Annotated in this window: 74 protein-coding genes, 1 tRNA gene and 1 pseudogene (2 of these 76 running past the window's edge); 42 read left to right on the top strand and 34 right to left on the bottom strand. The window is 42.1% G+C overall.

The annotated features are described in order from the left end of the window. Positions 1 to 2994 carry the 3' portion of a hybrid sensor histidine kinase/response regulator gene (locus FSB76_RS29550; RefSeq protein WP_147059947.1) on the top strand. 1344 nt of this gene lie to the left of the window's left edge, so only the last 2994 of its 4338 coding nucleotides appear in the window; the start codon falls outside the window, past its left edge; it ends in the stop codon at positions 2992 to 2994. Between the two features lie 92 nt (positions 2995 to 3086). Here the strand turns inward: FSB76_RS29550 and FSB76_RS29545 are convergent, their stop codons facing one another. Both FSB76_RS29545 and FSB76_RS29540 read right to left on the bottom strand, forming a co-directional pair. Next, the gene (locus FSB76_RS29545; RefSeq protein ID WP_147059945.1) at positions 3087 to 3509 is read right to left on the bottom strand and encodes a hypothetical protein; all 423 of its coding nucleotides are present in this window, start codon (positions 3507 to 3509) and stop codon (positions 3087 to 3089) included. Then, a complete protein-coding gene (locus FSB76_RS29540) occupies positions 3510 to 4163 on the bottom strand; it encodes a YceH family protein (protein WP_147059943.1) in 654 nt (217 codons plus the stop codon). 160 nt (positions 4164 to 4323) lie between these two features. Here FSB76_RS29540 and FSB76_RS29535 point away from each other — a divergent pair, with 160 nt between their 5' ends. Beyond that, the gene (locus FSB76_RS29535; protein WP_147059941.1) at positions 4324 to 5142 is read left to right on the top strand and encodes an MBL fold metallo-hydrolase; all 819 of its coding nucleotides are present in this window, start codon (positions 4324 to 4326) and stop codon (positions 5140 to 5142) included. Here FSB76_RS29535 and FSB76_RS29530 read toward each other — a convergent pair. Next, the gene (locus FSB76_RS29530) at positions 5139 to 5915 is read right to left on the bottom strand and encodes a M90 family metallopeptidase (RefSeq protein WP_147059939.1); all 777 of its coding nucleotides are present in this window, start codon (positions 5913 to 5915) and stop codon (positions 5139 to 5141) included. The two genes, FSB76_RS29535 and FSB76_RS29530, sit on opposite strands and share 4 nt — an antisense overlap. A gap of 16 nt (positions 5916 to 5931) precedes the next feature. Then, positions 5932 to 6642: a DUF92 domain-containing protein gene (locus FSB76_RS29525; protein ID WP_147059937.1), complete on the bottom strand. Its 711-nt coding sequence runs from the start codon at positions 6640 to 6642 to the stop codon at positions 5932 to 5934. A gap of 116 nt (positions 6643 to 6758) precedes the next feature. Between FSB76_RS29525 and FSB76_RS29520 the strand changes: the two genes are divergently transcribed. The 3 genes from FSB76_RS29520 (at position 6759) to FSB76_RS29510 (ending at position 8876) form a co-directional block, all read left to right on the top strand. Further along, positions 6759 to 7544, top strand: a complete 786-nt coding sequence (locus tag FSB76_RS29520) for a hypothetical protein (protein ID WP_147059935.1) — start codon at positions 6759 to 6761, stop codon at positions 7542 to 7544. Then, entirely contained in the window at positions 7541 to 8110 is a 570-nt protein-coding gene (locus FSB76_RS29515) for a hypothetical protein (RefSeq protein ID WP_147059933.1), read from the top strand. The genes FSB76_RS29520 and FSB76_RS29515 overlap by 4 nt, the downstream gene beginning before the upstream one ends. A gap of 79 nt (positions 8111 to 8189) precedes the next feature. Beyond that, positions 8190 to 8876, top strand: a complete 687-nt coding sequence (locus FSB76_RS29510; protein WP_147059931.1) for a class I SAM-dependent methyltransferase — start codon at positions 8190 to 8192, stop codon at positions 8874 to 8876. 50 nt (positions 8877 to 8926) lie between these two features. Here the strand turns inward: FSB76_RS29510 and FSB76_RS29505 are convergent, their stop codons facing one another. Both FSB76_RS29505 and FSB76_RS29500 read right to left on the bottom strand, forming a co-directional pair. Continuing rightward, positions 8927 to 9808: an AraC family transcriptional regulator gene (locus FSB76_RS29505; RefSeq protein ID WP_147059929.1), complete on the bottom strand. Its 882-nt coding sequence runs from the start codon at positions 9806 to 9808 to the stop codon at positions 8927 to 8929. Positions 9809 to 9955: 147 nt separating this feature from the next. Beyond that, positions 9956 to 12841, bottom strand: a complete 2886-nt coding sequence (locus FSB76_RS29500) for a TonB-dependent receptor (RefSeq protein ID WP_147059928.1) — start codon at positions 12839 to 12841, stop codon at positions 9956 to 9958. 634 nt (positions 12842 to 13475) lie between these two features. Between FSB76_RS29500 and FSB76_RS29495 the strand changes: the two genes are divergently transcribed. From FSB76_RS29495 to FSB76_RS29485, 3 genes are all read left to right on the top strand, one after another. Then, positions 13476 to 17024, top strand: coding sequence for a carboxypeptidase regulatory-like domain-containing protein (locus FSB76_RS29495; protein WP_147059926.1), 3549 nt, complete (start codon positions 13476 to 13478; stop codon positions 17022 to 17024). 313 nt (positions 17025 to 17337) lie between these two features. Continuing rightward, entirely contained in the window at positions 17338 to 18513 is a 1176-nt protein-coding gene (locus FSB76_RS29490; protein ID WP_147059924.1) for a DUF5009 domain-containing protein, read from the top strand. A gap of 39 nt (positions 18514 to 18552) precedes the next feature. Continuing rightward, complete coding sequence (locus tag FSB76_RS29485) at positions 18553 to 19707, top strand: glycoside hydrolase family 18 protein (protein ID WP_147059922.1); 1155 nt, start codon at positions 18553 to 18555, stop codon at positions 19705 to 19707. An 8-nt stretch (positions 19708 to 19715) separates the two neighbouring features. Here FSB76_RS29485 and FSB76_RS29480 read toward each other — a convergent pair whose 3' ends face one another. Both FSB76_RS29480 and FSB76_RS29475 read right to left on the bottom strand, forming a co-directional pair. Beyond that, positions 19716 to 20471, bottom strand: a complete 756-nt coding sequence (locus tag FSB76_RS29480; RefSeq protein ID WP_147059919.1) for a ThuA domain-containing protein — start codon at positions 20469 to 20471, stop codon at positions 19716 to 19718. 48 nt (positions 20472 to 20519) lie between these two features. Continuing rightward, positions 20520 to 22346: a glycoside hydrolase family 9 protein gene (locus FSB76_RS29475; RefSeq protein WP_147059917.1), complete on the bottom strand. Its 1827-nt coding sequence runs from the start codon at positions 22344 to 22346 to the stop codon at positions 20520 to 20522. Between the two features lie 230 nt (positions 22347 to 22576). On the opposite strand from FSB76_RS29475, the gene FSB76_RS29470 reads away from it, so the two are divergent. The 12 genes from FSB76_RS29470 (at position 22577) to FSB76_RS29415 (ending at position 35151) form a co-directional block, all read left to right on the top strand. Then, positions 22577 to 23038, top strand: coding sequence for a nuclear transport factor 2 family protein (locus tag FSB76_RS29470; RefSeq protein ID WP_147059914.1), 462 nt, complete (start codon positions 22577 to 22579; stop codon positions 23036 to 23038). 470 nt (positions 23039 to 23508) lie between these two features. After that, the gene (locus FSB76_RS29465) at positions 23509 to 24687 is read left to right on the top strand and encodes a sensor histidine kinase (protein WP_147059912.1); all 1179 of its coding nucleotides are present in this window, start codon (positions 23509 to 23511) and stop codon (positions 24685 to 24687) included. Between the two features lie 151 nt (positions 24688 to 24838). After that, positions 24839 to 25534: a LytR/AlgR family response regulator transcription factor gene (locus FSB76_RS29460; protein WP_147059910.1), complete on the top strand. Its 696-nt coding sequence runs from the start codon at positions 24839 to 24841 to the stop codon at positions 25532 to 25534. A 111-nt stretch (positions 25535 to 25645) separates the two neighbouring features. Then, positions 25646 to 26023, top strand: coding sequence for a response regulator (locus tag FSB76_RS29455; protein WP_147059908.1), 378 nt, complete (start codon positions 25646 to 25648; stop codon positions 26021 to 26023). Between the two features lie 261 nt (positions 26024 to 26284). Then, positions 26285 to 26533 carry a PqqD family peptide modification chaperone gene (locus FSB76_RS29450; protein WP_147059906.1) on the top strand — a complete coding sequence of 83 codons (249 nt, stop codon included), beginning with the start codon at positions 26285 to 26287 and terminating at the stop codon, positions 26531 to 26533. After that, positions 26533 to 27585 carry an ATP-grasp domain-containing protein gene (locus FSB76_RS29445; protein ID WP_147059904.1) on the top strand — a complete coding sequence of 351 codons (1053 nt, stop codon included), beginning with the start codon at positions 26533 to 26535 and terminating at the stop codon, positions 27583 to 27585. Before FSB76_RS29450 ends, FSB76_RS29445 begins: the two co-directional genes overlap by 1 nt. Positions 27586 to 27595: 10 nt before the next feature. Continuing rightward, the gene (locus FSB76_RS29440) at positions 27596 to 28951 is read left to right on the top strand and encodes a type III PLP-dependent enzyme domain-containing protein (protein WP_147059902.1); all 1356 of its coding nucleotides are present in this window, start codon (positions 27596 to 27598) and stop codon (positions 28949 to 28951) included. Next, a complete protein-coding gene (locus tag FSB76_RS29435; RefSeq protein WP_147059900.1) occupies positions 28948 to 31107 on the top strand; it encodes an urea transporter in 2160 nt (719 codons plus the stop codon). The genes FSB76_RS29440 and FSB76_RS29435 overlap by 4 nt, the downstream gene beginning before the upstream one ends. Further along, positions 31089 to 32273, top strand: a complete 1185-nt coding sequence (locus FSB76_RS29430; protein WP_147059897.1) for a tetratricopeptide repeat protein — start codon at positions 31089 to 31091, stop codon at positions 32271 to 32273. Before FSB76_RS29435 ends, FSB76_RS29430 begins: the two co-directional genes overlap by 19 nt. Then, a complete protein-coding gene (locus FSB76_RS29425; RefSeq protein WP_147059895.1) occupies positions 32261 to 32881 on the top strand; it encodes a tetratricopeptide repeat protein in 621 nt (206 codons plus the stop codon). Before FSB76_RS29430 ends, FSB76_RS29425 begins: the two co-directional genes overlap by 13 nt. 147 nt (positions 32882 to 33028) lie before the next feature. Then, positions 33029 to 34111: a hypothetical protein gene (locus FSB76_RS29420; protein ID WP_147059893.1), complete on the top strand. Its 1083-nt coding sequence runs from the start codon at positions 33029 to 33031 to the stop codon at positions 34109 to 34111. A gap of 134 nt (positions 34112 to 34245) precedes the next feature. Continuing rightward, on the top strand, positions 34246 to 35151 hold the full coding sequence (locus FSB76_RS29415; RefSeq protein WP_147059891.1) for a PepSY-like domain-containing protein: 906 nt from the start codon (positions 34246 to 34248) through the stop codon (positions 35149 to 35151). Between the two features lie 184 nt (positions 35152 to 35335). On the opposite strand, the gene FSB76_RS29410 is transcribed toward FSB76_RS29415, so the two are convergent. Together FSB76_RS29410 and FSB76_RS29405 are read right to left on the bottom strand one after the other, a co-directional pair. Next, positions 35336 to 38014, bottom strand: coding sequence for a glycoside hydrolase family 2 protein (locus FSB76_RS29410; RefSeq protein ID WP_225976346.1), 2679 nt, complete (start codon positions 38012 to 38014; stop codon positions 35336 to 35338). A gap of 32 nt (positions 38015 to 38046) precedes the next feature. Then, complete coding sequence (locus FSB76_RS29405; RefSeq protein WP_147059889.1) at positions 38047 to 39486, bottom strand: alpha-L-fucosidase; 1440 nt, start codon at positions 39484 to 39486, stop codon at positions 38047 to 38049. 462 nt (positions 39487 to 39948) lie between these two features. Between FSB76_RS29405 and FSB76_RS29400 the strand changes: the two genes are divergently transcribed. The 8 genes from FSB76_RS29400 to FSB76_RS29365 all read left to right on the top strand — a co-directional run bounded on the left by FSB76_RS29400 (position 39949) and on the right by FSB76_RS29365 (position 54761). Next, entirely contained in the window at positions 39949 to 40569 is a 621-nt protein-coding gene (locus FSB76_RS29400; protein ID WP_158643012.1) for an RNA polymerase sigma-70 factor, read from the top strand. 92 nt (positions 40570 to 40661) lie between these two features. Further along, positions 40662 to 41756: a FecR family protein gene (locus tag FSB76_RS29395; RefSeq protein ID WP_147059885.1), complete on the top strand. Its 1095-nt coding sequence runs from the start codon at positions 40662 to 40664 to the stop codon at positions 41754 to 41756. A gap of 241 nt (positions 41757 to 41997) precedes the next feature. Beyond that, positions 41998 to 45315, top strand: a complete 3318-nt coding sequence (locus FSB76_RS29390; protein WP_158643011.1) for a SusC/RagA family TonB-linked outer membrane protein — start codon at positions 41998 to 42000, stop codon at positions 45313 to 45315. Between the two features lie 6 nt (positions 45316 to 45321). After that, a complete protein-coding gene (locus tag FSB76_RS29385; RefSeq protein WP_147059880.1) occupies positions 45322 to 46911 on the top strand; it encodes a SusD/RagB family nutrient-binding outer membrane lipoprotein in 1590 nt (529 codons plus the stop codon). Between the two features lie 123 nt (positions 46912 to 47034). Then, positions 47035 to 50346, top strand: coding sequence for a VCBS repeat-containing protein (locus tag FSB76_RS29380; protein ID WP_147059878.1), 3312 nt, complete (start codon positions 47035 to 47037; stop codon positions 50344 to 50346). Further along, the gene (locus FSB76_RS29375; RefSeq protein WP_147059876.1) at positions 50346 to 51692 is read left to right on the top strand and encodes a vanadium-dependent haloperoxidase; all 1347 of its coding nucleotides are present in this window, start codon (positions 50346 to 50348) and stop codon (positions 51690 to 51692) included. The genes FSB76_RS29380 and FSB76_RS29375 overlap by 1 nt, the downstream gene beginning before the upstream one ends. A 57-nt stretch (positions 51693 to 51749) precedes the next feature. Beyond that, a complete protein-coding gene (locus FSB76_RS29370) occupies positions 51750 to 53915 on the top strand; it encodes a glycoside hydrolase family 3 N-terminal domain-containing protein (RefSeq protein WP_147059874.1) in 2166 nt (721 codons plus the stop codon). 60 nt (positions 53916 to 53975) lie between these two features. Next, positions 53976 to 54761, top strand: coding sequence for a mechanosensitive ion channel family protein (locus tag FSB76_RS29365; RefSeq protein WP_147059871.1), 786 nt, complete (start codon positions 53976 to 53978; stop codon positions 54759 to 54761). A gap of 1 nt (position 54762) precedes the next feature. On the opposite strand, the gene FSB76_RS29360 is transcribed toward FSB76_RS29365, so the two are convergent. From FSB76_RS29360 to FSB76_RS29315, 10 genes are all read right to left on the bottom strand, one after another. Continuing rightward, positions 54763 to 55125 carry a hypothetical protein gene (locus FSB76_RS29360; protein WP_147059869.1) on the bottom strand — a complete coding sequence of 121 codons (363 nt, stop codon included), beginning with the start codon at positions 55123 to 55125 and terminating at the stop codon, positions 54763 to 54765. 107 nt (positions 55126 to 55232) lie between these two features. After that, entirely contained in the window at positions 55233 to 58334 is a 3102-nt protein-coding gene (locus FSB76_RS29355) for a DUF5107 domain-containing protein (RefSeq protein WP_147059867.1), read from the bottom strand. Between the two features lie 10 nt (positions 58335 to 58344). Then, on the bottom strand, positions 58345 to 61335 hold the full coding sequence (locus tag FSB76_RS29350; protein WP_147059865.1) for a glycoside hydrolase domain-containing protein: 2991 nt from the start codon (positions 61333 to 61335) through the stop codon (positions 58345 to 58347). Positions 61336 to 61696: 361 nt separating this feature from the next. Beyond that, positions 61697 to 62740 (bottom strand): c-type cytochrome, encoded by a 1044-nt coding sequence (locus FSB76_RS29345; RefSeq protein ID WP_147059863.1) that lies wholly within the window; start codon positions 62738 to 62740, stop codon positions 61697 to 61699. Further along, on the bottom strand, positions 62740 to 64176 hold the full coding sequence (locus FSB76_RS29340; RefSeq protein ID WP_225976345.1) for an aryl-sulfate sulfotransferase: 1437 nt from the start codon (positions 64174 to 64176) through the stop codon (positions 62740 to 62742). Before FSB76_RS29340 ends, FSB76_RS29345 begins: the two co-directional genes overlap by 1 nt. A 70-nt stretch (positions 64177 to 64246) precedes the next feature. Beyond that, the gene (locus tag FSB76_RS29335; RefSeq protein ID WP_147059861.1) at positions 64247 to 65764 is read right to left on the bottom strand and encodes a RagB/SusD family nutrient uptake outer membrane protein; all 1518 of its coding nucleotides are present in this window, start codon (positions 65762 to 65764) and stop codon (positions 64247 to 64249) included. Positions 65765 to 65809: 45 nt separating this feature from the next. Beyond that, positions 65810 to 68875: a SusC/RagA family TonB-linked outer membrane protein gene (locus FSB76_RS29330; RefSeq protein WP_147059859.1), complete on the bottom strand. Its 3066-nt coding sequence runs from the start codon at positions 68873 to 68875 to the stop codon at positions 65810 to 65812. 409 nt (positions 68876 to 69284) lie between these two features. Continuing rightward, positions 69285 to 70637, bottom strand: a complete 1353-nt coding sequence (locus FSB76_RS29325) for a Gfo/Idh/MocA family protein (protein WP_147059857.1) — start codon at positions 70635 to 70637, stop codon at positions 69285 to 69287. A 338-nt stretch (positions 70638 to 70975) separates the two neighbouring features. Next, positions 70976 to 72286 (bottom strand): DUF3472 domain-containing protein, encoded by a 1311-nt coding sequence (locus FSB76_RS29320; protein WP_147059855.1) that lies wholly within the window; start codon positions 72284 to 72286, stop codon positions 70976 to 70978. 123 nt (positions 72287 to 72409) lie between these two features. Continuing rightward, positions 72410 to 73483, bottom strand: a complete 1074-nt coding sequence (locus tag FSB76_RS29315) for an aldose epimerase family protein (RefSeq protein WP_147059853.1) — start codon at positions 73481 to 73483, stop codon at positions 72410 to 72412. Between the two features lie 199 nt (positions 73484 to 73682). Between FSB76_RS29315 and FSB76_RS29310 the strand changes: the two genes are divergently transcribed. Further along, positions 73683 to 74708 carry a LacI family DNA-binding transcriptional regulator gene (locus FSB76_RS29310; protein ID WP_147059851.1) on the top strand — a complete coding sequence of 342 codons (1026 nt, stop codon included), beginning with the start codon at positions 73683 to 73685 and terminating at the stop codon, positions 74706 to 74708. A 76-nt stretch (positions 74709 to 74784) separates the two neighbouring features. Continuing rightward, positions 74785 to 75873, top strand: coding sequence for a phosphotransferase enzyme family protein (locus tag FSB76_RS29305; protein ID WP_147059849.1), 1089 nt, complete (start codon positions 74785 to 74787; stop codon positions 75871 to 75873). 362 nt (positions 75874 to 76235) lie between these two features. On the opposite strand, the gene FSB76_RS29300 is transcribed toward FSB76_RS29305, so the two are convergent. The 7 genes from FSB76_RS29300 to FSB76_RS29270 all read right to left on the bottom strand — a co-directional run bounded on the left by FSB76_RS29300 (position 76236) and on the right by FSB76_RS29270 (position 89341). Continuing rightward, on the bottom strand, positions 76236 to 77774 hold the full coding sequence (locus tag FSB76_RS29300; protein WP_147059847.1) for a beta-N-acetylhexosaminidase: 1539 nt from the start codon (positions 77772 to 77774) through the stop codon (positions 76236 to 76238). A 439-nt stretch (positions 77775 to 78213) separates the two neighbouring features. After that, positions 78214 to 78804: a 6-phosphogluconolactonase gene (locus FSB76_RS29295; RefSeq protein WP_225976344.1), complete on the bottom strand. Its 591-nt coding sequence runs from the start codon at positions 78802 to 78804 to the stop codon at positions 78214 to 78216. Positions 78805 to 79431: 627 nt separating this feature from the next. Beyond that, on the bottom strand, positions 79432 to 81726 hold the full coding sequence (locus FSB76_RS29290) for a GH92 family glycosyl hydrolase (RefSeq protein ID WP_147059845.1): 2295 nt from the start codon (positions 81724 to 81726) through the stop codon (positions 79432 to 79434). Positions 81727 to 82213: 487 nt separating this feature from the next. Continuing rightward, positions 82214 to 83272 (bottom strand): proline iminopeptidase-family hydrolase, encoded by a 1059-nt coding sequence (locus FSB76_RS29285; protein WP_147059843.1) that lies wholly within the window; start codon positions 83270 to 83272, stop codon positions 82214 to 82216. 154 nt (positions 83273 to 83426) lie between these two features. Next, on the bottom strand, positions 83427 to 84245 hold the full coding sequence (locus tag FSB76_RS29280) for a tyrosine-protein phosphatase (protein WP_147059841.1): 819 nt from the start codon (positions 84243 to 84245) through the stop codon (positions 83427 to 83429). Positions 84246 to 84312: 67 nt separating this feature from the next. Next, complete coding sequence (locus FSB76_RS29275) at positions 84313 to 85926, bottom strand: SusD/RagB family nutrient-binding outer membrane lipoprotein (RefSeq protein ID WP_158643010.1); 1614 nt, start codon at positions 85924 to 85926, stop codon at positions 84313 to 84315. Between the two features lie 34 nt (positions 85927 to 85960). Next, a complete protein-coding gene (locus FSB76_RS29270) occupies positions 85961 to 89341 on the bottom strand; it encodes a SusC/RagA family TonB-linked outer membrane protein (protein WP_147059837.1) in 3381 nt (1126 codons plus the stop codon). 303 nt (positions 89342 to 89644) lie between these two features. Between FSB76_RS29270 and FSB76_RS33015 the strand changes: the two are divergent. The 10 genes and pseudogenes from FSB76_RS33015 (at position 89645) to FSB76_RS29220 (ending at position 100197) form a co-directional block, all read left to right on the top strand. Next, positions 89645 to 90126 (top strand): annotated as a pseudogene (locus tag FSB76_RS33015) (VOC family protein). A gap of 145 nt (positions 90127 to 90271) precedes the next feature. Continuing rightward, complete coding sequence (locus FSB76_RS29260) at positions 90272 to 92155, top strand: CocE/NonD family hydrolase (RefSeq protein WP_147059835.1); 1884 nt, start codon at positions 90272 to 90274, stop codon at positions 92153 to 92155. Between the two features lie 268 nt (positions 92156 to 92423). Beyond that, positions 92424 to 93257 (top strand): ABC transporter ATP-binding protein, encoded by an 834-nt coding sequence (locus FSB76_RS29255; protein ID WP_147059833.1) that lies wholly within the window; start codon positions 92424 to 92426, stop codon positions 93255 to 93257. 10 nt (positions 93258 to 93267) lie between these two features. Next, positions 93268 to 94164 (top strand): hypothetical protein, encoded by an 897-nt coding sequence (locus FSB76_RS29250; RefSeq protein WP_147059831.1) that lies wholly within the window; start codon positions 93268 to 93270, stop codon positions 94162 to 94164. 18 nt (positions 94165 to 94182) lie between these two features. Further along, positions 94183 to 94554 carry a GntR family transcriptional regulator gene (locus tag FSB76_RS29245; RefSeq protein ID WP_147059829.1) on the top strand — a complete coding sequence of 124 codons (372 nt, stop codon included), beginning with the start codon at positions 94183 to 94185 and terminating at the stop codon, positions 94552 to 94554. Between the two features lie 16 nt (positions 94555 to 94570). Then, on the top strand, positions 94571 to 95335 hold the full coding sequence (locus FSB76_RS29240; RefSeq protein ID WP_147059827.1) for a GIN domain-containing protein: 765 nt from the start codon (positions 94571 to 94573) through the stop codon (positions 95333 to 95335). A 27-nt stretch (positions 95336 to 95362) separates the two neighbouring features. After that, positions 95363 to 96199, top strand: a complete 837-nt coding sequence (locus FSB76_RS29235; protein ID WP_147059825.1) for a TlpA family protein disulfide reductase — start codon at positions 95363 to 95365, stop codon at positions 96197 to 96199. Between the two features lie 998 nt (positions 96200 to 97197). Beyond that, the gene (locus FSB76_RS29230) at positions 97198 to 97701 is read left to right on the top strand and encodes an RICIN domain-containing protein (protein WP_147059823.1); all 504 of its coding nucleotides are present in this window, start codon (positions 97198 to 97200) and stop codon (positions 97699 to 97701) included. A gap of 23 nt (positions 97702 to 97724) precedes the next feature. Continuing rightward, positions 97725 to 99164, top strand: a complete 1440-nt coding sequence (locus FSB76_RS29225; protein WP_147059821.1) for a PQQ-dependent sugar dehydrogenase — start codon at positions 97725 to 97727, stop codon at positions 99162 to 99164. 55 nt (positions 99165 to 99219) lie between these two features. Continuing rightward, on the top strand, positions 99220 to 100197 hold the full coding sequence (locus tag FSB76_RS29220; protein ID WP_147059819.1) for a GlxA family transcriptional regulator: 978 nt from the start codon (positions 99220 to 99222) through the stop codon (positions 100195 to 100197). Positions 100198 to 100268: 71 nt separating this feature from the next. On the opposite strand, the gene FSB76_RS29215 is transcribed toward FSB76_RS29220, so the two are convergent. After that, positions 100269 to 100898 (bottom strand): HAD family hydrolase, encoded by a 630-nt coding sequence (locus FSB76_RS29215; protein ID WP_147059817.1) that lies wholly within the window; start codon positions 100896 to 100898, stop codon positions 100269 to 100271. A gap of 64 nt (positions 100899 to 100962) precedes the next feature. Between FSB76_RS29215 and FSB76_RS29210 the strand changes: the two genes are divergently transcribed. Further along, positions 100963 to 101036 (top strand) — tRNA-Ile (locus FSB76_RS29210). A 226-nt stretch (positions 101037 to 101262) separates the two neighbouring features. Next, positions 101263 to 102087, top strand: a complete 825-nt coding sequence (locus tag FSB76_RS29205; protein ID WP_147059815.1) for a sugar phosphate isomerase/epimerase family protein — start codon at positions 101263 to 101265, stop codon at positions 102085 to 102087. 179 nt (positions 102088 to 102266) lie between these two features. Here FSB76_RS29205 and FSB76_RS29200 read toward each other — a convergent pair whose 3' ends face one another. The 6 genes from FSB76_RS29200 to FSB76_RS29175 form a co-directional block, all read right to left on the bottom strand. After that, the gene (locus FSB76_RS29200; protein ID WP_147059813.1) at positions 102267 to 103292 is read right to left on the bottom strand and encodes a DUF4097 family beta strand repeat-containing protein; all 1026 of its coding nucleotides are present in this window, start codon (positions 103290 to 103292) and stop codon (positions 102267 to 102269) included. Positions 103293 to 103469: 177 nt separating this feature from the next. Beyond that, positions 103470 to 105866, bottom strand: coding sequence for an ABC transporter permease (locus tag FSB76_RS29195; RefSeq protein WP_147059811.1), 2397 nt, complete (start codon positions 105864 to 105866; stop codon positions 103470 to 103472). 136 nt (positions 105867 to 106002) lie between these two features. Then, positions 106003 to 108381: an ABC transporter permease gene (locus FSB76_RS29190; RefSeq protein ID WP_147059809.1), complete on the bottom strand. Its 2379-nt coding sequence runs from the start codon at positions 108379 to 108381 to the stop codon at positions 106003 to 106005. A 178-nt stretch (positions 108382 to 108559) separates the two neighbouring features. Continuing rightward, a complete protein-coding gene (locus tag FSB76_RS29185; protein ID WP_147059807.1) occupies positions 108560 to 110935 on the bottom strand; it encodes an ABC transporter permease in 2376 nt (791 codons plus the stop codon). Positions 110936 to 111093: 158 nt separating this feature from the next. Further along, the gene (locus FSB76_RS29180; RefSeq protein WP_147059805.1) at positions 111094 to 113520 is read right to left on the bottom strand and encodes an ABC transporter permease; all 2427 of its coding nucleotides are present in this window, start codon (positions 113518 to 113520) and stop codon (positions 111094 to 111096) included. 162 nt (positions 113521 to 113682) lie between these two features. Then, positions 113683 to 115343, bottom strand: the 3' portion of a protein-coding gene (locus FSB76_RS29175; protein ID WP_147059803.1) for an ABC transporter permease. Its footprint extends 745 nt past the window's final position; 1661 of the gene's 2406 nt are visible here — the last part of the coding sequence; its start codon lies beyond the right edge, outside the window — the gene reads right to left on this strand; its stop codon occupies positions 113683 to 113685.

Genomic DNA, 115343 nt, shown 5'->3' with positions numbered 1-115343 from the left:
TGGGGGGATGGCATGAGCGTTATGGATTTACAAACCCACAAATTCAAATCGTATCGCAATAAGCCCAACGACTCTACCAGTTTAAGCGGTAATAATGTTTATGCCGTTGCTGTTACTCCCGATAATAAAATTTGGTGTGGCACACTGGGCCAGGGCCTGGATTTATTTAACCCGAAGACGAATGGTTTTATCCATTACCGGCATGATCCGGCTAACCCGACAAGCATAGGCAGCGATAACATCAACTCTCTTTTAGCCGATTCGAAAGGAAACCTTTGGGTTGGCACGAATGATGGCAGCCTTGATTTGTTTGAGCCCGAGACCAACTCTTTTAAAATATACAAGTACGATGTGTTAAAAAACAGCACGGGTAATAATGCGGCGCTCGATTTATTTGAAGATCACCTGGGTAACATCTGGATTTGTACTTATAATGGATTAACGCACTTTGATACACAAACCAGGCAGTTTAGCAATTATAAAGCAAAAGACGGCCTGCCAAACGATTACACTTATGCCATCAGGGAAGACAGGAACAATAACTTATGGATAAGCACCAATAATGGAATTTCAAGGTTTAATCCCCGTACAAAGCAATTCAGGAATTTCACCGTTGAGGACGGCCTGCAATCCGACGAGTTTAAACCGCATTCGGCAGCAATTAGTAAAGACGGCACCATTTATTTTGGAGGAATTAATGGCTTCAACATGTTTGATCCTGAAAAGATAAGTGAAACTTCATACGATCCGCCACTGATATTAACTGATTTCCAGATTTTCAATAAAACCGTACCGGTAGCTCAAAACGACAACGATCCTTCACCCTTAAAAGAAGATATTTCGGAGGCAAAATCAATTACGTTAACCCATAAGCAATCGGTAATTTCACTTGAATTTGTATCGTTGGATTTTGGGCTGGCCAGCAAAAAACAATATGCCTATCAATTGGTGGGCTTTGATAAAACGTGGAACTACGTAGGTAACAAAAATACGGCAACCTATACCAACCTACCCGCGGGCACTTACACGTTTAAAGTAAAAAGCCGTAACGGCGATGGCAAATGGTCGCGTCATGAACTTACTTTAGAAATCATCGTTTTACCCCCATTTTGGCTAACCTGGTGGTTTTTATCGCTTACTGCCCTGTTTGTTTTTGCCATAATTTATGGTTTGTATAAGGCCAAGGTAAACAATATAGAAAAGCAAAAACGATTGCTTGAAGAGCAGGTATCTGAGCGTACCGCCGAAGTTTTACAGCAATCGCAGGAGTTAAAAAAGCAGTCGGAAGATTTGCAGGTATTAAACGAAGAATTGCAATCCCAATCAGAAGAATTGCATGCCTTGAACGAGGAGTTACTATCCCAATCGGAAGAGCTGGAAATGCATATGGCGCATGAAAAAGAGGCCCGCGAAGAGGCCGACAAGGCCAACCAGGCTAAAAGCATTTTCCTGGCCACCATGAGCCACGAAATTCGCACGCCGATGAATGGGGTTATAGGTATGGCTTCGCTTTTAGGCGAAACCGAGCTGAATACCGAGCAGCGGGAATATACCGATACCATCATTTCGTGCGGTGATAGTTTGGTGAATGTAATTAACGATATTCTTGATTTTTCGAAGATAGAATCGGGCAAAATGAACATGGAACAGGAGGATTTTGACCTTCGCCATTGCATTGAGGAAGTGATGGATATTTTCTCGCCTATAGCTTCGCAACAAGGCCTGGAATTGGTGTACCAGATAGACCCTGCCCTGCCCCAGCAGGTTATTGGCGATAGCTTGCGCCTTAAACAGGTGATTACCAATTTAACAAGCAATGCACTCAAGTTTACGCAAAAAGGCGAGGTATTTATAAAGGTATTTTCATCAAAAACACATCCTGACGGACAAATTGAAATAGGCTTCAGCATCATGGATACCGGAATAGGTATTTCTGAAGAAAAAGTATCCGGCTTGTTTAATGCCTTTTGGCAGGCCGACTCATCAACCACGCGCAAATACGGCGGCACGGGGCTTGGCCTGGTAATTAGCCAGCGCCTGGTTAAACTAATGGGCGGTGATATTTGGGTTGAGAGCGTATATGGCGAGGGCTCGGTATTTGTGTTTACTATAAAAGTTGCGGTAAGCCAAAAACAGTCTAAATATGTTCCCCTGGTATTTGATACTGCCGACCTGGAAGGCAAAAAAGTATTGGTGGTTGACGATAATAAAACAAATCGTTTTATTCTTAAAACCCAACTGGAGCAGTGGGGCCTTATTACACAAACGGCATCATCTGCCACCGAGGGACTTGATTTGCTGGTCAATAACAAAGACTACAACCTGATTATTACCGATATGGAAATGCCTGAGATGGATGGTGTTGGCTTTGCCGAGGCTGCAAAAGCAAAATATCCACAGCTTCCCATCATCATGCTCAGTTCTATCGGCGACAGTTCGAAGGTAAAATACCCCGGCTTGTTTGCCGCTATTTTAACAAAACCGGTTAAACAAAACCAGCTGGGCAAAAGTGTGCAAGCCGAATTGAGGAGCGTTGGGAGTGCGCCTGTAGCAGAGCCGAAAGCGGTAAAGCTGCTTGACAGCAACTTCGCGGCAGAGTTTCCTTTAAATATCCTGGTAGCCGAGGATAACCAGGTTAACCAAAAACTCATCAGCAGGATGTTGAGCAAACTGGGCTATGAATTTACAATGGCCGAAAACGGACTTGAAGTATTAAAGAAACTGGACGAGCAGGAATTTAATGTGATATTGATGGATGTACAAATGCCCGAAATGGACGGCTTTGAGGCCACCCGGTCAATCCGTGAAAGCGACCGTAAGTTACAGCCCTTTATCATCGCCATGACCGCCAACGCCGGCCCCGATGACCGCGACTTGTGCATAGCAGAAGGTATGGATGATTATATTGCCAAGCCCATGAAATCAGAAGGCCTGATTGCAGTTTTGAAAGCGGCGCATAAAATGATGGCCTGGGTGAGTAAAAAAGTTAAGTAGATTTTTTTAGCCCGTAGCTCCCGCGAGCTTCAGCTCGTGGTTGAACTGGTGTAAGCTTATAGCTTACGTAAATTAAGCTGAAATCAAAGTGTTTACCATCGAACATCTTCTGAATTTGGCTGATCGCGCAAATCAAAATCCTTAATCTTTTGCATCTCCATCGTTTGAACGTTCATACGCCATACCACCCCATATTCAGACCATGGATCTACCAAAAATTCAAATTCATAGTTTGATTTTAGCCTCATATCTTCAATCCATGAGATTTCGATTTCAATAAATATTCGAGCGTCCCCGTCTTTTGTCCAAACAACAAGTTCATTGCCGCCAACTGCACACCAATTATTATCTGGCCCTATTAGACCACAGCAGGGATCGCCATAGCCAAACCCGTGATAGAAAACCTCCTTCTTACTTCGTTTATTTATCAGAGCAGCATATTCAAATTCATGCCCAAGTATCAAAGTATCAGTTTCGGCAAGTATTTTGAAATATTTATTGGCTGCAAAATTCATCTACCCCATCAACTCCTTCATCAGCTTATCAAAAGCTTCCTTCATTTCGGCAAGTTCGTGCTCCAGTTTGGCTACACGTGCTTCAAGGCCGCTTGATGAACGGCCGCCTGTTTCTTCTATTTCCTCATCATCACTAATATCAGGGGTACCGGCCAATAAATGTGCGTAACGCTGTTCTTTTTGACCGGGACGTTTAGGCAACTGCACGATGTAGGGCATAGCCGGATCGGCCAGTTTTTCCAGCATTTCCTGTACTTCCTCTATCGATTCAAATTCATACAACCTGCCCGAGTTGGTGTTTAACTCGCCGGGAGTTTGGGGGCCGCGGAGTATCAGCAGGCAAATTAAAGCCACTTCGGCCGGAATTACCGGAAAAACGATAGCAAAATTGTGTTTGTATTTAATATTACGGATAGATCCGCCGGTTGCCGTTGAAATAAGTCCGCGCCTTTTCAGGGTGTTCAGCGCTTCGGTTACCGTGGCTTCGTCGTAATTCACCACCGGCTTTCGGGAGGTTTTCTGGTTACAAGCTGCAGTTAAACCGTTAAGGGTCATGGGATAATAGTCGGGTGTGGTTTTGCTTTTTTCCATCAGCGAGCCAAGCACACGCAGTTCGGCGGCATCAAGTACGGGTAAAGTTTGCGGTGAATCCATGGCTAAATATAAGCAGGTTTTTATAAGTGCAAAAAAACTTCAGTTTATTTAAAAGATTAGGCAGGTCAGAAACAAAAATATTCAGTAAATCCGTTACTTTGTATCAAACTTTTGAAGTGATGGCTTTTAGCTTTCGGCCTTCAGCTTTTGGCTCAAAAACATGTCTTTATTTATTACATCACTAAATTCGGGGAGTAATGGCAATTGCTATTATGTGGGGAACGATCAGGAGGCTATTTTGGTTGATGCAGGTATATCGTGTCGCGAAACCGAAAAACGCATGGCCCGCCTGGGCCTGCCCATGAGCAAAGTAAAAGCCATTTTTGTATCCCATGAACATTCCGACCATATCCGTGGCATTCCGGTACTGGCCAAAAAATTCAACCTCCCGGTTTATATCACGCCAGGCACCCTGCTCCATTTAGGAAACACTGTAGATGCCAAACTAATCCATCACCTGCGCGAGTTTGAAACGGTTACCGTTGGCCAGCTGGAGGTAACATCGTTTCCCAAAGAGCATGATGCCTCAGAACCACATAGTTTTATAGTTAACTGCAATGACATTAAAGTTGGGATATTTACCGACCTGGGCATTGTTTGCGACAGGCTCATCCGTTATTTTAGTCAATGCCACGCCGCCTTTTTAGAAGCTAATTACGATGAGGTTATGCTGGACACCGGTGGCTACCCCTATCATCTTAAAAGGCGTATCCGCGGCGGTAAGGGTCACCTGAGTAACAAGCAGGCCCTGGCTCTTTTTACCACACATCGCTCGGCACATATGACGCATTTGCTGCTGTCGCACCTATCTAAAAACAACAACGATCCAAAACTGGTGGAGGAACTTTTTACCGCCTGCGCCGATGGTGTTCACATTGTTGTAGCCTCCAGGCATGAAGAAACCCCGGTTTATCTTATTGATGGCAACCAGGGCAAAACGCTGGAAGTTTTAGGGCAACTGGATTTGGGTTTTAATTAATCATCGGCCCTATCCTGCATAAATATAGTGCTTAGTATTTCGTAAAGCTCGGGATGTTTGTGTTTAAGCTCAGTTGGCTTTTGAAAAAAATATTCGGCCACTACCGCAAAAAATTCAGCTTCGTTAGTAACGGCGTAGGGATTGATATCCGATTTACCCTCTTCAATTTTATGAATTTCCTGGTGTATCATCTTTAGCCAGGGCAACACATACTCATGTGCCAGCAGGTTTTCGGGCACGCCGTCGGTAGCGCCATCGCTTTTATCCAGCAGGTGCACAAATTCATGAATAGCGGTATTTTCCTTCCCTGCCGATTTGGAAAAACCTTTGATGAGCGCCGCACGTGATAATATCATCTGCCCGTTCATGTAACCGCTGCCTACCATACCTAATATGTTCCGGCTCCCGCCTTCAAACTGAAACTCGCCATCAAAAGTATCCGGGTATAATATTACATTGGTTAAGTTGCGATATTCCCAGTCTTTAAAACCGAATATAGGGATCACGGCGCTTGAAGCTATCATCACCCTGTCGGTATCATCAACCACAGTTCCAACACCCTCTATGGTGATGCCCGCTAAAAAGCTATTTACTTTCTGCTCAAACAACAGTTTGCCCGCATCGTCCAGCTCCCGGTAAAAGGATATATTTTGCAATAAAATGGGTTTGTAATCGGTGTTGGCAACAACGCCGGCCAATTTTGATTTGTTGTTTTTCAAAATAAAATAGCCAACAAGCGCTAAAACGATAAAGCCAATTAGTATAAAAACCATGTGGTAAATATGAGGATTAAATAAAGTAAAATAACAACGCTACCAATGCGGCTATAAAAGTATTTAAGAAGTTAACAGTATTATTACCTATAAGGCTCTTCCGCTCCATCAATGCACCTAATATCGAATCACTTAAATTGCCAGCTGTACCTGCTACAACTATCCAGATCAGGTTGAGATCCCAGCCAAAGCCTATAGCATAAATTAAGGCTATTATACAGCTTCCTGCAATACCAATCAGCGTGCCTTCTATACTTACTACGCCGTCCAATCCCCGCTGATCGGGCTTAAGGGTTATAATATTAAAAAATCTTGTACCATAAACCGTCCCCAGTTCAGACGATAACGTGTCAGCTGTGGCCGAGGCAAAGCTTGCTGCCATCATCAGCTTAAATAAATGACTATACCGGGGATAGAATAACACCAGGATACCAATAACAGCCGGTATGCCTGCATTAGCCAACACCTGGCCGGTTGTTCGGCCACTTTGATGTTCTTCGGCGCTTGCAAAAGCCTGCTTTTTATTTGACTGCCAGGATGTAGCTGCCGATCCTAAAATAAAAAAGCTGGTCATCATAGCTACTCCCGTAAACCCTGCACCGGTAAAAACCAGGTAAGCCACTACCCCACCCGTTAAAGCGGCGGCTACCGTTAGTTTTTTTGCGGTGATACTATAGGTTATGCCTGCAATAATGATGAGGGCCAATAAGGTATTGCCGTTGAACATATGATCAAAGATGTTAAAGAGTAATTTTTCTACAAAAAATATCAATCATATTATTTGTAGAAAAATATGAATTCAAATAAAACAAAAGCATTATATTCACTCAACCAAACCATATTATGAAAAAGTTACTTCTAATTTTTGCTATAGCGTTAAATTATAGTGTTTATGCACAAACACAATCAGTACTTATAACCACTCATGATAAGGCATTGAAAAAATTGCTTGAATCGGAAAAAACCGGGCGCAAAAAAATTGATAAAATATACGCCAATTTAATTTTTGACGATAGCAGTAAGCTGGCACCCTATGAAATAAACGTTACCAATTCTTTAACTGATACCGTAGTAATTTTGCCCGAAATCTATAACAAAGCAGCATTAAAAAAAATACAATTTAAAATTCAATTCGATCAATTCGAAAATGCCCGCACAATTTATCAATTGGATGCGCCTAAGGTAAGATATAATCCGAATGCTTTAAAGAATTACATCGATACGGCTAAAATCAAAAAATTTACAAGACAATATTTTATTAACCACCCGGGAGGAAATAGTGTAGAGGTGTTCGACCAGGATATTCATTATTTAGAAATTGACGACGAGGACGTTATTGTTTGTAATATAACATCAATACCCAAGGGTATAACTGCCGAAGTTTATGAAATCCCTAAAATAGATTGGGAAGACAAGTATCATTTACCCACCCCTCAACAAAATGAATTAACCCTCCCCATAATAAAAGGGTTAATCAGTCATAGAATTGGAAATACTGCTGTTGACATTAATTTCAACGCGTATGACCAACCATATTACTTAATATTTTTTTACATCGGGAAATATTATGTAAAATTTATGGATCCGGCCACGGCAACACCAAAAAAATTCTCATTCCCAATTCCATGAATAACAGCACAAAAAAAAACTGGCTAAAATGGGCAACCAATATAGTCGGATTAGTTCCGGGGCTAACAGTAATAAAAACCAATATTGGCGTACCCCCGTCTTTTACAAAAGAAATTATGGGTGGAATGGTAGAAGCGGTTTGCGCCCTTATTATTTTGCTGATTTGGCTAAATAAGCAAAAATTAAAAACATACACCAATGCTTTTTATACTAAACAATCAATTATTTGCACGTTATTATTTTTATTGGCAACAATTGGGTATTTACAAATTTACAAATCATGTACAATTCCTAAGGGCATTCGTTCAAGGCCCACAGTTCAGCCATTATGGTTAAGCAATGAATTAAAGCAATATCTAATTCAAAAAAACATGTCGTCGTTAACAGAATACCATCATGGTTATGGAGCTCAAAAAACCGATGAGATCATCCAGGAAAAAGCCCCCAACCAGCTTTTACTGACAGTTATTATAATATACACCAATTTTGTCTTTCTTTTCGTGTTTTTGACATGCTCATTTGCGTTCGTATGGATAAAGTTCGAAAAACTATCACCGCCCGATTGAAGTCAATTTTAACTACTGCCACATCTTAATTACAAACAACCGCCTCATCTACCTCATCAATTGCTACTTTTGCTACAGCATGAAAGATATTTTAGGCCAGGCCATCCACAATCATTACCATAAAAAAGCAACCCACAAATTGTGGATTAACAACCAATACGGCCCAAAGGAAGAAATGCCTATTGAAACCTATTTCAGGGATGAGGATGATATGCCTGATATTGAATGGCTTGCTCTAAATGAATGCCGCGGCGAAGTATTAGATATTGGCGCGGGCGCCGGCAGCCATGCCCTTATATTACAGGACCGTGGCTTTGATGTAACCGCGTTGGAAATTTCTGCCTTAGCCGTTGATGTGATGCAGGCACGCGGTGTCAAAAAAGTGGTTACCGCCGACATTTTTGAATACAACGCCCATAAATACGATACTCTGTTACTGCTTATGAACGGCATCGGCCTTACAGGTACGTTATCCAACTTAAAAACTTTTCTGCAGCATACCAAACTGCTGCTCAATAAAGGTGGGCAATTACTTTTTGACTCATCGGATATTGCTTACCTGTACGAAGGAAACCTACCCGATACCGGCAAATACTACGGCGAACTTAGCTATCAGTATCAATACAATCGCCAAACATCCGATTGGTTTCCGTGGCTTTATGTAGACGAAAAAACGTTAACCACCATTGCCAATGAAGCCGGTTATGACATAGAAGTTTTATTGGAGGACGAGTATCAGCAATACCTGGTTAGGCTAACGATATAGCCCCCTCTAAATCTCCCCTTTAAGGGGGAGACTTTTTAAAAAATCGGCAATTAGCCAATTTTACCGCTATAATTATCCATATACTCCCTGGGTGACTTGCCTGTTACCGAACGGAATACCCGGTTAAAGTTGGTGATGCTTTTAAAGCCACATTGGTAGGCAGCCGCCGAAATACTTTCAACTTTATTGGCATTTAATATCTTACAGGCCTCGTTGATACGCACTTCGTTTAAAAAAGTGACAAATGTGTTACCCGTATGCTTTTTAAAATACCTGCAAAACGATTCGGACGTCATAAAGGCGGCTTTAGATACATCCTCCAGGGTAATTGACTCTGTATAGTTTTGCATAATGTAATTGTAGATGTTGCCTATCCTAATCCCTTCATTTTCGGTGATTCCGGGTAAATTACCATAAGACGATAATGGCTGCAGCTGTTCGTTTATCTCGCTTAAGCCTTTTATCAGGTTTATAAACTGGATAAGTTGTTCCGCGCCTGTGGCATCTCTTAATGCAGTCATATTACTTATAGTCTTTTCCGCATCAGGCAAGGGCACCTTAAATCCCTGCTGATGATGTTGTATAAATAGCTTAAAGGCCCTCATTTCCGGCAGCTCAAATAGCGGGGTCAATATTCCTTCGGGGTTAAAAAAAATACTTAGGGCGCTTATCGCATCTTCAGTTTCATTTTCAAAATATTCGGGATTGCTTTTAAACAGGTGCGGCAGGTTAGCCCCTATTAAAAAAACATCGCCGGGTGCAAAATGATGCATGTTATTACCGGCTATAAGCGTACCCTCTCCTTTTTGTATCCAGGTAATTTGTGCCTCTTTGTGCCGGTGCAGGTAAGGGTAAAAATAAGGCAGGCTAAACTGGTCGGCAATTACGCTTTTATCGTGAGGTACAGGAATGGTAAACTGTAAAACTTTCATTTGCCTAAAAATCGCAATTACAGGCAAATATTACCATTAATATTTAATTAATGTTGTTTTAAGCGCTAATATCTGCCCATTATATAAAAAAATCCCCCGGCCCCCACATAGGGTCCGGGGGATAAATACCGTTAGCTTTATTTTCCGCTAAAAATGGAACACCAGTTTTGTAAATATTCTCATGCCATTAAATCCCATTTGCACAGCTTCAAACGGACCGCCCGACTCGCTGTCGCCAAATGAACTGCTGCTATTTGGATTCACGGAGCCTTTGATCACATTGGTGCTTGGGTGTACATTAAACAAGTTATCAACCCCGGCAGTCCATGACACCGTTTTATTGATTTTGTATGAAACGTATATATCTGTGGTCACTTTAGGCTTAAAGTCAAAAATCTCTTTTACTTTCTCGCCTGTAGCATCTAAAGTTACATATGGAAAAAACGGATCGGCAACACCATCCGGTGCACTCGTTTCGCCAAAACCTAATTCTTTAACATCGCCAAAATAGGTAAGGCGGCCACCTACCGAAAACTTACTTACACCATATTCAAGGTTAAGATTGAATTTGGCTGTTGGCGCGCTTGCCTTCAGAAAATATTGCTCCCTATCAGAAAAGAAAGTAGCGCTATCGGCCGCTGAGCCTTTAAATGTAGATGGGATATTGATTTTATTAATTGAAAGGTGTTGGATATTGCCCGCTAACAATGCCGAAAAGTGATTTTTACCCCAGCGTTTTTTGTAATCTAACACGATATCAATACCTGTATTGGTTGTATTAACTGCGTTTGCAAAAAACTGGGCTGCACTGATGCCTTGTTTCAATAGCAAATCATTCAATGGTTGACCTAATGTGGCATCGCCCTGGTTGTACAGGCCCGATATTACGATCCTGTTTTTGATTTTGATGTCGTAACCATCTACCGTAACTGTAAGGTCGCTTGTGGGTTGCCATGCAAAGCCAAGGCTGTAGTTGGTAGATGTTTCTTGCTTTAACTTGGGGATACCCGCAGTTTTGGCTACATCTGAATAATTAGGAACCAACTTGGTATACTCCAGGTTGCCGCCAACCACCGTGGTATTGGTGTTACTAAAATCTATCTGTTGTAAAGTAGGTGCCCTAAAACCGGTACTTGCCGACCCGCGAAGGTTAAAGTTATCGGCCAATTTGTAACGGGTTGCAAATTTAAATGTGCTTACACCACCAAAATCAGAGTAATGCTCAACACGGGCGGCTCCGTCAATCAGCCATTTATCGGTTACATCCAACGCGGCTTCGGCATAGGCAGCCTCATTGGTGCGATGATCTTTCACTTCGTCGCTTGGCTGATAACCAGGATATCCTTCAGATCCCGATGCTTTTGCCACGCCACCCGGCAGTGTGGCACCACCGGCAACATAAGAGTTAAGCTCGCCTGCATAAAGCTGATATTTTTCGTATCTGAATTCTCCACCAAACGATAACTGCAGGCCTTGTAAAACCGAGCCAAAATGCTTGGTTATATCTGCATTTGCTGTATTTTGTAAAAAGTTAAAGCCCCCGTCATCAAACCTGGTTTGAATTGGCTGGCCCGGTACATATGGTAATGATGCGTTGAACGTTTTGTTTCCCCAATAATGAAAATCATTACGGCCTACGTTATTGCTGATATCCCAATCCCAGTTGCTTGCTGTTGTGCCTTTAAGGCCCAGTGCGGCCGAAACATCCTTAATATAAACATCTTCCTGCGGATTGTAATATACGTTATTAGGCCCGATTGAGCCATCGGCGTAACCTTGTACTTTCATTATACCCGGTACAAATATCAGGTTACCGTTGGCATCCGTAGGGAATTTGGTTGGGTTTGCCCGTAAGCCATTATCGTAATTCCAGCTACGCGTGTATGCGTAAACGTTTGAATGTTTGTAATTATAGCCACCGAAAGAGTAAAACACTGTTTTAGTCCCTTTTATTGGCAATTCCATGTTATACATACCACCACCGGATACTACCGAGCCATCGCCAAAAGCACGGCGCTCGCGGGCAACGGGCTGCGCATTGGGGTTTGTTTGCCAGTTGGTATCAGGAATAGCTCTGAAGGTTTTGCCCTGGTTAAAATAGTTAGCGCCAAAGTTTATAAAACCGCCGCTTTTGCCAATATTAAGGCCATAGCTTGCACCCAATGTAAACGCCTGCCCATCAAAATGTTTATCAGTATAGTATGCCGATGGATCGACGTTATTGAGTGTATTATATTTTTGATCGTTGTAACCGCTAAAACCAGCTGTTACATTAAGATGGTTTACATCTCTTCGTAAAACAATATTAATTACGCCGGCTATGGCATCCGAGCCGTACTGTGCCGAAGCGCCATCGCGCAGAATTTCGATATGGTCAATTGCGGCCTCCGGAATAGCATTTAAGTCGGTTCCGCTATTACCCCTGCCACGTGTGCCAACCTCGTTTACAAAGGCCGACAGATGGCGGCGTTTGCCGTTAATCAGCACTAAAGTCTGGTCGAAGCCCAAGCCTCGCAAGCTGGCAAAATCAATAGCGTCAGAACCATCGCCACCACTTTGTTTATTGTAATTAAAAGATGGTACAGATTGATTTAACTGGCTCATCAGGTCTGGTTTTGCGGTCACGGCATCCACCTGGCTCATCCTGATAACATCTACCGGTACTGCCGATTCAATTTTGGTACGCCCTACGCCACGGTTACCTACCACAATAACCTCTTTTAGTCCTTCTGCCGAAGCAGCCAGTTCCATGTTCAATACTTTGGTTTCTCCGGCAGCAAGTATAACACTTACTGTTTTTTTTTCGAGCCCTATTGCCGAGAAGCTGACCTGGTAACTACCGGCTTTTAATGTTAAACTATACTTACCATCTGCATCGGTAATAGTGCCTGTACCTATAGGGACTACTTTAACCGTTCCCGCAGTAACGGGCTGGCCCCCACTTGTAACAGTTCCTGTAAGTTTTTGGGCAAATACCGGCTGGCAGGCCAGTAGCAATGCTCCAAAAATGAAAAAATGTAGTTTTAAATTCATGCTTTGTTTGATTGGGGTTGATTGTTATGTTAATTAATCAACAAAATAGCATTAATTTATCTTTTTTTAAACAAAACACACATTTTAAAGATTAAAAAATAAGTGAATTTTAAAACTTATTAATAAAATAGTAAAATTATAATCAATGTTTATGAATTTTTTGTGAAGAATGTTAGTAATAATCAGTTTTTACTATTCAAAACATATTATTTTAAACAGATTTTATTAAAATGCCGATTTTTAAACACAAAATATTCAGCACTTAGAAAAAATGTCAATAAAAAACTCAATAATTACATATAAAGAAGATGTCTTAAAAATTTATAGTGTTTAAAATACACTACCAATTATCAGCAATTATCCAAACCGGCATTAAAGATTCTTCCGGATTTTCTAATACTACTTGTTTCCACATCAAATACTAATCATATGATTTGTGCATAAGTGCCCAATCGGGGCCACAATCCCACGCTTATTAAAACAATTAATTTTCATAACTTTATCTCAATCCAAATAAACCTAAAAAAGAAGTTCCATAATTGATGTTCAACTCACAACTTGTCGCAGAGTACCTTTGCCGGCTTTTTTAGTTGCCTTAAGCTATGTAAGCCATATATAACCTAAATCGATTGCAATGAAAAAAGGCATTGTTTTTTTACTGATGATATTGCCCTTTATATGCCTGGCGCAGGTAAATATATCGGGCAGGGTTATTAACCAGGCCAATGGCGAACCTGTAAGTAGTGCCAGTATTTTTTTAAGCAATGCCACCATCGGTACAAAAACTTCAAACGACGGGAGTTTCACTTTAAATAAAGTTAAAACCGGCAAGTACAACCTGGTGGTATCCATTATCGGCTTTGAAAGCTACCACCAGGTTATTATAGTTAACAACATTGGGATAACACTGCCAGATATCCACATTATTCCTAAAACCATCAGTTTGATGGAGGTGAAAATAAAGCCGCAAAACAATGCCAGCCGGCAACGCAACATCCAATTATTTATCAATGAGTTTATAGGCACATCTGCATTGGCCAGGGAGTGTAAACTCCTTAATCCCGACATGTTGGATGTTGATTTTGATGAGGCTACCAATACGCTAACTGCATCGTCTGTTGATTTCCTGGTTATTGAAAACCGAGGACTGGGTTATCGCCTAAAATACCTGCTTGCAGATTTTTATAATAACCGCAACTATTACGGTAGTTTTAAAACACACTTTGAGGGCTCCGTTCTTTTCGAGGAAATAAAAGGTATGCCGGCCGAAGAAAAACGATGGAAGAAAAACAGGGAACAGGTTTATGAAAACTCGCCTATGCATTTTTTACGGGCGGTTATAACCAACCAGGTTGAAGAGGAAGGTTTCAGGGTATTTCAATATGCTAATGAACCAAACCCGGAACGTCCTGGTGATGATTTGATAACTGCTAAAATAAATCAGTTTACAAAGCTGAAAGCAACAAATAACAAACGATATACCGACTCGCTCTCCTACTGGCTTAAAAAATCAAAACTTGATAAAACCTATTTAAACCTCAGGAACTTTTTCCTTAATCAATCGGATATTTTAAAGCCAACTGATGTAACCAAAATGTACGCGCTTAACTGCGAAATGGATGGCTTACATGTAACCTATAATAAAGACCATCATTTCAGTAAAAACGGCGCGTTAAATCACCTGAACGAATTTTACAATACCGAAACCTCACTAATTACTTTTAATACGCCTTATGCGTTGGTTGATAATAACGGCGGCCTGGTTGATCCTAACAGTTTATCGTACAGCGGCGCTTGGACTCATTACCGTGTTGCCGAGCTATTGCCTGTTGATTACGAGCCGCTACAACACGCACCAACTGCACCAACATCCGTTTTACCCGAGGAAGCTATGGCCAAATTAAAAAACTACGCCGAAATACGTGTCAACGAAAAAGCATACCTGCATTTTGACAAACCATATTATGCAACCGGCGACACCATTTACTTTAAGGCGTACATAACCCAGGGCGACAATCATGAACCAACCAGGACAAGTGGTATATTACACGTCGACTTTATCAACACAGCCGATAAGATTGACCGATCTGTCAAATTAAAAATTGCCGACGGCGTAGCTTGGGGCGATATCGCGCTTCCAGATTCATTACCAAAAGGAAACTACAGGATAAGGGCTTACACCAACTGGATGCGTAACGATGGTGACGACAATTATTTTGAGCAAACAATACCTATTGCATCAACCAATGAAAACGAGGTATTTGAAAACAGTGTGGTTAAAAAATCAAATAGCATTAATGCGCCAGCCGATATTCAGTTTTTCCCGGAAGGAGGCAGGCTAATTAACGGTGTAAAAAGCAAAATAGCCTTTAAGACGACATTGCCATCTGGCCTTGGTGGCGATATTACCGGCACGGTGCTCGATGATGATGATAAACAGGTGGCCGGGTTTTCATCGGCACATTTAGGGATGGGGTATTTTTACCTGACGCCACAACAAGGCAAAGGTTACAAAGCAAAATTAACTCATGCCAACGGTGCAACAAGTACGGTGAACTTGCCCATTGCCGAAAACAAGGGCCTTGTGTTATCAATAAACAATGATTCGATACCTAAAGCTACCGCCCGGATAGAAGCAAGCAAAGCTTATTTTGAAGAACATAAAAACCAGGATTACACGCTGCTTGTCTGGTCGGGCGGGATAATTACCCCGATAGCCTGCAAATTAGATAAGCCTGTTGTAGAAGTTGATATTTTAAAACGGAAATTATTCACAGGGATAGCTAAGGTTACCTTGTTTTCGCCAGGTAGCGAACCTTTGGCCGAGCGGTTGATTTTTGTGCAAAACTATAACCGGTTAAGCTTAAACGTAAGTACTGATAAACCAGACTATACTAAACGAGGAAAAGTAAACATCAGCCTAAACGTACAAAACAGGGCCGGTGATGCGGCAGAAGGACATTTTTCTGTTGCTGTAACTGATGCAGAAAAGGTAGGCATTGACGAAAATGATCAAAACTCGATATTCGCCAGCCTGCTATTAACCAGCGAACTTAAGGGATACGTAGAAAAGCCTAACTATTATTTCAACAACATTACAGCCGAAACCACAGCCAACCTTGACCTGGTAATGCTAACGCACGGGTATCGCCGGTTTGAATGGAAACCGATATTGACAAATACCTATCCCGAGGTGACTTATCAGCCCGAGACCGGGCTTAATATCAGCGGCGTAGCAAAAAGTATATGGGGAAATCCGCTAAACAAGGGCCTTGTATCGCTTTTACCACGCGGCGGCGGACAAATAATTAACCAGCTTACCGGAACTGATGGCAGTTTTAACTTTAATAATTTGATGTTTAATGATAGTACCCGTTTCATTTTACAGGCAGCAACTTCAAAAAACGGGAACAACACCGTACTCACCCTAAAAAAAGAACAGCCAGGGCCCATTGTAACAACAAATAACACAGGCAACAAAAATGAAGCTGACTGGCTGATGACAGCTTATATTAACAACAGTAAAAAGCAACAGGAAAGTGCTTCGAAATTTAACAGCAAAAAAGTCATCAACCTTAAAGAAGTAAAAATAAAAACAGTAAAAAGATACAATAATTATCGCTCATCGGCTTTAGGCGGGCCAGGCGGCGCAGATATCGTTGTACGTCGCGAAGAATTGGAACGATCAAACCTGGATATCAGGAATGTGATATTACAAAAATTTCATGGACACACAGCAGGGTACGTACTCGTTGATGGTGTACCCGGAATGGACCCAAGTGACCTGAATATACGCGACATTGAAACCATGGAGTTATTTTACGGCCCTTCGGCTGCCATTTACGGAATACAAGGTGGCCATGGTGTTTTAGTAATAACAACCAGGCAAGGTGGGGGATTGCAGGCTAAAGACATTCTATCAAAAGGGATCCTCCCCATCACAGTTGCCGGCTTTTACAAAGCCCGTGAATTTTACAGCCCAAAATATGATGGCCCTGCAACTAATCAACCCGATTTACGCAGTACCATTTATTGGAATCCCGAGGTAATAACCGATAAGGATGGTAAAGCAAACTTTAGCTTTTTTAACGCCGACGGAACCGGCAAATACCGTGTTATTATTGAAGGTATTGATAGCGAAGGCAATATAGGCAGGCAGGTGCATACATATGTAGTAAATTAATAGCCTAACCAAAATACCGCTACAGGACAGCAACCGGCAACTTAACAAGCAAAACTGCTCCCCTCACGGTTTGGCTATTAATTCCAACAACAGAAGCTTTGCCGGCAGCTAATTATATATGTGCACTCATCAAAGCCTGCCATAAACTTTAGATTACGGGTAACAGTTAACCGGAATCATTAATAGGCAGCGTAAAATCCAAAATTCAAAGTTTTACAAAAATTTTAAAAAGAACTAAAATGTTTTTAATATTTTATTATAATTCTATAAAAACAAGTATTTTAATGGCCGGTAAATAAACCGCAAAATCACAATGAACCAGCTCCCTAAACGCCTTTTATCAATTGATGTCCTCCGTGCCATCACTATGTTACTGATGATATTTGTTAATGATGCCAGCGGCGTAAAGCACATTCCCGAATGGATAGACCATGCCAGCGGTAAAGCCGATGCGATGGGTTTTGCTGATACCATATTTCCTGCTTTTTTGTTCATTGTCGGGCTTTCACTTCCCTTCGCCATTAAAAACAGGATGAATAAAGGCGATTCTTTTTCATCAATGCTAACCTATGTACTTACCCGTAGCGCTGCATTAATTATTATGGGCTTTTTCCATGTAAACCTGGAAAATTATGCGTTAACGGCGGGCATCATCCCGCAGGCACTATGGGGTATATTAATAACCATTGGTTTCTTCCTCATTTGGCTGGATTATCCCGAAAATATGGCCAAAGCAAAGCGGTACACCCTTATAGGCGCTGGGATTTTATTACTGATTGTAATGGCTATTATTTATAAGGGAGGCGAAGACGGTGTAATACAGGGCATGCGCCCTTATTGGTGGGGTATTTTGGGTATTATAGGCTGGGCTTACCTGGTATGCGCGTTGGTATATCTTTTGGCCAAAGGGAAAATGAATATCCTTGTAATTGTACTGCTCGCTTTTGTAGCTATAAATATTGCCAGGCATGCCGGTGTTTTCAAATTTAAAATTCCGGTACTGGGCGATGCATCGGCAGTATGCCTGGTAATGGGTGGTGTTATCATCTCCGAGATTTATGCTCTGCTTGTATCAAAAAATAAAACACAATTGTTGTGGGTAATATTTGGAGCAACAGGATTGCTGTTAATTGTATTAGGTTTATTAATCCGCCCGTATGCCGATGGAATTTCAAAAATACGCTCTACCCCCGCTTGGATCTTTATCTGCAGCGGCATTACCCTATTGTTTTTTGAATTGATGATTTTCCTGGTAGATGTTAAGGGTAAAAAGAATTGGTTTAAACTGATATGGCCGGCCGGCACCAGTACACTTACCTGTTACCTAATGCCCTATTTCCAGGTTTATATTTTGAAACTTTTTCACCTAAAGTATCCCGATGTATTTAACAACGGGGCCATTGGGTTGGTACGTTCCATGGCAACCGCTTTTATACTGATTGCCCTGGTTGGTTTAATGGAAAAGAAGCGCTTACGCTTGAAAATATAAAATCATTTAATGCAATATCACAATTCAAATAACCTGACAATGAACTATTTAATTTTAAAAAAGGCTGCCATGCCAAAGGCACTGCTTTGCTTATTAGTTTTTTTAATACCAGCCTTTACCCTTAAAGCCCAGGTTAAAAAGCACAGATATGTAGTTATTGGCTACGTTGGCGGCTACAAAGGCATTACCGATATGAGCATGGTAAACCCGGAAAAACTTACCCATATTAATTATGCATTTGTAAATGTGCGCAACAACCGGGCATGGCTTACGCACGAAAAAACAGATACCGTCAACTTCCGCAACCTTTTGTTGTTAAAAAACAAAAATCCCGACCTTAAGATACTGATATCTGTTGGCGGCTGGACCTGGAGCAAAAACTTTTCAGACGCGGCGCTAACCGATACTTCACGTAAAGCCTTCGCGGCCAGCGCGGTTAATATTATCAGAAAATACAAACTGGACGGCGTTGACATAGACTGGGAATACCCTGGCCTACAGGGCGACAATAACGTGGTGCGCAAAGAAGATGAGCATAACTACACCCTGATGTTTGAGGATTTAAGAAAAGAGCTTGATGTACTTGAAAAAGAAACAGGCGATAAAAAACTGCTAACTGCCGCAACCGGAGGATTTAAGCGCTTTTTACAGCATACCGAAATGGCTAAAGTAGCATCGTACCTGAATTACATTAACCTGATGACCTATGATTATTTGCAGGACAGTTTGGGCATGGCCGTACATCATACCAACCTGTTTGCATCTGATAAGTATAAAACCCTCAACTCGGCAGATATGGCGGTATCTGATTACCTTGCCCAGGGCGTACCCGCAAGCAAGCTGGTAATGGGAATTGCGTTTTACGGCCGATCTGTTATTGTAAACGATTCGGCACACAATGGTATAGGCATGAAAACCAGCGGGCGGGCACCTGCCGGCGGATATACGCGCCTTAAGGATAGCCTGCTTAACCGCAATGGTTTTATTTATTATCGCGATAGCACCGCAGGCGCCCCTTACCTGTTTAAAGCAAGCACCAAACAGTTCATCTCTTTTGATGATGAGTGGTCGGTAAAAAACAAATGCCAGTATATGGTTGATCACCAGATGGCCGGCGTAATGTTTTGGGAATATGCCGATGATAAAAAGGAGTATTTACTGGATGCTATAGATGAAAAGCTGGAGGCTAAATAACAGCATATTTATTGCCCTGCAGCCCACAGAATAGCATTCGTAACCAGCTTTACCCAGGCCGGGTTATCCAGCAAGTTTGGCGAGTGCCCCATAAATATATAAACATTACGGGCCTTAACATGCTCATTAGTCCACACCACAGGGTGATCGCCCATTTTTATATCACCTTGTGGATCGTAGGTCGATTCATCAACACTTGCCAATACATGTACATTTGGGCGGGGACTTTTATCATAGGTGTACCATTCCTCCTGTTCAATCCGGAAGGATGTTGGTATGCCTTTCATAACCGGGTGCTGCTTATCTTCCACATTCACCGTGCCTTTGGCAAATGTGCCTATATAATTTTTCCAGCTGATGCCTCCCATAAAATCCGAAAACCATTGCCATTCGTGAAATCCGTCAAATTCGCCAAGTAAGGTGGCATGGTGAAATCCAACCCATCCTCCCCTGCCTTCGGCAATATATTTTTGAAAAGCGGATACGGCCTTGTCGGGCCAGCCGTAGGGCACATAATCCAATTGCAAAAACAATTGGTAGTGGCTTAACAATTCGTCGTCAATTTTATCCGGCTTTTGGATATAATCAATAGTAAACCCCTTTTCGGCAGCCAGTTTATTCAGCCACACAATCGCCCGGGTTGAAAAGGCGATGTGATGCCCGCCATTTTCGTATAAGGCCAGCACCTTAAAATGCTTAGGCTGGGCTTTCAAACCAATCGTGGCAAAAAGGATCAGTGTAATAAAGAATAGTGTTTTTTTCATGGATACTGTTATCGTTAAAAGCCCAGGCGGCTATATCTCTTTAATTTATTACTCGTGCAGGGCAACGGCAAGCAGGTACCAGGCCGTATGCGGCAGCCATTGCTCGGCCCAGCGCCAGTCATAATCCTTGTGAATCTGGGCATATGACAAATTAAAGTCGATATCATTTTCATCATACAGGCCCGATGTAATACCATTTACAATGCCTCCCGGTGCATTGGTATATTCAAACGTGCCAAAAAAACCGTAAGCGGGGTTATTGTGCCCGGTGCCCTGCAGCATACTGGCATCAAACGGATTGAGGCCTAATACCCAGTTCAATTGATCAATCGCAAAAGTTTCCAATTGATCATGAAATGGCTTATCATCGATAAACAAACCGGCGGCAAGCCTCGCAGCCGTCGCCATTGATGATAAACGGGCATTCTCACCCTGCCACCATGGCGAGGCGTCGCTGCCTTGCGGGAAGAAGAACGAGGTGCGCCTGTTACCCAGGGTATCCTGTACCAGCTGGCGGCTGTAGCCAAATGGATTATTCACTTCGTGTGTCACTTTCAACTCAAACTCAAACGAGCTTTTGATAGCTTTTTTAATGGACGCCTGCATCTCTGCATCGGCATAAGGATAATAATAAACCAGGCTGGTTACAGGCATACCTGCGTCTGATGGATGAAAGAACGGTCTGTCGGTACTATCAGCGCGCCAGTAGTTTTTATAATCCTTCCATGCTGCTAAACGGGCTAATAAGTTAGTGGCCCGTTTGGTAGCAGCAAGCAAATATTCCGGCTTTTTACTGGCTTTATACAATTCTGTGGCTGCGCTTAAGGCGCAATAATCGTCGAGGATATTTTCTTTACCGTCAAAAGTCATGAGTTTATTATTGGCTTCCAGGAATTTAAAAGCGTTTTCGGCGGCCTGCAAATACCGGGCGTTGGTAAAATCACCGCTTGCTTTTGAGGTTGAAGCCATAGCCAGTGCGGCAATAGCAATTCCCCCGCCCGACCGGTAACTGGCCTGGTAGCGGTGCCAATCATTATTTTGCGCATCGTTTTTTAACGTTTGATCTTTGGTTTGCTTGATACGGTAAGATGCATCTTCGGCCCTGATCACCCTATCCTTTGCCAACTTACCGGGGCCCGGAGCGGATACCGACCGGTAAAACGAGCCATTTTTAGTCTGCATACGTACCAGGTAATCGGCACCATAAATGGCCTCATCCAAAACCCGGCGGTTGATCTGCCTAAAATCGGTCACTTTTTTTTCATTGAGCAACTCGTTTGTTTTAAACAGGCTATAAACTACCAATGATATTTGCTGCGGATTAAAATACAATGAAAACGACAGGTGAGATAAGTGTTTTCCATAATCGCCGGTAGCATCATACCAGCCGCCGTGGGCGTCAACCGTATCGGTAGTTTTGCCGGCCAAAAGCAGGTGATGATCAGCCTTATCAATTTCGCCCGCACTGCGCTGCCCTTTAAAATAGTAAACCACATCGCTCAGGGTAGCCTGCTCTAATACATTTTTACCAATTTTGAACGGATAAGAAATGACTTTTTTGCCAGGCAAATCAACCACTATCCTGTAATTACCAGCGGTGCTGAAGCTGCTAAAATCAACTGTGTAAAACTCCCTGCCCTTCCAACCTTTCACCTGGCCATTATATATTGACTTTCCGGCAAAAACGGCTTTATCAGCCTCATCAAGCAACTCAAATGAACTGACAGCGTATTTTTTGTCGGCAACTATAATTGCTTTTTTTGCCTGTGTATCCTCATAGCCTACCTGGTTGATAACTACTTTTATATTTTGAGCAATAGCCAGGCCCGGAAGGGCGATTACGATGAATAGCGATTGTAATTTTTTATTGAACATAACGTAGCAAGTTATGCCGAATATAGGAATTACGCTGGTGATTTCGTTGCAACAATATTGTAAACGATTACATGTTAATTTAAAAAGCATCCTTGCTATGAGGCTACTTAAATACCTATTGGCGCAACTTTACTACCCGAATGATAACCGGATGAGCAAAAAACATGCTTGCTACTTTTTAATGATAAAATATTTTTTTATTAATACATTTAACCATCAATTATAGCATCATGAAAAAAGCAGGCTTATTGTTCGTATTTACACTTTTACTGGCTTTTCATTCATTTGGGCAAGACCAAAAGGCTATGTTATACAGCAAGGACCCTCAACTTGCCAAAAACAAAAAACTGGTTTATGATTTTTGGCGCGAGGTTCTTGAAGGCGGGCATCTTGACCTTGCCGCAAAATACCTGCTGCCAACCTACATTCAGCATAACCCCAATGTGCCCACCGGGCGGCAAGGCTTCATTAATTTCTTTTCCAAATTTGCCAAACCTTTAGCTATACAGGCCACTGTAAAAGCTCCGCTGATTTCGATAGTTGCCGAAGGTAACCTGGTGGTGCTTAGCTTCAAAGATGAACACCCCGATCCTAAAGCGAAAGGCAAAAAATATACCACCACCTGGTTTGATATGCTGCGTATAGAAAATGGCAAAATAGCCGAGCATTGGGATAGCGCGCTAAAAGAGTAGTGTTATGTTAATTGTGTAATGACGGATAGTCTTTAGTCGAAAGTCTTAAGTTCTAAGCCAAGAAAGAATAAATTTTGCTTCTGACTTAAGACTTAGTACTATTAACTTAACAGTAGCATATTTCTTCACTGGCTTCCCTCCCGCTTGTATTTCTATAAGCCTTGTCTATTTCGTCAGCGCCTTTTTAACCATTCATCTATACAAAACCACGGTTCACCGATAAACGGTTGCCCCTTGCCCTGTCATTTATCACCTTTGAACCAGTAACCGGGATATCGGGACATCTCCCGGTTACTGTGTTCTGTTTTTTCATAAGGTTGCAAGCGCCCCGTGGTTAATTCCGGGGCGCTTATTTAAACCCGGCAGAACTACCCAGGCAAAAAACAAATGATCAACTGAGTTTAACTATTTTAACATGATCGGTAATTGGCATTGCAACGGCTGCTATATTTAATAAATTTTTTAACCAGATGATCGTTTCTAAAAAAGCCACTAATATATTCATTCATGCAGCCGGCTGGCTGGTATTCTTTGGCTTCCCGTTGTTATTCATGAACCGTACACAGCAAAGCAGCAGCAGCACATACAACGTTATCCTATCACCCTATTACTGGTTGTTTTGTCTTACCTATATTTTTATGTTTTACTTTAATGCCTGGTACCTGGTACCAAGGTTTGTATTCCATAAAAAATATGTGGTTTACGGGCTTATTGTATTACTACTATCGGGCTGCGTATACTTTTTGCAGCCGTTTGATAACCTGCTTTTACATAACTTACTCAAAGAGAAACAAAGCACAGCGGTCCCGATAGGTCCGCAACTGATGCCCGGGGCCGATAGCGGTAATGCCGACCCAAAAAATCTGCCGTTCGGGCCGCTGCCGCATGAGGATTTAAGAATGCAGGACCCCAGCCTGAAAAAACCGTCCAACCAAATCATTTTTATTCATCAATCGGGTAATATTGATATGGTAGGCTTGTTCATTTTCATTATTGTAATAGGTTTAGGGATAGCGATGAGTACGGTACAAAAGTGGCAGCTTACCGAGCAAATGGTGATCAGGGCCGAAGCAGAGAAAACCCACGCCGAGCTATCCTTCCTCAAAGCACAAATCAATCCTCATTTTTTGTTCAATACGCTCAATAATATTTATGCTTTATCGGTAACGGATAGTGAACATACCTCAGAAAGCATCATGAAACTATCCAATATTATGCGCTACGTAACAGATGAAGTGACAGAGGATTTTGTGTTGCTGCAAAGTGAAATAGATTGCATTAACGATTATATTGATTTACAAAAGCTGCGCCTGGGGAAAAAAACCAAGTTGGATTTTAACTTTTATGGTGATATGGCACAAAAAAAAGTGCCGCCATTAGTACTGATGACCTTTATTGAAAACGTGTTTAAATACGGCGTAAGCAAACACGAGCCTTCGGTAATCAGCATAAACCTAAAAGTAACCGACGACAAAATATTGTTCACCTGCGAGAATACCATATTTGATAACCGACCTGCAAGCAGCCGCAAAGGCATCGGTATTACCAATACAAGGCAAAGGTTACAGCATATTTACCCGGGCAGGCACAGGCTAAACATTAGCCAGGAAGCCGCAATGTTCAGGGTCGAGCTGGAAATTGACGCTTAAGTTGTAAGTACATAGTCGGAAGTCATAAGTCTGAATCTGTCTTTTCACTACTTAGCGCCTAAGACTGAGCACTTAATACTAACACTCATTTTACATTGACAAGACACTAAAAGCTTTATGCATTCAGCTTTTAGCTTAAACAAATATCATTATGCAGTTAAAATGTGTAGCCATTGATGATGAGCCGCTGGCGCTGGAGATCATCAAAAAATATGTATCAGATTATCCATCACTGAAGATGGTAAATACTTTTGAAGACGCCATTTCGGGTGCCGAGTACCTGAAAAGGAACCCGGTAGATGTGCTGTTTGTAGACATAAACATGCCCGACATAACCGGGGTTGACCTGGTGCGCTCATTGGACGAAAAGCCGATGATTATATTTACCACGGCTTATAAAAAATTCGCATTTGAAGGTTTTGAACTGGAGGCGTTGGATTACCTGCTTAAACCCATCAACAGCAACCGCTTTGGCGCGGCCGTGCATAAAGCCATTGATTATTACCAATTTAAACATACCGACCACACTGCCGAGGACGAACACATTTATGTGCATTCGGAATACCGGGTGATAAAAATCGGCGTCAGGGATATCGAGTACATTGAGAGTATGCAGGATTATATTAAAATCCATTTGCTTAGTGCCGAAAAGCCGATTCTTACCTTGATGTCGCTAAAAAGTATGATCGAGAAAATACCGGCCAGCCAGTTCATCCGTATTCACAGAAGTTTTGTGGTAGCAAAGGCTCAAATAAGGTCGATATACAACCGCAAGGTAAAGTTGCGCAATATCGAACTCCCGGTAGGTACCAATTACGCCGATTTCATCAAAGACTGGTCTAAATAATTGCCTTTTTACCGGTTCATCGGCACATTGGGGGTATTAACCGACACATTGTTTTTAAACAGCGGCATTAAAGCGATTTTTATACTATAAACTTAATTAATCCCCTAACAGATGAAAACTACAGGCAGCAAAAAGAAGATCCTGATTTTAGATAAAAACAGCAGAATGTTATCTGTAATTGATGATATTATGTATTATGGCAATTTTGATGTGCACCTTACTTATGATCCTAATGCCATTTATGATAAAGCAAAGGTGATACATCCCGATCTGATCATTTTAGATTATTTACTGCTGGATATGGATTGCGCATTGGTTTGCCAGGATTTTAAGGACGATGAGCAGTTGAGGCAGGTACCCATCATTGTGGTTACCGCTTTCAAGAGCAAAAAAGCCGAGCTGGAATCATATAAATGCGATGCTTTATTTGTAAAACCATTGGATATGGAATTGCTGGCATCGAGGATGGAATATTTGATGGCATCGTAATTGGGTTGGAGTAGGTTGATTGAGTTAGAATAGGTTGATTGGGTTGGAATAAGTTGATTAGGTTGGATTGAGTTGATAAGTTTAGATCAGTTAAAGTATTAAAACCTAATCAACTCAATCCAACCTAATCAACTCAATCAACTTATTCTAACCTAATCAACTCAATCAACCATCAAACCCAATCAACTAAACCACATATTGTAAAACCCGCTTAAACCTGTTAAGTTTAGCCTTTATTATTTACCGTACCTGCAATTATAAATGAAAATTAAAAGTAACATAGCTACCAGCGAAAACGGGTTCATTTTTAACCCGGCAACCGGCGATTCTTTCTCCGGAAATGCCATTGCTGCACTGCTGTTATTGGCTATGAAAAGTGGCAAAACAGAAAGTGAAATAAAGCAAGATATCCTGAACAGGTATAACGTAAGTGAGCGCCAGCTGGATCTTGACTGGGAAGATTGGATGGTACAGCTAAAGGAAGCAAACCTGCTTGAAACTGAAGGATAATGCCAAACAAGTACAGTAACTTATGTATTGCAGTTACCGGCCTTAACGCCAACGACAACCCAGGGCCGGGTATGGCTGTTATCCGTTCATTAAGGGAGGCTTTTGGAGCTGGATTAAGAGTTATCGGCTTATCCTATGAATCATTGGAGCCTGGGATTTATTTGCGGGAACATGTAAACAAAACCTATCAAATACCTTACCCAACAGAAGGTACCGGTGCGTTATTAGAACGATTGGGGTATATCCGTCAACAGGAAAACCTGGATGTAATCATTCCGAATTTTGATTCGGAACTGTTTAATTTTATCAAGGTAGCACCGCAGTTAAAGCAAATGGGTATAGCCACCTTGCTACCATCGCAACAACAACTGGCCCTGCGCGATAAAGTGAATTTGAAAGATTTTGGAACAAAAAACGGGTTTTATGTTCCTGCTGATCATAAAATATATCATGCCGATGACATGAAAAAAGCGGCAGATGAATTCAACTTCCCGATAGTAATAAAAGGGAAATTTTATGATGCCTATGTGGTATATACTATGGACCAGGCCCTTAAAGCCTTTCATCAGCTTAATGCAGCATGGGGAGTACCGGTAATAGCTCAGCAATACATAACCGGTACCGAAATAAATATAGCCGCGCTGGGCGATGGTGACGGCAACAATACGAGTATAGTAGCGATGCGGAAACTATATATTACCGATAAAGGTAAAGCATGGGCGGGGGTTACCATCAAAGAAGATAAGCTGATTGAACTGGCCAACAATTTTGCTAAAACAACCAACTGGAAAGGTGGCTACGAAATGGAGATCATGAGCAATGCCGAGGGGCATTTATATATATTAGAAATTAACCCGCGGTTTCCGGCATGGATTTACTTAACAGCCGCTGCCGGCCAAAACCAGCCCGAAGCTTTGGTAAAGATGGCTTTGGGCGATGATGTTTTACCATATACCGACTACCAGGCAGGTAAGTTGTTTGTGCGGTATTCATGGGACCATATTGCCGATATCAGCGATTTTCAACACATCTCGGTATTTGGCGAATTATAATTTGATTACAATGGAAAAGCTTAAATACGAAAAGCCATATATAAAAAAACTGCACGCCGGCGTAATGAACAAGTTTGGTACACGCACCGGCATACAGCCTGTTAAAAGCATCGAGGGTGTTGCTGTTAAAAGTTTGGTTGAGCAATACGGTTCGCCGGTTTTTGTGTTGTCAGAAAAACAGATCCGTAAAAATTACCGTTCGGCATACCGGGCCTTTAGTACCCGTTACCCCAAGGTACAATTTGCATGGAGCTATAAAACCAATTATTTGAATGCTGTTTGCCAGGTATTTCACCAGGAAGGCAGCTGGGCCGAAGTAGTATCGGGTTTTGAATATCAAAAAGCATTAGGCAACGGCGTGCCGGGCAGTAAAATCATTTTTAACGGGCCAGGCAAATCAAATGACGAACTGCAACTGGCTATTGAAAACGATTCGCTTATCCACATAGATCATTTTGAAGAGCTTAACCAATTGCTTGCATTAAGCAACAACCTGCCCAATAAACCACGCGTTGCCATCCGCGTAAATATGGATACCGGCGTATACCCGCTTTGGGACCGTTTTGGTTTTAATTACGAAAACGGCGAAGCATGGACAGCCTTATCCAAGATCATTGATTCGGGTAAGTTACAATTAGCCGGGTTACATTGCCATATAGGCACCTATATGCTTACAACCGCAGCCTATGGTATTGCGGCAACTAAATTATGTGATTTGGCTATGCGCTGCCAAACGCAATTGGGTCATAAAATAGCATATATTGATATGGGTGGTGGTTTTCCATCAACCAATACTTTAAAAGGCGCCTATTTGCCCGGGAATGATACGGTGCCTTCTGTTGATGATTTTGCCGAGGCTATTACATCGGTAATGCTCAATTTTGGCTTTGCCAATGACGATTTACCTTTACTTATACTGGAAAGCGGCAGGCTATTAATAGACGACGCCGGGTATTTGCTGGGTACCGTAATAGCCAATAAACGCTTAAGTAACAGTAAAAGGGCGGCCATTGTGAATTTTGGTGTAAATATTTTATTTACTTCGTTTTGGTATGAACACCAGATAAGCCCCGCACAGGACTTTGCACCGCATACAGAAAACATGGTGGTTTACGGGCCGCTATGCATGAATATTGATGTAATAAGGGAAAGTATTAACCTGCCCCTGCTTAACCCGGGCGATAACGTGGTAGTACACAAGGTTGGCGCTTACAATATGACGCAGTGGATGCAGTTTATAACACTTAGGCCGGCCGTGGTTTTGGTAGATGAACAGCAGCGTACCCACCTTATCCGCAGCAACGAAACACTTGAATATACAGAAGGGCCCGAGCTTATGCCCGAACATTTAAAAGCCAGCAAGTGAAGCAAACCACAGCATTTATAAAATCGGTAGTTAGTTCCTATTCGGTACTGTTTTTTTCACAGAACCGGATATTAGGGGCCATTTTGCTATTGGTTTCTTTTTTTAATCCAGTATCTGGCTTTGCCGGGTTGGGTTGTGTTGTTTTTTCGTTAATAGTTTGCAGGTTGTTAAAGTTTGATGCCGACAACCAGCAACTGGGTATTTATAGTTTTAACAGCCTGTTGCTGGGCATCGCCTTCGGCGCATTTTATAGTGTAAACGTCATGTTTTTACTGTGGCTTTTTGTTGCATGCTGCGCTGTAATTGTGGCCACAATCATTATCTCAACACGGTTAGGCACACTGGGATTGCCTATGTTATCGCTGCCGTTTGTACTTGTGTTTTGGCTGGTACTACTGGCATCTAATAGTATTTTCGCTATGGGCCTGCAACAAAAAGACAGCTACCTGTTAGAGGAGATTTATGCCGGCCCCGGCAACCACCTGGCAGGCATTGAAGGCTACCTTGCAATGGAATTGCCTCAATTTGTAAGTCTTTTCTTCCGCTCATTAAGTGCGGTATTATTTCAGCATAATATCATTGCGGGGATGCTTATCAGTATAGGGATGCTTATTCATTCGCGCATTGCTTTTAGCTTGCTTATCATCAGCTTTATAAGCGCAATTGGAATTAACGGACTCACGCATATCTACCCGGAAGGTATCAGCTATTATCATTTAGGAGCCAATTTTATGATGGCCGCCGTAGCTATTGGGAGTTTTTTTACAATCCCCTCCTTTCGCTCCTATTTACTGGCAATTTTGAGCATTCCGATGGGTTTTCTTATCATTAATGGCTTAACCGGTTTTATGTCGGTACACGCTTTGCCGGTATTTTCACTTCCATTTTGCATCGTCAACATTAGCCTGTTATATTTTTTAAAACTGCGGCATGCCAAAAGCAAATTGCAGTTGGTTGTTTTTCAGCATTATTCGCCGGAAAGGAATCTCTACCAGTTTTTAAACCAGGAGGACCGGTTAAACGATCTTAAATATTACAAACTAAACCTGCCGTTTATGGGATATTGGACGGTGTCGCAGGGATACGATGGCAACATAACACACAAAGGAGACTGGGGCCAGGCGTTGGATTTTGTGATCAGCGATGATGAACATAACACATTTCAGTATCCGGGTACATTGCCCGAACATTTTTACTGCTTTAACAAACCTGTTTTGGCTTGTGCCGCCGGTGTTGTTGAACAGGTTGTAAACAACATAGAAGATAACGCCATCGGCAAACAAAACCTCAAAGAAAACTGGGGAAACACCGTAGTGATCCGTCACGCGGCAGACTTCTATTCCAAAGTATCGCACCTTAAAAAAAATTCGATAAAAGTGAAGCCGGGTGATGTTGTAAAAAGCGGAGATTTACTGGGTCTGTGCGGTAATTCGGGCCGGTCACCCGAACCACATTTACATTTTCAGTTGCAGGCAACGCCCTACATTGGGTCAAGGACGTTGAGCTATCCCATATCCTACTATATTGGCAGGGTCGAAAATAAAAACTCCTTTATAAGCCATACCATACCTACAGAAGGCAACCTTATAGGCAATCCTGAAATAGACACCCAAATTAAAAAGGCATTCGATTTTCAACCAGGATATATTGCAAGATTGGTATCTGAAAATGGTACAATCGAAGATTGGGAGGTTTTTAAAGATGCGTTAGGCCAATCATACATCTATAGCAAAACAACAGGGGCCGTTGCTTATTTTATCAACAACGGCGTTATGTTTTATTTTACCAGTTTTTACGGCGATAAAAAGTCGATACTGTATAACTTTTACCTGGCGGCATACAAAGTTATTTTTAACAATGCCGAAGCGATGCCAATAACCGACAAATTACCGCTAAACGAAACAGCCAATAAGCTTCTACTTTGGATACAAGACGTTATTGCGCCATTTTATGGGTTTATAAATATCAAGTATAATTCGGATATCCAGGTTAATAAAAATGGAATAAGCATTATATCTAAAATTCACACCGAAATAGCCGGCAAAAAAAACGGGATTATAGAAGGAAGTGTTTATGTAGATTATGGCAACCTGGTGTCTTTCAGCATCAATACAAATGGCAAAAACATTACAGCAAAATGGGGTACAAAAAACTAATACTGCTTTTTACTTTATTTGCTGCGCTGGCCGCTAAAGCGCAGGAAAACAAATTTGCCGTGGCCGATAGCACTGCCGAACAACTTTACAATGCCGGCGACTGGAAACAAATGATCGTATTCGGCAACAAAGCAATTGCCGATAGTGTTGATTTTCCGGGCCTGCGTTTTAAGATTGGCTATGCTTATATGATAACCGGAAATTACAAAGCGGCTATTGAACAATTTGACCAGGTATTAAGTAATAATTCGGCCAATTTTACGGCACGCCTGTATGCTTATTACTGCAACACCTATTTAAATAACGACCTTGGAGCATCATACAACGCCGGAAAGCTGGATACAGCAACCAGGCGTTCGCTCAAACTTTCTCCATTTGGGTTAATAGATGCAGAACTGGAAAGCGGCCTAAAACTGCCTAACAATAGCCAGCGCGATAATGGCTTTTTTGAACGTATTGGGTTAAGTAACCGCCTGTCGTGGCGTTTGCAGTTGGATCAGTCGTTCATGTTTTTCAGTCAAAACATATTTCGGTCGTTATTTTACGACAAGGACGCAGACAAATATCTATCGGGTAAAACAGACAGGCAAACAGAATATTTTGTCAAGGCACAATTTGGTGTCAGCCAGCAATTAAACGTCATTGGGTCGTATCATTACATTTATACTACTTACCGGGGTAGCGTCAACAATAGTAATTTAGGATTATTAGGAATAAAATACAGTGGTCGTTTTGTTGACTTGCAGGCAGATGTTAATTTTGGCAGATTAATAAACAACACTTTAAAACAATATAATACCAGGCTAAATTTTTACCCATTGGGCAATCTTAATTTATACACAACAAGCAGGGCATCGGTATTAAACTTAAGCGGCACAAACAGTTTTATATACAATCAGGCATTGGGATTTAAAGCATTTAATAAAACATGGCTTGAAACGTCGGTAACTTTTGGAAACCAGGACGATTATTTGGATGCTGATGGTCTTTATGTATATAATTCTATCGACCCAACAAAATTTAAATGCGGCGAAACCGTTTTTTACCAGTTAAACGCCCACGCCCTGTTGAATTTGAACTATATTTATGAAAAGAAGGCGGATATTTACCGCTCTGTAAACTACAATCAAAATTCTGTTACGTTAGGTATGATATGGAAATTTTAAAAAAAACGTTTATAGCAGTATTTTTAATATTATTTGCGGTACAGCTACAGGCCCAAACAAATGCTGTGCTGCAAAAAGCATTTCATAATAGCTATGTAAATGAGCAAAATAAAAATTACACAGCTGCTATCAACGATATTTATCCTTACCTGACCGATAACAGCTATGAGATAAATATCCGTTTAGGCTGGCTGCACTACCTAAACAAAAACTATACAGCTTCGCAGGCGTATTATCAAAAAGCCATCAGCATAAAACCTGGTGCTATTGAACCCAAATTTGGTTATGTAAAGCCCCTTTCGTTTTTACAAAGCTGGGATAAAGTACTTGAACAATACCTTGCCATTTTAAAAATAGACCCACAAAATACGCAAGCTAATTACTGGGCCGGCGTAATTTACTATAACCGTAAACAATATGATGCCGCTGTAAGATGTTTCAGGGTAGTGGTAACCCTTTATCCTTTTGATTATGACGGCAACCACATGCTTGGCTGGAGCACATTAATGGCGGGCAAAAAAACAGATGCCAAACCTTTTTTTGAACGTGCGCTGGTTATTAAGCCTGCCGATGCTTCCAGCAGCGATGGATTAAACCGTTGTAACTGATTGATCGGTACAATATGGCCGTTTATCGATTCACTAAATTTTTTGCACGGCCTGCATTATACTTTTGATTGGCTTTAAAGCGTTTGGTAAGATGCTGAGTAAATTATTGCCAACCATTAAGTGGCTGTTACCGTATATACGTTATAAATGAAAATAAAATATTTACTTTTAAAAATGCAGCTTATTGGCTGTCTTTTAATAACTATAACTTTTAGTTCCTGCAAAAAAGATAAAACAACTGCCGTTGTAAACGCAACCCCGGTAACAATTGGTTTATATGAATATGCCAGCGACGTTGATAAAAGATTATTGGTTCCTATTACAAAAATAGGCATGCAAACGGTAAACTACGGAACCATATTTGATACCGGCTCGCCGGGAATGACGATGGACGCTACCGGTATTTTGCCGGCATCAATGATAACATCTGCAGGTATCACAGTAACAGGCGATTCAACAGTTGTAAATGGCATCACGGTAACTTCAAAAACATCTACCATCAGTTTTGGGGATGCAACAGGTACCACAACAGAGTACGGAAATTTAGCTTATGCCAATGTTACCGTTGGTAATTCATTAGGCAGCCTTGAATTAAAACGGGTTCCGTTTTTTTTATATTATAAAATAAAAGACAGCAAGGGTACCACATATCCCGCCCATTCGGCAGACGTTTTTGGGGTGGGTACCGGAACAAGCAGTACAAATACCAATATATCGAGCCCATTAAAATCTTATTCTTACGGTACCGGCCTAACCAGCGGCTTTAAACTGGCAACCTTAAGCAGCACTTCGTTCCTGGGCACGCCTACGTATGTTTCCAACTTGCTTACTGTTGGATTAACCAGTGCCGATTTATCGTCGGCCGGGTTTATTATGCACCCATTATTGCCAAAATACAGTTACAATCCATACATCGAAGGAACGTTAACTTATAACAATAAAACCATCGATGCTGTATTTTTATTTGATACCGGTACGCCGTCGGTGAGCACCATCGAAGACAAGCTTGCGGTCGCCGCTGTCTCTTTGCCCACCAATACAACAGTTACCTTAAAAACAAACCAGGGTTTTACTTATACCTATGTTACATCAAACACAGGTAATCTTACGCAAGTAGCAAACCCTAATACTACACAGGATTACCGCAGCATTTTCAGCCTCGACTTTTTTATAAAAAACGAGTATCTGACAAATTATGCAAGTCGTATTATTGGTTTAAAAAACAATTAACAGCAAAATTCATTCGTCGATAAATAACCGCGTTTTATCGACACATCGTTGCCTGGTAACCCCTATCAAGGGTAATTTTAAATAACAATCCCGGTAATCATACCGGGTACCATTATTAATCAAAATAAATCCAGATGAAAACGAAAATTACTTACTCATGGGTATTGGCACTGGCTGTTATGTTCGGTTTTGCTTCATGCCAAAAAGAAAACGGATCTAAAACAGCTACCACAACCACCACAACCTCGGCCACTATTGCATCAACAGGCGTAATTGCCATCAGCCTGGCATCGGGCACAACCGACTCTGTTTATATGGTTGGCTGCTTTGGCCATCATGACAAAAAAGACTCGGTTGCTTTTAGTGCGCTGCCAACGGCCATCGGCACTTACTTAACTGCAAACTACAGTGGCTATACGTTTAAAAAAGCATATGCTATTACCGATAGCGCCAAAACAGTTATTAACTACATTGTAGTAATTAAATACAATAATGCATTGGTTGGCCTTAAATTTACCGCTGCCGGTGTATTTGTAAGTACCCTTGAACAACGCGACGGCCATGATTTACAGGGCCCGGGATGGCACCATGGCGGCCCGTTTGATAACCGGGATGGTAAACACCGTGATACTATAGCATTAACGGCTTTGCCATCTGCAGTAAGCAGCTATTTTAAAACCACTTACCCAACAGATACTTTGCTTCATGCCTCTATTACACCAGATAGTGCCTATGTATTGGTTAGTAAAAATAATGGTTTATTTATTACAGTTGTTAAAGCAACCGGAACTTTAGTAAAACGCACCCAAATTGACAAACACGTTGGTACCCATGTTGCGGTAACCGCGGCTAACCTGCCAGCTGCCATTACCACTTATTTAACAACAACCTATCCCGGCTACGTTTTTGACAAAGCTTTTTCGCATAGTGTAAGCGGTGTAATTAAAGGGTACGATGTAGAGATAACCTCCAACAGTACCAAGTATGTAGTTGTATTTGATGGTACGGGCACCTTTGTAAAGGCCTTCGCTGTTCATTAAAACATTCCTGATTAATATATATAGTAAAGCCGGCGCTCGTTAAACTGAGGCCGGCTTTTTTATGTTTGATACATGTCTTTTCTCTTTTTTAAAGACAAAAATAATCAACCTTAAATCAGACCGACCACCGGGGTTAGCAGGAAAAGTGCTGTTATGATGGCCGGTCTGATTTTCATATTTGTATCTATTCGTCAATACTTACCGTTCGCGGAACATTGGAAGCATTCCAGCCGTTAATGTTCAGCTCAAGCTTTTTCTTAGATGCGGGTGTATTATAATCAATAATTAACTTTTTTTCCTCGCCGGGCAACACTGTAACATAATTATCACTGTAAAATGCCGGCAATACCCTTGTTTTGCTATCAGCATCTACTAACGATATCCTGTTAAAAAAGGCAAGCACGCTATTTTCTTTGTTAACTAACGTAACTTCTACCCTGCCCGGTTTTATATATTTTGCTTTAACTGACAATTCTTCGGCTTTCATTTTTTGCAGACCCGAAAATCCGCCTTTGCTATCCGGAATCCAGTAAGTATTGTCGGTAATTACTTTTTTGTTTTCATCCAGCAGCTGTAGCGACAGAAAAACACCCTCTTTTGCGGCCAGTTTATCAACTGTGCCTTTTATAGAAAAGTACTTTTTAACCGTTGTTGCGTTTATATCGGCAAAAACCTGGGTAAGCAAATTCTGTTTGCCCTCCATATCATAGGTTTTTACTACCATCATCATGCTGCGGCGTGCTTTAAATGTATTGTTGGCCACCATTACCATTCCGTTAATTGGGTTATACATGATATGGAACGGCGCGCTGCCGTTATGCAAGCCATATAAGCAGGCGTTAGGGTCAAGGTAATAATCATACATCTGGCCACGCATGGCTGTCCATGGGTTTTGGGTTTTCCAGATGATGAAACCAGTATACCAATCCCACATATGTGATGTAAAACCTTCGGCAAGGCCGCGATACTGGTCGTAGTTTACCAATTGGGCTTTCATGGCAAAATCGGCGGCATTTTTGGCTTTACCGTATTTATTGATGGCGGTATCATAGCCAATATATTTATGATAATCCCAAACGCTATCTGTTTTGGTTTTGTGGGTTTCCTCGTCATAAACGGGTGGTACCATATTGGCTGTGGGTATAAAACGTTTCAATGATTCATAATCGCCAACGCCAACCGAGCCAACTTCGGAATTAAAAGGAAATGTTTTAAACTCCCAGAATACCGACAACGGCTGAATACCATACGGCCCATCACCGTTACCCCCCAACACATTGTGCGACATGCTGTCGGAGTTGGAGTAATCAACAAACCAGCGGGTATTATCCAATTTTGGTAAAATAGTATCGCGCAGAGCAGTCAGTATATCTTCGGGCGGTGTTATCTCGTTACCGCCGCACCAAATGGCCAGCGAGGCATAATTACGCACCATTTTTATCTGGTCAATTGCCGAGCGCAGGAACAAACCATGATCATCAGGATATTGGCGGCGTGTCCACTGGTCGTCCAGTTTCTGTGGATCCTGCCAGCGGCCGTTGCAGTCGCCCGATCCCCACAAATCCTGGAAAACCAGGATACCATATTTATCACAGGCTTCAAAAAACTCAGGGCGTTCAATCATCGCACCACCCCATACCCTAATCAGGTTCAGGTTCATATCACGATGATAACGCACTTCGGCATCATAACGCATATCCGAAAGGCGCAGCATGGCATCGGATATTACCCAGTTACCACCTTTGATAAAAATTTTCTGGCCATTAACCATAATCTGTCGGCTGCCGGTATGCTCGTTATATTCACTCGTCAGTTGCCGTACTCCTATATTAAGCTGATGCTGATCTGAAATAGCCTTACCCGCAGCGGTAAACTTCAACTTGAAATTATAAAGATGCTGGTCGCCGTAACCATTAGGCCACCAAAGTTTAGGATTAGGTAGGCTATAATCGGCAAAACTAACATTGGTAGTGGAATTTGGTTTCAGGCTAACTGCTTTTGAGATGGTTTTACCATCCAGTTCAAAACTTAACGAGCCGTTAACCGCTGCCGCAGTTGGGTTGCTTAGTTCGGCCGCTACCTTGATAACCGCAGGCTGTTGCGCGCCTTCGGGAAGCCTTACACCGGGAACCAGTGTAACAATGTGCTCATCCGCTATGCGTACCGCTCCTGTTTTTTGGATGGTTACCTTGTCCCATATACCGGTATTCCGGTCGCGCATGGGTTGTATCCAGTCCCAGCCGGCCGTGTACTGTAAACCAACGTTGCGTGCAATTGTACCATCGCCGCCCTGGCCACCATTTGGGTTACCAACAACATCTGGAGGATGCACCAATACGGCTAACCGATTATCTCCATTTTTTGCGAGATAAGGCGTTATATTATAGTTAAACCGCAAAAACATCCCTTTCTGAATTGTTTTGTTCAGCTTATGCCCGTTCAAATAAATATCGCAGCTATAGTTAATTCCTCTAAAATTAAGATAAACCTGGTTACTGCCCGTTGCCGGCGTTTCTTTAAAATCTTTGGTAAACCAATAGGTATAATAATCGGCACCGGTTTTATAAATATCGGCTATGTGCTCGTTGTTCATGCCCCAAAATGGATCGGGCACTTTTTGGTTATTTAGTAATGTAGTTAATACTGTTCCGGGTACCGTAGCCGGCATCCAGCCGGTAGTGTTAAATGCAGAAGTTGACAGTACTGCTCCGGTCTCTTTTACACTGTTTACAGGGGCGCACTTCCAGCCGGAATTTAGTTCGTAACTACTTTGGGCGTATATATTATTAACGATTGTTAAAACCAGAGCCAGCATAACAAGCAATTTTAGCTTTGCCTGCCTGTAAGTTGAAGTTGAGGGCATTTTTTATAGATTAGTATATGATGTTGTAAATGTTAATATTGAATTTTAAACACCGCTGCTTGTTTTAAACCTGATTGCGTTTGCAAAGACGAAGGTATGGTTATGTTTATCACGCCCTCGCCCAGCGTATATTTAACTTTTGCTTTAATGCCCAGCAAACTTATTTTTTTTACTTTGCTTTTACCAGCCAGGTGCAAAGCAACTTTTTCGGGCAAAACTACATCATCCTGATCTTTAGGGGCCAGCACAAAAGCGTAAACGCTGTTACCTGCTTTGGTATAATAGGTATTTCCCTCAGAGTACGGCGCTATAGCATCCGAACTATAAATACCTTCGCCGTTAATTTTCATCCAGTCGCCAATTTGTTTAAGGCGGCTGTAAGCCACCGGGTCCCAGTCGCCATCGGGTCCGGGGCCAATGTTCATGAGCAGGTTACCGCCGCGCGAAACAATTTTCACCAACAGGGTTACTATTTCGTTAGCTGATTTATAATGATCGCCGGGCACATAACTCCAGGAATTGCCCATGGTGATGCAACTTTCCCAGGGATGATCAAGCGGCGCATCGGGTACCTGTTGCTCGGGCGTTGTATAGTTTTCATATTGGCCGGCTACTGTACGATCAACAACAATAAGGCCCGGTTGTTTAATCCTGGCTGCTTTGGCAATTTTTGCCATGTCGATATCCTGGTCATACGGAATGGTACGTTGCCAATCAACAGCAGGGTCTATAGTGTTTTTTGGCCTTACCCAACCGCCATCCAGCCATAAAATGTCAACTTTACCATAGTCGGTCATCAATTCCTGGATCTGGTTAAAGGTAAAGTCCTTAAACTTTTGCCAGCGCTCGGGATATTTTGCCGGATCGTAGTTTACATTTCTGTCCTTTGGCGGAAAATATGGCCACCAATAATATTCTGTATGCCAGTCGGGCTTTGAAAAATAGGCACCAATCATAAAATTTTCTTTACTAAAGGCGCCGAAAACCTCTTTAGCTACATTGCTGCGCGGATTGGTTGAAAAAGGTGTTTTTGTACTAGTTACTTTATAATCTGTTTGTTTTGTATCAAACATACTAAAGCCATCATGGTGTTTAGTGGTAAATACCACATATTTCATCCCGGCATATTTAGCCGCTGTTACCCATTTTTCGGGGTTGAATTTTGTAGGATTAAAAGTAGTTTGTAAATTTTCATAAGCCTTTTTATATCCGTTATAAGTGGCACCGTAAGGCCCGCGACGTTGGGTCCACCCTTCATCTTCGGGGCAAATACTCCAGCTTTCAACCACGCCCCACTGGCTGTATGTACCCCAATGCATAAAAAGCCCAAACTTAAGACCCTGCCATTTATGAAGATTTTTTTGCACCAGCGAATCATCAGGTACCACATAATCTTTTGACGTATTATGTTGTTGTGACATCGCTTTGCCCGTAGGTAAAAGGAGTGCTATAAAAAAAAGGAGTTTTTTCATTTATATATTTATTTTTTGTTTCTTTATTAAAGCAACCAATTAATACATCTCAAAACCAAATTCTGATAAAATCCAATAAGTACAGGATAAAATTCAGGTATTTTTACCAACTTTTTTTGAGTATTAAATTATAAAAAAGCGCACTTAGTGTAACTAATACATGACCATACAAGAAGCAAAAATGTTAAAAAAGTATCAATACCCTACTATATTTATATACATTTCAATCAAAACAGCAGCATAAAATGTCAATTGAACATTTTAAAACCGCCTAAAATGGCCTTAAAACACACTATTGACAACTTTTATAGCCAATTTACCTACACACTAAGTAAATTTATTTTGAGTTAGATTGGTTTACATTAAAAAAGTTGTTAAAATTAAAATAAATACTTGTTTTTGTTATCAAATTGTTACATTGCATCGTAATATTGTTTTGGTGAACACTAAACTATTAAACTATTGAAAATTTCTAAAACAGATACTTCAGGGTTATGGAAACGGCTTTGTTTTAATGACGATATTAAAGCATTTGAGTTATTGTTTCATAATTTAAATACCCGGCTTATCAAGTTCTGTATTTTTTATATTCGCCAGAAAGAAGCCGCGGAAGACATCGTATCTGATGTATTTATCAAGTGTTGGGAATCGCGTAAGAGCCTTACCGAAGTTACCAACCCCGAAACATATTTGTTTGTAGCCGTTAAAAATCAATCCTTCAACTACCTAAAAAAATTCTCCAATATCCACCTTGTACAGATAGAAGCTTCAGACGAAGTTGAATTTGTAAATACTTTTGATCCTGAAAAAGAATTGGAACGCAAAGAACTCCATTTCTTATTAGATAAAGCTATCGCTTCGCTCCCGCAACAGGCTTGTATCATTTTTAAATTGATTAAGGAAGATGGTATGAAATATAAAGAGGTGGCCGAAATTTTAAACATATCTCCCCGCACAGTACAAACCCAGTTATTTAGAGCAATGAAAAAGCTGAGCATCATTCTTGCTGCACATCAACTTGCATCTAAATCATCAGAGAGGGCATCTTCTGACCATGACATCATGGGGCTTTCGTTGTTATAAGAATTCTTTTTAAATTTTTTTTCAAAGCTTGTAGGCAATTTTAAAAAAACTATTGTCCTATCTAAAAACAAGCCCGTTTCAGGCGAGAAAAGATGGTTAACGAACGATTTATTGAACTGCTCACAAAAAAGCTCTCGGACGAGATGAATGCTGCAGAATTGGAGGAATTCAATTTTCTGGTAGCAAACGATGATGCTTGCAGGCAACAAAGCGCTTTTTTTAAAACCTATTGGGTAAAAAACGAAGAACAGTATTCAAATACCGATTTGATGTTTCAGCATATCTTATCTAAAATAGATGTACCTGCAACTGAAGATCAGCCGGCCAATGAAATTCCTGCTGAAGGCGTTAAAACACGCCGCATGATTATGTTTTTACGCAGCCTGGCAGCACTGTTAATAATCGGGATAGGTTTATCTGTTACTTATTATTTAAAGAGACACGATCAGACAAGCCAGGACCTGGCCAGCCTTCAGCAGAAAAAAACACCGAGCCGTGTAAAATCTAAAATTTATTTAAGCGACGGATCTGTTGTAACCTTAAATTCCGAAACAACTTTAAAATATCCGCCATCATTTAAAGGGCCTACCCGCGAAGTTTACCTCAATGGCGAAGCTTTTTTTGATGTGGCTAAAGATCATCAGCATCCTTTTATAGTACATGCGGGCAAAATGAGCATCAGGGTTGTTGGTACCGCCTTCAATGTAAAATCCTACAAAAACGATATTGCAAGCGAAACAACACTAATCCGGGGATCAATAGAAGTTACCCTGGCCGACAGGCCATCTGACAGGATTATTCTGAAGCCAAACGAAAAGCTTATTTTAAAAAGCACTACTTTTAAAAGGCATACCATCAACCGCAACTTAGTAGCTCAAACTCCTGATACTGCAAAAACAAGTTACGCGCTTACCAATCTTACTTACTTAAAATCAAATGATACTACGGTGGTTGAAACCTCATGGGTAAATAACCGCTTGATTTTTAAGGATGAAGACTTTGCCGAGATTGCCAATAAAATGGAGCGCTGGTATGGCATTAAAATAAATTTTAAAAACACCGATGCAAAAGACTACCATTTCACGGGGGTTTTTGAAAAAGAAAACATTTTGCAGGCATTAAAAGCACTGCAGATGATTGAACCATTTTCATATAAGTACAAAAATGAAACCATATATATTTATTAACCTAATGCAGCCATTAAACAAGCCTATGACATAAAGAAAGCTTTACATACCACAAAAAAAACGGGAATTACCAGAGGTAACTCCCGCGAAGATGAAGATCTGTTAGTTAATCATGCAATGCTCTCTCGAACAGAACATTGCCATTTAATCAAGTCACCTTTAATTAAGTAAAAGTATGAAATATTTTAAACACCCCAAGGGTGTAAGAGATAACTATTGGCTATTCAAGTCCATATTAATAATGAAATTGACACTTATTTTAGTAGTAGCCTTTAGTCTGCAATCCATTGCTAATGTCTACTCGCAACAAAAAGTTACCTTTAATATAAAATCAGCAGATTTTAATAAGGTTATCTCTGCCATTCAAAAGCAGACAAACTACCATTTTGTTTTCAGCGAGCGTAAAATTCCTTCAACCAAAAGGATAACGCTTAATGTACAAAACGAAGAAGTTACGTCGGTTTTGAATAAGCTTTTGGCAAATTCCGATTTTACCTACACCCAACTTGAAAACAACCTGATCGTTATCTCTCAAAAAAATGAGCTTGTAAATGCTGCGGTTGTAAAAGGTAAAGTTGTTGACGAAAACGGTACACCAGCACCAGGAGTTTCCGTAAGGATAAAAGGAACAACCACAGGCACTATAACAGATGCTAATGGTAATTTCTCTATCAATGCGCCTGCTAACGCTGTACTTATCTTCTCGTTTTTAGGTTATGAAAATCAGGAAGTACCTGTTGGCGGCAAAACAGAGCTATCTGTAAAACTTACCGTTTCTGCTAAAAGCCTGAACGAGGTAGTAGTAACAGCTTTGGGTATCAAAAAAGATTCTAAAAAATTAGGTTATGCTGTATCAACGGTTAACGGCGGCGTAATGGACAAAGCAAAAGAATCAAACGTTGCTATGTCATTAGAAGGTCGTGTTGCCGGTTTAAGCATCAGCGGTGCTAATGGTGGTACCGGATCATCTGCACGTATATTATTGCGTGGTGTTACAAGTACCGGATCTACCCAGGGCCCATTATTTGTAATTAACGGCGTACCTATGGATAATACCCAAAGGGGTCAATCAGGCGAATGGGGCGGTGCAGACTATGGTGATGGTATTGCCAACATCAACCCGGATGACATTGAAACTATGACTGTTTTAAAAGGTCAATCTGCTTCTGCTTTGTACGGAACACGTGCTACCGGCGGTGTAATCCTGATTACAACCAAATCTGGCAAGAAAAACTCGGGCTTTGGTGTTGAATACAATACTAACTACCAGATGGATAAGGTATATGACAATACCGATTTTCAGACCCAATACGGACAGGGCGAAAATGGTGTTAAACCAACCACCGTTGCAGGTGCCTTAAGCTCAGGTAACTTAGCGTGGGGTGCAAAACTTGATGGTTCGTCGGTAATTCAATTTGATGGCAAAAGTTATGCTTACTCGAAAACCAGCGACGACTATACCAAGTTTTACAAAACCGGCGGTACCTTTACAAATACTGTATCATTAACAGGTGGCGGTGAGTCAGGTGCGTTCCGTTTATCATTATCAGATTTCAATAACCACGCTATTACTCCTAACAGTGGTTTAAACAGGAAAACTTTCAACTTTAACGGTTCACAAACTGTTATCAAAAACCTTGATATTAACCTGGTTGCAAATTACGTTATTGACGACGCAAAAAACCGCTCTGGTTTGAGTGATGGTCCTGGTAACCCAAATAACGTTCAATTCCTGGCGCCAAATGAGGCTCAAAGTATATTATCTCCAGGCACACTTGCCAATGGTAATGAACAACAGTGGAACAATGATATTTATGTAACCAATCCTTATTTTGCGGCTTATAAATTTGTAAATAACACAAAAAGAGAGCGTTTGATATCTTCTATATCAGCAAGGTATGCTATTACACCATGGGCTTACGCGCAAGGCCGTATTGGTTACGATAAAATCAATGATAACCGGTTAAACATTGAGCCAACCGGCACAGCATATGTTGGCGGCAATGGTAACATGAATACCCAAACTTCGCAAACAACAGAGTTTAATGCTGATGTATTGTTTGGTGCTAAACATGACATTGTAAAAAATTGGGTAAATCTTGATTTATCTGTGGGTGGTAACGTACGTAAAAGTGATTTCAGAGGAACGCAAATTGGCGGTAGCAACTTCATTATTCCTTATTTCTACGATTTATCAAACCTACCAAGCAGGAACAGTGGCAACCTTGACCCTAAAAAACTTGAAGTGCACTCAGCATATTATACCGCCGATTTCGCAATCAAGGATTTCTTAGTGTTAGGTACAACTGGCCGTTATGACTATTATAGCAGTATAGGAAAAGATTTAGGCCCGGGCATCTTTACACCATCTGTATCGGCCAGCTTTATCTTCTCTGATCTTGTACACGTTAATGGGTTAGATTTTGGAAAACTTCGCCTTGCTTATGCAAAAACAAGTGCCGGCGCTGATCCTTATGCCAACCAGATTTACTATAGCGTAAACAACTCCATCAATGGCGTAAACGCGGGTGGTTTCAGCTCTCAATTGGCTAACTTGCTGTTAAAACCTTACACCTTAACAGAGGTTGAAATCGGAACCGAGATGAAATTTTTCAACGATCGTTTTGGATTAGACGTAGCGTATTTCAATCGCAAAACAAAGAATGAAATTGTTAATGGCAGCATTGATTGGTCAACAGGTTACACAAATGCCTACGCCGCTACTGCCTCAGTACAAAATAAAGGTATCGAAGTTGAATTACATGGTACGCCTATAAAAGGGAAAGACTTTACATGGTCACCTTCATTTAATTTTACTTATGTAAAAAACAAAGTGTTGGAAACGGATAAAACCGGCGCAAATATTGGTTTAGGTACTTATCGCCCGTTAAACGCTACCACAGCATTTGTTAAAGGTCTTGCTGGTCCGCAAATATTGGCAAATGATTACGCCCGTGACGCCAACGGCAACATCATTTTTGATACTAACGGTATCCCTACAACTACTGCACGTATCCCAATGGGCAGTGTTATCCCTAAATTTTACGGTGGTTTAAATAACGATTTCAGCTACAAAAATTTCAATTTGGGCTTCCTGATCGATTACCGTTTTGGTAATAAAGTGTTATCTGCAACTAATTATTACAGCATCTTCCGCGGTTTAAACAAAATGACTCTTGTTGGTCGTGAAGGTGGAGTTGTTGGTCAGGGTGTTACAACAACAGGCGCAGCAAACACAGTAAATGTACCGGCCGAAACTTATTACCAGGCTTTGGCACGTGGTGTATCAGCATTGAACGTACTTGATGGCAGCTTTATCAAGCTTCGTCAGGTTACCTTTGGCTATACTTTTGGTAAAAATTACCTGGCAAATACTCCGCTTAGCTCAATTACTTTCTCGTTAGTAGCAAGAAACTTGTGGACTATCATGAAGCATACCGATAATATCGATCCTGAATCAAATTTTGCTCCCGGTATAAACTACGCCGGTATTGAAGGCACAAGCGTTCCTGCTGTTAGGACTTATGGGTTTAACTTAAACTTCAAATTAAAAAAATAACAAAAGATGAAAAAACGATATATATATAGTTGTTTGCTTGCCGGGGCTACGCTTTTTGCAGGCTGTTCAAAAAACTTTGATCAAGTTAACGTTAACCCTACCAAGGTAAGTGCTGACTTGTTTAATCCAAACTTTTTAATGGCACAGGCGCAAATCCAGTTTTCAAATACCGGATATGACCAGTTGTTATTTCAAAGTATGTGGTCTCAGGCTTTGGCCTCAACCTACGACTACTACGGAAACGGTGATAAATATGTAGCATCCGGAAGCTTCCAGGATTACAAAGCCCGTACATGGAATAATGGTTACAGTGCCACTACATTAATTGATGAGATGAAAAATCTTGTTAAAGGTAATGCGGCTTACAGCAACCTCGATAACTGCGGTACTATTTTACGCGTGTTGATGCTTGAACGTGTTACAGATGCCTACGGTGATATTCCTTTTTCACAGGAAGGCCAGGCGAAAACAGGTATTTTCACACCGGTTTTCGATTCGCAAAAAGATATCTACGCTTCTATGCTTGATCAGTTAGATAAAGCATGTGCTGCATTAGATGCATCAAAGGCAGGCCCTACAAGCGATTTGTTCTATAGCGGTAATGTTAGCCAGTGGAAAAAATTAGGCTACTCATTGATGCTACGTGCTGCAATGCGCTTAACCAAAGTTGATGCTGCAACCGCAAAAACATATGCCGAGAAAGCTTATGCGGGTGGTACAATGGCCAGTATTGCAGATAATGCAAAAGTAAAAGCCGATTATACTAATGGCAACGGTAACTCAGATGCAGCAGCATTATTGGTTACAGATGACTTTAGGGAAGTTAGATGGGGCAAAACACTCATAGATTATATGAAAAGCAGTGCAGATCCACGCGTTAGCGCCGTAGCAGAAATCTCTGCAGGAACCGGCAAAACAGCTAACGAAACTAAAGCAGCGGGTGTAAGTACCTATGCCTTACAAACCGGTATGCCAAACGGCTACGACTTAAAAGGCGGTACAACTGATATTTCAAAAGCTCCGGGATATCCTGGTACTTCGCCTGCTGATGCATCTGTTTCGGGCGATGCACCAGCACCAGTTGGCAAATACTCACGTCCTAAATTTGCAGTATACGATGATCGTAACCGCTACAACTTCCTGCTAACCTACGGCGAAACTGAGCTATTATTAGCAGAAGCTTCATTTAGAGGTTGGTCAACCGGAGTTGCAGCAACTCATTATGCAAATGCGCTAAAAGCTGATATGGAAACATTAAGTCAGTTTGGGACTACATCCGTTGATGCGGCTGCTATAACTGCTTATGTTGCAACCCATCCTTTAGTAGCAGGTACCGAGTTACAACAAATCAACATGGAATACTATGTAGAAACTGCGACAGTATTCAACTTTAACGAAAACTGGAATAACTGGAAAAGATCTGGCTTCCCTGTTTTGACCAAAGTATCTTACTCAAATCAGTTTGCTACAGACATACCAAGAAGATGTGATTATCCGGTTACGTTACCTTCAACCAACGGTGCAAATTATGCTGCCGCGGTTGCTAAATTAAGCGGTGGAGATAGCTTCACCTCAAGAATTTATTGGGATAAATAAAATTAAATTTTCTAGCAAACAGGGAGGCAATATTGCCTCCCTGTTTGCTTTTACTACCGCTACATTGTTTAACAATCTTTTTAGAACTGTGTGCCCAAAACATGAGTTTTAATTAAAGTATTTATGTCCCTATTTAATTCATATTTCTTAAAATGCTGTGTAGGTTTACCGGCTTTGGTTACCGTAGCATTTAGTTTTTCAATACTCCCCTCTTACGGCCAGCAGCCGTTATTTAAGCTGTTGACCAGTAAAGAAACCAACGTTAAATTTAGTAACGATATCAACGAGACAGAATCGCTTAACGTGCTGTCATACGAGTATTTTTATAACGGTGGTGGTATAGCTGTTGGCGATATAAACAATGATGGCCTGCCCGATCTGATGTTTACCGGGAATATGAAACCAAATAAACTTTACCTTAACCTGGGACACATGAAGTTTAAGGACATAACCAACGCCAGCCCCGACCTTGCCGGTCGCCCTGACTCATGGAAAACCGGAGTTACCATGGCCGATGTAAATGGCGATGGTTTACTGGATATTTACGTATGCTACTCGGGCAAAACCGATAATGCTACCCGTAGCAACCAGTTGTTCATTAACCAGGGTAACAATAAGTTTAAAGAACAAGCCAAAGAATATGGTTTAGCAGACCCTGGATACAGTACCCAGGCCGTGTTTTTTGATTATGATAATGATGGCGACCTTGACATGTTCCTGCTGAACCATAACATTAAAAAGATTGATAACATGGAACTGGCCCGTTATAAAGATCAAACCGATGAACTGGCCAGCAATAAGCTATTTCGTAACGACAACGGCCATTTTACCGATGTATCAAAAGCGGCCGGGGTAGTACAAAACCCGCTTACCTTTGGGCTGGGTGTGGCCATTGCAGATATTAACAAGGATGGCTGGCCCGATATTTATGTAACCAACGATTACAACGAACCGGATTATATATACATTAATAACCACAACGGTACCTTTGCCGAAAAATCAAAGGAAATGCTAAGGCATATGTCGCACTTTTCGATGGGTGTTGATATTGCCGATTTTAATAATGACGGCCTGCCCGATATTATGACCCTTGATATGTTGCCCGAGGATAACCACAGGCAAAAATCACTTCAACTGGAAGAAAACTACGAGTCCTTTGCGCTGATGCAAAACCAGGGACTTTACAAACAATATATGCGTAATATGCTGCAGCTAAATAACGGCGACGGCACATTTAGCGAAATAGCACAGCTGGCAGGCGTATCAAACACCGACTGGAGTTGGTGCCCCCTGATTGCCGATTTCGACAATGATGGTTACAAAGATATATTTGTAACCAATGGCTACCTGAGGGACTATACCAACAAAGACTTTTTACGTTACTGGGGCGATTACAAGATAAAAAAAGCCATGGCCGGCGAACCATTCCGCCTGATGGACCTGGTAATGGCCATGCCTTCAACAGCAGTGCCCGATTATATTTTCAAAAACAACCATGACCTTACCTTTACCAATAAACAGGTAGAATGGGGTATTAACCAGCAAAATATATCAAGCGGCGCAGTATATGCAGATCTGGATAACGATGGAGATCTCGACCTGGTGGTAAACAATATCAATCAGCCCGCATCTATCTACCAGAACACCAGTCGCGAGGTAAGTAACACCTCCTACGTTGCCGTAAAATTGCAAGGTACGGGCAAAAACACCAATGCCATAGGTGCTAAAGTAAGCGTGTACAACGGCAAAAACATCCAATACCAGGAGGTAAACCCCAACAGGGGATATTTGTCATGTGCATCAACAACACTGAATTTTGGTTTAGGCGAGATAAAGAAAGTTGATTCTATCCGGATTGTCTGGCCGGATAACTCCATCCAGTTATTAAAGGACGTTAATGCCAATCAGTTGCTCACGGTTAAATATGATCCAAGCGGGAAACTTTCGGGGCAAACTGCCGAAGTAAAGAAAACCATATTTAAACGCGCCGACCCCATTATTGAATTCAAACCTGAAGAAATTACACTGAACGATTTTAAACGCCAGTTATTAATGCTGTTCATGTACTCCAAAACCGCGCCGGTTATTGCCAAGGCCGATGTAAATGGTGATGGACTGGAAGATTTATTTGTAAGCGGCGAAAAAGACAGTCCTGGCAAAATATACCTTCAACAGGCCGGCGGAAAGTACCTGCCTAAAGATATAATTAGGGGCGGCACAGATAACATCGGCACAACGGCGGCTGCAGCTTTTTTTGACGCCAATGGCGATGGTAAAGTCGACTTGTATATTGCAAAAGGCGGTTATTCGTTATATGAGCCCAACACTGCCGATTTACAGGACGAACTTTATATAAACGAAGGTAATGGTCGGTTTGTGTTGTCGCCTACTGCCCTGCCGGTAATGAATGCCAACAGCAAATCGGTAGTTAAAGCGTGCGATTTTGATGGTGATGGCGATCTTGATCTGTTTATAGGCGGCCGTATAATACCGGGGCAGTATCCCGTTGCACCTCAGAGCTATCTGTTGGTTAACGATGGCAAAGGTAAGTTTACTACCGCCGTTGCACCATTTAATAAAATTGGCATGGTAACAGATGCCCAATGGATAGACCTGAATAACGATGGCCGCAAAGACCTGGTTTTATGCGGTGAATTTATGCCGGTAACCATTTTTGTCAACACTAAAGAAGGCTTTACCGATAAAACGGCTGATTATTTTAATACCCCGCAAAAAGGATTCTGGAATAAAATTGCTTTTGCCGATGTAAACGGTGACGGCAAACCAGACCTGATTGCAGGTAACCTTGGGCTAAACACCCAAATTAAAGCCACAGATAAAGAACCTGCCGAAATGTATTTTACCGATGTTGACGGAAATGGTTCTATCGATCCGTTTTTTAATTTTTATATCCAGGGTAAAAGCTACCCCTTTGTGAGCCGCGATGAGTTAAATGAGCAGATTTATCCCATGCGCCGCAAATTCAACTCGTACAAAATGTATGCTGATGCTACTATTAATGAGGTTTTTAGTGCCGATAACATGGCCAAAGCCGGCAAATTGAGCATTAATAATATGCAGACAACTTTGTACCTCAATATTAATGGCAAATTCACGGCAGCGCCATTACCAACAGAAGCACAGTTTGCCCCTGCAAGCCAGATCCTGACAGGCGATTTTGACCACGATGGACATACCGATATCCTTTTATTAGGTAACCACTCAGACAATCGCCTTAAGATTGGCAGTATTGATGCAAATTATGGCTGCCTGTTAAAAGGTGATGGCAAAGGCGGCTTTACTTATGTTAATCAGCCAACATCGGGACTTTCGGTCATGGGCGATGTAAAATCGGCAGTGGAGGTTAGTATCAACAATACATTATATTTACTGATAGGCGTAAGCGACGGGCCGCTTCAATTTTATAGAGAATAATGAATTACTTAAAAAAATCGCTCCTGGTATTTTGCGCGTTGATTGCACAGCAATGCTACGCTCAAAAAACCAATAATAATAATTACCCCGACTATTTGCAGCCAGACCATGCGGTAAACGCAGTAACCATGGTAATGGTACATGATGTGGTTGGCCCTCCTGTTGCCGCGCGTTACTACGCTTACGCGATGCTGGGCGCCTATAATATTGTAGCCGCCAACAATAAAAATATTCCCGCACTGCAAAAATTCATCAAGGATTACAAGGCCAACAGTACCCTGGATACTATCCGCTTAAAATACGACTATAAAATTGCTGCTTTTTACAGCATCATGGAAACTGCCAAACTACTGCTGCCATCCGGGTTTATGATGACTGATGACCAGGACGCCTTTGTGCAGTTGCTAAAAAAAACAAATATTGACTCCACCATCATTCAAAACTCCATCAAAGTAGCAAAGTTAGCTTCCGCGGCCGCTGTCGCGTTTTCAAAAACCGACCACTACAGCCAGTTGAGTGCGTTGAAAAGATATACCCCTATAAAAGACGAAAGTAAATGGTACCCTACCCCGCCGGGATATTTTGAAGCCCTGGAACCCAACTGGAAAACCATCCGCACAATGGTAATAGATTCGGCCAATCAATACAAACCGGCTCCATTGATCCCTTTCAGCAAAGATACCTCATCGGCATTTTACAAACAGGTAAAGGCTGTTTACAATGTATCAAAACACCTTTCGACAGAGCAAATTAACATTGCCCTTTTTTGGGATTGTAACCCATTTGCTATCACCACATCCGGCCATATGGCTATTGGTTATAAAAAGATCAGTCCGGGTGGGCATTGGATGCATGTAACTGGTTTGGTAACCCGCCAGGCAGGGCTTGATTTTGACCACTCTATCGAGGTAACAACTTTAGTGGGCGTTACGCTGATGGATGCCTTCATCAGCTGTTGGGAAGAAAAATTTACAAGTAACCGAATCCGCCCCGAAACTTTTATTAACCGGTACATGGATGTTAAATGGCAGCCTGTTTTACAAACCCCGCCTTTCCCGGAGTACACAAGCGGACACGCCGTTATCTCCAACGCATCGGCCGAAATGCTAACCTATTTGTTGGGCGATAATTTTGCCTATACCGATAATACCGAAATTCCCTTTGGCAGCGGCCAGCGCGATTTCAAGTCCTTCCGCCAGGCAGCAGCCGAAGCTTCCATGTCGCGTTTTTATGGCGGCATCCACTATATGCAAAGTATAGAAAATGGCAACGCGCAAGGCAAGAAAGTTGGTAACGCCATCATCACCAAAATAAAAAAAGCTGGTATATTGCCCCTTGTTAAATAAAGTTCATCTATCAGCGTAAATATCTGCCTTCGAATGAAATATATTACACATATCATTATGAAAAAGAGCGCCGCCTGTTTGTCTGGTTGCGCATTAATACTATCATCGTTATCTGCCATGGCGCAAAATACTCCTGTTTACAAAGATGCTTCGCAATCGATTGATACCAGGATAAAGGATTTGATATCTAAATTAACATTAGAAGAAAAGGTATCCTTATTGGGCTACAGGAGCAAAGCCGTACCCCGCTTAAACATTCCCGCTTACAACTGGTGGAACGAAGGCTTACACGGCGTGGCACGGGCAGGTGATGCTACCATATTTCCGCAGGCCATTGGTATGGCGGCTACATTTAATGAAAAACTGGTTGATTCCGTTGCCGACGCAATCTCAACTGAGGCGAGGGCAAAATACAACGTATCAACATCATTGGGGCGCCGTTTGCAATATATGGGCCTTACCTTCTGGACACCCAACATCAACATTTTTCGCGATCCACGATGGGGACGCGGGCAGGAAACCTATGGGGAAGATCCCTTTTTGACGGCACACATAGGATCGGCATTTGTACACGGGATGCAGGGAAAAGACAGCCGTTACCTGAAAGCCGCAGCCACCGCCAAGCATTTTGCAGCGCATAGCGGCCCCGAAGCTACCCGCGATTATTTTGATGCTATTGTTGATGAAAAGGACATGCGCGAAACGTACCTATACGCGTTCCACGCGCTGGTAAATTCTGGGGTAGAATCTGTGATGACGGCTTATAACAGTATTAACGGTGTGCCTAACTCTGTAAATAAGAACCTGGTAACCGATATCTTAAGGAACGAATGGGGTTTTAAAGGGCACGTGGTAACAGATTGCGGTGCGCTTGACGATGTTTTTTTAACACATAAAACCATTCCTACGGCTGTTGAAACTGCCGCCGCGGGCATAAAGGCCGGCATCGACCTGGATTGTTCGTCGGTTTTCCAGGGCGACCTGGTGAAGGCGGTACAACAAAAACTACTTACAGAAAAAGAAGTTGATGTAGCCCTGTCGCGTATCCTGAAAACCCAGTTTAAATTAGGCTTTTTTGACGAAGGCGGCGCAGCACCTTTTAAAAATTACGGTGCTGATAGTATTCACAACGAGGCTCATATTGCACTTGCCCGTAAGGTTGCTCAACAAAGTATGGTATTGCTAAAAAACGATAATAATGTATTGCCATTTAAACAGGGGCAATATACCAGCTTTATGGTTTTGGGCCCCAATGCGGCCGCTTTAGATGCAATGGTTGGCAGTTATCATGGTGTAAGCAGCAAAGTAATAAACTTTGTAGAAGGTATTACAGGCAATGTGGATAAAGGCACCCGCGTAGAATATGACCTGGGCTGCGATTATCGTGACACTACCCATTTTGGCGGTATCTGGGGTGCAGGCAATGCCGATGTAACTATCGCTGTAATAGGTTTATCGCCTGTATTGGAAGGTGAAGCCGGGGATGCATTCCTGGCCGAATCTGGCGGCGACAAAAAGACGCTGAGCTTGCCTGCAAGTGAAATAGCCTTTATGAGAGAATTGCGTAAGGGGGTTAAGAAACCTATCATAGCTGTAATAACTGCCGGCAGCGATGTAGATGTGGCCGCCATAGCGCCATATGCCGACGCCATTATATACGCCTGGTATCCTGGTGAACAGGGTGGTAACGCATTGGCCGATATTATTTTTGGAAAGATAAGCCCGTCGGGCCACCTGCCGCTTACCTTTTATAATTCGGTTAAGGATTTACCCGAATATACCAGCTATAGCATGAAAGGCCGTACTTACCGCTATTTTAGTGGTGCTGTGCAATACCCATTTGGTTTTGGCTTGAGCTATACTTCGTTTAGCTATGAGGCCACTGCTGCACCGGCTAAGCAATATGCTGCAAAGGACACCATTAGTGTGACTGTTAAAGTGAAAAACACGGGAAACATGGATGCCGACGAAGTTGTGCAGGCTTATATTAAATACCCTTCAATTGACCGGATGCCGGTTAAAGAGCTAAAAGGCTTTAAACGGGTAAGTGTAGGCAAAGGAAACGAGCAATTGATAACTATAAAAATACCAGTTAAAGAATTACAGAAATGGGACATACAAAAGCATGGTTGGAAACTTTATCCAGGTGATTATAAACTAATTCTGGGCAGTAACTCTGTCGACGAAAAGCTAAGTTCCAGCTTTAAGCTTACAGGCAAATAGGCAAAACTGAAACAAACTACGGCTCCTGAGGTTAAATAGTTATAACAATAGGTTATAATTATGAAGATTGAGAAGCTATATGACCACGTGTACGACTGGATAATTAAATACGGACCCGGCTTAATTGTTGGTGTGCTGGTGTTATTGGTGGGGCTTTGGCTCATCAACCTGTTTGTAAAATGGTCGCACTCGGGGATGCACAGGAAGAATGTGGATCCCTCTTTAAAACCCTTCCTGCTAAGCCTGATCGCGGTTGCGTTAAGGATATTACTTGTATTGGGTGTAATGCAAATAGTAGGCATCCAGATGACTTTGTTTGCAGCCCTTATAGGTGCCTTGGGTGTAGCTGTCGGGCTGGCTTTATCGGGCACATTGCAAAACTTTGCCAGCGGCGTACTCATTTTGCTGCTAAAGCCTTTTGTAGTTGGCGATAATATTATTGCCCAGGGACAGGAAGGAACGGTAATCTCGATCCAGATATTTTACACCGTGATAACTACCTATGATAACCGTACAGTGATAGTACCTAACAGCAAACTATCAAACGAGGTGATCATCAATATCAGTCGTGAAGGCACGCGCCGGTTAGACCTGGAATTAAAAATGCCAAACAACATCGATATCAAAGAGGTAAAATCTGTTATAGATGAAGCTATAAACAAAACCGAAAGCATTTTACCAAAGCCAGAACGGCGGATTGGCGTGGGCACCATAGAAGCCGATGGCTACCGGATTAATGTAAACCTGTGGGTAAATGCGCACGGTTTCCAGGACACCAAGCTGGCCATACAAGAGATCATTTTGCAAAGCATTAAAGATGCAGGCATCAAAATCCCCGGGATGTAAGCTATTTGTCGCTTGTGAGGTTGTTTTTATGTTTAAATATCCTTTGAATCAAAACGCGGATCAGCACATTTTCTATCGTGATTTTAAACAACCGGCTGAGGAGTGATAAAAACAGGTAAAGCAATGTTACGCAGCCGAAACCGGCCCAGTTTGAGCCTAAAAAATTGCCAGCCAAAAAGGCCAGTGTCAGCGTAATAAAAACAAATGCAACCATGAACACGGTAGCCATAGCCACATCTGTTATAATAGCCGAAATGATAGTTGTGCGCTGTGCTATAGCTTGATATTTAAGCAGCTTATAACGCGTTTCAAAATATTGCTTTATTTGTTTTACAAGAGGTTGGTAAGTATCATTTGTTTCCATAAGCAGGTATAGATTTACTTAAGGAACAGAATACAATAAAAATGGTTTAATAAATTAATTAAAAAGAAACTAATTTATTAAACCAAAGATTAGGTAAAAACAAAATTTTAAATCAACTCTTTAAGTATCCGTATCCCGGCATCGCTTATTGTTGTTTGCTGATAGCGTTTAGCTTCAAACACGGCCTTAACCCATTGCAATACTTTGTCATCGGGATATTGTTTAATCTCGGTATTCAGCCAATTGGCAGCAGCACCCCTATCCTGTAGTTTTTCAATTGCCCAGGCCGTAACCAAATCATTCGCCGGTAAAAAGTTACTTACCGTATTCTCTATTTTGGGTTTAAAGGCAATAATTTTTTGCAGGGATTTGTTGGCTTCATCAGTATCCCCTTTTTTGAGATAGCATTGATAGTTCATCCAATCCTCCAGGCGTTCGTCCACGTTTTCGGCATATGGTTTCCCTACGCCAAGATTAGCAGGCCATTTTTTTGCTTGGTTGATAAAAGCTATTGCACCACTATAGTTTTTCGATTTTATTTTTTGGACCGCCTGCATCAGTTCTGTTTCGCGATATAGTTCGCGGCCAATAGTAGCGCCTTCAAAAGGCAGAATGTTAATACGGGCTAATAATTTACCACATTCGTTATAGCGCCTGTTAAGTAACAGTGTTTTGGCATATAAAATTCCGGTGATGTAATTATCCTGGTGAGCTTTATAAAAAGGTTCCACGGTAGCCAAAGCATCGGCATATTGATTATGATTTACATAGTACTCGCCAAGCAATTTATTATAGCGCCAGCCCTTGTCCAACTTTGTCGCCATTTTTAAATCGGCAATATCGCTTGTTCCCATCTGCATGGCCGCCCGGGCAGCATAAAATGGCGCAAAATCTGGCAGATTATCGCATTGGGCAAAAAGCTTTTTGCTTTCCGCTATCCGGTTACGGTCTTTATACAACAGCGCCAGGAAATACTTAGGTTTCCAGCTGCTGTTTTGCTGCACTACCCATTGTAATACCTCAGCATCGCTATTGCGGAACGGAAACACAAAGGCGGCGCTTAACGCGTTGGCTTTGGTCAGCAGTTCTGCGTAAGATTTTCCTTGTTGATGCGCTAAATAGGCCAGCTTATAAACAACCAAAGCATTAACCGGCGATAGCTGCAAAACCTGCTCACTTTCGTTAACACAGCCGTTTTTATAATAACTATCCGCAAGCTCTAAATAACTTTCAATAGGTTGCTCGTTCCGGATCATGGAGCCGAAGCCTGTTTTATTTGCTTCTGTTGCATTTAACAAATACTTTTCAAACGCGGCGAAATGGCTAAGCGGTTCAAAAACCAATATCGTTTCCAATACTTCGGCAGCCTTTTTATCGTCCTTTAACTGCCGGTAAGCAATGGCCTGCACCTGCAAAGCTCCTATATCATACCTGTTAAAATCCAGCGCCTTTGAAGCAAACTCAAGGGCCTTTTCGTAATTCTTTTCTTTAAGATACAAACTACCTAAAGCCGAATAAGCAGCGTTTCTGTATTCTACCGATAACGACGCAATATCAAAACCATCTTTGGCGTCAACCACGTTTCCTAATTGTGTATTGATAACGCCGTAATAATAATTGGCAGCCCCATCGTTAGTGTTGATGCTCAAAGCGGTTTTAATGTAGTTTAAAGCATCAGTATAGCGCATATTATGATACATCAGTACAGCGCTTTGCACCAGTGCGGGCAGGTAATATGGGTCTTTATTTAATGCTTCGGTTAGCTTGATTTCTGCATCGGGGTACATTTTTTGATCCATTAATTCTTTACCCTGTGTGTACAGGCCATAGGTGCTGTTCCAGTCAAAACCGGCTGGTAAATCAAGCGGTCGGCTTAAATTATCGGCATCTGGCCCGGCATCATAAATGAGTTTGTTGCCGCCTATGCTTACTATTACATCTTTGGCATCCGCCTTGATAGAATCAGCGAAGATTTGTAGGGGATTAAGGGTTAATTTTTTACTGTAGATAACCTGACCGCCCTGTTTTACTTCAAGCACATCAGCTGTTTTTTGTACCGGGTTAAAGTATAATTTGAGCCAGCCATCAGCGGCTTTCACATTTAAGGCACCGTAGTTATTAGCTTTTACAAAGCCTTTGGTTTTCATAACCGGGTACCAATACTCCGTCCAGGTATCTGATGCGCCGGGTGCAAAACTTTTATGTTTAAATGGTGTAAAAGTACTTTTAGGCGATGTTTGATTAAACAACCTGCCCGATTGAATTTCAGAATATTGCCCGTCGTTATCAGTCAGCAATTTTTCCCATATCATACCCTGGTCTGATAGTCCCCATATCCAGATCTTTTTGCCTGCTTTATCTTCGTGGCCGCCATAACGTGCCATGCCAAAATCATCATCGTGCCAGTAAGCACCAAAAAAATCGGTGTACTTGCCAAATACGTGGTATGATTTGTAGCCGCCAAAATTGTTGTTTTCGTAAAAAGATATGTCCTTCCCGTTTTGTTTATTTACCGGCCAGTCGCTATACTCTCCCTGGTGGCCCAGGTAATTGGTACCCGGAAAAATATATTGCAGGTTACCCTTTGTTTTTATCCCGGTGTTCATCCAATGGTAATAGGGCTGCTCAATCGGGGTCGAGTTGTACCAGAACGATTTAGTGGTAAAGTATGCTTTATCTTTAGGCAGGTTAACCTCCATTGTCCAGGTGGTGCTGGTGAGCAGGTCAAGTACGCTGATGATGCAGCTTACACTGCCATCGGTGTTTTTACGGGTAAGGTAATCAACCGGCGTTACCGAATTTGGAGTATGGCCGATGATGCCGTAATTAGGTTCGATACCGCCGCTTGTCCAGGGGCCGCGCATGGCAATGTCCCTGAATTTGATCACATGATTTTCATAAACAATAGGCTTACCGGTTGATTTTTCGATAGCCGACCAAATCTTCCCTCCTATCTGTGGCATTATGGTAAGCCTGATGTACTGGTTTTCCAGCTCTACTATCTTCCATTCTTTTGATACCGGTTTATCCGTAAATCCGTCGTAACGGAAATACGGGTAAACGTTGGTAAAGTTGGGGATTGGGTTAGGATCAGAGAAGGGATAACTGATAATTATTTTGTTATACTCCTTTACACTTGCTTCCTGCTGGGCAAAAGCACTCCCTGTGCCTATGTAAAAGCATAAGGCCATCAACCATTGTTTCTTCATCAGCTTAGCTTTATTTAATGATCAATAACCAGCCTTTTCCCTTTTCAACCGGAATCCTGTCATTTAAACCAAATGTTTTAGCCGGCTGGAAACTTTTGATTTCCGGTGCGGTAATTGTGGCTTTAGCAGGGTCGATGCCCAGTTTTTTCCAGTCGATAGTCAATTTAAAATCGGTATCGGCATCTTCCCAGCTGGCTATAGATACCATTGCCGCACCAGCTTTTTTGTAAACAGTTGCCAGTACCTTGGTTTTATCGGTTTTTACCGGGTTATCATTAACCCAGTAGCCAATCATTTTGGTGCCCTTCATACCAAAGTTATCCCAGGCTTTCCATATCGGTCTCGGATCGGCGCCATCGCTCCAGGGCATGCGGTTAGTCATCCCGTATACCATACCCCGCCATTTATTACCGCCGCCTTGCAACATTTCGCCCATTAAACCAAACGGGATACCGCTTACCTCGGTCAGGAAAAAATCGGGGTCATTCTTTTCGTAGTCAAAGTATTCGCCAAACCACAGGCGGTTCAGGTATGGAAAATGCTCCATGTACAGGTTGGCGCTGTTATTAAAACCATCACTTTTGTTGTATTGATTGGCCGAGTGAAGATCGATTATACCGGGGTGCCCATCTTTAATAAGTACGCGTTTAACACGCTTCATAGTTACACGGTCAAAGGCCACATCGTCTAAATAAATGCCATCAATACCTACGTTTTGGGTAAGCCAGTTCATGCCTTCTACGTAGTAGTTATGCCAGCGGTTCATGCCACTGTTAATAATGGCGGCATCCTTAATTTCGGGAACAAACCAGGCGGCAATGTAATCGTCGCCAACGTGCTCCTGCAGCCAGCTGAAACCGCCACCTTTACCGGGCGAATAAATTTCGTGCCCAAGGCTGCGGAGCGCGAAAGTTTCATAAGCATGGTTGGATAACTCGCGTATGGTGTTGTAAATTTTCACTTTTAACCCTGCCGAATGAGCCGAATCATCATAGGCCTTCATTTTATGCCAGGCAATAAACGGGTAGTTGATGGTTGGGTTGATTGCCGTAGCATGGTGAATGTTTATTAAGCTTGCACCTGCTGCCTTAATGGTATCAATAGGTTTGTAAGCATGATAAAACCTGGTGGCCCACTGAAAATCGGTGTTAATGGTATGGAAAGGGGTAATAAGCAAGGTAAAGTTGTAGTACAGCTCCTCTCCTTTTTTCAAATTCCGTTCGCCGCTGTAGTTGTTTACCAGCACCGCTTTACCGTCAAAGGCAATTTTTATACCGCCTTTATTATCATTGCCCCATGACGATGGCAGGATCAATGGTTTTTGCAGGTAGAAATTGGTATTAAGCGGACGAACGTATTTTTCATCGCGCAGCGAATACTGCAAACCACCGTTTACGTTGCCAACCCAGGCGCCATCCTGGTTTTTATGGGCCACATCCCATTTCCACTCAAAATTTTCGGGCCGGTCTCCGCCTTTTTGACCAAGGCCCATCATATATTTGGCAAAGTCCTTTTTAAGGGGGATATGCATATTTATCTCCTTTAAACTTACGTCCTGCAAGGCTTTTACCTTTACCGTATAAGCCATAAAGCCGTCAAACTCCAGCGATGCGGATACATCCATTTGCAGGCTATCATTAGCGTTTACGGCTGTCCACTGTACTGTACCGGCTTCTTTTTTATTGAATTGCACACCCTGGCTTTTCAGGTTAATTTTTTTGCCGTCAGCATTTATAAAATGAAAGTGAATGCCTTCGGTAAGCAGGTTATTTGGCGTGGCGGCGTATTCCGTCATTTCGGGCGTAAAGTAAGTTTGTACCTGTTTAGGGAAACCATCTTTATTTACCTCCACCTTTCTGCCCAGCAGGCTAATAGTATTGCCATCAACTTTTAATGGTGTGTACGGTGCAATTACCGTATTTTCCTGCGCCATGGTTGAATTTAACCACCCCAGGCGGGTCATTTTATAAGGCTCATTTACGCCGCCATCTTTTAGTATTTTGCTGTTTACCTTTATAGATATTGTAATCACTTTGGCAGCCTTGCCATCAGCCAGGATAGTAGCTTTACCTGTATAAATTGATGGCAAAGCGGAAACGGGCACATCCACACCGCACCATAAAGCCTGGATATCGCCCTGCGCTACGTTTACGGTTTTGGTTAGCGGTTTAGCATCATAAGTGGTACCGCCTGTATTGATGCAAAACAATGCCGATGCGGGGATGATTTTGCCGGCCGGCGAAGTAAGGTTACTAAATGTAACCTTTACATTTTCGATGTTCTGCAGCGCGTAAACACCCAACTGAAAGGCAAAGTTTTCGCCACGGGCAGCCACTCCCGTATATTTGTTTTGCGGACCGAGTTCTATCCATCGTTGTGGCAAATCTTTGGTCATACGGATGGCGTTTAACCTGTCTTCCGGGAAAACCAGGAAGTCTTCTTTTTCATTTTTGCCGATCAAAGCATTGGTCTCTGCTTTAGTGGCTATCACCTCCATCGGGTAAAAGCTATTGAAAGCATCTATGGATTGAAAAGCCTTAACGGTAACCCCTGTAACAGCATCATAGTTAGATACTTTTTGCATCCATTCGTTCGAGGCCGTTTTCTCGGGCTTTAAATAAACTCCCCTTGGATAGTTAGATCGGCCTTCATTTTTGTAAGGCATGTAATAAACATAGTACGTACCCGTTCCCGAAGTTGGTTCAAAAGTTATTTTACCTTTTTCCCGGGTGATATCGTTTACGTATACGTTGGTTATTTTTTTGTTTGTTTTTGCATCAACCAAAATAATACGCTTATCCTGTGGGTTGGCGTCACGCCTTCTCCAGGGAATATCAGCCACCACTATTGCTGCCGACGAACCTGTGTATGATAGTACTACCCGGTGATTTCCTAATGAATCGGGCAGCCAGCATTTTTCGCAATTGGTATAAGGTATTTTTTGTGCCGAAGCAGTAAAACCACCTAACAGAAAAATGATGGCGAAAAGTTGTTTTTTCATGGTTTAAATTTAGTCAGTACTTTTAATATAATATGAGGCAGTCAATCCAATTTATTCATTGCGATTGGGTTGAAACCCGGTGCATTTGATTTTTTTATTCCCTGCTAGGGGAGCTACTGTGTGTAATATCTTTAAATCAAATAAAATGTCATTTCGAACGAGGTACGAGGAGAAACCTTACACGCCTTACATCAAGATAAGCCGCTCGGAATGTAGGGCGTATAAGATTTCTCCTCACCCCACTGCCCTAATCCACCTCTGATTCGTTCGTATGACATTTTTTATCTATTAATATGTTTTCAAAAGATGTAGGAACCCCACAAATCCCCATCGCTGTTTTCCAAAAATCCCTCGCTCAATATTAAATAACCGGCGTAATTCCCTTACCTTCCCAGTAATCAATAATTGGCTTATAGGGCCCATATTTATGTTGTTGTTCTGAAAAAGGATCTTTAAATGGCCCTTTATCATAATCAATTGCTTTCTCTTCGTGGTTAGGATAGTCCTCCTCTTTGGTTGTCTTGGCAGCGGGCCGCTGATGTTTTTTATCATCGTTTATATAAGCTGCTATGTCCAATGCTTCGGCATCCGTTAAAAACGTGGTGCCGGGCGTGGTTTTATCATAAGGCATATTGGCTTTTAACCATTGCGCCAGTTTAACTACACGGTGCATACTGGAGCCCGGGCGATATGCCAGCAGTCCCCATACTGGCGGGTATTGGTATGCTACGTTATCAAAAGCCATTTTGCCCTCGCCGTTTTTTGCGTGGCAACGTTCGCAATGCTGCGCGTAAAGCTTCTCGCCATGATCAGATGATGCCGCTACATCGGGCAGTTCAACCGTCATGTTTTTTAGCCCTTTGGTACGGGCATCAACGTGTGATGAATCGCTCAGGAACTTTAAATAGGCCATTATAGATACCATTTCCCTGCTATCCAGCGGCAAAGGCCTGCCCAGGTTTGGCCGCATTACGCAGTTGTTAATCCGCTCGGCCAGCGATAAAATGCGGCCTTCCCTTGCACGGTACTGCGGATAATCTTTAAACGACCTTACCAAATTAAAAGCATAAGGGCGTGTGCCCGCATCCCGGTGGCAATTGGTACAATTCATTTTATTACCCGTATAATGGCCGTTAACGCCATTGGGGCCGATATAATACGCAGTATGCAACATCAGCTGCCTGCCGTACTTCACCGCATCGCCATATTTGCCATGTGGTATTTTTGCGGTATCAATACTTACCAGGCTATCGGCTGCTGTTGTCACAGAGTCGGCACTGCCTGCTGGTGTACCGCCATTTGCGTTGCAGGACGAAAATAATTGTACGCTGTTTGCCAAAACAAAAATGGCAAACAAGATTACTACATATTGATATTTTTTATTCACTTTAATATACTTAATCATCACCAGGATATACTTAATGGTTTTAAATACGGATCGAGCTGTTTGTATTTGATAAAGCCGGCGCGATAGGTTGGCACAGATGTTTCCATAGTCCACTGCAAAACGCCTTTATTATTGGTTAATACTATGATGTGCCTTTTTGAGCAGCACACCAACGTGGTGGTATCATTTACCAGGTATGCACTGCCCATCCTCCCGTTAAAAATTTGTTTGGGCAGCAGGAAGTGTGTATCAATCTTCGAGGTTTTGCTCTGCTCGTCAATCTTCATGGCAAACACACCCGACTGGTGTTTTTCTACCCCGTTATCAAAAAACATCAGTTCGCCTTTGGCATTAATGTGGGCTGCGTGGGCCTGGGTAAAATTACATTCGGCAGGCATGGCAATATCGCCGCCTTTGCCAAATTTATAAATCACTTTGCCCGTTTTGGCGTCAATCTTCCATATCTGGCCGTTGTTGTAAAACGACATGAGGTAATTGCCATCGGTATCATAATTCAGGCTGTTGGCGTGCATCCAGTCTTTTTTGGTTTTCAGCAGTTTTTTATCTTTCAGCGGATCGAGCACATCAAACACGCTCCATTTATAAAGCTGTTTGCCTTTGGTATCCATCACCATAATACCATCGCCATTAACGGTATCTTTTTGGGCACCGCCAATGCAGGTTAAATCCATGATCTTTTGATCTACAAAAAGGGTGACTATCTGCCCTTTATCATTTTTTAAAATCTCATGGTGTATGGTTTGCTTAAAATCGCCCTGGCCCTTTTTAAGGTGCAGTAAGGTGTCGCCCAGCAGATTAATTTCCAATATCTCGCTGCCGTAGCTGGTAGGCTCGTCATTACGGCCTAAAATAGAAAGCAAAGTATTATCTTTTGTAAAGTTAATTACCTTAAAGCCAACCCTATCTATCATGTGGTACCACCTGATGTTTCCCCACGAATCAACCAAATAGGCTATACCGGGTGCATAGCGTTTATTGATGAGCATCAGGCCATCATTAAACTCAGCAGGCAGTGTTGTTTTTTCGGCGGTTTTTGCCTTAAACTGATCCTGCAGAAAAAGCGGTAACTGGTGCGATTTAAAATCGTAAGTTTTACTTACTTTCTCGACGCCATTTTGCAGAGTGACGATGTTATAAAAGTATTTGGTATCGGGCGCGATATTGGTAAGTACAAACGAATGTTTAGTATTAGCTTTTGATACCGGAGTATAAAACCCGATACTTTTAGGCACATCGGCCCAGTATTTTACGCGTATATCTACAGCTTTTGAAGTTGTTACATCAACCTGGATCTTTAATTCGTTGTTATTATGCAAGCCAACATTTACCTGTTCAATAATTTGCCCGTTACCGCATCCGCTAAAAACGGCAGTACCTGTCAGCACGGCCATCATCAGCCAACACCTGGAAAAAAAACTATCTTTTATACTCATCGTACTAAATAAATGAAGAATATACGGCTTCTTAAACCGTATATTCTTTAAGCTGACAATCCCCGGGCTATTATTGCTGCCTGCCCGAGTTGTTCAAATTAGGGTTAATTGTAACCTGGTTAAGCGGATACGGGAAATACTGATCGCGCGGTAATTGAACGGTTTGTGTTTGACCGGTACGTTTCAGGTATGCATTTACAACCACATCATATTTACCAAAGCGCATTAAATCGGCCCTGCGTTTACCTTCATAATAAAGCTCCCAGCCACGTTCCTGCAATAGGGCGTCGCGGAAGGTAGCCTGGGTAAGCGAGGCGGCAACCAATTGCTTGGCGTGCGAACGCGCTTTAACCTGGTTTACCAGCCCAACGGCCTCGGTTGTTGGCCCACCTAACTCATTCAATGCCTCTGCCCTGCTTAATAATACATCGGCATAACGTAAAATATCAACACTATGGCCATCATAGTAGGTATTTGCGCCATTAGGGTCAGCGTATTTCATGGTTGCAACATCGGGCATATATAAAACGCCCGCGGGAGGCGTAGCACCCAAAGTTGGCGCTTCTTTGTGGGTTAATCCATCAACGCCTTCATATTGGGTAAAGAACATTTTTTTACGGTCGTCTTCATCGCCATAGCTGTTATAAAAATCCCAGGTTACGGCGTAGTACTGCCACCTGTCGGTAAGTACCGGGTGGTTAAGCGGACCAAAGTGGTTTAATAGCTCGGTTCCGTTAACATTGGCATCGCTCAGCACCGAAAATATGTTTTCTGAACACCATTTATTGTCTTCCTTAAACAAACCCGAATAGCTGGGATACAACTGGTATATGTTTAAATCCATTACCTGCCTGGTTAAGTCGGCAGCTTTTTGCCATTGTTTTTCGCGCAGGTATAGCTTGGCCAATAATGTCATGGCGGCACCTTTGGTAGCACGGCCAACATCATTGGTTGAATAATATTTGTTACCGGCATAATTTGCGGGCAAAGTGCTTATGGCAGCTTGTAAATCTGCTATCAGCAGCGCATCAATAGTGGCTACAGGCGTAACCGGCGGCTGGCTGGTGTATTTGGGGTTAGCAACATCTTTCTCGGTAACCAAAACCACAGGTCCCCAGGCATCGGTAAGGTCAAGGTACGCTACTGCGCGTAAAAATTTAATCTCGGACAGAAACTGGCTTTTAGCATCATCGCCAATGGTAGTCATCGCCGAAAGGTTATAGATGGCGTTGTTAGCATCGGCAATAAGTTTATAAATCTGTTTCCAATCCTCGGCTAATAAACCGTTTGCCGAGTTCCATTGAACAAGCGAAAGCTGACCAGGGTCGCCGCTGTAGCTACAGTGGCCAACATCGGTGGTTAAATCCGTAAGGGCAAAGTGCCTTACTGTCCAATAGTCAAAGTTATCGCCAACAGCCGGGCCTTTTAAACGTGCGTAAACCGCGTTTACAGCCGCTACCGCATCAGATTGGGTACGAAACGCATTGGTGCTGGTTAAGCTGCTGTATACCTTAGGATCGAGGTTTTTATTACAGGAGAACTGCAAACAAACCGCCGCTATGATTAGGGAAATACTATATTTTTTCATTTGCTTTAATTTTATGTTGATCCGTTGAGGGATGATTTATATTGATTAATGAACAGACACTTTAATACCAAAAGCAAAAGTTCTGAAAGCCGGGAAGGAGTTAAAATCCAAACCGCCGGATGTGTTGCCGGTATGAACGTTCACCTCGGGGTCGGTTCCTTTATAGCCGGTTACGGTAACCAGGTTCTGCGCTTCGGCATACAGCCTTATTCCCTGCACAATTTTGATGTGCTGAAATAATGATGAAGGGAAGCTATAGCCCAACGAAACTGATTTTAAACGGGCGTAAGAAGCATTTTCAACAAAACGGGAGTTTACATAACCACCATAAGTGCTCAGGAAATAACCTTCGCGGGGGATATCTGTATTTTCGTTTTTACCGGCAACGAACCTGTTCAAAGCATCGGTGCTTGTGGTTGATTCCAGCACCAGCCTGTTCATGTTAAACAATTTGTACCCGAATGCACCCTGGATAAAAATGTTCAGGTCGAAACCTTTGTAATGAAAATCGTTACCAAAACCCATGCTGTAGTGAGGATTTGAGTTACCCAGGTATTTCTGATCGGCCGGTGTTATTACGCCATCGCCGTTTACATCTACATATTTAGGATCGCCTGCTTTTGAATTTGGCTGCGGCGAGTAGGTTTCGCCGGTTTTAAGTACACCTGCATAAACATAGCCATATAACATGCCTAATTCCTGCCCTACTTCCAGCCTCGAAAATTCCCGGCCGGATACTGTACCGCTCGGGTTAGCAGTATTGCTGCTGATGGTTTTTATGCCGCCCAGGTCTAACGCTTTTTGCTTATTGTATGAGATGTTAAAACTGCTGTTCCATGAAAAACTATTAGATCGGATGTTGTTGGTATTGATACCAAGTTCGATGCCCCTGTTTTCGATAGCCCCGCCATTTACCAGTTGGGTACTAAAGCCCCACCATTGGCCAATTGGGATATTGATTAACAGGTCTGAAGTTTTTTTACGATAAACATCGATGGTGGCGTTAATACGGCCATCGGCAAAGCCCATGTCTAAACCAGCATCTAACTGGGCTGTACTTTCCCATTTTAAGTTAGGGTTTGATAAGCTGGAAGGCTCTATACCTACCTGCAAAGCGCCGCCCGGGCTAAGCACCGTGCTGTAGTTGCCAAATGTACTCAGGTATTGATAGTTGTTGATCCTATCGTTACCGGTAACACCGTAGCTAACCCGCAGTTTTAAGCTCGAGAATGTATTCAGGTTTTTTATAAAATCTTCATCTTCAAGCTTGTATGCCAAAGCACCTGAAGGAAAGATACCATGCCTGAAATTGCTGCCAAATTTTGATGAAGCATCGTCCCTTAAGGTAAAGGTTGCCAGTATTTTATCTTTATAAGCATAGTTTAACCTGCCGTAATAATCGGTTAGCGACGATTCTGACTTACTGCTTCCGTAAGCGCTGTACCCGTTATTGGAATAAGCTGTGGAGCCCGCGCTTAAATTATAATACAAAAACACATCCGTAGGGAAGCCTTTGGCACCTGCATTTAATAACTCACTTACATCGCGCTGATTGGAATTACCTACCAATAAAGTAAACGCGTGATCCTTAAAGTTGTATTTATAGGTCAAATAGTTTTCAACCAACCACCTGAAAGCTGTCGACATTTGCTCGGAGGCTATACCGCCATTTGCTTTGCCCGCAACCAAAGTTCTCGGCGTATACTGGCCTGCGGTAACCTGGCTATACTCGCTGCCTGCGCCCAGGTGATAGGTTAAGCCTTTAAATAAAGTATAATCTAAGGAAACGTTACCATTTATCAGCTTGCTGCCACTTTTGTTGGTTGGCTCCAACAGCGATGCAAGGGCGTTGTTTTTACCCTGGTACACGTAATAACTGCCATCGGCATTGTAAACCGGGATGTTGGGCTGCGCGGTTAATAAGCTAAACAACGGTGCGGTAATATCACCCGAGTATGATTGCAAAGTTGAATTTGAGCTTGCGCCATAAAAGTTAGCACCCAATTTCAGGTTTTCGTTTAAGGTTTTCTCGGCGCCTATCCTGGCAGTATATCTTTCCAGGCTGGTGTTTTTTAATACGCCCAATTGTTTCAGGTAATTGCCGGATACATAAATTTTTGAGTCCTTATCGGCGCTGCTGATACTCAGGTTGCGGTTTTGAACGGTTGCATTCTGTGTTGCAGCTTTTAACCAGTTGGTATTGGCCAGCGGAAAGTTTGAAGGGAATATGGCCGGTTTGCCATCTTCAATAGCCGTAGCATTTTGAATATCGGTGTACTGCTGTCCGTTTAATAAAGAGGGATGATAAGTTAAATACTGGTAACCATTTGAAACATCGGCATCAACGGCAACTTTACCAATTTTTCCTTTTTTGGTAGTGATCAAAACAACACCATTACCACCACGCGAACCGTAGATTGCAGTTGCCGACGCATCCTTCAGGATCTGGATATCATCAATGTCATTTGGGTTAATCTGGTTGCCGTTATCGGTAATAAAACCATCAACTACATATAATGGCGAGTTGCTGGTATTAATAGAGTTACCGCCGCGTATGGTAATAGATATAGTACCGCCCGGTGCAAAGCTTGATTGTTGTACCTGCACACCGGCTGCTTTACCCTGTATGGCCTGGCCCAGATTTGATGTTGTCCCCCCTAAGTTAAGGTCATCGGCTTTTACCGAGCTTACAGAACCGGTAAGGTCGCTTTTTTTAACCGAGCCGTAACCTACAACTACCACCTCATTCAGTTTGTTAAGGTCTTCCTGCAGGGTTACGTTTATTGTTCCGCTGGCGGTAACTTCCTGAGTTTTGTACCCTATATAGGATATAATTAAAATGTTGGAGCTGCCTTTAAGGGTAATTTTAAATTTCCCGCCCAGGTCTGTCGATGTGGTGTTTTTAACGCCCTTTTCGCTAATTGTTGCGCCAATGATAGGTCCGTCTTTATCTTTTACGCTACCTGTAATAACAGTTTGTGCGCTGGCCAGTACAGGCAGCAATACAAACAGGTAACAGCATATCATTTTAACAAGGGCGCCATAAAGCTTCTTTTTTAAAAGATTGCTTTGTGTGAAGCCCGGATCAGGATGTGTGTAAATTTTAATCATACATTTTGGTGTTAGTATTAATTAATTGTTGTTGGTTTTGAATAGTTTCTGTTGGTTTTTCAATATTGGAAATTAGATATACAGGCTTGAAAAAGCCTGTTTTAACACAGCGCAAACGTTTGCTTAACACCAACTTTAACTACGCAAACGTTTGATAAATAGCAAATTGCAGCTATGCAACAAAGCAAAGCACACAGATTTGCAATGTTTTAAGCCCTTTTTACCAAATGATTTTACCGGATTCTTCCGAAAACTTCCTGTTTTGGACGAGTGGCGATTTTTTTTGATTTTGAGGAGAATGAAGTATTGAGCCCAGCTGCCAGGTTCCGGCCCCAACCGGGCAAAAAAAAATGTCATTGCCTGGTTAAGCAATGACATCATATGATTGAAGAAAAGACTTATAAACTACTTAAAAGCCGCTGTCGTCAAGCGCGAAACTGTTTTTCCTGTCTTTCCATTTGCCTTTTGTAAAGTCGGGAAAAGCTACGCTTGCATTGCCTTCTTTAAGCGATTTGGTTGATAATGGCGTAATAACGCTCATGGTAACAGAATCATAAACATCAATAGGCGTTTGGCGTTTGTTTTTTACCGATTCGATAAAGGCGTTAAACACAAACCAGTCCATGCCACCGTGGCCGGCACCCTGGGCAAGTTTTTCGTACTTTTTCCATAGCGGGTGGTCGTATTTATCAAACCATTGCTGTGCCGGCTCCCACGAATCATCTTCTTTTGATTTATGGTCGATATAAACGCTTTTGTTTACATCCATCCATAGCCCTTTGGTGCCCTGTACGCGGAAACCTAAAGAATACGGACGCGGCAAATGTGTATCGTGGCTTAACAACACGGTTTCGCCATTGGCGCAATTGATCATGGTGGTGGTTACGTCGCCATTTTTATAGTTAATTTTGGCGTTGGGATGGCCTGGCGATAATTCTTCGATATAAGCGCCCAAACCGCGTGCCTTTGAGCTAAAAGATACCAGGTTGGTAAACCGGTTTCCCGCGTTAATGTTAGCATAATGCATGCAAGGGCCTGCACCATGGGTTGGGTAAATGTCGCCATCCACATCAATATTAAACTGGGTGCGCCATTGGGCTTCGCTTAAGGCTTTAGCACCATATTCTACGCCTCTGTTACCGTAGCTGCCTTTGCCATCGTTAAACAGTACCGGCCTTAAATTGTGCTGGTAACCACCTTCCAGGTGGATGATCTCGCCAAAAAGGTCCTGCCGCGCCATATTAAGCGCTGCCATTACATCCCGGCGGTAACAAACATTCTCAAGCGTCATATAGGGCATACCTGTTTTTTCGGAGGTGTGCACAATGTCCCAATGTTCGTCTACTGTTAAACCGGCAATAACCTCGCAGCCCACATATTTACCGGCTTTCATGGCATCAATAGCCTGCGGATGATGAAACTGCCATGGTGTAGCTATGATCACCGCGTCAATATCCTTACGGTCTAAAAGTTTTTTGTAGGCATCCAGTCCACCTGTGTATTCCGTTACCGGGGCGTGGCCCTTTTTGGCTACGTATTCGCGGCAAATTTTTAGCGAATGCTCCTGGGTATCACAAATGGCTACCACTTCTACGTCATCGCGCAGCAAACCTTCGGCAATGTGGCTCATGCCGCGGGCGCCAACACCAATGTACCCCAGCCTTACTTTGGCCTGTGCAGATGCAAACAAACTACCAGACGGCAGTATACTGAAGCCTGCCGCGGCAATAGCGCCGGTTTTTATAAATTCTCTTCTTTCCATTTTATAAGTTATATATCAGTTTTATTTAACAGGTAATGTGAATAAGAATCAAGAGATAAGAATCAAGAAATAAGATAAGCGCACCAGGCTTGAGCATAAAAAACATCACGTCCTGAATTCTTTCTTCCTTGAAACTGATCGTAGATTTGCTTTTTTTCTTGATTCTAATCTCTTGACTCTTTACTTAACAGGTAATATGAATCAAGAGCAAAGAATCAAGAAATAAGATAAGCGCACATACCTTAAGCACAAAAATATCACGTCCTGAACTCTTTCTTCCTTCAAAATTGATAGCGTCGTTTTTTTTTCTTGATTCTTGACTCTAATCTCTTGATTCTCTATTTAACAGGTAAATTATTAATATCAATAACAGGCTTTACACTTACGGGTGCCCTGGTGAAAGGCGTGTTTAATTTTATAAAACCATCAAAAAAACCACCGTTTTGCAGGTAAAATTTATCTCCTTCAACGCCACCTGCATAATCTTTCCGGTAGTTGGCTTTGGCGGTTGCATCGCCGGTGTATACAGCCCCGGTAAGTTGTTGCCAGTTGTTTTCGCTATCGCCTATCCATTGATTAGTAAACAGGGCTTTGCGGGTTTTATCGCCGTTTTCGGGCTCAAAATTCTCAACAAAAGAATAAAGGCTGGTGAGGTAGGTGGCTTTTTGCGGCCTGTTAAAACTGGCCACCAGGAACCATTTACCCGCGGCAACATCTTCAAAATAAGCGGTAAACGTTGTCGAATTTTTAGCAACATCAGGTTCGGCCCTCAACAAAAAGGCATAGGCTTTCCCAGCCTCCCATGGGTAATGCATATAACTTTGCCCGCCCGATCCTTCGTTACCAAATTCGCCAATGTGTACACCAGCACCACCTTTTATCAATTTAATACGCATACTGTCGGGTATACTTTTAGGGTCTTCGGTATTAAACGGGCTCCATACAGAAAACAACACCCGGCGTTCGGTGGTTGAATTTACCTGCATGCCAAAATATCCCTGGCCAAAGCCATCTGCCATAAAATAGGACCCGACAACGTCCTGCCCTTTAGGAACAATTATCTGGTTGTAAAACCATTTCACTTTTGTTTTTTTCTCATCGGGCACCGCAAACCTCAGGTGCACCGATGGCCCCCTCCTGCCGAAGTGGAACGAACTGCCTTGTTTTACATAAGCTATATCGGCATCGGGCTGTTTGGTTTGGATAATCAAGTCGCTTATATCAGCATAAACAGCGCCGGTTTTACTCATGCCCTTCAGTTCAATTTTAACATGCCCGGAGTGTTTTAGATGGATAGTCCCCATCTCAATGGTATCAAAAGCCCGGTTGCTTACCTTTTTAAATATATAATTTTCGCCTGCTTTTATCCCGATCTTACTTTCGCCCTGTGGCACCCGCAGCCTTAAGGATACTTTAATATCCTGCGCAACCGACACCCTGAAATAGATATTAGCGGTTGATTTAGGATTTTTCCAATTCACCAGGCCTTCATCAGTAATGGTATCGGGCGCGTTTACCCAGGCATTGCCACCTAAGGGGATCACCTGTTTTAACGCGGGCGCTTGTGAATTTGTACCCTGCGCCACCGAAATGGCAGCGGTAAATACACTTAGTAAAAAAGAAAGATAACAGAACGTTGTTTTTTTCATATGTGGTTATCAATGGAATACCACCGGGTATCCTTTTATAAATGTACTGGCATTTAGGCCATTGGTAAAAAATAAGATCCTGTATCTCAACGCAAACGTTTGAAAACTGGCCATTTTTATCATTTAAATGGCATCAGTTGTAAATTCAAAAATTGTTTTACTGCTGAAAGTTTCCCCAGGCTTTAATACTGTTGTCGGGAAGTGCGCATGGTTTGGCGCATCGGGGTAGTGCTGGGTTTCCAGGCAAAAACCGCTTCTGCGCATATACTTAGCCCCGTTTTTACCCGGAGAATTATCATCAATAAAGTTGCCGGTATACAAATGCACCGATGGTTCGGTTGTATAAACATGAAGCACTCTGCCGCTTTGCGGTTCGGTTACAGTGGCAGCCATAACTAAATCGGCCGAGGCTTGTTGTTTAATTACAAAGGAATTGTCGTAGCCCTGGCCCTGTTTCAGCTCCTCATTTTCGGCATCAATCCTTTTGCCTATGGCTGTGGGTTGGGTAAAATCAAAAGGGGTATTTTCAACAGTTGCCAAATGGCCTACAGGCACGTGCATCTTGTTTACCGGTAAATAGTGTTTTAAAGGCATCATTAACTCATGATTTAAAATTGACGAGCCCGCCAATCCCGAGAGGTTAAAATAAGCATGCTGGGTAAGGTTAAGCAACGTGGTATTGCTTGTTTTGGCTTCAAAAGCCACCTCCAATTCATTTTTATTGTTCAATGTATAAGTAACTATTGTAGTCAGTTCGCCCGGGAAACCTTCTTCCCCATCGGGGCTGATATACCTGAGCACTACACCAATTTTGTCTTTTTGAACAAAATGATTTGCCTCCCATACTTTTTTATTAAAACCAACTGCGCCGCCATGATGGTGAAAGCCGCCGGGCTTAACAGTAAGCTGGTGTTGCACACCATCAAGCGTTATCAGGCCGCCGGCTATGCGGTTTGCAAAACGGCCTACTACAGCGCCGGTGTAATAAGGATCGTTCACGTATCCTTCTATATTATCATAACCTAAAACAACATCGGCCATAGTGCCATCCCTGTCGACAGTTATAATGGCCTGGATAGCTGCACCATAATTGGTAACAGATACCAGCATCCCGTTTTTATTACGCAATTGATAAAGCGCAACATCCTGACCATTGGCTGTGCCCCAGTTTTTTACTGTTATTGCATTGCTGCCCATATTTAAAGCTGATAAAGATTTTAAATTAGCAAATTGTAATAAACTTTTCTTGCTGTGATGAAATTAGTTATTAAGCATCTGAAAATACGTTACCGGGCGCCGAAAACAACACGCAAACGTTTGCAATAGCCGCCAAACGGGCAATAATTTGATAATAATCTGCTAACTTTAATTTTATTTCAAGCACATCAAAAGGATAATGCAATCAAAGCCAACTACTATAAAAGAGATAGCCCAGTTGCTGGGCATCTCGGTTTCTACAGTTTCAAGGGCCTTGCATGATCATCCCAGTATTGGCCTGAGTACCAGGGCAAAAGTTAAAAAACTGGCAGCAGAACTGAACTACGAACCCAATCAAACCGCCATTTTTTTACAGAAGGGAAAAACCCACACCATCGGCGTTATTTTGCCCGAACTTTCTGAAGCCTTTTTTTCATCGGCCATTAGCGCCATTGAAGATACCGCTTATAAAAAGAATTATACGGTACTGCTTGCACAATCACATGATGATGAGCAGAAAGAAAAGGAACTGGTAGAGAAAATGAAAAATCACCGGGTAGATGGGCTGTTGGTATCGGTAGGCAAAAACACTTCGTCTTTTCAGCATTTTGAGAACCTAAAAAAGTATAGCATCCCTGTAGTTTATTTTGACAGGATACCCAATATTGCCAACATCCACTACGTGGCCTGTAATATGGAAATTGGCACCATCGAGGCAGTTAGCTTCCTGTTAAAAAAAGGGCACCGCGCCATAGGCATGATCAATGGCCCCCAAACCATGGTAGCCACCGGTGAGCGGAAAGAAGGCTATATTAAAGCCATGACTAAAAACCGCCTGAAATTTGACCCATCGCTTATTGTATCCTGCGATTTAACGGAGGAAGGCACAAAAAAAGCTTTCGACGAATTGCTGGCCAACAAAAGGAAACCCACAGCCGTGGTTACGTTTAACGATTATGTAGCTTTATTTGCCATTAAACACGCACAACAGCTAAACATCAGGATAAATAAAGACCTTGAATTTGTAAGCTACGCCAATTTACCGTTGATTAATTACATGGAAAACATCCCGGCAGCGTCTGTTGAACAGTTCCCTTATCTGCAGGGGCAAAAAGCTGCTGATATCCTGATGGATCTGCTGCATCACCAGGATAAGGGCAGTAATGAACAAAGCGCCTACTATAAAATCATTATAGAATCGCAACTGATCGAGAATAAAAAATAAATTAAAAACGGTCAAACGTTTGCGTGGCAGTTTCATCAACTGTTTAAGTATGTTTGATGTGTTAACCGGATATAATATGTTTGATGATATACTGATAAGCTTTGGATTAAACGTTGCCGACTATGATGTGCAGCCTTTTGGTTCGGGTTTAATAAACCATACTTATAAGCTTAAAGGCCATAGCCATGCCTATATCCTGCAGCAAATTAATACTTCGGTTTTTAAAAACCCCGATTATATAGCCAATAACCTGGAGTTGGTAAAAATATACCTAAATAAACTTAACCCTGGTTATCTTTTTGTTGCACCCTTAAAAACCATTGATGACCACTTTATGGTAAAATCATCTGATGGGAAATTTTACAGGCTATTTCCTTTTATTGGTGGATCGCATACGGTTAATTTTTTACAGGATAAGCAGGAAGCTTTTGAGGCAGCCGTTCAATTTGGCCGGTTTACGCGCCTGTTGAATGATTTTGATATCGGCCGGCTGCAGTACACGCTATCGGATTTTCATAACCTTAAGCTCCGGTTCGACCAGTTTAAAACAGCATCTAAAAACGCGTTGCCTGTTAAGTTGGCAGAAGCTGCAACCGAGATCAAGGAAGTTTACAATCAATACCAAATATTGCAGACCTACAATCAACTGATATCCAATACCGAAATTCCTTTACGCGCCATTCATCACGATACCAAAATTAACAACGTATTGTTTGACAGCCAAAACCATGCACTTTGTTTGGTAGACCTGGATACCGTTATGCCCGGTTACTATTTAAGCGATGTGGGCGATATGATGCGTACTTACTTGTCTCCTGCCAATGAAGAAGAAACTAACCTGGATAAGATACATATCCGTGAAGATTTTTTCCGCGCCATATACAAAGGTTACATGAGCGAAATGGGCAACATTCTTACGGAAGCTGAAAAACAGTTATTCATTTTTTCGGGCAAACTGATGATTTACATGCAGGCCCTGCGCTTTTTAACCGATTTTTTAAACAACGACAGCTACTACGGCGCACAGTATCCGGGCCATAATTTGGTACGGGCAAAAAACCAGTTCAAATTACTTGCTGAATACACTAAAGCCGAGCCATCATTTAAACTCCTGATATCAAGTGTTAACCGGGAGTTTTTAACGGCAGAAAAGCAAAGTAATTAATATTTCAGCTGAAAGCTGAAACCATGTTTAACCACGAGGTGAAACCTCGCGATGGCGAGAATTTAGTTGATGGAATGATATTTTATGATGTGAAGTACCTCAAAAAAAATAAATACACCAACGAATACGGATAATGCATAAATTCCAAATCCCCATATTTTTTGAGCATTCGTTTTACCTATAAACTTCTTTTTGTTTATTAGATAGATAATAAACGCACATATTAAAACAAATACTAAAATCATGATATGAAGGGTTAAGAGTTAAAACAGTAGTTAATTGGCTTAAATATATCAATAGGTTGAATTTTAATCTTCCAATTTTATCACATCTCCAGTTGAAACCGTGGTAGCTTTATTTAACTATTTATCGCCTGCCAACCTGGCAAATAACGCTGTCACTTTCATATTACGCAGTTCGTTTTCCTCCCGGATGGCCGATGGGTTCAGGAAATCTTTATTCAATTGTTCAAACCTTTCATCCAGGTTTTTTGAGGTAGCCAACAGTTGCTTTAACGCAGCAATTACCGCGGGCTTTTGCGCATTATTAAACGACGCCTCGTTTACCTGCTTTTCAATAGCCTGGTAGGTGAGGTAATACACCCTGGTATCGGCCATTAATTTAAAATGTTCAAACTCCTGCAGGTTTTTTGTTGGCTTTAGGGCGTACAGCTTTTGGCGGGCTATGGTGCAACTATCCAGCAATTGCTTAACTGATAATGGTGCGGGCGATTTTACCTCGCCCTGTTGTATTTCATAAGGTGTTGTTTTAAGTGCTTCCCAAAATGATATGACCCTGGCCTTATCAAACCCGAACTGGTTTTGGCCGTAGTTGTATACAAAGTTGGTGATATTTAAAGGCTGGTTAGTTTTTACTGCTTCGAAATATGCGGCTATAGACATATTGAACCCCGACAAGGGGTACACGTGCCTGATGGCATATAGTTCGGCCATATCCGCTTCTGATTCATACACTGCCGAGTATTGGCCGGATGTTGACCACGACGTCATGATCATCCCTTTATAGCCCAGCTTGCTTGCAGCCGGGATAAAATTGCTGATATTTTTCAGGTGTTTTTCCCACAGGGTGAGGTTATAATTATCCGGGCTCGAACGGATTGCCGGCGATCCCCAGATTTCGAAACCGCTTTCCATCAGCTTTTGGTGGTTGCCAAAGTAGCTCATATCCCAGCCGTAGTTCCAATCTACAAAAACGGTTTCTTTGGGCAGCGATTTAATAGCCTCAGGATATTTTAGCGCGATATCGGCCCAAAGTACGGGGCGTTTACCCAGTTTAATCACGATTTCGCACAACATTTTAATGTAATCGGTATATAGTTTGGATTTACCTTCCTTTTCGGCTTTGGCCTTACATTTGGCATCGCGCCCCAGCAGGTAGGTTTCATCGCCGCCAATGTGGATATATTTAGAGGTATGCGTGGCGGCAAGTTCGGTATATAAATCGGTAAAAAGGGCTTTATCCCCATCCGTTTCTAACGGACACACCTGTGATACATCTTTTTGATCTTCCCGCAGGTTTTTATAGCGTTGATGCCGTAAAATGTATTCTACATGGCCAAAACTTTGTTGCAGCGGTATCACATCAATACCCAGGCTGTCGCAGTAACGAATAAAGCTTTTGATTTCCTGCTTGCTGTACGCGTAACGGTTGGGTATTAAGGGGTGTTTTTCGAATGGATAGGTACCCTCCCACTCCATCACCAGCGTGTTCATCCCGTTTTGGCTTAGTTTTAATGCAAAAGCTTTAAGCGCCGGGATGGTCATTACCTGGATGCGCAGATCGAGATGGAAACCCCGCACTGCAAAAGGCGATTTTGTCTGCTGCGCGATAACGGCGTTTAAACTAAATATTAGTAATAAAGCGGGTAATAATTTTTTCATAGAATGCCTTTTTAGGGGAACTTAATTTTATTTGTGCTATCAACTATCTATAGCGGGGCGGACGTTTTTTAATTCCCTCCTTGGGGAGTTATCGTGTGTACACATCTCTCTAAATAAAGAAAATTGTCATTTCGATAGAGCATGCGTGGGGTGGTGCGGGAGAGCGAAAGAGAAATCTTTAACGATTTGCATCGCACCAAACAAGTTTGAAAGCATGGCGTATAAGATTTCTCCTCACCCCACTGCTCAGACCCACCTCTGATTCGTTCGAAATGACAACTTTTTTGTTTAGTGATGGCTACTAAAGATCGGTAAACACAGTACCTTCCCCAGGGAAGGAATCGCACGCACCTGTACTTTTCTGTTTCTTCCTAACACCTATGATCCCAACTCTACCTTATCCACACCTATCTTCAAATCCAAATCCCTATTAATCCCCTTAAATATATACACTGCTTTTATCATCAACAAATAATACAGCATCCGGGTGTCTGCGCAATATTGTTGAAGGATATTTTTCTGATACTGTTGCATTCAACGTATGCTTAACCGCGTCTGCCTTTTTTTCGCCTGGCACAATGGTGAATGCAAATGGAGTGTTTACCAATGCGGGGATAGTGAGCGTTAAGGCATGGGTGGGCACATCTTCTATCCTGGCAAAACAGCCATCATTTACCTGCTGCACGCGGCAGGCATTGTCCAGATCGACAATTTTAACCAACAGCGGATCGTTAAAATCGGCCACATGCGGGTCATTAAAAGCAAGGTGCGTGTTTTCGCCGATGCCTAAACAAACAATGTCTGGTGGGAATTGGTTTAGCAAGTCTGCGTAACGCAGGCACTCCTGCTCCGCACCGGCGGCGTTGCCATTAAGATAATGTACCGCCTTAAAAGGCACTTTGCCAAACAACCGTTCTTTTAAAAAATTGCCAAAACCTTGTGGTGCGTCCGCATCCAGGTTAAGGTACTCATCCATGTGAAAAGCCCTGATCCTTGTCCAATCGATGTCCCTTTTCAGCAATTCATCCAAAAACTCATTTTGCGACGGGGCTGCCGCGAAAATGATATTAACGAATTGCTTTGCTTTTAGCAGTCCATTGATTTTTCTGCCACGGCATTTGCCGCCGCTATGCCCATGAGGTGCCGGCTGCCCGATACTTCAACTTTCAATTGATCTTTTATAAGTTCTTTCATTACACGGTTAAACAAAAAGGTTGGCGCTATGGCGCATTGTATGAGTTGTTCGATTTAAATTAGTTTCTACATAACTCTCTTCCAAGGGCCATCGGCCTGACACATATTGTAGCCATGGGTTTCAACCCATGGATGATTGGCCAACGGACAACAAGAGTGCCATCGGCACGGCCCATATTTTGATGTAAATTCATTATCTTTAATTGATTCAAACAATATATCTACATTGATAATATGTATCGAACCTATGGCTCTCAATCGTTTTTTTCGATTTTTTCCACGGGTTAAAACCCGTGGCTACAAAATTGGCCGAGGCTACGCTTCTGATTCCTGTTGAACAAGTCTCCATATGTCAACAAAATATATCTTCAGAAACTAACCGCCCCCCCCCATCTGTGCTACCCACCAAACCGTCACATAACCCAAAGGTTCCACACCTCAAATTTGAATATCTGCCATCATATCAATCTTTCTGTGGCACACTCGTCATTTTAAATTCCAATGTTCCACCGTGGCTTATCTGCTCATGCGATATCATGTGGTTTTTTATGGGCTGGCCATCAAACGTAACTGCCTTCACGTATTTGTTTTGTGCCGATAGATCGGTGGCTTTAATAACCAGCTTATTGCCATTTTGCAGGCTTAGGGCAATATACGGGAATTGAGGAGCGCCTATGCTGTACATACCCGATGCCGGGGTTACCGGATAAAAACCCATGGTGCTAAAAATATACCATGCCGATGTTTGGCCGCAATCATCGTTGCCGTTGATGCCTACCGGGGCGTTGCGGTAATTTTGCCAGCCCACGTTTTGCCTTACCAGTTCCTGGGTTTTCCAGGGCATACCGCAATAGTTAAACAGGTATATGTAGTGGTGCCCGGGCTCATTATCGGCCCTGTAATGGCCATCGGTAAAGTTATGGGATAGTTTATCGGCAAAAGCTTTTTCGCCGCCCATAAGGGCTATCATGCCCGGTACGTCCTGCATGGCGCCAAAGGTATAGGTCCACTTGGTGCCTTCGGTAAAGCCGCTATCCGGCTTGGCCGACCATTGTCCGTTGGCGTTGCGCGGCGCCATAAAGCCAGTAGTGCTGTTATATACATTTTTATAATTCTGGCTCCAGGCCATCAGCTGTTTGTAGTCATCATCCTTACCCAGTGCTTTGGCCACCTGGGCCACGCAATAGTCGTCAATCCCATACTCAATAGTGCGCGAAACCGATTCACGGGTTTTATCAACCGGAACATAGCCCAGTTTATGGTAGTTGGTAAGGCCGCCGCGGGCTTCAAAGCTTGTCCACAAATCGCGGTCGCCCCATTTTTTTTGTGTATCACCGTCGGGAGCCGTAAAAGCATCTTTATGCATGGCTTCATAAGCCAGTTTGGTACTATATCCGCGAAAACCTTTTACATAGGCATCGGCCACCACCGCATCGGCATGGGTGCTTATCATAATATTGGTATAGGTTGGGTTTGGCCACATGGGCATCCAGCCGCCCTCCTGGTACATTTGCAATAACGATTTCACCATACCGTTCACCCGCTCGGGCTGTGTCAAAATCAATAAAGGGTGCAAAGCCCGGAAAGTATCCCAAAGCGAATAATCATTATAAGAAACACCGCTATGTATTTTATCGTCAAACGCGCTGTAATACCTGCCATACTCCGAAAATTGCCTTGGGAACAACAAGGTATGGTAAAGGGCCGTATAGAATATAGTTTTCTGGCCTGCGGTGATCCCGTTTACCTGTATCACTTTTAATTGCTGTTGCCAGTTATCGCGGGTAGTTTTCACAACTTTGTCGAAATCCCAATCCGGAATTTCATTTTTCAGGTTGTGGCGGGCCTGGTCAATGCTGATAAACGAGGTGGCAACTGCTACTTTCACCTGGGTATTGGTTATCGTTTTAAAAGAAATAAATGCGCCCATGCGGGTGCCGAATTGTTCTTTACTGCCTTTTTTGATAACATTTTTATCCCAGGTGCCATATTTACGGATCTGTTTATCAAACTTTATAATAAAATAGCCCTTGAAGTTTTTAAGCTCCGGCCCTATCTGGGCCGATTGCCTGTCGGGATTGTAGCCGGTAATTTCGTTATTGATGGTATCAACATGAACGTAGCCCTTTAGCTTTTTAAGCCTTGGGGCATAATCGTTTGCCCAGTCCTTAAGCTGCGGGTTAAGGTTTATACCCTGGATAATAAGGTGAGCTTTATCCGCAGCCGGAAAAGTAAACCGGAACATGCCGCAGGTATTTGCCCCCGCTATTTCTGATTTGATGAAGGTTTTATTATCGGCTTTTAACTTAACCGAGTAGTAATATGGCTTTGCTATCTCGTCTTTATGATCGTAGCTTAGTTTTCGTTCGTTTGGCAATACACGCAGGTTACCAACCTGGGGCATAATAGATACATAACCATAATCGCCCATCCAAACGGTTGGCTGGTGAGTGGCCAGCAGGCCGATAACGGTTTTATCCTCATATTGATAACACATGCGGCCCATTTTACTTTCGCCGGTTTGGGCAACAAAGTTTGTCATGGCAAAGGGCACATTCACGCAAGGCATGGTGCCACCACCATCAAGGCCCTTTGCAAAACCGGTAATTGCTGTACCTATCAATGGGTTAACAAAGTCAACTTCGTCTTTTTGAGTTTTTGTAGTGTTTTGCTGGGCATTAATTGTTCCGCAGAGCAGTAAGCCGGCGGCCAGTAAACAGGCGCTATTTTTAAATTTAAGGTACGATGCAAAAATCATTTTTCAATAGGGTGTTTAGATGTATTTATAATTCGGCGACAGCAAATCTCTTATTTTAAAATCATTCCGGTTGAAAGTGGGAAACTTTTTTTCAATGATAAATTACATGTTTAAACATTTTAATTATTTTAATGTCTGGTCCAATTTTGCTTCTCACCACAAGAGCGGAGTGCTGGCAGGCCGGCAGATTTAAAGCTTACTATTCCCGATTTTCCATGATGCTTTTTAAATTTTATTTGAAAAAAATCTACATTTTATTTTTGTGTTAAAAAATGTACTATTTGTATCAATAAATAGCATATTTATTACAAAAAAGTTTGAATTAATTACCAATTTTTACCTGTTTTGTGCATGAAAAAAAGGCAATTTTGCCATATAAAAGGAAGCATGTAAATTTGTATTGTTTGCCTACAAAAAAGCAGTTTACCAAAGCAAAACGCCCCGGCGGGTAAAGGCCCAGGGCGTTGTATTTTGAATTTGAAGGTGACTATAGTTTTATCTTTTTTTCGCCTGCATCCACCCCTTTTATAAACTTAATAAGGCCGGTCATGTAGGTTTGCTGATCGTCATACATGCTCATGTGGCTGCCGTTGGGGCAATATAAATAACTGCCGTTTTGTACCAGCTGAGATACCTTTTCCATGTGTTTCGGGTCCATGGTATCATATTGACCGGCTATGCTTAGCGTTGGTACAGCTATTTTTGGTAAATCGGCCATCCTGTCCCATTTAACCAGTTTACCGGCAACGCCAAATTCGCTTGGTCCCTGCATGGTTACATATAATGATTCGTTCATTTTACCAAGCGCACGGTTTACAGGCTCGGGCCATTGGTCAAGCGGGATGCGGCAGATGTGTTTGGCGTAAAAATTTGGCAGCAGCAATTGCATATATTCCGGATTCTTAAAATCGCCTTTGGCCTCAATAGCCCTGATTTTTGCCAGCACTTTGGGGTCGAATTGCCTGGCTAATACGTCATTGGCATATTTACCATAATCGGGCACGCTCATCATCATATTTGAAATGATAAGGCCTTTCAGGTTTCGCTGATATTTTTGAGCGTACTCCATAGCCAGGATACCGCCCCACGAGTGGCCAAGCAGGTAAAAATTACTGCTATCAAGCTTTAAGGCCTGGCGTACCTGCTCTACCTCCTCAACATAACGGGGCAGGCTCCACATGGATGTGTCTTTAGGATTGTCAGAATTACCGCAACCCAGCTGATCATAATAAACCAGTTCGATGCCCTCGGCCGGCAAAAAACTTTCCATACACTCAAAGTACTCGTGCGTGGCACCAGGACCGCCGTTAAGCAGCAGCAATTTAATTTTAGGATTGTTGCCCAGTTTTTTTGTCCAAACGTGGAATTTGCCTTTGGGCGTATTGATGGTTACTATTTGAACGCCACCTGTTTTAACACCACTGGTGGTATCGCTAAAATAACTGCTTAAAGTAACATCGCCCGGCTGGGAAATTGGAGGTTGTTTACAGGCAGTTAGCCATGCAGCGGCGGCAATAAAAAGTACTGCAAAATATTTTTTCATCATAAAGTTTATGTTGTATAGCGATATAAAGCTAACTAATAAAACTCAAGCCAACAAAAAAGCCGCCGTTGCAAAGGCAGCTTTTAATTATTTATTAAAACGATTGATACCCTCTGGAAGTTTTCAGCATTATACTTTGGGCTTTAGCTTATAAATATTAATCTAAAAACTTCTTTTTCAATGTTTTCAGATCCTTATCTGTTAAACCAATCTGATTTTTAAGGTAATTATCTATACTGCCATATTGCGCTTTTATAGCAGTGAAAGTTGCGTCAAGATACGATTTCTTCACAGCAAGCACATCGTTAGCTACGCCTTCATTAATGTGCATGTACTTCACCATTTGGCCTGCCATTTTTTTATTTTCGGCAGCCCGGTAATAGTTTGAAGCTTCATAATCGTTTATAATGGTATCATATGGCACGCCAAGGCTATACAACAATAAAGCGGCACCAATGCCTGTGCGATCTTTACCTGCAGTGCAATGGAAAACCAGGCTTTTATCACCCGGCATACCCAACAGCTTGCCAAAAAATGGTTTATACCTATCGGCTAAATAGGTTGTATTGCTATAGTAAGTCTGCATTACAGAATCGCCGTTGGTTGTACCTTTAAGGCTTTGTAACATATTGCCCGCATTATCGCTGCCGGCCGGACATAAAATATAATCGGTATTAGGGTTTAGCCTGTCTGGTGCATTTTTTGATTCTTCGGTACCGCGCAAATCTACATCGTAAGCTACGTTGAGCTTGTTAAGTATAGCCAGGTCATCATCCGTTAGTTTGCTCATATCTGCGCTGCGGTAAACCTTGCCCCATTTTACATGGTGGCCGTCTTTGGTGGCATAGCCACCCAAATCGCGAAAGTTTACAGCACCTTTTAATTCAACTTTACGCTTAGCGCTATCGGCAACTTGCGCAGTAGCTGCACATGTAAAGCAAACAGCAGCAAATGATAATAAAATTATTCTTTTCATATCAGTTAAAATGTAAAAAACAGGGTACTCATAAATGAGCCCCTGTTTTTGATAATGTTTAGTTTAATTATTTAGTAAGCCATGTGTCTTTTGTAACATCATCGGTACCACCAAATTGGCTGCCTATTGATGTTTTATAATTAGCATTATTGGCATTAATTTCATCTAACGGGTATAGAAGACGACGAGGTATAATACCAACCTGACCGGCTACAGTACCATAACCTGTATTTGAAGGGCCTGTAGGAAATGCCGGAACACCGGTACGGCGATAATTGTAAAATGCTTCCCAACCTGAGTTACTAAACATTGCCACGTACTTCTGAGTTAAAATTTGTGTTAAAGCTGCAGCGCTGTTAGTAGTATTATAAGCAATGTTATTCAGGAATGTAGCATAATCTGTAGTTACAGATCCTAAAATTACACCGCCCACATCCGAAGTATTAACATTTTGATTTGCGGCAGCATTAAGTGTTAAACCAAAGTTTGCAAAGGATGCCGTAACACCTTTATTATACCAGGTTTGCGCATCAGTAGTTGATAATGTGCCAACCCAACCCCGATTGATGGCTTCGGCAATATTGAAACACATTTCCGGGTAGCCGATAAATATAAATGGTTCGGCATTATCACCTGTTTTAACTAAGTCGTAACGGAAACCGTTGTAATTTGAGAATGTACTTGAGAACAAAGTAGCAAGTGACGTGCCTGTAGGCGCTCCCTGGTAGCTTGAAAACGACGAGAACTTGGTTTTATCAACCGGGGTAGCTATCAAAAAGGTACGGGGATCAGCTGTAGAGGTTGTTATATCTAAAACGGGTTTACCAACAAATAAAAAGTTATTATAGTTATTACTACCGGAAGCAAAAATTGGATATAAGTTAACCGAGTTGAATTTGTAAACCATATTATCGCTGTTTGCTGTCATAATTGGGTATTTTGTTGGGTTACCCAAAATTGTTGCAAATTGCGTTTTAATATTTAAGTCCGCGTTATCATCAGCACGTTTACTTAAGCTAATCAACACACGCAAACGGTAAGTATTAATTAATTTTTGCCATTGCAGGTTGGTTAAGTTAAAGATATCGCCCCCGGGAGCAAAAGATGCATTTTGTGTGGCCGATGTTAAAATAGCATTGAAAGCGGTGTTTGCATCATCCAATAATTGCAACGCATTTTTATAAACATCATGCTGTGTATCAAAAACAGGGGTTGGATACTTTATAGGGTCGCCAGCCTGGCTCATCGGTATATCGCCAACGCGTTGTGATAACCATATGGCAGCGTAAGCACGAAAAAACTTAGCAACAGCAAGATATTTATTGTTTGCTCCAACTTGTTTTACTGATTGGTTTTCTAACTGGATAGCATATTTCAATATATCGTAAGCGTGCCCACTGTAGCTCCAGCTATATTCATTTGTACCCCAGTATTTGTCATAGTTGGATACCATAAACTGTGCGGCTTTATAAGCATTTTTATTGTAGGATGCATCCTGACCAAGAGGCATTTCCTCGGGGCGGATAAAGTTTGCAGTAAGGTGGTTTAATATCAATGATACGGGTACAGTAGACTCTGCACTTATAGCGTTGGGATTTGCCGACAGGTTCCCCTTTTGGCAACTGCTAATTGTGGCCGCTAACATTAATCCGGCAGCTACAATTTTTATATTTTTTGTCATGTGATTCATTTTATATTTAATCAGCTATGTGGTATTAGAATGATAAATTCAGGTTAAAGCCGTATTTGCGGGTGGTTGAACTTTGCAAACCGCTGTTGTTTTGAGTAGTACGGTCGCTTGAGTTGAAACCCGAAGCATATTGGTCGATATCGAAATCTTTACGCGCCGCGAAATACAACAGGTTGCGGCCAACCAATGAAAAAGTGAGGCTTTTGATAAACGTATTTTTCAACGCATTTTGCGGCAAAGTATAGCTTAAAGTAACCTCACGAAGTTTAGCAAAAGAGCGGCTGATCATCCAGGCCTCATCAATGGATTTAATGGTACCGTTAAGGTACGTTTGAACTAATATTGGCTTACTATTTGCACTAAAAGTTAACTGGTCCGGGTTTGAAATAACTCCATTCACAAACACAGGGGTACCTGAAGTGATAACAACGCCATTACCTAACTCGTTACCAACTAAGGCCGGTGTTGGCGCTTGTGTACCGGTTTTGGTCGATTGCCATTCTGCTAAACGGGCAGCACCTACCACACCTGATACAGTTGACAGATCTGTACCGCCCTGGCGTGCGGCATAGTAGTTATAGTCATAAATTTTTCCGCCAATACGGCCGTCAAACTGGAAGCTTAAACCGAAAGATTTATATGAAAATCTGTTAATGATACCGAAAGTATAGTCAGGATTAAGATAACCCAATGAACCGGTAGTTTGGGCGTTTGTACCAGAAGCGGTAAGCAAGGTACCATCAGCTTTGTAAACAACGTTACCACTACCGTCACGTAAATATTTGGTGCCGTAAACTTCATCTAATCTATCGCCGATTTTATAAACGTGATTACCCAACGCAAGTGTGGTAACCGATTTATCGTTATCCAGAACCGATGATAAAGTTTCTTTAAAAGTTGAGTAGTTTACGCCCAGATCCCAGTTAAAACCACCCGGCTTCCTAAAGATACCTAAGTTAGCAGCTATTTCAAAACCGGTACGTTTAGTAGTGATGGCGTTAACATTCACAGCAGAATAACCTGTTGATGGAGCAAGAGTATAAGGATAAATCTGCGGACCATTTTGGGTATCAAAATAAGTCGCATCAAAATTTAAGCGATTTTGGAACAAGCGTAAATCGGCACCATACTCCCACGACAAACGGTTAAAAGGTTTTAAAGCAGCATTAGCCAAAGTATTTGAATAGGCTACAGAAGCCGTGTTGTTATAGTAGCTGGCATAAGCAGCAGTATTTTGATTAGCATAGCTTGGGCCATCATAAGCTGTATACACATCTGTGCTGTAGCCTAAAAATGTGTTTGTAGAATAGCCTGTAACCTGGTTTAAAGCCGAAGTTATTGTAGATTGTGTTAAAGCACCTTTTACATCAGCAACAGAAGCGCGTAGTTTCAGGAACGATATAAAATCAGGCAGTTTAATATAATCTGATACAACGGTTGACAATGAAACCGATGGATAAAAGAATGTGTTTTTTGATTTTGGTAAAGTAGACAGGTTATCTACACGACCTGTTGTGTTAACGTTAAAATATTTATCGTAACCAAAGTCAAGCGAGTAGTAACCGCTATAAACCTGCATTTTTGAATCCCAGGTATACTCTAATGCCGGTAGCGATGAATTAGATAACACATACACGTTAGGCAACGCTAAGCCCCTGGTTGTACCATAAAAAGAGTTGTAAGTGAACGTACGTGAATTGGCACCTAATAAACCACCAACATTCCATTTACCAAACTTATGATTGTAATTTAAAGCAAAGTCGGTATTATTCTCAAATAACTGACGGTTATCTTCACGGTAATCACCATACCAGCCAAAGGCATAATCGGCAATAATACCAGTGTAGCTGTTTAAGTTAGCTGAGGAAGGAACCTGCTCTGTTTTTCTTTGAGTCCAGGTACTGATCTGCGAACGCAAACTTGCGTTAAAATCTTTGCTTATGGCGTAGTTTAATTTCAGGTAAGCATAGATGTCGGTTTTATCATGACCACGCAACCATTTTTTTGCTACAAACCATGGGTTATTCAAACGGCCATATTCCTGGGCATATTGCACAAGGTCGGGTACCCCCGTAGGGCCTTTGTAAATATCCTCTAAATCGCGAACATCGTAATCAGCCGAACCATATACTTTAAACATATAAATATAGCTGTTTGGTCCGTAAGTAACATCCGGCACATTAGGGCTGTATTGTTTGTTAAAGTTAATGTTACCGTCAACGGTCAGCTTAGAGTTGATATTGTAGCTGGCGCTAAGGTTAAAGTTATCTGAATTTAAAGCAGTATTTGGGAAAATACCTTTCTGGTAAAGGTGAGAATAAGAGAAACGGGTTGAATAGTTGGTCCCGCTGGCCGCAAAAGCGATATTGCTGGTGTTTGTATAACCCTGTTGTGCAAAGTTATCGTAGTTATTCTTACCTCTTGCAACCCAGGGTGTTGCTGTTCTTTTACCTGTTGCTGCATCATACGGGCTATCGAACTGGCGTAACAACTGACCTTCAAAACGCGGACCATATTCGCCCAAACGGTTGCCATTGTCATACAAAACATCGGCTTGCGGCGTGTAAAGCGCACTGCCCGAACCATCTTTAGCCTGGTATTCATAATGATAAGCATTACCACGGCCGTACTCTGTTTGTGCCTTTGGTACTGCTATCCATGAGCCATCCAAAACAGTGCTGCTGTTGAAATCAACCTGCCAGCCTTTTTTATCTTTTGAACCTTTTTTGGTGGTGATAATAATAGCACCGTTAATACCACGTGAACCATATAACGCGGCGGCGTTAGGACCCTTTAATACGGTATAAGTTTCAATGTCATCGGCACTGATGTTCCAAGTATCGGAGTTAATTGGCGAACCGTCAACTACGAATAATAAATCTTTACTACCACGTAAAACAATCTCCGGCCTGCCCAGCATCTCGGCATTGGCACCTATTGATAAGCCTGCAACCTTGCCTGCCAATGAGTTTATGGGGTTAGGATCACGGGCTTTAATCAGTTCCGAACCTTTAACTTCCTGAACGGCATAACCCAACCTTTTTACTTCCTTTTTAACACCGTAAGCAGTAACTACTACCTCTGATAAGGCTTTTGAATCGGTTTTTAGTTGTATCGACAAATTTAGGTCAGTACCAATTGTAACTTCCTGGGGAGCATAACCTAAAAATTTGAAGGTTAATACCTGGCCTTTTGCTGCACCAATTGTAAACCGGCCTTCCCCGCTTGTTAATGTACCTACCGCCGTGCCTTTTATCTGCACGCCAACTCCCGGAAAGGGTTGGTTATTTTCATCTAAAACTACGCCCCTAATTGTTACATTCTGAGCATACAAGTTACCGCACATAAATACCGAAGTAATTATAATAAGTAACCATCGAGAAACTTTGAGTAAATTTTTTTCCATTGCAAGATAATTTTTCCTGCAAAACTATTACCGGGCTGTTAAGCGATAATTCTTAGCATAACAATAAAAAATTAAGAAATCATGAAGAAAGTAATTTTTAAACGCCTAACATATCCAAGATGTTAAATTATGTTAAAATCATAACCTTAAGGAAAATTATATCTTATTGATTAACAACACCGACCATTCTGAATAATATAAATATATGCCGCAAATCGCCCATTAAAATGTCTTGATTGCCCCGCATTTACCACGTTGGTTTGCAGTTACATTTGCTTATTCAAATCAATTAAAACATCTATTATGAAAATCAGACAAAAGATCACCCCGTTTTTATGGTTCGACAATAATGCCGAGGAAGCCATCAATTTTTACATCGCAGTGTTCGAAGGATCAGCCGTTGGCGACCTTGCCCGGTACGGCGATGCAGGCCCGGGCAAAACAGGCAGACTAATGACGGGACATTTAGTTTAGCAGGGCAGCAGTTTATGGCACTTAATGGCGGTCCAATGTTTAAATTCAACGAGGCTATATCGTTGTTTGTTGACTGTAAAGACCAGGAAGAAGTAGATTACTTTTGGGAAAAACTTTCGGAAGGTGGCCAAAAATCTCGCTGCGGATGGCTGAAAGATAAATTTGGCCTGTCGTGGCAGATAGTGCCCGACACCCTGAGCAAGGTTTTATATGGAGCCGACCGTGAAGGCTCTGCAAGGGCTATGCAAGCGATGATGAAAATGGATAAGCTTATTGTTAAGGATTTACAGGATGCATACGATGGCAAGTAGCAAGGCCAGATAACCAGCTAATTTGGAAACACCTTGGCAGGTTTTATTATGCATAATTTTCGGGCGCATTGTAACAATTAAGTTGGCAAACCTCTTAAACCTGGCTTTATTTATTAAATTGCAGTTTAAATTAACTGACTGACTTATGAAACAACTGCTACTCTGCTTAGGGCTTGCTTTATGCTGTTCGCTCGCGGGCGCACAAACTGCCCCACCATCTGACGATGCAACCTACATCAAGGACAACTACACCAAGATGGAAAAGTACATTACCATGCGCGACGGTAAAAAACTTTTCACATCCATTTACCTGCCTAAAGATCAATCAAAAAAGTACCCCATCATGATGACGCGTACACCCTATACCGTTGCCCCTTATGGCGAAAACGAATACAGGCGCACGCTTGGTCAAAACATGTTGTTTGCCAGGGCAGGGTATATTTTTGTTTACCAGGATGTGCGTGGCCGGTGGATGAGTGAAGGCGACTATGTAGACGTACGCCCTATATTAGATAAGAAAAAGAGCAAAACCGATATTGACGAAAGCACCGATACTTATGATACCATTGACTGGCTGGTAAAAAACTTACCCAACAACAATGGCCGCGTTGGTATTGAAGGTATCTCCTACCCTGGCTTTTATTCCAGTGCCTCGTTGCCAAATGCACACCCTGCATTAAAGGCGGTATCGCCACAGGCCCCGGTTACCGATTGGTTTATAGGCGACGATTTTCACCACAACGGAGCGTTTATGATGATGGATGCATTTAACTTTTATACTGGCTTTGGCATACCACGCCCCAAGCCAATTACACCAAAAGAATTTAAAAGCAATATTAAACCAGTATTTAAGGATAACTACAAATTTTACCTGGAAATGGGTGCTTTGCCCAATTTCAAAAAGAAATACATGGGCGATTCTATCAAATTCTGGAACGATTTAATGTCGCACCCCAATTATGATGAATTTTGGAAAGCGATGAACATCCGTCCGCATCTTGTTAATATTAAACCGGCCACCCTCACCGTAGGCGGCTTTTTTGATGCCGAAGATTGTTTTGGAGCATTGCATGTATATGATGCGCTGGAAAAACAAAACCCTCAAAGCCATAAAAACATGCTGGTAATGGGCCCATGGTTCCACGGCGGATGGGAGAGCAAAGATGCAACGCTTTTTGCCGATCAGAATTTTGGGTCGAATACAGCCGAATGGTTCCGCGAAAACATCGAACTTCCGTTTTTTAATTACTATTTGAAAGATGAAGGCAAAATGGAATTACCCGAGGCCAGCATATTCGTAACCGGCAGCAACCAGTGGAAAAAATTTGAAACATGGCCCCCAAAAAATACCGCCGAAAAAACACTTTACTTTCAGCCTAATGGCAAACTGTCATTTTCTGCCCCATCGGCAACCGATAGTTTTGACGAATATGTAAGCGATCCGAATGCACCCGTACCTTACCAGGATGGCATTCAAAAAGGCCGTACCCGCGAATATATGTTGGACGACCAACGCTTTGCCGGCCGCAGGCCTGACGTTAAGGTTTACCAAACAGATACCCTTACCGAAGATATGACCCTGACAGGCCCTGTAATAGCCGATTTGTTTGCCTCAACAACCGGCACCGATGCCGACTATGTGGTAAAGCTGATTGATGTTTTCCCTGATGATTACCCCAATGCAAACCCCAATCCTAAAAATGTAACCCTTGCCGGTTACCAAATGCTTATCCGTGGCGAAGTGTTCAGAGGGCGTTTCCGTAATTCATTCGAAAAGCCGGAAGCATTTGTACCTGGTAAAGTTACCGAAGTAAAATATGCCCTGCCCGATGTTGGCCACAGCTTCAGGAGGGGTCACCGCATTATGATCCAGGTACAAAACTCCTGGTTCCCGCTGGTCGACCGCAACCCGCAAAAGTTTGTAGATATTTACCAGGCCGCCGATGCCGATTTCCAGAAAGCAACCCACCGTATTTACCACGACGCACAAAACAAATCGTCGGTAAAGGTTACCGTATTGGAAAATTAACGGTTAAGAAAGATAAAATCCCAAAAAAGGGTTAGCGATTTGTTTCGCTAACCCTTTTTTATTGAGTAAAAGTTTTAACCAATACAGCTTAGCTGTCTTTATCTCACATCCCCCATCTATAGCAATTGCCGTCCTCTTTTTCTTCCTGTCTTGATACTTGATACTAAGTGCTTGATACTAAAATAAATTTCATTTAAAATTTGGAGTTGTAACGAATCTGTATTATTATTGCAGTGTACTAATATAGTAATACACTAAATCAAACTGCATGATTAACATTAACCACCTAAACTTTGGGTACCAAAAAAATCAGTTGGTACTTAACAACCTTAATCTGCGCATAAAGCCAGGACATATTTACGGCTTGCTTGGGCGCAATGGCGCAGGTAAATCCAGCTTGCTGCATAATATTTGCGGGCTTCTGTTTCCCCTAAGTGGCTCCTGCGATGTAGCCGGCCAAAACCCGGCACAACGATCGCCTGAGTTTTTACAGCAGGTTTACCTGCTGCCTGAGGAAATTTACCTGCCCAATGTATCTATCAAAAACTATCTCAGTATTTATGCCCCCTTCTACCCTGCGTTTGACCATGATATGTTTTACCGCTTTTTAACTGAGTTTGAAATTCCGCAGGAAAACAAATTACAGCGCATGAGCTACGGGCAGAAAAAGAAAGTATTAATAAGCTTCGCGCTGGCCACACAGGCGAAAGTATTACTGATGGACGAGCCAACCAATGGGCTGGATATTCCATCTAAAAAGCAATTTCGCAAAATTATTGCCGGCGTAATTAAGGATGATCAGCTCATTATCATCAGTACCCACCAGGTAAAGGATCTGGATAGCCTTATTGATTATGTAATGATACTGGAAGACCAGCAAATTATCCTCAACCAACCGGTAGAAAACATAACCGATAAACTTGCCTTTAAGCAGGTGATGAACCTTGACGACGTTGCCAGCCCCATTTATAGCGAAGGTGCTTTAAAAGGCTACGCCGTGGTAGCCATTAACCACAAAAAGGAAAACTCAAGGCTGGATATGGAGATGTTCTTTAACGCCGTACTTACCGAAAAACAACAGGTGCTTTCACAATTTAACTAACAAAAAAGACATGCAAATTTCAATACACAGAATTTGGTTGCTGGTACGCAAGCAATGGGCCGAAAATCAGCAGCTATATATATTGGGTATGCTGGCTATGGCAGGGATCATCGCCGGCCTCATCATATACAATATATCATCGTTTGAGGGGTTTGACAAGCGCTCCCAGAAAAACCTGTTTTTTTTAAGTATGGTAGTAGTCGGAAGCATTTTTGCTACCACCATTTTAAGCCAGTTTAATACTAAACATGCCGGCATCCAGGCTTTAATGCTTCCGGCATCGGCGCTTGAAAAATTTGTGGTGGCCGCAATATATAGCATTATTGTTTTCCCGGTTTGCTTTGTTGTTATTGTATACCCTTTAATAATCATTGGCCATTATGTAGACCGGGAGCTGATTGGCAGCAACAACTTGCTGTACGTTGCGAACGGCGACCTGGAAGAATTTATATTTATTTTCATATTCCTGATACTTCAAAGTGTAGCACTATTTTGCTCGGTGCTGTTTAAACGCTATGTATTTATAAAATCGGCGATATTGGTAATTATTGTGTTTTTCGGCGTAATAATTTCAAATCCTTTGATTGCCAGGCGAATAGTAACTATAAACACCGAAAAACCTGTTATTGCCAACATCAGCGAAACCTATTACGATGTAAACCACAATATTGTAGCCCATAAAGAAGTGAAAGAATCCACCTGGACACGAATTCGCTCTGCAATGCCTTATTCAGAAATGGAGATTAACAATTGGTTTGTGAAGAAAAAGCACAACGGTGTTAATTATATATCATACAACACGGAAGTACGCAATAAATACCACGCGTTTTTTTACGCCCTGCTGGTGATAAGCATACCTTTTTTATGGTTAATTACCTGGTTCAGGCTTAAAGAAAAAGAATTGTAACCCTCAAAGGTAAAAACCATGGATTTTAACAATACACAAGCCATATACCTGCAGATAGCAGATTATGTGTGCGACAAAATACAACTAAAGATATGGCAGGAGGATGAAAAAATACCTTCGGTACGTGAGCTTGCTGTTATGTTGGAGGTAAACCCCAACACAGTAATGCGATCATATGAGCACCTGCAAACACAGGAAATAATTTACACAAAACGCGGCATGGGTTATTTTGTACAGGCAAACGCCGCAAAAAACATCCTGAAAACAAGGCGAGACCAGTTTATAGACGAAGAATTGCCCCTCCTATTTAAAAAAATGCAGATGCTTGGCATCCCCGGAAACGATTTGCAAAGCAGGTACCAGGAATTTATAAATAAACCTAACAACTAAACCTTAATATCAATATATGAAAACCAGCACCAAATTAATCATCATACTTTTTACCTGTATTCCGGTATCATTACTGGCATACAATCTGCTCCTTAAAGCCCAGTATAACAAGGGTAACTTTAACCGCGACCTGTACCCGCAAGATAACAGCGTATTTGTTACCAAGCCCGTTTCGCCGGCGTTTAAACATATAGTGATAGATGGATCGCTTAAGATGAAAGAAACCGGCAGCTTTGAACAGTGGATGGCCCGCATCTGGATAGGCAAAAACATCCAAACAACACAGCCCGGCGGCAACACGGTAACGGTGAACAGCGAATTAAAGGAAAACCTTGAAACATTAGTAAAAAACGACACACTGTTTATTGCCTTCAGGGTGAGAGACAAATTTGATAACAACGCCAGGAACTGGAATGATGAGGGTGATATCGTAAAGATTTTTACAGACGATGTTCAATCTGTCGACATTAAATTCGCTTTTGTAACTATTGCCGGCGACCTAAACAATGCCGATTCTTTAAAACTGCATGTTGCTGATGGCAGTCATTACGATGTAAACAACCTGTCGGTTAAAAAACTGGATGTGGTAGCGGCCGACAGCTCATATGTAAGCATTACAAAAAGCAATCGTATTAACATGCTTAGCTATTCGCTACTGGGCAAAAGCAGCCTCAAAATTGATGAAAAACCCGCCGGACAGTTCGTTTCGGGTCGGCTTGATAGTACTGCTAAAATTCAACTTACCGGCAGGGCAACTTATATGCAAAGTCAGCTGCATTGAATTTTGAACGTTATAATCGCCTAAGTCATGATCAGATCATCAAACTTTTGGATTGGGGCTATCTTACTGGCATGCGTGCCGCTTTTAATAGTCGATATCGGAACGCATTACCTTGCCTGGCAAACAGAAGTGAGAGAACAGGTTATTTACGCAGTGCAGGACGTTTACAATTTTAGCAAGCAGGATAAAGCCGCAATTTTAGATAAAGCATTTGACCGCAACCAGACTTTAACATTACTTATTGCATTTAAAGCTTTTTTTAGCCTGCTATTGCTAATCGCTGGTATTTATATGCTCAGCAAGTTCGTAAAGACCAATAAAACTGACTTTTTTAAATCATTAGTGCACATAGTTAGCATGGCAATTGTGTTTTTGGGTTTAAAGCTTCTTGGAGTGACGGTATTTAATACACCACAGGGTGTCAAATTTATTGATATTAACTACGGCAACGCCTCGTTTAAAAAATTGATTGCCGACAATTTTAAAGGCAAAGTAGTATATGTTGATTTTTGGGGCACAACCTGTGGCCCCTGCCTGGCCGAGTTTGAAAACTTTACCCAACCCTTAAAATCGCGATACAAAACAAACGCCAACATAGCTTACCTGTATTTATCCCGGGGTAACCGGTATTTGTGGAAACAACAGATAGAAAAATATAAATTGGACGGCAGCCATATTTTCCTGGATGATAAAACGTATGACAACTTATATCACAACGCGCTTGGCAACGATACAGCGATGGTTTATATGCCCCGTTACCTTATTACCAGTAAAGCGGGCAGCGTAGTTATCAGCGCTGCCAAAAGCCCGGGTGATAAACAACAGTTATATGAGCAATTGGATATGTATTTAAATCAGCAATAACAACCTACCCTTATAAAACAAAAAAGATGGGTAGCCTAAACGCTATCCATCTTTTGTTTACAACTAAATGTAATACCTTAATTATTTCGCAACTTTTTTAGCTGGGATCAAAGGAACAATGATTACTGCTAAAAACAGGGCAACTTCTAATACGATTAACATGATTTTAATTTTTAATGATTATTAAATTATTGATGGGGTTTGATACCTAATTATTTCGCAACTTTTTTAGCTGGAATTAACGGTAATACAATAACTGCTAAAAATGCGGCAACTTCTAATACGATTAACATAGTTTTAATTTTTTAAGTGATTTATATATTATTAATAGCTCCAGGAAGCATATTGTTAATCGCATAAATCCCTAATTTATATGGGCTTAAGTGATAAACATTTTCGGTTTCCTGAACAGTCATCGACTAAAAACGTGCCATAAAAATACCCGGGATTTTGAAGGCTAAAAAGCAAAAAAATAAAATTGCCGTATTTTAAAATTCATAAAACTTGAAAGGCTATTTCGAAAAATAAAAAGATGGTTTAAGGAGCAATAAAAAAATAAACTCTTTTTTTCAGAAGTAAAATTTCCGAACACCAGAAATCGATAAAATTGTGTCATAAAAACCTGACATAACTAAAAATCGATGTGTTTTACCTTAAAAAAAGAAAAATATGTTCCAAAAAAGCCTTTTCCCTGAAAAAATATTGGCCCATTTGTCGTTTCAACAAAAAAACAGCACTATTAATCGCATCTTTTTATCTCCTTAGCTTTTTGATATTTTTTTTGCCAATTTGTCATAGAGCATGACACCACCCAGTGTCACTGACAAAAAATCCTGAAAAATTAGCCAAAAACCTGCCAAATAAAGCAGCAGGATTCTAAATTGAGGCCAAATTTGTTAATTACAGGTATGCCAAACTGTTTTTAGCCAGGTGTGCCAATAATCAAACAATTTGGTTAAATTGAGGGTTGATTTAATAGTTTAACCATTTACCTAGCCATGAAAAAAACATTACTTATCCTGAGTCTTCAGCTTTCGCTCTCATTTTTTGCTTCGGCCCAGGATATTAAAGGCAACTATGCCATCAAAAATGTGCAAACCGGTATGCTGTTAAGAGTAAAGGATGCCGGATCAAAAAATGGCACACCCTTGGTTGCCTACTATCCCGAAAATTGGAAATGTATGACCTGGAATTTTAAAAATACCAGTGGAAATAGCTATCAGCTACAAAACTTACTCACCAACAAAACTTTTCAACCGGTTACAAAGGCCGATATCAATGTAGCATTTGAAGAGCAACCATTGGTTGATGCTTCGCCTAACCAGGAATATGAATTTATCGGCGTAAAAAAGGATACTTATCTTATTAAATTGAAAGGCACCGACTTATACCTCACGCCGGCCGACATTAAGGGTAAAGTAAACTCGGCCATTATCCTGGCAGCAAAAAGGACCACACCCGAACAGTTATGGACTATTTATGAACAATCTCCAACGATGTAGTCAACTTTACTAACCTTGATAAAATGAAAAAAGGACTGCTGATTATTTGTATTGCTTGCTTTACATTAAGCGCGTTTATATATAATGAAGGACAATTACCCCACGCAAGCCCTCCTGCAGGTTATAAAGTAGATACCCTGGCAACAAACCTGGTAGTACCCTGGCAAATTGTTTTTTTGCCGGATAAAAGCATGCTGTTTACCGAGCGCCCCGGACGTGTGCGCATTTATCGCGATGGTAAGTTATTAGCAAAACCTGCTTTTATTATCCCCGGTATACCCTTACGAAATAAATCCGGGTTATTAGGTATGTGCATCCATCCCGATTTTACCAACAACCGTTATATTTATATAGCTAACGATTATCTTGAGGATAATAGGATGCATTTAGCCATCACTCGTTATATTTTCAAAAACGATACCCTTACTAACCCTTTTAACATATTAAAAGGAATCCCGGCTAATCAAAATCATACCGGGTGTCGCCTTGTATTCGGACCCGATAAAAAACTATGGATAACTACCGGAGACGCCGACCAACCAGCCTTAGCACAGGATTTAAAGGCCTACAACGGCAAAATTTTGCGGGTTAACGATGATGGCAGCATCCCATCCGACAATCCTTTTTATAACAACGATACTGCCCGTAAAGAAATTTGGAGCTACGGGCATCGCAATACCCAGGGCCTTGCCTTTGAACCAGGAACCGGCACACTTTTCAACTCAGAACACGGGCCTACCGGAGGGGATGAAATTAACATCATAAAAAAGGGCGAAAATTACGGATGGCCGGTAATACACCACCGCGATACCAAAATTGGCATGAACACCCCGTTGGCCGAGTACACACCATCCATCGGCCCCGGCGAGGCTATGTTTTATTCGGGCAAAGCATTTCCACAATTACAAGGTTACCTGCTGGTTGCTAGTTTAAGGGGCGAGCAAATTTTAAAAATACAACTTGACCATGATAAAATTACCGGGCAGGAAATACTCCTAAAGCAACAGTATGGACGTATCCGGTCGTTAGTGACAGGGCCCGATGGTTACATCTACTTTTCCACTTCCCAAATCGACCCGGCAGAAGGTAGCCCGCGCCCCAATTACGATATGATATTGCGGCTGAGGCCATCGGGCAGTAGCGATAAGTCTTTGCTATCCCAAAAACTTATTGAAAATAAGCCAATTCCAAAACCAACACAAAAACATACCGCGGGCATGATGTTTCAACAACTATGTGCCAGTTGCCATGGCGATAATTTACAGGGAACTGATAAAACACAAAATCTGCTTGCCGGCAAATTTAAATATGGCTCAACTAAAGCATCCATTATCAAAAACATAACAAATGGCATTACAGACCAGGGCATGCCCGCATGGAACGGCGCTATTAGTAAGTATGATATCGACCAGATAGCAACTTACATATACAAAAAAACCAGAAAGAATATAAGACACAAATAATATGAGTTTTAAACAAAGTATTGTTTGCATTAACGCTTTATTATATTTTTGAGATATGAAGCATATATCTATCCTGATACCCAAAGGCGCAATATTAGGCAGCCTTGAAGGTTCGCGCCAGTTATTTACCCAGGTGAACCAGTTTTTTTTATCAATGGGAAAAGAACCTGTTTTTAAAGTTGAGCTTGTTGGGCTGCAAAAAGAAACGCCAATCAGTGGTGGTTGCTTTACCGTAAATTCGCATCTTTTAATTTCGGATGTAAAAAAAACAGATCTGATTATTATTCCTGCACTTGACGGCGAAATAACGAGCGCTATTGAAAACAATAAAGAATTTATACCGTGGATAACTGATCAATATAAAAACGGCGCCGAAATAGCCAGTTTATGTATGGGAGCGTTCCTGCTGGCATCAACCGGCTTGCTGAAAGGTAAAAGCTGTGCTACCCATTGGATGGCCGCCAACCAGTTCCGTACCATGTTCCCGGATGTAAACCTGGTAACTGAGAAAATTATTACCGACGAACAGGGGATTTACTCAAGCGGCGGCGCATTCTCATATCTTAACCTGATCTTATACCTGATTGAAAAGTTTGCCGGCCGGGATATGGCCATTTTAAGTTCAAAGGTATTTGCTATAGAAATGGAGCGTACTAACCAGTCCTCGTTTATTATTTTCCAGGGACAAAAAGACCATTCGGATGACCCTATAAAAAAAGCACAGGAATTTATCGAGAAAAACTATTCAGAGAAAATAAGTGTCGAACAACTGGCATCCATGTTTGCCTTAGGCAGGCGCAATCTGGAACGCCGGTTTAAAAAAGCCACATCCAACACTGTGGCCGAATATATTCAACGGGTAAAAATAGAAGCAGCCAAAGTAAGTCTTGAAACATCCCGCGATAATGTGAACGAGGTAATGTATAATGTTGGCTACACCGATAATAAAGCCTTCCGTAACACATTTAAGCGTATTACCGGTTTGTCTCCTATGGATTACAGGAATAAATATCAACGCGAGTATTTGAACTAACTAATTGGCACTCATAAAAGTTGTATTAAATTATTCGCGCCATAAAAGTTGCCGGCTCATTTAAATTCCCATTATAAGCCCGATCTTTTAAAAAACTGCTGAATAGTATCTGGCTTAGTCATTAAAAGTGTCTGGATTCCTAACTTTTGGGCACCCTCCAAATGTTGCGGGCTGTCGTCTATAAAAAGCGTCTCGGCTGGGTTAAGGTTATTTTCATCCAATACCATTTGGAATATCCTGGCTTCGGGCTTGCGTTTGCCGGTGAGATGCGAGTAATACGCTTTTTCGAAAAGATGATCGTTGCCATCAAATCCAAAATCATTTTTCAGGTATTCCATAATGTGATCATAATGGATGGCGTTGATGTTACTCAATAAAAATGTGCGATATTTTGCTTTCAAGTCCAGCAGTAATTCGTGGTTCCCTGGTTCAATTCCAAGCAACATACTGTTCCACGCGCCGTTTATTTGGCTATCTGTAAGGTCATGGTTGCCCGATTTTTGCCTGATATAGTCCCTAAACTCCCCTGCAGACACCTCCCCCCTGTCAAATTTATCAAAAATTTCGTCCTGCTGTTTATGGCCAAAAAACTCAGCAGCATTACTGATACCCAAGTGGTTCCAACCCTGCTGAACCAGTCTGAAATCGATATTAAAGATAACGTTACCGTAGTCGAAGATGATATTTTTGATATTTTGCATAAAGCGCTTTGTAAATTGACTGCAAATATGTAAAATTGCACCCGTTAAATAAACACAAATAACCGCGCCTATAGCTCAGTCGGTTAGAGTAGAAGACTCATAATCTTTTGGTCCCTGGTTCGAGCCCAGGTGGGCGCACTGAATGGCTTCTTTGCCAGTGTAAAAACCCTATAAATCGCTGATTTAGAGGGTTTTTTATTTTTTAGCAATCCTTTTCAATCCTTACAAATACAGGATCAAGCAGAATAGTTGAGGGGACGATCTGGCGTTACAATGTGACTGGCGGGGCAAATAATCATATATTTATCGCCTGATAACTAATTAACCATACAATCCATCTTTTACCATTCTTATAAGTTTTTCAATGAAAATAAAGTTTTTTTGCCCGCGCTGGGGCTCTGAACAATTGTCGTGGGATAATTTTTGTTTAAAAGTAAAAGAGGCCGGCTACCATGGCATTGAATCACCATTGCCTTTTAATGGACCAGAAAAGAGCATCATTTTAAATGCTATAAAAAAGCATGACCTGCTTTTTATTGGCCAATATTATCAATCATTTGAAGAGGATTTTGAGTTGCACAAAATCAACTTCCGCAGGCACCTTGAAAACGTGGCGGAAGCGGGCCCGTTGCTAATCGATTCGCAAACAGGAAAAGATTATTTTACAAGCGAACAAAACCGCGAGCTTTTCATAATTGCCGACGAGATTGCGGTTAGCAGCGGTGTTACTATAGCCCATGAAACACATCGAAATAAAGCTTTGTTTGCTGCTCATGTAGCTAAGCAATTGCTTACAAACAACCCCGATGTTTTGATAACAGCTGATTTTTCGCACTGGTGCAACGTATCTGAAAGCCTGCTGGAACAACAAGCAGGGGCGGTTAACGTAGCCATTAGCCGCACCATTCATATTCACGCCCGTGTGGGCCACGCCGAGTCGGCCCAAGTTTCGGACCCAGCCGCTCCGGAATGGCATGCAGAACTCGAAGCGCATTTGCAATGGTGGGATGCAATAGTAAATTCGCGTTTGCAAAACGGTGCGGAGTTACTAACCATAACACCAGAATTCGGGCCCCACCCATATATGCCAGCCCTACCGTATACCAAAATGCCTGTTGCTAACCAATGGAACATCAATGTGTGGATGATGGATTTACTAAAGAAGCGTTACCGGGAGTATTTAGCCTGAAGTTCGAAGTATTAAGTCCAAAGTATTAAGTCCAAAGTCTTAAGTCCAAAGTTTGAAGACTGAAGTCATTCCAGACTTAGAAACTTAAGGCTTATGGCTCGGGACTTATGACTTAACACAAAGGGCCTGTCGTGTTAAACAACAGGCCCTTGTACGTACTTGGTTACTTTATACAGATCTTAGTTAAGATTAAGATTGATACGGCTGTTGCCTCTTACCTCGAAGGATGAACCGCCACCGTTCAATTTGCCTTCTATCCTCTCCTTCTCTTTAGTTCCGCTAAAGTTTGAAGTAAAGTTGGCTTCTACCTTATCGGCACGCAAATCAAGGTCAAGGGCCGATTTTGATGGTACTGAAATATCAATGTGGCCCGAGCTTACATCGATTTTAACGTATTTGCCCACACTGGCAAATTGCGCATGAAAGCTGCCGCCGCTGGTTGAAGCATCTAACGCGCAAGCCAGGCCGTTAAGGTTGATGCTGCCACCTGATGTACCTGTTTTTAACTCGCCTGCAATATTGTTGGCGCTGATGCTGCCACCGCTGGTGTTGGCATCAATAGTTCCTTTTAAATCGGTAAGATGTAATGAACCGCCCGAAGTTTCCAGGTGAATTTTACCATTACAGTTGCTTGCCTCGATACTACCGCCGCTTGTTTCCAAATCAATGCTCGAGCCCGAATTGCTTACGTGAATGCTGCCGCCTGATGTTTGGCCTTTAATCATCCCCGTTAATTTATCAACATGCAAACTGCCGCCGCTTGTTTCAAATTTTTCGGTACCATCCAAATTATCCAGGTGTATACTGCCACCGCTGGTATTCAGGCTGGTGTTAACATTTTTTGGTACAAATACTTTGAAGCCGATACTTAACGAATTGCGCCAGTTAGCAAAATTGTGCTTGTTTTTGGCCGTCGCGTGAACTTCGCCGCCACTAACAGTAACACTTAGTTCGTAGTTTTCAAGACGCTTTTGAATTTCTTCTTTTGATATATTGCCGATGCCATTATTCCCCTGGATGTAAACCTCAACGCGCGGCGACTCGCCCGGTGCGCCGCTTACGGTAATACTTCCACCCGACGTATTTACAAATACATCTTTAACAGCTCCCGAAATGGGTTTGGTCATGTATGGGGTTTTGGAGTCTTGCGCAAAAACAGCACAGCTTTGGCAGGCAACAAAAAATAGCAGTAAGTGCTTTTTCATAATGTTTTAGTTTGGTTTATTGATAAGACAACGGCTGGAAGAAATAAGTTGCATCAAAAAGAAAATAAAAAGCCTCACCTAAATCCTCTCCTTTGGAGAGGACTTGAAAAGAAAAGTTTATAATTTTCTTTGTGCAGCTCAAGAACCCTCTCCTTTGGAGAGGGCAGGGTGAGGCTCCTATTCACTTCTCAAACTATCCACAGGATTGGCTAATCCAGCTTTTATTGCGTGATAACTTACAGTTATAACGGCAGTTAGCATAGCAATTATCCCGGCTGCCGTGAATACCCACCAGGGGATAGCAATGCGATAGGCAAAATTTTGCAGCCAATTATGCATAGCCCACCAGGCTATCGGCGACGCTATGATGATAGATAACAATACGAGTTTCAGAAAATCGACAGATAACAGGGTGCCAATACTTGACAGGCTTGCACCTAATATTTTACGGATACCTATCTCTTTGGTACGCTGTTCAATAGTGAAAGCCGCCAACCCAAACAAACCCATAGTAGCCAGGATAACTGTAATGTAAGTAAACAGGCTAAAAATCGCCGCCAATCTATCTTCGGCTTTGTATTGCAGGTTAAAGGCATCGTCCATAAAAGTGTATTCAAACGGGGTATCCTGGTCATACTTTTTATAGATGCCCTGCATTTTGGCCAGCAAAGATGGCAAATTGGTATGCGGTTTTATTTTGGCCAAAAGAGTGCAGCCCTGCCTGGCCCAAAAGTTGGTGGTATCGGCCATGGTAAATAATGCCAAAGGCTTCAACTCATCAGACATAGATGTAAAGTTGAAATTTTTTAGTACCCCCATAATCTCGTACTTCTTATTCCCGTCGTCCAGGTAATTACCAACCGGGTTAGCAGGCAAGTGCAATTTTGATACAGCCAGCTCATTAATAACCACTTTTTGCCTGCCAATGATGCTGGTATTTGGCGCAGGTGGATATTTCCACTTTAAGCCCAGCACCGGGATATAATTATTATCGCCTATTACATTAATAATACCTACGCTTTGCTCCTGTTTGGTTTTGCCGGCAACCCAAAACATATCATATCCCTTAAACATGGTGTGGTGGGATGTAACTACATTCGCTATACCGGCAAGGTCGCTAATATCTTTTTTAAAAGCCTGGTAGTTCTTAGCAAGGTTTGCGCCCGCAGGCAACATTACAATATTATCGCGATTAAGCCCGGTATCGGCATGCCTGAAGTAGTAGAGTTGCCTGTCTATAATAATGCCACAGATGATGAGCCCAACCGAGATGGCAAATTGCAGCGTAGTAAATACCTTGCGTACCGTTGCACCGCCTGCCTGTGTACTCATTTTATCTTTTAAGGTAATTACCGGTTTAAAGGCTGATAACACCAGCGAGGGATAGCTGCCGGCTATAAGTACAGTTATTACCAGCAAAGCAAACATCAGCCCCAATACCATTGGGCTGTATAAGAACGAATTGTCGATTTTTAATTGCAGTACATTTAAAAACCAGGGCTTGCACAGGTAACACAGGCAATACCCTAACACAAACGAGATACCTGTGAACAAAGCCGACTCTACATAAAACTGCATGGCAATGCTTTTACGGCTTGCACCAGATACCTTGCGCACACCAACTTCTTTGGCCCTTAATGTTGCCCTTGCTGTTGAAAGGCTCATATAATTTACCAGGGCCAACAACAAGATCAATACAGCCACGAGCGGGAATATCCTGAGGTATTTGATATTTGATGAATCGCCAAAGTTACTTTTCAAATGATTATCTGCAATTGGCGATAAAGAATAACTTATCTCATCAAAACTTTTATCCTTTTTAGCCATCGCCTGTAGGTTACGCTTTAGCTGACCAGTATCGGATACGTTTTTTAGTAATAAGTTTACCGCGAATGATCCAAAACTTATTCCCTGGGCGCCGGTATACATGGTAGCTTCTTTCATGGTAAGCAAACTGCTTGTGGATGCCACGAAATTAAAATCGATAGACGAGTTTGAAGGTGCATTTTCGGCAACGCCGGTAATATGATATGTATAAGCACTGTCGGTTTTTATGGTTAGCAATTGCCCAACCGGATTAGCATTTCCGAAATACTTTTTTGCCATATCCCTGGAGATGACTACCGAAAAAGGTGCTTTAAGTACATCAGATGCATCGCCGGAAAGTAATTTAAACGAGTAAAAGTTAAAGAAACCAACATCGGCGAAAAGCAGTTTATCTGCAGCAAATTTATTTTCGGGTGATGTGGGATTACTAACAACCGTTGGCCTGAAATAAGCCAACGTCCGCATATAGTCCTCAACCATTGGGTTGTTTTGCTTAATCATAGAACCGGCGGCATAACTCATGTATGCCATGTTTAGCGTGTTGCCGCCCAACTTTACCGAGGCATGAATATTAAAAATCCGCGCGCCGTTTTTATGAAAACGATCATAACTCATTTCATGGGTTACGTAAAGCATAATCATAATACAAACGGCCAGCCCAACAGCCAAGCCTGTTATATTGATAAAGGTAAATCCCTTATTCCTGCTTAAAGTTCTAAATGCAATCTTAATGTGGTTACGCAACATAAATCCTAAAAGTTAAACCCCAAATCCTAAACTCTAAATCCTAAATTTCAAACGCTAAATAGAAAAACGAGCCTCAAATTTCAAGATTTCGAACATTTCACCAATGAACTAATGAACCAGTGAGCCAATGAACTAATTACTCCGATTTCAGGCTTTTCACAGGGTTGGCCAGGGCTGCTTTGGTTGATTGGATACTTACTGTAACGGCCGCTACCAATAAGGCTGCTATCCCTGTTATTACAAACACCCACCATTGGATATCAATACGATAGGCAAAATCCTGCAGCCATTTACTGGATATGTACCAGGCTATCGGTGATGCGATTATTGTTGCTACAACTACCAGCGCTAAAAAGTCTTTTGCTATCAGCATGATGATATTGGCAATACTTGCACCCAACACTTTGCGGATGCCTATTTCTTTGGTGCGTTGCACTACCGCGAAGGCTGTGATAGCAAATAAACCAAGGCACGCCAGTAAAATGGCCAGTACAGAGAATGTAGTGAATACCCCGGCAGTACGTTGCTCGGTACGGTAAAGCGCGTCGTAATCATCATCTAAAAAGCGGTAATCAAACGGGCGGTGGCTGATGCGGCTTTTCCAAACCTTGCCCAGTTCGGCAATGGTTTGGGATGTATTATTACCATCTATGCGCACAAAAACGTTGTACAACTGATCGTCATTCAGGAATAATACCAGCGGGGTGATCGGATCATGGAAAGTTTTAAAGTTGAAATCCTTTACCACGCCTTTAATTACACCGGGGGTATTTTTGTCGATGGTTTTACCTATAGCCTGCTCAGGTGTCCAGCCAAGCGCTTTTACGGCCGATTCATTCAGGATGAAGGAGTAGCGGTAGTTTTTGTAATTATTAGATGTATCCAGCGTCATCAAATCGGCATGGGTGTAATCGCTGCCGGCTATCATTTTCAACTGGATGGTTTTTACAAAGTTTTCGTCAACAGGAATGGCATTTACCGAGATCTTTTTACCATCGTTAGTTTTAATAACATCGCCCCAGCCTACGTTAATGGGTTCGTTATTGGCTGCAGCTACCTGCCGAACGCCAGGCACCAGGCTCAGCCCCTTTTCAAGGGCGTCCAGTTGTGGAAGGATTTTGGAATCGATGGGCAATACCACTACGTTGCTTTTGTTGTAGCCTACATCCTTGTTGCGGATGTACGACAATTGCTGCAAGATGATAACCGTAGATATGATCAGGAAAATAGAGATCACAAACTGGAACACGATTAACGATTTACGCACATTTTGCCCGGAGGTAAAAGAAAAACCCGATTTCAGGATTTTCGCCAGGTTTGCGCCAGATAATAATATAGCCGGATATGCACCAGCTGCAAAGCCGATAAACAAGCTTAAAACAGCCAGGCCAACCAATATTACCGGGTTACCGAATGCCGATAGCTGCAACTGTTTGCCCGAAATGTTATTAAATAAAGGCAATACAAAAGCAGCCAATGCCACTGCTAACACGGCGGCAATAACAGCCGTGAATATAGATTCGGTAATAAATTGCCAAAATAGTTCGCCCTTGCCGGCTCCCATTACTTTACGCACCCCTATTTCGCCACCCCTGCCTGCCGATTGGGCAATAGCCAAGTTTACATAATTGACGCAAGCTATCAGCAATATCAGCACCGCCACAGCCAGCATAATGTATATATAGGTAATGCTGCCACCCGGTTCAAATTCATCGGGCATATTACCATGCAAATGAACATCTTTTAGCGGTTGGATATTGAAAGTGAGGTACTCATGGCCTGTCATCTTTAACTCGTTTTTGCTCACATCGGCCATGTAGTTTTTTATCTCCTTCTGCAGCGGTATAACATCATCTTTGCTGTTCAGCAACAGGTAGGTCATGTTATTAGCCGACCACCATTGCTCGGGCCCGTTCCGGTCCAGATACAAGCTAAAGGGCAGCACAAAATCGTACTGGATCTGCGAGTTAGAGGGTACATCCTGGGCAACAGCCGAAACGGTGAATGTTTTTGATCCAACCTTTAACACCTTGCCTATGGCCTGTTGCCCGCCAAAATACTTTTGGGCAGCTTTTTGGGTGATAACAATTTTATCCGGTGCATTTAAAACTGAAGTGATATCGCCATCTGTCAGCTTAAACGAAAACACTTTAAAAAAATTAGCATCGGCGTATAAAAGGCTTTTCTCTTCAAAAACCTTATCTGCATAACTTACTATAGCCGAACTTTTGAGGGTGCGCACATACGCTTCAACCCTTGGCATCATCCGCTTAAATTGCGGCCCGGCTTTGGTTCCGGTAACAGCAATCTGCTGGGCTCCGCCAGAGTGTTCATACTCCATAGTAGCCCGCACTATTCTATCGCCGTTGGCCTGAAAGTTATCGTAACTGAGTTCGTGCTTAATATAGATGCCAATAAGCAGACAACTGGCAATACCTATAGTTAAACCCAGAATGTTAATGAACGCATACAGCTTGTTCTTTTTTAAATTACGCCACGCTAATTTGGTATTCATATTTTTCTTAAATTCTAATTTCTAAACCCTAACTCTAATTGTAAAACCCTAAACTTTAAAGCAGAAAAACTCTAAACTCTAATTTCTAAATCCTAAAACGGAAAAATCTTAAACCCTAAATTTTACTTTATCGAACTTTTCACCAATAAACTAATGACCCGGTGAACCAATGAACAAACTACTCACTCCTTAAACTCTTTATCGGGTTCATCAGCGCTGCTTTCAATGATTGAAAACTGATGGTAGCCAGTGCTATCACAAAAGTTAAAAATGCAGCCAGCACAAAAATCCACCAGTGCAGCGGAGTTTTGTAGGCGAAACTTTGCAGCCATTTATTCATACAGTAATAACCTATGGGCATAGCTATTACAGTTGCCAGCAATACCGGTTTAAGCAGGTCTTTTGAGATCAGGATAAGGATGTTTTGCACCGATGATCCTAATACTTTGCGTACGCCGATTTCTTTGGTGCGTTTTGTGGCTGTAAATGAAGCCAGCCCAAATAAACCAAGGCAGGCAATAAAAATAGCCAGACCCGAAAAGATAGTGAGCATAGTTTGCTGCCTGATATCTGTTTTATATGTGGTATCGAATTTCTGATCTAAAAAAGTATATTCAAAAGGATAAACCGGAGCTACTTTGGTATAAATATTTTTTACCGCAGCCACCGATGCGGGGATATTGCCTGGTTTTAGTTTGATAACAATTACCCTCCTGTCGTCATTTGGCGCAATGACCAGCGCATCCATATTTTCTTTAAGCGAAAGAAAGTTAAAATCCTCAACCACGCCCACTACATTACGCTTTTTATCATCCCTGCCCCGGTTTTTAATCCACTTGCCTATAGCTTGCTGTGGCGAAAAACCCAGTTCTTTGGCGCAGGTGCGGTTAATGAGTACCGAGTTGGTAGTATCAGTAGCAAATTCCGGCGAGAAATCACGGCCCGCAATTACCTTTAAACCTAAAGTTTTTACGTATTCAAAATCGGCAAATTCGGTACGCGATTTAAAAATAGCCTGTTGGCCTTCAGCATCAAATGCGTGCACGTCATAAAACCCACCCGGCTCGCCCGACATCAGCGAGACCGATGATACGGCACCCGAGTTTTGCAATTCATCCTTAAAGGCTTTGCGGTGATCATAAATATCGTTGTTATCTATCTTGATCACCAGCGTTTGTTCTTTATCATAACCCAACGATTTACTTTTGATGTAATGCATCTGGTTTACGATAACAATAGTGCCGATGATAAGCATCACCGAAATACTGAATTGCAATACCACCAGGCCCTGCCTGAAAATGCTACCGCCTTTACCCAGCTTCAATTTACCCTTTAATGCCTGTATTGGCGAAAACGCCGACATAAATATGGCCGGATAACTTCCCGCTAAAACGCCTACTATCAAAATAACGCCAGACAGGAACAGCCAGATAGGTGCACTATTCCATGATACGGTTAAGGAATAGCCCAGCAACTGGTTGTAAAATGGCATCAGCAGCAACAGTAAACCAATTGACAACGCGCACGAAATGAGCGCCAGCATCAACGACTCGCCAATAAACTGCCAGATTAAATGATTACGCAACGCCCCCATTACTTTGCGCATGCCCACTTCTTTTGAACGCTCAACGGCCCTTATGGTGGCCAGGTTCATGAAGTTGATACAGGCGATAAGCATAATAAGCGCCGCTATGGATATAAAGATGAATACTACCGTTTTGTCGCCATGCTTTACATTATCAAAGGCCGAATATTGCTCAAAATAAATGTCATTCAGCGGGGTTAAAGCCAGATCGAATTTGGCACCGAATTTTTGCATATCCTTGCCCATGTATTTATCCATAAACTGCTTAAACCGGCTCTCGAGCGCTGTTTGGCTGGCATGCTTGTTCAGCAGCACATATACAAACAGCCCGTTATTAATCCAAACATTAAAACCCTGGTTTTTAGTGTAATTGGCTATCGGCATTACCATATCAAAATCAAGGTGCGAGTTTGATGGTACGTCTTTGGCCACTCCGGTAACTTTCAGGTTCAGTTGCTTATCAAACTGCACTACCTTGGCTATGGCATTATCGGCCGAGCCGAAGTATTTTTTGGCGGTAGTCTCTGTAAGTACCACGCTATTGGGATTATCCAGCGCAGTTGCACCATCGCCTTTCAAAAGCGGGAAAGTAAACAGCTTAAAAAAGCCGGCATCTACAGCGTAAACTTTCTTTTCGTTAAAAGCCTTTTCGCCAAATGACACCAGGTTATTTTGCGGCGATACGCGTACCGCCATTTTGATATCCTGCGGAAAGTCGTTCAGCAAAGCCGGCGCATACGGCCCCGACAGGTACGGTACCCTCGGCTGTGCAGGATCAAAACCACGCATTACGCGGTAAATATTTTTGCCCTGCTTATGAAATTTATCAACACTAAACTCATTCATAATATACAGGAAAATCATCAGGCACACGGTAATGCCCATGGTTAACCCCAGGATATGGATCAGCGAAAACGCCTTCTGCTTGTAAAGGTTCCGCCAGGCTATTTTAAAATAATTCTTGATCATCTTTATTTGTTCATTAGTTCACTGGTTCATTAGTTCATTGGTGGTTTTGTTAATTAGTCCATTGGTAAACGCGGGCATGGCGGCGTTAATTCATCAATGCCGTCCGATTCAAACAGACAAGACCAATGAACTAATGAGCCAGTGAACCAATGAACTATCTATTCGCTTCTCAAACTCTTCACCGGGTTCATCAATGCCGCTTTGATGGATTGAAAACTAATAGTAGCAAAGGCTATAAAAACAGCCAGGAAAGCCGATACCGCTAACACCCACCACTGGATATTTTGGCGATAGGCAAAGCTTTGCAGCCATTGGTGCATGGCCAGCCACGCTAAAGGCGTTGCTACCAAAATGGCTATCAGTACCAGTTTTATAAAATCCTTACTCAGCATGGCAACAATGGTGCTCACTTCGGCACCCAATACTTTACGGATGCCTATTTCTTTGCTGCGTTGTTCGGCAGCATAGGCGGCAAGGCCAAACAGGCCAAGGCAAGCAATAATAATGGCCAGTGTGGTAAACACAACGGCTATAGTACCCATACGCTGCTCGGCGCGGTAAGTGGCATCAAAATCATCGTCCATAAACGAGTAGTTGAACTCGCGGTTGGGTGCCATTGATTTCCATTTACCTTTGATAAGGCCCATCAGCGTGGTAATGTTGGCGGTGTTAACTTTTAAACTTAGCGCCCCTTTATCGTCCCCGTACGCCAATGCTACCGGGGTTATATTGGTTTTTAACGAATTGAAGTTAAAATCTTTCACCACACCAACTATCCGGTAGCCCTTCCAGGTTTTGGCCATATTATCCTGCGGAACGTACAACATTTTGTTAATTGGGTCGGCTACGTTCATCAGTTTTGCAGCTGTTTCGTTAATGATCATCGCGGCGGTATCGGTGCCCATTTGTTTGTTAAAATTGCGGCCTTTAACCAGCTTCAAGCCAAGGGTGCCTATATAATCTTCGTCAACCGTCCAGCTTTGGGCCAATACAGCCTTCTTTTGGTCAAGGTTACGGTCGGGGAACATGCTGCTGCTGTTGCGGTAGTCCATGGTGGGCAAAAAGCCCGTCATGGTGGCGTTCAATACACCTGGCAATTGCTTAACCTCGTTTTTGAATGCGGTGGCCTGGTTACCCAAATCCCACGTACCATGCACTATCATCACCTGGTCGCGTTTATAGCCAAGGTCTTTATGTTGAATAAACTGCAGCTGGTTATAAATAACCAACGTACCAATAATCAGGAAAATAGATATCGAAAACTGGAACACCACCAGGAAACTTCTGAGCCAGCTGCCTTTAAAACCGTTGGCAAGTTTGCCTTTTAATACTTCGATAGGCTGAAACGCCGAGAGGAAGAAAGCCGGGTAAAAACCAGCCAAACATCCTATAACCAATACAGCTACTAACATGCCTGGCAGTAACCAGCTTAATGAGCTCACGTTGAAACTAAATGATTTATCGGCCATGTTATTAAATACCGGCAAAAACAGATAAGCAGTAATAACAGCCAGTACGGCGGCTATAAACGTAACCATCACCGACTCGGACAAAAACTGAAAAATAAGGTATTTACGCGGTGAACCCAGCACTTTACGTACCCCCACCTCGCGCGCCCTGTTTGATGAGCGGGCGGTAGATAAGTTCATGAAGTTTACGCAGGCTATCAGCAATATAAAAATAGCCACCGCTGTAAAAATGTATACATACTGGATATTGCCATTGGGCGCGAGTTCCGATACAGCGTTCGATTTTAGGTGGATATCTTTAAGCGCTATCAAATTAAGCTGGTATTTATTACCTGCTTTTTCAAACTGATCGAAAGTAATGTGCAATATACTTTGTAACTGAGGGCCGGCGTGCTTACGCATCAACAGCGGTAATTTAGCTTTAAACTTCTCCGGATCGGCGCCCTGGCGTAATAAAACATAGGTATTAAAATTATTGCTGAACCAGGCATCTTCCTTGCTTTCGACTAAGGTGCTCATAGATAAAAAGAAACCAAAATTAAAGTGCGATTGCTTAGGGATATCTTTTATAACACCCGTTACTTTATAAAGCGTGCTATCATTAAAGGTTAGGGTTTTACCTACAGCTTGCAGCGGATCATTAAAATAACGCCTGGCAACGGTTTCGTTGATAACCACAGTATGTGGTTCAACCAAAGCTTTTTGCGGATCGCCTGCAATCATCGGGAATGTAAAAACATCAAAAAGTGAGGCATCAGCAAACAACATGTGATCTTCCTTAATATTCTGGTTGCCTTTTTTCACGTTGTTGCCTCCCCTGTTTATCAGGCGAACGGTTTTCTCCACCTCCGGCAAATCGGCTACTAAAGCGGCTGCCAACGGAGCGGGCGAACTGGCGTACGACTGATCGTTGCCGCCAAATTTGATATCGTTGTTAATGCGGTATATCCTGTCGGCCTTTGTGTTAAACTTGTCGTAACTCAACTCATCTACCACATAAAAAACAATGAGCAAACAAGTAGCCAGCCCAAGGGCCAGCCCCAAAACATTAATAGCTGTAAAACCTAAGTTTTTCTTCAGCGTACGAAACGCTGTTTTAATATAGTTTTTTATCATTTTATTTGGTTCACTGGTTCATTAGTTCATTGGTGGCACAGTTCATTAATTATTTGCTTATTTCTTCGTTGATTCATTGGTACAATGTTTATTGGTAATTGGAGCAAACGCCGGCAAATTAATCCGCCATACACCAATGAACCAGTGAACCAATGAACCAAATCATTCCGATCTTAAACTTTTAACCGGGTTGCTTAACGCGGCTTTGATGGATTGGAAACTGATGGTTACAAAAGCTATCAAAATGGCTACTCCGCCTGCCATCGCCAATATCCACCATTGGAAGTTAGCGCGGTAAGCAAAGTCCTGCAGCCATTTATTCATGGCCAGCCAGGCCAATGGCGATGCTATTACTATGGCCACCAATACCAGCTTTATAAAATCTTTTGACAACATGCTAACGATAGAGGTTACACTGGCGCCCAAAACTTTACGGATGCCTATTTCCTTATTGCGCTGCTCGGCGGCGTAAGCCGCAAGGCCAAACAAGCCAAGGCAGGCTATCAGGATGGCCAGCGTGCTAAATGAGATAAAGATCTGGCCTATGCGCCTTTCTGAACTGTAGGTGGCATCAAAATCTTCATCCATAAAAGAGTAGGAGAAACGTTGATTTGGCGAAAGTTCTTTCCATTTGCTTTCTATCTGGCTCATGAGCCCCATGATGTTTGCCGTTTTAACCCTCAAGCTAATAGCGCCCCTGTCTTCACTATAATACAACACCACCGGATTAATTTTATCATGCAGCGAATTGAAGTTAAAATCCTTCATTACGCCAACAATATGATAAGGTTGTACCCCATAAGTATCGCGGTAGACGGTTTTATCAAGTGGTTGTTTTTGTCCGTACATCTTCACAAATGCCTCGTTAACTATAATAGCGGCCGTATCTGTGGCCATTTGCTTGTTAAAGTTGCGGCCATCAATCATTTTGATGCCCATGGTGCTGATGTAATCTTCATCAACAGGCCAAAACTCCGAAAGCATGTCTTTTTTAATATCTATTACGCGGTCGGGAAACAGGCCTGTAACATTCCTGTCGTCACCAACCGGCAAAAATGCCGTCATGGTTGCGTTTACCACACCGGGCAGTTGTTTCAGTTGTTGTTTTAATATGGCTGCCTGTTTGCCCAGTACACCGGTATTTTTTATCACCAGCACCTCGCTCCTATCAAAACCAAGATTTTTATTGTGGATGTAATTAAGCTGATTATAGATAACTATAGTACCTATGATCAGGAATATCGAAATTGAAAACTGAAATACTACCAGAAAACTACGAAGCAGCCCTCCCTTAAAGCCGTTGGCAATTTTACCCTTCAATACTTCAATTGGGCGAAAAGCGGATAGGAACAATGCCGGATAAGAGCCCGCCAAAGAACCAATTACCAAAACAATCACCAGCAAGGCCGGCAAAAGCCATGTTAACGTTTGTGACGTTATTGCCAGTTGCTTACCCGCCATCTTGTTAAAAACAGGCATCAGCACAATGGCTAAAATAACAGCTGTTATAGTTGATACCAGCGTAACCATAACAGACTCGGTTAAAAACTGGGCGATAAGGTATTTACGTGCCGAACCTAATACCTTGCGTACCCCAACCTCTTTGGCCCGGTTTGATGAACGGGCGGTTGAAAGATTCATGAAATTAACACAAGCTATAAGCAGTATAAACAGGGCCACGACGGAAAATATGTATACGTACTGAATGCTGCCATTTTTTTCCAGTTCGTACTGGCTGTCAGATCTCAGGTGAATATTAAGCAAGGGTTTCAACTCTGTATTCAAATAGTTTCCGTTTGTTGTCCAGGTTGACGGCGGTGCCA

The organism is Mucilaginibacter ginsenosidivorax (assembly GCF_007971525.1).
GTDB classification, from domain to species: Bacteria; Bacteroidota; Bacteroidia; order Sphingobacteriales; family Sphingobacteriaceae; genus Mucilaginibacter; species Mucilaginibacter ginsenosidivorax.
Note: the sequence above shows the minus strand (reverse complement) of the source record. Positions and strands in the feature narration are given on the sequence as shown.

What these genes read in the sequence shown, in the direction of transcription:
- FSB76_RS29200 (WP_147059813.1), bottom strand. Translation starts at nt 103,292, where the DNA reads ATGAAAAAGCACTTACTGCTATTTTTTGTTGCCTGCCAAAGCTGTGCT.
- FSB76_RS29495 (WP_147059926.1), top strand. Translation starts at nt 13,476, where the DNA reads ATGAAAAAAGGCATTGTTTTTTTACTGATGATATTGCCCTTTATATGC.
- FSB76_RS29285 (WP_147059843.1), bottom strand. Translation starts at nt 83,272, where the DNA reads ATGATGAAAAAATATTTTGCAGTACTTTTTATTGCCGCCGCTGCATGG.
- FSB76_RS29450 (WP_147059906.1), top strand. Translation starts at nt 26,285, where the DNA reads ATGAAAATTAAAAGTAACATAGCTACCAGCGAAAACGGGTTCATTTTT.
- FSB76_RS29430 (WP_147059897.1), top strand. Translation starts at nt 31,089, where the DNA reads ATGGGGTACAAAAAACTAATACTGCTTTTTACTTTATTTGCTGCGCTG.
- FSB76_RS29340 (WP_225976345.1), bottom strand. Translation starts at nt 64,176, where the DNA reads ATGAGTATAAAAGATAGTTTTTTTTCCAGGTGTTGGCTGATGATGGCC.
- FSB76_RS29480 (WP_147059919.1), bottom strand. Translation starts at nt 20,471, where the DNA reads ATGAAAAAAACACTATTCTTTATTACACTGATCCTTTTTGCCACGATT.
- FSB76_RS29405 (WP_147059889.1), bottom strand. Translation starts at nt 39,486, where the DNA reads ATGAAAAAACTCCTTTTTTTTATAGCACTCCTTTTACCTACGGGCAAA.
- FSB76_RS29510 (WP_147059931.1), top strand. Translation starts at nt 8,190, where the DNA reads ATGAAAGATATTTTAGGCCAGGCCATCCACAATCATTACCATAAAAAA.
- FSB76_RS29380 (WP_147059878.1), top strand. Translation starts at nt 47,035, where the DNA reads ATGTCCCTATTTAATTCATATTTCTTAAAATGCTGTGTAGGTTTACCG.
- FSB76_RS29455 (WP_147059908.1), top strand. Translation starts at nt 25,646, where the DNA reads ATGAAAACTACAGGCAGCAAAAAGAAGATCCTGATTTTAGATAAAAAC.
- FSB76_RS29465 (WP_147059912.1), top strand. Translation starts at nt 23,509, where the DNA reads ATGATCGTTTCTAAAAAAGCCACTAATATATTCATTCATGCAGCCGGC.
- FSB76_RS29395 (WP_147059885.1), top strand. Translation starts at nt 40,662, where the DNA reads ATGGTTAACGAACGATTTATTGAACTGCTCACAAAAAAGCTCTCGGAC.
- FSB76_RS29520 (WP_147059935.1), top strand. Translation starts at nt 6,759, where the DNA reads ATGAAAAAGTTACTTCTAATTTTTGCTATAGCGTTAAATTATAGTGTT.
- FSB76_RS29225 (WP_147059821.1), top strand. Translation starts at nt 97,725, where the DNA reads ATGAAAAAAGGACTGCTGATTATTTGTATTGCTTGCTTTACATTAAGC.
- FSB76_RS29250 (WP_147059831.1), top strand. Translation starts at nt 93,268, where the DNA reads ATGCAAATTTCAATACACAGAATTTGGTTGCTGGTACGCAAGCAATGG.
- FSB76_RS29220 (WP_147059819.1), top strand. Translation starts at nt 99,220, where the DNA reads ATGAAGCATATATCTATCCTGATACCCAAAGGCGCAATATTAGGCAGC.
- FSB76_RS29320 (WP_147059855.1), bottom strand. Translation starts at nt 72,286, where the DNA reads ATGAAAAAAACAACGTTCTGTTATCTTTCTTTTTTACTAAGTGTATTT.
- FSB76_RS29230 (WP_147059823.1), top strand. Translation starts at nt 97,198, where the DNA reads ATGAAAAAAACATTACTTATCCTGAGTCTTCAGCTTTCGCTCTCATTT.
- FSB76_RS29275 (WP_158643010.1), bottom strand. Translation starts at nt 85,926, where the DNA reads ATGACAAAAAATATAAAAATTGTAGCTGCCGGATTAATGTTAGCGGCC.
- FSB76_RS29205 (WP_147059815.1), top strand. Translation starts at nt 101,263, where the DNA reads ATGAAAATAAAGTTTTTTTGCCCGCGCTGGGGCTCTGAACAATTGTCG.
- FSB76_RS29305 (WP_147059849.1), top strand. Translation starts at nt 74,785, where the DNA reads ATGTTTGATGATATACTGATAAGCTTTGGATTAAACGTTGCCGACTAT.
- FSB76_RS29485 (WP_147059922.1), top strand. Translation starts at nt 18,553, where the DNA reads ATGAACTATTTAATTTTAAAAAAGGCTGCCATGCCAAAGGCACTGCTT.
- FSB76_RS29500 (WP_147059928.1), bottom strand. Translation starts at nt 12,841, where the DNA reads ATGAATTTAAAACTACATTTTTTCATTTTTGGAGCATTGCTACTGGCC.
- FSB76_RS29375 (WP_147059876.1), top strand. Translation starts at nt 50,346, where the DNA reads ATGAATTACTTAAAAAAATCGCTCCTGGTATTTTGCGCGTTGATTGCA.
- FSB76_RS29535 (WP_147059941.1), top strand. Translation starts at nt 4,324, where the DNA reads ATGTCTTTATTTATTACATCACTAAATTCGGGGAGTAATGGCAATTGC.
- FSB76_RS29260 (WP_147059835.1), top strand. Translation starts at nt 90,272, where the DNA reads ATGAAACAACTGCTACTCTGCTTAGGGCTTGCTTTATGCTGTTCGCTC.
- FSB76_RS29190 (WP_147059809.1), bottom strand. Translation starts at nt 108,381, where the DNA reads ATGAATACCAAATTAGCGTGGCGTAATTTAAAAAAGAACAAGCTGTAT.
- FSB76_RS29235 (WP_147059825.1), top strand. Translation starts at nt 95,363, where the DNA reads ATGATCAGATCATCAAACTTTTGGATTGGGGCTATCTTACTGGCATGC.
- FSB76_RS29215 (WP_147059817.1), bottom strand. Translation starts at nt 100,898, where the DNA reads ATGCAAAATATCAAAAATATCATCTTCGACTACGGTAACGTTATCTTT.
- FSB76_RS29460 (WP_147059910.1), top strand. Translation starts at nt 24,839, where the DNA reads ATGCAGTTAAAATGTGTAGCCATTGATGATGAGCCGCTGGCGCTGGAG.
- FSB76_RS29335 (WP_147059861.1), bottom strand. Translation starts at nt 65,764, where the DNA reads ATGAAAAAATATAGTATTTCCCTAATCATAGCGGCGGTTTGTTTGCAG.
- FSB76_RS29415 (WP_147059891.1), top strand. Translation starts at nt 34,246, where the DNA reads ATGAAAACGAAAATTACTTACTCATGGGTATTGGCACTGGCTGTTATG.
- FSB76_RS29255 (WP_147059833.1), top strand. Translation starts at nt 92,424, where the DNA reads ATGATTAACATTAACCACCTAAACTTTGGGTACCAAAAAAATCAGTTG.
- FSB76_RS29410 (WP_225976346.1), bottom strand. Translation starts at nt 38,014, where the DNA reads ATGCCCTCAACTTCAACTTACAGGCAGGCAAAGCTAAAATTGCTTGTT.
- FSB76_RS29325 (WP_147059857.1), bottom strand. Translation starts at nt 70,637, where the DNA reads ATGGAAAGAAGAGAATTTATAAAAACCGGCGCTATTGCCGCGGCAGGC.
- FSB76_RS29270 (WP_147059837.1), bottom strand. Translation starts at nt 89,341, where the DNA reads ATGGAAAAAAATTTACTCAAAGTTTCTCGATGGTTACTTATTATAATT.
- FSB76_RS29470 (WP_147059914.1), top strand. Translation starts at nt 22,577, where the DNA reads ATGAAAAAAGCAGGCTTATTGTTCGTATTTACACTTTTACTGGCTTTT.
- FSB76_RS29425 (WP_147059895.1), top strand. Translation starts at nt 32,261, where the DNA reads ATGGAAATTTTAAAAAAAACGTTTATAGCAGTATTTTTAATATTATTT.
- FSB76_RS29545 (WP_147059945.1), bottom strand. Translation starts at nt 3,509, where the DNA reads ATGAATTTTGCAGCCAATAAATATTTCAAAATACTTGCCGAAACTGAT.
- FSB76_RS29445 (WP_147059904.1), top strand. Translation starts at nt 26,533, where the DNA reads ATGCCAAACAAGTACAGTAACTTATGTATTGCAGTTACCGGCCTTAAC.
- FSB76_RS29365 (WP_147059871.1), top strand. Translation starts at nt 53,976, where the DNA reads ATGAAGATTGAGAAGCTATATGACCACGTGTACGACTGGATAATTAAA.
- FSB76_RS29540 (WP_147059943.1), bottom strand. Translation starts at nt 4,163, where the DNA reads ATGGATTCACCGCAAACTTTACCCGTACTTGATGCCGCCGAACTGCGT.
- FSB76_RS29475 (WP_147059917.1), bottom strand. Translation starts at nt 22,346, where the DNA reads ATGTTCAATAAAAAATTACAATCGCTATTCATCGTAATCGCCCTTCCG.
- FSB76_RS29315 (WP_147059853.1), bottom strand. Translation starts at nt 73,483, where the DNA reads ATGGGCAGCAATGCAATAACAGTAAAAAACTGGGGCACAGCCAATGGT.
- FSB76_RS29390 (WP_158643011.1), top strand. Translation starts at nt 41,998, where the DNA reads ATGAAATTGACACTTATTTTAGTAGTAGCCTTTAGTCTGCAATCCATT.
- FSB76_RS29330 (WP_147059859.1), bottom strand. Translation starts at nt 68,875, where the DNA reads ATGATTAAAATTTACACACATCCTGATCCGGGCTTCACACAAAGCAAT.
- FSB76_RS29440 (WP_147059902.1), top strand. Translation starts at nt 27,596, where the DNA reads ATGGAAAAGCTTAAATACGAAAAGCCATATATAAAAAAACTGCACGCC.
- FSB76_RS29350 (WP_147059865.1), bottom strand. Translation starts at nt 61,335, where the DNA reads ATGAAAAAACAACTTTTCGCCATCATTTTTCTGTTAGGTGGTTTTACT.
- FSB76_RS29530 (WP_147059939.1), bottom strand. Translation starts at nt 5,915, where the DNA reads ATGGTTTTTATACTAATTGGCTTTATCGTTTTAGCGCTTGTTGGCTAT.
- FSB76_RS29490 (WP_147059924.1), top strand. Translation starts at nt 17,338, where the DNA reads ATGAACCAGCTCCCTAAACGCCTTTTATCAATTGATGTCCTCCGTGCC.
- FSB76_RS29290 (WP_147059845.1), bottom strand. Translation starts at nt 81,726, where the DNA reads ATGATTTTTGCATCGTACCTTAAATTTAAAAATAGCGCCTGTTTACTG.
- FSB76_RS29515 (WP_147059933.1), top strand. Translation starts at nt 7,541, where the DNA reads ATGAATAACAGCACAAAAAAAAACTGGCTAAAATGGGCAACCAATATA.
- FSB76_RS29355 (WP_147059867.1), bottom strand. Translation starts at nt 58,334, where the DNA reads ATGAAGAAACAATGGTTGATGGCCTTATGCTTTTACATAGGCACAGGG.
- FSB76_RS29195 (WP_147059811.1), bottom strand. Translation starts at nt 105,866, where the DNA reads ATGTTGCGTAACCACATTAAGATTGCATTTAGAACTTTAAGCAGGAAT.
- FSB76_RS29300 (WP_147059847.1), bottom strand. Translation starts at nt 77,774, where the DNA reads ATGAAAAAATTATTACCCGCTTTATTACTAATATTTAGTTTAAACGCC.
- FSB76_RS29360 (WP_147059869.1), bottom strand. Translation starts at nt 55,125, where the DNA reads ATGGAAACAAATGATACTTACCAACCTCTTGTAAAACAAATAAAGCAA.
- FSB76_RS29345 (WP_147059863.1), bottom strand. Translation starts at nt 62,740, where the DNA reads ATGATTAAGTATATTAAAGTGAATAAAAAATATCAATATGTAGTAATC.
- FSB76_RS29280 (WP_147059841.1), bottom strand. Translation starts at nt 84,245, where the DNA reads ATGAAAAGAATAATTTTATTATCATTTGCTGCTGTTTGCTTTACATGT.
- FSB76_RS29385 (WP_147059880.1), top strand. Translation starts at nt 45,322, where the DNA reads ATGAAAAAACGATATATATATAGTTGTTTGCTTGCCGGGGCTACGCTT.
- FSB76_RS29245 (WP_147059829.1), top strand. Translation starts at nt 94,183, where the DNA reads ATGGATTTTAACAATACACAAGCCATATACCTGCAGATAGCAGATTAT.
- FSB76_RS29420 (WP_147059893.1), top strand. Translation starts at nt 33,029, where the DNA reads ATGAAAATAAAATATTTACTTTTAAAAATGCAGCTTATTGGCTGTCTT.
- FSB76_RS29525 (WP_147059937.1), bottom strand. Translation starts at nt 6,642, where the DNA reads ATGTTCAACGGCAATACCTTATTGGCCCTCATCATTATTGCAGGCATA.
- FSB76_RS29310 (WP_147059851.1), top strand. Translation starts at nt 73,683, where the DNA reads ATGCAATCAAAGCCAACTACTATAAAAGAGATAGCCCAGTTGCTGGGC.
- FSB76_RS29240 (WP_147059827.1), top strand. Translation starts at nt 94,571, where the DNA reads ATGAAAACCAGCACCAAATTAATCATCATACTTTTTACCTGTATTCCG.
- FSB76_RS29370 (WP_147059874.1), top strand. Translation starts at nt 51,750, where the DNA reads ATGAAAAAGAGCGCCGCCTGTTTGTCTGGTTGCGCATTAATACTATCA.
- FSB76_RS29505 (WP_147059929.1), bottom strand. Translation starts at nt 9,808, where the DNA reads ATGAAAGTTTTACAGTTTACCATTCCTGTACCTCACGATAAAAGCGTA.
- FSB76_RS29185 (WP_147059807.1), bottom strand. Translation starts at nt 110,935, where the DNA reads ATGATCAAGAATTATTTTAAAATAGCCTGGCGGAACCTTTACAAGCAG.
- FSB76_RS29180 (WP_147059805.1), bottom strand. Translation starts at nt 113,520, where the DNA reads ATGATAAAAAACTATATTAAAACAGCGTTTCGTACGCTGAAGAAAAAC.